Annotated in this window: 107 protein-coding genes and 5 tRNA genes (2 of these 112 cut by a window edge); 56 read left to right on the top strand and 56 right to left on the bottom strand. The window is 37.5% G+C overall.

The genetic code is table 11. The annotated features are described in order from the left end of the window. Positions 1-415, bottom strand: partial view of a LysM peptidoglycan-binding domain-containing protein gene (locus JMN12_RS08995; protein WP_009414026.1) — the start only. Its footprint begins 1091 nt before the window's first position; the window shows 415 of its 1506 coding nt (coding positions 1-415); the start codon lies at positions 413-415; its stop codon lies beyond the left edge, outside the window. Positions 416-458: 43 nt separating this feature from the next. Next, positions 459-2045, bottom strand: coding sequence for a GDSL-type esterase/lipase family protein (locus tag JMN12_RS08990; protein ID WP_203138710.1), 1587 nt, complete (start codon positions 2043-2045; stop codon positions 459-461). A 109-nt stretch (positions 2046-2154) separates the two neighbouring features. On the opposite strand from JMN12_RS08990, the gene JMN12_RS08985 reads away from it, so the two are divergent. Both JMN12_RS08985 and JMN12_RS08980 read left to right on the top strand, forming a co-directional pair. Next, positions 2155-3075, top strand: coding sequence for a DnaJ C-terminal domain-containing protein (locus JMN12_RS08985; protein WP_088595317.1), 921 nt, complete (start codon positions 2155-2157; stop codon positions 3073-3075). A gap of 2 nt (positions 3076-3077) precedes the next feature. Further along, positions 3078-3344, top strand: coding sequence for a chaperone modulator CbpM (locus tag JMN12_RS08980; RefSeq protein ID WP_009414023.1), 267 nt, complete (start codon positions 3078-3080; stop codon positions 3342-3344). A 7-nt stretch (positions 3345-3351) separates the two neighbouring features. On the opposite strand, the gene JMN12_RS08975 is transcribed toward JMN12_RS08980, so the two are convergent. The 4 genes from JMN12_RS08975 to JMN12_RS08960 all read right to left on the bottom strand — a co-directional run bounded on the left by JMN12_RS08975 (position 3352) and on the right by JMN12_RS08960 (position 11219). Then, positions 3352-5319 (bottom strand): carboxypeptidase-like regulatory domain-containing protein, encoded by a 1968-nt coding sequence (locus JMN12_RS08975; protein ID WP_238423860.1) that lies wholly within the window; start codon positions 5317-5319, stop codon positions 3352-3354. After that, positions 5291-6433 (bottom strand): DUF1735 and LamG domain-containing protein, encoded by a 1143-nt coding sequence (locus JMN12_RS08970; RefSeq protein WP_203138709.1) that lies wholly within the window; start codon positions 6431-6433, stop codon positions 5291-5293. The genes JMN12_RS08975 and JMN12_RS08970 overlap by 29 nt, the downstream gene beginning before the upstream one ends. 12 nt (positions 6434-6445) lie before the next feature. Beyond that, positions 6446-9319, bottom strand: a complete 2874-nt coding sequence (locus JMN12_RS08965; RefSeq protein WP_203138708.1) for a SusC/RagA family TonB-linked outer membrane protein — start codon at positions 9317-9319, stop codon at positions 6446-6448. Between the two features lie 79 nt (positions 9320-9398). Next, complete coding sequence (locus JMN12_RS08960) at positions 9399-11219, bottom strand: carboxypeptidase-like regulatory domain-containing protein (RefSeq protein WP_203138701.1); 1821 nt, start codon at positions 11217-11219, stop codon at positions 9399-9401. 142 nt (positions 11220-11361) lie between these two features. Between JMN12_RS08960 and JMN12_RS08955 the strand changes: the two genes are divergently transcribed. The 6 genes from JMN12_RS08955 to JMN12_RS08930 are packed head-to-tail and all read left to right on the top strand — an operon-like array spanning position 11362 to position 14821. Continuing rightward, positions 11362-12240, top strand: a complete 879-nt coding sequence (locus tag JMN12_RS08955) for a cell division protein FtsX (protein WP_088594529.1) — start codon at positions 11362-11364, stop codon at positions 12238-12240. A gap of 13 nt (positions 12241-12253) precedes the next feature. Beyond that, positions 12254-12508: a DUF3098 domain-containing protein gene (locus tag JMN12_RS08950; RefSeq protein ID WP_009414016.1), complete on the top strand. Its 255-nt coding sequence runs from the start codon at positions 12254-12256 to the stop codon at positions 12506-12508. 4 nt (positions 12509-12512) lie between these two features. Further along, the gene (locus JMN12_RS08945) at positions 12513-12743 is read left to right on the top strand and encodes a ferredoxin (RefSeq protein WP_002680813.1); all 231 of its coding nucleotides are present in this window, start codon (positions 12513-12515) and stop codon (positions 12741-12743) included. A 5-nt stretch (positions 12744-12748) separates the two neighbouring features. Next, the gene (locus JMN12_RS08940) at positions 12749-13366 is read left to right on the top strand and encodes a porin family protein (RefSeq protein ID WP_009414014.1); all 618 of its coding nucleotides are present in this window, start codon (positions 12749-12751) and stop codon (positions 13364-13366) included. A gap of 33 nt (positions 13367-13399) precedes the next feature. Beyond that, entirely contained in the window at positions 13400-13888 is a 489-nt protein-coding gene (locus JMN12_RS08935; protein ID WP_225883633.1) for a hypothetical protein, read from the top strand. Beyond that, positions 13889-14821 (top strand): hypothetical protein, encoded by a 933-nt coding sequence (locus tag JMN12_RS08930; RefSeq protein WP_088594530.1) that lies wholly within the window; start codon positions 13889-13891, stop codon positions 14819-14821. Here the strand turns inward: JMN12_RS08930 and upp are convergent. Further along, on the bottom strand, positions 14795-15448 hold the full coding sequence (gene upp, locus JMN12_RS08925; RefSeq protein ID WP_203138699.1) for a uracil phosphoribosyltransferase: 654 nt from the start codon (positions 15446-15448) through the stop codon (positions 14795-14797). The two genes, JMN12_RS08930 and upp, sit on opposite strands and share 27 nt — an antisense overlap. A gap of 140 nt (positions 15449-15588) precedes the next feature. Here upp and JMN12_RS08920 point away from each other — a divergent pair, with 140 nt between their 5' ends. Then, positions 15589-16173, top strand: a complete 585-nt coding sequence (locus JMN12_RS08920) for a porin family protein (RefSeq protein ID WP_088594532.1) — start codon at positions 15589-15591, stop codon at positions 16171-16173. A gap of 79 nt (positions 16174-16252) precedes the next feature. On the opposite strand, the gene JMN12_RS08915 is transcribed toward JMN12_RS08920, so the two are convergent. After that, positions 16253-17599 (bottom strand): exo-beta-N-acetylmuramidase NamZ domain-containing protein, encoded by a 1347-nt coding sequence (locus tag JMN12_RS08915; protein WP_238423859.1) that lies wholly within the window; start codon positions 17597-17599, stop codon positions 16253-16255. On the opposite strand from JMN12_RS08915, the gene JMN12_RS08910 reads away from it, so the two are divergent. The 9 genes from JMN12_RS08910 to JMN12_RS08870 all read left to right on the top strand — a co-directional run bounded on the left by JMN12_RS08910 (position 17556) and on the right by JMN12_RS08870 (position 25937). Continuing rightward, positions 17556-18713: an ABC transporter permease gene (locus JMN12_RS08910; RefSeq protein WP_203138698.1), complete on the top strand. Its 1158-nt coding sequence runs from the start codon at positions 17556-17558 to the stop codon at positions 18711-18713. The two genes, JMN12_RS08915 and JMN12_RS08910, sit on opposite strands and share 44 nt — an antisense overlap. Positions 18714-18741: 28 nt before the next feature. Further along, positions 18742-19278: a hypothetical protein gene (locus JMN12_RS08905; protein WP_009414005.1), complete on the top strand. Its 537-nt coding sequence runs from the start codon at positions 18742-18744 to the stop codon at positions 19276-19278. Between the two features lie 52 nt (positions 19279-19330). Continuing rightward, a complete protein-coding gene (locus JMN12_RS08900) occupies positions 19331-20575 on the top strand; it encodes a peptidase U32 family protein (RefSeq protein WP_009414004.1) in 1245 nt (414 codons plus the stop codon). Positions 20576-20577: 2 nt separating this feature from the next. Beyond that, on the top strand, positions 20578-21384 hold the full coding sequence (locus JMN12_RS08895; RefSeq protein ID WP_203138697.1) for an undecaprenyl-diphosphate phosphatase: 807 nt from the start codon (positions 20578-20580) through the stop codon (positions 21382-21384). Positions 21385-21401: 17 nt separating this feature from the next. After that, positions 21402-22175 carry a phosphatase PAP2 family protein gene (locus JMN12_RS08890; RefSeq protein WP_203083336.1) on the top strand — a complete coding sequence of 258 codons (774 nt, stop codon included), beginning with the start codon at positions 21402-21404 and terminating at the stop codon, positions 22173-22175. Between the two features lie 13 nt (positions 22176-22188). After that, positions 22189-22953 carry a class I SAM-dependent methyltransferase gene (locus JMN12_RS08885; RefSeq protein ID WP_009414001.1) on the top strand — a complete coding sequence of 255 codons (765 nt, stop codon included), beginning with the start codon at positions 22189-22191 and terminating at the stop codon, positions 22951-22953. A 140-nt stretch (positions 22954-23093) separates the two neighbouring features. Beyond that, positions 23094-24098: an FAD:protein FMN transferase gene (locus JMN12_RS08880; RefSeq protein WP_203083335.1), complete on the top strand. Its 1005-nt coding sequence runs from the start codon at positions 23094-23096 to the stop codon at positions 24096-24098. Positions 24099-24140: 42 nt separating this feature from the next. Then, positions 24141-25175, top strand: a complete 1035-nt coding sequence (locus tag JMN12_RS08875; RefSeq protein WP_203083334.1) for an FAD:protein FMN transferase — start codon at positions 24141-24143, stop codon at positions 25173-25175. Positions 25176-25253: 78 nt separating this feature from the next. Next, complete coding sequence (locus tag JMN12_RS08870) at positions 25254-25937, top strand: 5'-methylthioadenosine/adenosylhomocysteine nucleosidase (RefSeq protein WP_203083333.1); 684 nt, start codon at positions 25254-25256, stop codon at positions 25935-25937. Between the two features lie 4 nt (positions 25938-25941). Here the strand turns inward: JMN12_RS08870 and JMN12_RS08865 are convergent, their stop codons facing one another. Then, positions 25942-27201, bottom strand: a complete 1260-nt coding sequence (locus JMN12_RS08865) for a M64 family metallopeptidase (RefSeq protein WP_203083332.1) — start codon at positions 27199-27201, stop codon at positions 25942-25944. Between the two features lie 108 nt (positions 27202-27309). On the opposite strand from JMN12_RS08865, the gene JMN12_RS08860 reads away from it, so the two are divergent. The 7 genes from JMN12_RS08860 to brnQ all read left to right on the top strand — a co-directional run bounded on the left by JMN12_RS08860 (position 27310) and on the right by brnQ (position 35161). After that, positions 27310-28338, top strand: a complete 1029-nt coding sequence (locus JMN12_RS08860) for a glycosyltransferase family 9 protein (RefSeq protein ID WP_009413996.1) — start codon at positions 27310-27312, stop codon at positions 28336-28338. Continuing rightward, positions 28335-29045: a head GIN domain-containing protein gene (locus JMN12_RS08855; RefSeq protein ID WP_203083331.1), complete on the top strand. Its 711-nt coding sequence runs from the start codon at positions 28335-28337 to the stop codon at positions 29043-29045. The genes JMN12_RS08860 and JMN12_RS08855 overlap by 4 nt, the downstream gene beginning before the upstream one ends. A gap of 9 nt (positions 29046-29054) precedes the next feature. Continuing rightward, positions 29055-29474, top strand: a complete 420-nt coding sequence (aroQ, locus tag JMN12_RS08850) for a type II 3-dehydroquinate dehydratase (protein ID WP_009413994.1) — start codon at positions 29055-29057, stop codon at positions 29472-29474. Beyond that, on the top strand, positions 29475-32306 hold the full coding sequence (locus JMN12_RS08845) for an AsmA family protein (protein WP_203083330.1): 2832 nt from the start codon (positions 29475-29477) through the stop codon (positions 32304-32306). It begins immediately after the preceding gene. After that, a complete protein-coding gene (locus JMN12_RS08840) occupies positions 32230-32751 on the top strand; it encodes a methylated-DNA--[protein]-cysteine S-methyltransferase (RefSeq protein ID WP_203083329.1) in 522 nt (173 codons plus the stop codon). Before JMN12_RS08845 ends, JMN12_RS08840 begins: the two co-directional genes overlap by 77 nt. 10 nt (positions 32752-32761) lie before the next feature. Continuing rightward, entirely contained in the window at positions 32762-33706 is a 945-nt protein-coding gene (locus JMN12_RS08835; protein ID WP_203138696.1) for a GSCFA domain-containing protein, read from the top strand. A gap of 150 nt (positions 33707-33856) precedes the next feature. Then, a complete protein-coding gene (brnQ, locus tag JMN12_RS08830) occupies positions 33857-35161 on the top strand; it encodes a branched-chain amino acid transport system II carrier protein (protein ID WP_088594545.1) in 1305 nt (434 codons plus the stop codon). Positions 35162-35245: 84 nt separating this feature from the next. On the opposite strand, the gene JMN12_RS08825 is transcribed toward brnQ, so the two are convergent. Then, a complete protein-coding gene (locus JMN12_RS08825) occupies positions 35246-37489 on the bottom strand; it encodes a nitric-oxide reductase large subunit (RefSeq protein WP_088594546.1) in 2244 nt (747 codons plus the stop codon). A 195-nt stretch (positions 37490-37684) separates the two neighbouring features. Further along, the gene (locus JMN12_RS08820) at positions 37685-38827 is read right to left on the bottom strand and encodes a TlpA family protein disulfide reductase (protein WP_088594547.1); all 1143 of its coding nucleotides are present in this window, start codon (positions 38825-38827) and stop codon (positions 37685-37687) included. A 121-nt stretch (positions 38828-38948) separates the two neighbouring features. Here JMN12_RS08820 and JMN12_RS08815 point away from each other — a divergent pair, with 121 nt between their 5' ends. Beyond that, complete coding sequence (locus JMN12_RS08815; RefSeq protein ID WP_203138694.1) at positions 38949-39404, top strand: hypothetical protein; 456 nt, start codon at positions 38949-38951, stop codon at positions 39402-39404. 49 nt (positions 39405-39453) lie between these two features. Here JMN12_RS08815 and nqrF read toward each other — a convergent pair whose 3' ends face one another. The 18 genes from nqrF to JMN12_RS08725 all read right to left on the bottom strand — a co-directional run bounded on the left by nqrF (position 39454) and on the right by JMN12_RS08725 (position 58416). Continuing rightward, positions 39454-40767, bottom strand: coding sequence for an NADH:ubiquinone reductase (Na(+)-transporting) subunit F (nqrF, locus tag JMN12_RS08810; RefSeq protein ID WP_198466514.1), 1314 nt, complete (start codon positions 40765-40767; stop codon positions 39454-39456). Further along, a complete protein-coding gene (gene nqrE / locus JMN12_RS08805) occupies positions 40751-41497 on the bottom strand; it encodes an NADH:ubiquinone reductase (Na(+)-transporting) subunit E (RefSeq protein ID WP_198472442.1) in 747 nt (248 codons plus the stop codon). Before nqrE ends, nqrF begins: the two co-directional genes overlap by 17 nt. Before the next feature lie 20 nt (positions 41498-41517). Then, positions 41518-42165, bottom strand: coding sequence for an NADH:ubiquinone reductase (Na(+)-transporting) subunit D (locus JMN12_RS08800; protein WP_048745855.1), 648 nt, complete (start codon positions 42163-42165; stop codon positions 41518-41520). A gap of 6 nt (positions 42166-42171) precedes the next feature. Further along, a complete protein-coding gene (locus tag JMN12_RS08795) occupies positions 42172-42909 on the bottom strand; it encodes a Na(+)-translocating NADH-quinone reductase subunit C (RefSeq protein WP_009413846.1) in 738 nt (245 codons plus the stop codon). Between the two features lie 3 nt (positions 42910-42912). After that, a complete protein-coding gene (locus tag JMN12_RS08790) occupies positions 42913-44142 on the bottom strand; it encodes an NADH:ubiquinone reductase (Na(+)-transporting) subunit B (RefSeq protein WP_203138693.1) in 1230 nt (409 codons plus the stop codon). 16 nt (positions 44143-44158) lie between these two features. Continuing rightward, the gene (locus JMN12_RS08785) at positions 44159-44665 is read right to left on the bottom strand and encodes a ClbS/DfsB family four-helix bundle protein (protein ID WP_203138692.1); all 507 of its coding nucleotides are present in this window, start codon (positions 44663-44665) and stop codon (positions 44159-44161) included. Between the two features lie 6 nt (positions 44666-44671). After that, entirely contained in the window at positions 44672-45505 is an 834-nt protein-coding gene (locus JMN12_RS08780; RefSeq protein ID WP_203138691.1) for a hypothetical protein, read from the bottom strand. A gap of 46 nt (positions 45506-45551) precedes the next feature. After that, the gene (locus JMN12_RS08775) at positions 45552-46238 is read right to left on the bottom strand and encodes a suppressor of fused domain protein (protein WP_203083321.1); all 687 of its coding nucleotides are present in this window, start codon (positions 46236-46238) and stop codon (positions 45552-45554) included. 33 nt (positions 46239-46271) lie between these two features. Then, complete coding sequence (locus JMN12_RS08770) at positions 46272-47627, bottom strand: Na(+)-translocating NADH-quinone reductase subunit A (RefSeq protein WP_088594554.1); 1356 nt, start codon at positions 47625-47627, stop codon at positions 46272-46274. A 188-nt stretch (positions 47628-47815) separates the two neighbouring features. Next, positions 47816-48778, bottom strand: coding sequence for a signal recognition particle-docking protein FtsY (gene ftsY, locus JMN12_RS08765; protein WP_088594555.1), 963 nt, complete (start codon positions 48776-48778; stop codon positions 47816-47818). A gap of 113 nt (positions 48779-48891) precedes the next feature. Further along, positions 48892-49044 (bottom strand): DUF4295 domain-containing protein, encoded by a 153-nt coding sequence (locus JMN12_RS08760; RefSeq protein WP_002680984.1) that lies wholly within the window; start codon positions 49042-49044, stop codon positions 48892-48894. Between the two features lie 10 nt (positions 49045-49054). After that, positions 49055-49237, bottom strand: a complete 183-nt coding sequence (rpmG, locus tag JMN12_RS08755; RefSeq protein WP_002672545.1) for a 50S ribosomal protein L33 — start codon at positions 49235-49237, stop codon at positions 49055-49057. 19 nt (positions 49238-49256) lie between these two features. Further along, complete coding sequence (gene rpmB / locus JMN12_RS08750) at positions 49257-49493, bottom strand: 50S ribosomal protein L28 (protein WP_002680811.1); 237 nt, start codon at positions 49491-49493, stop codon at positions 49257-49259. Between the two features lie 167 nt (positions 49494-49660). After that, the gene (locus JMN12_RS08745; RefSeq protein ID WP_203138690.1) at positions 49661-51385 is read right to left on the bottom strand and encodes an ATP-binding protein; all 1725 of its coding nucleotides are present in this window, start codon (positions 51383-51385) and stop codon (positions 49661-49663) included. Further along, on the bottom strand, positions 51372-52598 hold the full coding sequence (locus tag JMN12_RS08740) for an SIR2 family protein (RefSeq protein WP_203138689.1): 1227 nt from the start codon (positions 52596-52598) through the stop codon (positions 51372-51374). The genes JMN12_RS08745 and JMN12_RS08740 overlap by 14 nt, the downstream gene beginning before the upstream one ends. Before the next feature lie 79 nt (positions 52599-52677). After that, entirely contained in the window at positions 52678-54609 is a 1932-nt protein-coding gene (gene dnaK / locus JMN12_RS08735) for a molecular chaperone DnaK (protein ID WP_203138688.1), read from the bottom strand. A 149-nt stretch (positions 54610-54758) separates the two neighbouring features. Further along, positions 54759-57365, bottom strand: coding sequence for an ATP-dependent chaperone ClpB (gene clpB, locus JMN12_RS08730; protein ID WP_203138685.1), 2607 nt, complete (start codon positions 57363-57365; stop codon positions 54759-54761). A 226-nt stretch (positions 57366-57591) separates the two neighbouring features. Beyond that, positions 57592-58416 (bottom strand): hypothetical protein, encoded by an 825-nt coding sequence (locus JMN12_RS08725; RefSeq protein ID WP_198466524.1) that lies wholly within the window; start codon positions 58414-58416, stop codon positions 57592-57594. A 115-nt stretch (positions 58417-58531) separates the two neighbouring features. Between JMN12_RS08725 and JMN12_RS08720 the strand changes: the two genes are divergently transcribed. After that, entirely contained in the window at positions 58532-58966 is a 435-nt protein-coding gene (locus JMN12_RS08720) for a lipocalin family protein (protein ID WP_203138681.1), read from the top strand. After that, complete coding sequence (locus JMN12_RS08715; protein WP_203138679.1) at positions 58963-60261, top strand: TolC family protein; 1299 nt, start codon at positions 58963-58965, stop codon at positions 60259-60261. Before JMN12_RS08720 ends, JMN12_RS08715 begins: the two co-directional genes overlap by 4 nt. Here JMN12_RS08715 and JMN12_RS08710 read toward each other — a convergent pair. Together JMN12_RS08710 and JMN12_RS08705 are read right to left on the bottom strand one after the other, a co-directional pair. Beyond that, positions 60258-60743 (bottom strand): DUF2271 domain-containing protein, encoded by a 486-nt coding sequence (locus JMN12_RS08710; protein ID WP_088594563.1) that lies wholly within the window; start codon positions 60741-60743, stop codon positions 60258-60260. The genes JMN12_RS08715 and JMN12_RS08710 overlap by 4 nt on opposite strands. A gap of 10 nt (positions 60744-60753) precedes the next feature. After that, positions 60754-62112: an ankyrin repeat domain-containing protein gene (locus JMN12_RS08705; RefSeq protein WP_203138677.1), complete on the bottom strand. Its 1359-nt coding sequence runs from the start codon at positions 62110-62112 to the stop codon at positions 60754-60756. Positions 62113-62331: 219 nt separating this feature from the next. Here JMN12_RS08705 and JMN12_RS08700 point away from each other — a divergent pair, with 219 nt between their 5' ends. Beyond that, positions 62332-63048 (top strand): PAS domain-containing protein, encoded by a 717-nt coding sequence (locus JMN12_RS08700; protein ID WP_034555837.1) that lies wholly within the window; start codon positions 62332-62334, stop codon positions 63046-63048. 75 nt (positions 63049-63123) lie between these two features. Here JMN12_RS08700 and yajC read toward each other — a convergent pair whose 3' ends face one another. Then, positions 63124-63429 carry a preprotein translocase subunit YajC gene (gene yajC, locus JMN12_RS08695; RefSeq protein ID WP_009412350.1) on the bottom strand — a complete coding sequence of 102 codons (306 nt, stop codon included), beginning with the start codon at positions 63427-63429 and terminating at the stop codon, positions 63124-63126. A 32-nt stretch (positions 63430-63461) separates the two neighbouring features. Then, a complete protein-coding gene (gene nusB, locus JMN12_RS08690; protein ID WP_203138675.1) occupies positions 63462-64403 on the bottom strand; it encodes a transcription antitermination factor NusB in 942 nt (313 codons plus the stop codon). A gap of 200 nt (positions 64404-64603) precedes the next feature. On the opposite strand from nusB, the gene JMN12_RS08685 reads away from it, so the two are divergent. From JMN12_RS08685 to JMN12_RS08645, 9 genes are all read left to right on the top strand, one after another. Beyond that, the gene (locus JMN12_RS08685) at positions 64604-64882 is read left to right on the top strand and encodes an HU family DNA-binding protein (RefSeq protein WP_009412348.1); all 279 of its coding nucleotides are present in this window, start codon (positions 64604-64606) and stop codon (positions 64880-64882) included. A 75-nt stretch (positions 64883-64957) separates the two neighbouring features. Next, positions 64958-65749 (top strand): DUF1444 family protein, encoded by a 792-nt coding sequence (locus JMN12_RS08680; protein WP_203138673.1) that lies wholly within the window; start codon positions 64958-64960, stop codon positions 65747-65749. Positions 65750-65768: 19 nt separating this feature from the next. Further along, a complete protein-coding gene (locus JMN12_RS08675) occupies positions 65769-66458 on the top strand; it encodes an SIR2 family NAD-dependent protein deacylase (RefSeq protein ID WP_203138671.1) in 690 nt (229 codons plus the stop codon). Continuing rightward, on the top strand, positions 66455-66694 hold the full coding sequence (locus JMN12_RS08670; RefSeq protein WP_009412344.1) for a hypothetical protein: 240 nt from the start codon (positions 66455-66457) through the stop codon (positions 66692-66694). The genes JMN12_RS08675 and JMN12_RS08670 overlap by 4 nt, the downstream gene beginning before the upstream one ends. Then, positions 66684-67505 (top strand): orotidine-5'-phosphate decarboxylase, encoded by an 822-nt coding sequence (gene pyrF / locus JMN12_RS08665; protein WP_203138664.1) that lies wholly within the window; start codon positions 66684-66686, stop codon positions 67503-67505. Before JMN12_RS08670 ends, pyrF begins: the two co-directional genes overlap by 11 nt. Positions 67506-67641: 136 nt before the next feature. Next, entirely contained in the window at positions 67642-68088 is a 447-nt protein-coding gene (locus tag JMN12_RS08660; RefSeq protein ID WP_203138662.1) for a GNAT family N-acetyltransferase, read from the top strand. 52 nt (positions 68089-68140) lie between these two features. After that, the gene (locus JMN12_RS08655) at positions 68141-68785 is read left to right on the top strand and encodes an epoxyqueuosine reductase QueH (RefSeq protein WP_203138660.1); all 645 of its coding nucleotides are present in this window, start codon (positions 68141-68143) and stop codon (positions 68783-68785) included. Between the two features lie 33 nt (positions 68786-68818). Then, positions 68819-70447, top strand: a complete 1629-nt coding sequence (gene truB, locus JMN12_RS08650) for a tRNA pseudouridine(55) synthase TruB (protein ID WP_203138658.1) — start codon at positions 68819-68821, stop codon at positions 70445-70447. A 6-nt stretch (positions 70448-70453) separates the two neighbouring features. Further along, positions 70454-71512, top strand: coding sequence for a glutaminyl-peptide cyclotransferase (locus JMN12_RS08645; RefSeq protein WP_203138656.1), 1059 nt, complete (start codon positions 70454-70456; stop codon positions 71510-71512). Here the strand turns inward: JMN12_RS08645 and JMN12_RS08640 are convergent. Beyond that, complete coding sequence (locus JMN12_RS08640) at positions 71509-75060, bottom strand: AAA family ATPase (protein ID WP_203138646.1); 3552 nt, start codon at positions 75058-75060, stop codon at positions 71509-71511. The two genes, JMN12_RS08645 and JMN12_RS08640, sit on opposite strands and share 4 nt — an antisense overlap. 44 nt (positions 75061-75104) lie before the next feature. After that, positions 75105-75356, bottom strand: a complete 252-nt coding sequence (locus tag JMN12_RS08635; RefSeq protein WP_002680810.1) for a type B 50S ribosomal protein L31 — start codon at positions 75354-75356, stop codon at positions 75105-75107. A 292-nt stretch (positions 75357-75648) separates the two neighbouring features. Here JMN12_RS08635 and JMN12_RS08630 point away from each other — a divergent pair, with 292 nt between their 5' ends. The 6 genes from JMN12_RS08630 to JMN12_RS08605 are packed head-to-tail and all read left to right on the top strand — an operon-like array spanning position 75649 to position 79805. After that, positions 75649-75939 (top strand): DUF493 family protein, encoded by a 291-nt coding sequence (locus JMN12_RS08630; protein WP_009412336.1) that lies wholly within the window; start codon positions 75649-75651, stop codon positions 75937-75939. Continuing rightward, positions 75936-76628 carry a DUF4290 domain-containing protein gene (locus JMN12_RS08625; RefSeq protein WP_203138644.1) on the top strand — a complete coding sequence of 231 codons (693 nt, stop codon included), beginning with the start codon at positions 75936-75938 and terminating at the stop codon, positions 76626-76628. Before JMN12_RS08630 ends, JMN12_RS08625 begins: the two co-directional genes overlap by 4 nt. Beyond that, positions 76615-77925 carry a UDP-N-acetylglucosamine 1-carboxyvinyltransferase gene (gene murA, locus JMN12_RS08620; protein WP_203138642.1) on the top strand — a complete coding sequence of 437 codons (1311 nt, stop codon included), beginning with the start codon at positions 76615-76617 and terminating at the stop codon, positions 77923-77925. The genes JMN12_RS08625 and murA overlap by 14 nt, the downstream gene beginning before the upstream one ends. A 12-nt stretch (positions 77926-77937) precedes the next feature. Then, entirely contained in the window at positions 77938-78207 is a 270-nt protein-coding gene (locus JMN12_RS08615; protein WP_203138640.1) for a DUF6364 family protein, read from the top strand. 51 nt (positions 78208-78258) lie between these two features. Then, on the top strand, positions 78259-78615 hold the full coding sequence (locus JMN12_RS15265) for a PIN domain-containing protein (RefSeq protein ID WP_315000971.1): 357 nt from the start codon (positions 78259-78261) through the stop codon (positions 78613-78615). Positions 78616-78632: 17 nt separating this feature from the next. Next, entirely contained in the window at positions 78633-79805 is a 1173-nt protein-coding gene (locus JMN12_RS08605; RefSeq protein ID WP_203138639.1) for a MalY/PatB family protein, read from the top strand. A 41-nt stretch (positions 79806-79846) separates the two neighbouring features. Here the strand turns inward: JMN12_RS08605 and JMN12_RS08600 are convergent, their stop codons facing one another. From JMN12_RS08600 to JMN12_RS08505, 20 genes are all read right to left on the bottom strand, one after another. After that, positions 79847-80728 carry a DMT family transporter gene (locus JMN12_RS08600; protein ID WP_198466539.1) on the bottom strand — a complete coding sequence of 294 codons (882 nt, stop codon included), beginning with the start codon at positions 80726-80728 and terminating at the stop codon, positions 79847-79849. A gap of 8 nt (positions 80729-80736) precedes the next feature. Beyond that, positions 80737-81102: a diacylglycerol kinase family protein gene (locus JMN12_RS08595; protein ID WP_203138636.1), complete on the bottom strand. Its 366-nt coding sequence runs from the start codon at positions 81100-81102 to the stop codon at positions 80737-80739. Between the two features lie 16 nt (positions 81103-81118). Further along, positions 81119-81817 (bottom strand): polyprenol monophosphomannose synthase, encoded by a 699-nt coding sequence (locus JMN12_RS08590; RefSeq protein ID WP_198466540.1) that lies wholly within the window; start codon positions 81815-81817, stop codon positions 81119-81121. 114 nt (positions 81818-81931) lie between these two features. Next, a complete protein-coding gene (locus tag JMN12_RS08585; protein ID WP_203081954.1) occupies positions 81932-83194 on the bottom strand; it encodes an aminotransferase class I/II-fold pyridoxal phosphate-dependent enzyme in 1263 nt (420 codons plus the stop codon). A 34-nt stretch (positions 83195-83228) separates the two neighbouring features. Beyond that, positions 83229-84230: a PLP-dependent cysteine synthase family protein gene (locus JMN12_RS08580; RefSeq protein WP_203138635.1), complete on the bottom strand. Its 1002-nt coding sequence runs from the start codon at positions 84228-84230 to the stop codon at positions 83229-83231. Positions 84231-84298: 68 nt separating this feature from the next. Beyond that, a complete protein-coding gene (locus JMN12_RS08575) occupies positions 84299-84661 on the bottom strand; it encodes a hypothetical protein (protein WP_002682026.1) in 363 nt (120 codons plus the stop codon). 2 nt (positions 84662-84663) lie between these two features. Next, positions 84664-85533 (bottom strand): hypothetical protein, encoded by an 870-nt coding sequence (locus JMN12_RS08570; protein ID WP_203138634.1) that lies wholly within the window; start codon positions 85531-85533, stop codon positions 84664-84666. Between the two features lie 63 nt (positions 85534-85596). Beyond that, complete coding sequence (locus JMN12_RS08565) at positions 85597-86466, bottom strand: nucleoside phosphorylase (protein WP_203138633.1); 870 nt, start codon at positions 86464-86466, stop codon at positions 85597-85599. Between the two features lie 3 nt (positions 86467-86469). Next, positions 86470-88920, bottom strand: a complete 2451-nt coding sequence (locus JMN12_RS08560) for a hybrid sensor histidine kinase/response regulator (protein ID WP_203138632.1) — start codon at positions 88918-88920, stop codon at positions 86470-86472. A gap of 163 nt (positions 88921-89083) precedes the next feature. Next, a complete protein-coding gene (locus JMN12_RS08555) occupies positions 89084-90283 on the bottom strand; it encodes an OmpA family protein (RefSeq protein ID WP_203138631.1) in 1200 nt (399 codons plus the stop codon). 110 nt (positions 90284-90393) lie between these two features. Further along, positions 90394-90684: a ribosome hibernation-promoting factor, HPF/YfiA family gene (gene hpf, locus JMN12_RS08550; RefSeq protein WP_002682031.1), complete on the bottom strand. Its 291-nt coding sequence runs from the start codon at positions 90682-90684 to the stop codon at positions 90394-90396. Positions 90685-90714: 30 nt separating this feature from the next. Beyond that, positions 90715-91641, bottom strand: coding sequence for a tyrosine-type recombinase/integrase (locus JMN12_RS08545; protein ID WP_088594589.1), 927 nt, complete (start codon positions 91639-91641; stop codon positions 90715-90717). 334 nt (positions 91642-91975) lie between these two features. Further along, on the bottom strand, positions 91976-94474 hold the full coding sequence (locus JMN12_RS08540) for a tetratricopeptide repeat protein (protein ID WP_203138630.1): 2499 nt from the start codon (positions 94472-94474) through the stop codon (positions 91976-91978). A 70-nt stretch (positions 94475-94544) separates the two neighbouring features. Further along, on the bottom strand, positions 94545-95249 hold the full coding sequence (locus JMN12_RS08535; RefSeq protein ID WP_203138629.1) for a slipin family protein: 705 nt from the start codon (positions 95247-95249) through the stop codon (positions 94545-94547). Between the two features lie 255 nt (positions 95250-95504). Continuing rightward, a complete protein-coding gene (locus JMN12_RS15260; protein ID WP_238423858.1) occupies positions 95505-95774 on the bottom strand; it encodes a hypothetical protein in 270 nt (89 codons plus the stop codon). Between the two features lie 308 nt (positions 95775-96082). After that, the gene (locus tag JMN12_RS08525) at positions 96083-97018 is read right to left on the bottom strand and encodes a helix-turn-helix domain-containing protein (protein WP_203138627.1); all 936 of its coding nucleotides are present in this window, start codon (positions 97016-97018) and stop codon (positions 96083-96085) included. 15 nt (positions 97019-97033) lie between these two features. Then, the gene (locus tag JMN12_RS08520) at positions 97034-97912 is read right to left on the bottom strand and encodes a hypothetical protein (protein WP_203138626.1); all 879 of its coding nucleotides are present in this window, start codon (positions 97910-97912) and stop codon (positions 97034-97036) included. A 72-nt stretch (positions 97913-97984) separates the two neighbouring features. Continuing rightward, positions 97985-100837, bottom strand: coding sequence for a carbamoyl-phosphate synthase large subunit (gene carB / locus JMN12_RS08515; protein WP_203138624.1), 2853 nt, complete (start codon positions 100835-100837; stop codon positions 97985-97987). 74 nt (positions 100838-100911) lie between these two features. Then, complete coding sequence (locus JMN12_RS08510; RefSeq protein ID WP_203138618.1) at positions 100912-101850, bottom strand: hypothetical protein; 939 nt, start codon at positions 101848-101850, stop codon at positions 100912-100914. A 155-nt stretch (positions 101851-102005) separates the two neighbouring features. Further along, positions 102006-102078, bottom strand: a tRNA-Gly gene (locus tag JMN12_RS08505). Between the two features lie 501 nt (positions 102079-102579). Between JMN12_RS08505 and JMN12_RS08500 the strand changes: the two genes are divergently transcribed. The 4 genes from JMN12_RS08500 to JMN12_RS08485 are packed head-to-tail and all read left to right on the top strand — an operon-like array spanning position 102580 to position 107096. Further along, a complete protein-coding gene (locus JMN12_RS08500) occupies positions 102580-103617 on the top strand; it encodes a vWA domain-containing protein (protein ID WP_198472407.1) in 1038 nt (345 codons plus the stop codon). A 1-nt stretch (position 103618) separates the two neighbouring features. Then, a complete protein-coding gene (locus tag JMN12_RS08495; RefSeq protein ID WP_203093939.1) occupies positions 103619-104521 on the top strand; it encodes a tetratricopeptide repeat protein in 903 nt (300 codons plus the stop codon). 46 nt (positions 104522-104567) lie between these two features. After that, positions 104568-106325: a BatD family protein gene (locus tag JMN12_RS08490; protein WP_203093940.1), complete on the top strand. Its 1758-nt coding sequence runs from the start codon at positions 104568-104570 to the stop codon at positions 106323-106325. Positions 106326-106337: 12 nt separating this feature from the next. Next, positions 106338-107096, top strand: coding sequence for an SH3 domain-containing protein (locus tag JMN12_RS08485; RefSeq protein ID WP_009412311.1), 759 nt, complete (start codon positions 106338-106340; stop codon positions 107094-107096). On the opposite strand, the gene JMN12_RS08480 is transcribed toward JMN12_RS08485, so the two are convergent. Beyond that, on the bottom strand, positions 107068-107592 hold the full coding sequence (locus JMN12_RS08480; RefSeq protein ID WP_203093941.1) for a shikimate kinase: 525 nt from the start codon (positions 107590-107592) through the stop codon (positions 107068-107070). The two genes, JMN12_RS08485 and JMN12_RS08480, sit on opposite strands and share 29 nt — an antisense overlap. Before the next feature lie 135 nt (positions 107593-107727). Between JMN12_RS08480 and JMN12_RS08475 the strand changes: the two genes are divergently transcribed. The 8 genes from JMN12_RS08475 to JMN12_RS08440 all read left to right on the top strand — a co-directional run. Next, positions 107728-107800, top strand: a tRNA-Lys gene (locus JMN12_RS08475). 32 nt (positions 107801-107832) lie between these two features. After that, positions 107833-107905 (top strand) — tRNA-Lys (locus JMN12_RS08470). Positions 107906-107942: 37 nt separating this feature from the next. Next, a tRNA-Lys gene (locus JMN12_RS08465) sits at positions 107943-108015 on the top strand. Positions 108016-108026: 11 nt separating this feature from the next. Further along, positions 108027-108110, top strand: a tRNA-Leu gene (locus tag JMN12_RS08460). Between the two features lie 461 nt (positions 108111-108571). Continuing rightward, complete coding sequence (locus JMN12_RS08455; protein ID WP_203138616.1) at positions 108572-111616, top strand: SusC/RagA family TonB-linked outer membrane protein; 3045 nt, start codon at positions 108572-108574, stop codon at positions 111614-111616. Between the two features lie 30 nt (positions 111617-111646). Next, positions 111647-113293, top strand: a complete 1647-nt coding sequence (locus tag JMN12_RS08450) for a SusD/RagB family nutrient-binding outer membrane lipoprotein (RefSeq protein WP_198472402.1) — start codon at positions 111647-111649, stop codon at positions 113291-113293. A gap of 12 nt (positions 113294-113305) precedes the next feature. After that, on the top strand, positions 113306-114619 hold the full coding sequence (locus JMN12_RS08445; RefSeq protein WP_203123023.1) for an endoglycosidase: 1314 nt from the start codon (positions 113306-113308) through the stop codon (positions 114617-114619). Between the two features lie 7 nt (positions 114620-114626). Beyond that, positions 114627-115343, top strand: partial view of a DUF1735 and LamG domain-containing protein gene (locus tag JMN12_RS08440; protein WP_009412306.1) — the 5' portion only. It continues 567 nt past the right edge of the window; the window shows 717 of its 1284 coding nt (coding positions 1-717); its start codon is at positions 114627-114629; its stop codon lies beyond the right edge, outside the window.

Below are 115343 nucleotides of genomic sequence, written 5' to 3'. Positions count from 1 at the left end.
AGATATTAGAAGTAAAACTCACATTGTGCCCACCGTTAGTACGAATAAGAGAGTATGGAAAGACCAAGCCTAATCCTGCATTGCCAAAACTTTCTTGCAAACGCTGTCTCATCACATTGGGCATCACATCGGCTTGGATGTGTGAGTCACCTATGTGGACGATATTCAGTTTGCGGTTTTTAGATTTTTCTAAAGTAGCCAATTTTTCAAAAAAAGGAGTTAGCACCGAAGTGTTGTACATATTGTTGTACTCTTTCGGAGCGTTGTTTTTGGCATAAACTGAGAGAGTATCTTTAGCAGCCAAAGGGGGGAAAACATTTTCTGCTGAGGTATAGTTAGCTCTTAAATAGAGTGTTACTCCCAATAGCATACAGCTCCCCATTATGATTTTCTTTACCAATTGTTTCTTTTTCATTATAATTGTGTCTTTTTAGTGTGTTATTAGTGTTTTTTTAGTATTACAGCTCGTACAAATCGGAGCTTTTAGGTTTTACTGAATCTTTATGTTGTGCTGCTGGTGCTTGTTGTACAGGATGTGCTGGTTGTTGTCGTGCTGGTTGTTGTCGTGCTGGTTGTTGTCGTGCTGGTGCCGCGGGCTGTACAGTACGTGTAGCTGTCGCAGTGATGCCAGTAGCAGTGGTTGTTGTGGTTGGTCGCACTTCTTGTATTTCTTTTATTTTTTCACCAAAAACATCGGCTTTCTGACTGTTATGTGGGTCTTTGTAATGTTCATATTCCTCCATCAATTTATTATACAACAAATGAGCAACCTTTTTAGCTCCTCTTGCATTGAAGTGAGTATAATCCTTGCTTGCAAGTGAAGGATTGGCTTCTACCCATTGTTTCATAGAACCTTTTCCTCCCATCAATTCGTATAAATTGATAAAACCAGAATGAGTATTACGCGCGTATTTGTGTTGCGCATTTGCCAAAGGTACTACCGCTTTATCAGTTTGCATTTCCATATTCACCTTAGTTGATTTATCAGCGGTTGAGATGATAAGAATAGAGGTATTAGGAAAACAAGCGCGTATTTGATTTACTACTTTGGTCATTCCCCTTTCGTACCACGAATAATCTAAAGTTCCATAGTTGAGCACATTAGCACCAAAGTGCAACACGATGAGGTCATATCCACCAAGTGCGTCATCAAATCGGTTCATCAAATCTACATTGAAAAGGGAAATAGGTAAACCTGAATTACCACGACTTGAAAAGTTATCAACATACACTCCTTGTCGTTCTCCTGAGCTTACTCCATAAATAGGAATACTATCTGATTTGTAAAAAGTAATGCGTACTGCTTTGGTGTTATGACCTTCAGTGAGAGGTAGGGCATTCAGTAGTTTATCGGTAGTTAGCGATTTTACCACCTTCACAGTATCATTATAGGTAATTTCAACTTTAGCTTCCTTGTTGCCCGATGAACCATAATAGAGTACAGGGGCATATAGTTGACTGATATGTTTTTGATTAGATGATTTATACTGCACCCAAGTGCCATTGCCTTGAGTAAAAAACACTTGTCCGCATACTCCAAAAGGACGTTTGGGGCGTTTTACATTCACATACGACTGTGTTTTCCAAGTATTAGAATAAGAATGCCATACACTTCCGCGAGATTTAGCCGACTCGGAAGCGATGGGCAAAAATCCAATTCCTTGTCCGCCAAAAGCATCTTGAAAGAGGGCTCTTAAATCCTGTACGATTAAGTCACCATCGGTCATTGAATCGCCGTAGTAGCCTATTCTTATCTTTCCCTTTTTAGTAGTTTCGAGTTCGTATAATTTTTTAAAAAAAGCAAAGAGATACTCATCGGATTTTTTCAATCTCTTAGCAGTAGCCATTGAATCGTTTGCCTGACTGAGCACTTTATCGATTTCCTTACCCGATATAGCTTCTAACATTAAGCTATCTACCACTACATTATCCATTGCTTTGACTTCAGGAAATATGCGTGCTGGCAAAAACTCCTTAAAGCCTATAAAGATGAGCGTAGCCAGCAAAACAATAAAAAACGATTGTTTAAAATATGATGTGTTCACAAAATGGTACTTAGTTTTCTTTCAGGGGGCAAAATTACAAAATAATTGTGAACTATGTATCACTATTGAAAAAAAAGTATTACTTTTGCGTACATTAATTTTAGTAAATATGATTGATTACTATAAAACATTAGGAGTAGAAAAAACTGCTACTCAAGAAGAAATAAAGAAAGCTTACCGCAAATTAGCGCGCAAATATCACCCTGATATGAACCCTAACGACAAGACGGCAGAGCAAAAATTCAAAGAAATTAACGAGGCTAATGAGGTGCTCAGTAATCCTGAAAACCGTGCTAAATACGACAAGTACGGAGAACATTGGCAATATGGCGAGGAGTACGAAAAAGCTCAACAACAGCAACGCGCTCGCGGTGGAGGCTTTGGCGGGTTCGGAGGTTTTGAAGGTTTTGAGGGCTTTAGCGGAGGCAATTACTCTAATGAAGATTATTCCGATTTCTTTAAAGATATGTTTGGCGGACGTGCGGGTGGCTTTGGCAGAGGTTATAGTAGCGCTTCAGGTAAATTCAAGGGGCAAGACCTCTATGCCGATATGTCCCTCCCTTTGCGCGAAGTGGCTACCACTCAGCAACGCACCTTTACAGTAAATGGCAAAAACATACGTATTACTGTGCCAGCAGGAGTATATGAAGGTTTACAAATCAAACTCAAAGGTCACGGACAAGAGGGCTATAACGGAGGTCCTAATGGCGATTTGTACATTACTTTCCACATAGAACCCGACGCTCAATTTGAACGCAATGGTAACGACCTGAAAACAACCGTAAATATTGACCTCTACACTGCTATGTTAGGCGGAGAGGTGCAAATAGATACTTTAAGTGGCAAGGTAAAAATGAAAGTAGCCCCTGAAACCCAAAACGGTACTACGGTGCGACTTAAAGGTAAAGGATTCCCCGTATATAAACAAAAAGACAGCTTTGGCGACCTCTTTGTTACTTACCAAGTGCAGTTGCCTAAGCACCTCACTGAGAAACAAAAAGAATTATTTGAACAACTTAAAAATTCATAGTTATGGAAGAGAGAATATCAAGAGAAGACATCGTTCGTTTATACAATATAGAAGTCACTTTTTTCGACGATTTAGCCTCCAGCGGGCTCATACAAACGGAGGTTATCAACAACACTACTTACCTTCATTATGACCAACTTTCTGATTTTGAACGCTTTACAAATTGGCATTACGACCTTGAAGTGAATATGGCAGGGTTGGAAATCATTCATCACTTGTTACAACAGATTGAAGAACTCAGAGGAGTAAAATTTGAATTAGCAAATTAACAAATTTTCAGAATTGCATTCTTACGCTCAAACCATAGCTTCTTACAAGTGGTAGTGAGGTATATTTTGGGTTATCAATATCATAAGTAGCTATTAACGACATACTAAGGTAATTCAAGCCTTTCATCTCAAATTTTCCCTTAAAATGATAAGTAAGGGCGGCTTCTTGCAAGCACACTTTCTTACCTGAGCGGGCTTTAAACAAGAAATTTAAATCAAAATCATTATAGTTCATTTTTCCGCGCCAACCTAATTGTGTATGAGGATAGGTAGCTGCAACAAGTTGGGTCTCCCAATAGAATCCTGGAGTTTTAGGGTAAGGATTGGGTTTTTCGCTAATGTAGCCTAAAACAAGTTCTACACCTTGTTTATTGATTTGATTGCGATAAAAAGTAACCCCAGCAGAGAGACAATCAAACAACCATTTAGTATCTAAACCTATCTCATAACACATAGAGCGTTCTGACTGCCAATCGTAAGGGTCTGTTATTGGGGTATAACCAGCACGCAATTTAGCATAACCTAATGTTCTTTCATTCATATCTAAAAATTGATGTAAGAGCATTGCTATACTTACTGAGGGAGTGAATAGGAGTTTATTATTGTCATAAATATGATTTAAATATTTTTCAGTACGTCCTGAAAGAGTAAGAAGCACTTTAGATTGCCAATCTACTTCGGTAATTGCAAAAGCAGCTTGGGTGTTACTCTCATCGTACAAAGCCCCTAAATGACTCTCTAAGTTAAAATTGGTTGAGAGTTTTTTACTATACCTAAAGATGATATCAGCGTATTGTTGTTTATAAGTGGAGTGTGCTGTAATAAGATTGTTATCCATACGAAAATGCCCAGTGAAGGATAAACCTCTACCTACTACATAATTTGCCTTAGTTAAAAACATATAGCGGTCTTTCATTTCAGTGTATTGATTGTGATAACCGCTTGGAGTGCGCTCATACTGATGGATATAATTAGCTGAAAGATCTATGTTCAATTTATCATTCAACAAAGAAGTTGCATTGTGTAAATAGCTATTATAGCGATTATAGGAGTCGTTAGGCACAATACTTGTTGATTCTAAAGAAGCTAAAGAAGCATATATTCTATTTTTTGCTCCTTTCTTAAAGTTTTGTCCTCCTGAAAAACTCACTGCATTTTGGTATACATATCCCGTTCTATAAATATCTTCTGAAGAAAGTGGTTTTAACAACTCGGCTGATGAAGAGAAATTGACATTCAGTTTCTTACTTATAGATTTTTTAGTGCGAATAAGTACTACTCCATTAGCTGCTGATGCTCCATAAATAGCCGCAGCTTGAGTACCTGACAAAACAGTAAGACTCCTTATATCCTCAGGGTTGAGATCAGAGGGATTGTCTATAGGTACCCCATCTACTATATAACGCACTTTGTTACCTCCTCTTATCTCTAAGGCTTCGTGTTGTAGCTGTACCCCTGCAATCCTACCTTCAAGACTATTGAGAAAATTCATCTGTTTTACTTCAGTAAGTTCTTGTTCTCCTATAGATTGTTGCGGGTAAGTAAACGTTTCTTCCTCTTTCCTTCGTTCGAGTGAAGTGTAGAAAAGTATGCTCATAGGTCCATAACAAACTGTTCCCACACTTTCTTCTAAAACAATTTTAAAGTGTTTTTTCTTAGCTTTACCTTCTATTTTTTTGTATTGTTTTTCATATCCCATAAAGGCAATTTCAAGTACATCACCTTCTTTTGCTTGGAGCTGAAATTTACCGTCTAAATCTGTCATCACCACTTGTGGAGGTTCTGTAGGTGGAGAAGTTTTTACAACTATTGGAACAAAAGAAATTGGATTTCTTTCTTTTGCATCTATCACACGCCCAGTGATATTTTTCACTTGGGCGTGTAAAGTTGCTCCTAATAGAAAAAGCAAAAGTAAGAATCGATACATATAGCTTTCAGTTTCATTGTCAATTTTCTGGTGGAAATCTATAACCATTGCCAGTAGCACTATCAAAAGAAGCTCCTGAGGGCAGGCTGATTATAGGCATTCCATAAGACGACCAATCCCAGAGCCCTGTTTCGTCGTCGGTTACCTCTTTGGTATTAAAATCTATTTTTTTGCCGTTGAGAGGCAAGTAAAGTTGTAAATCTTTGTTAGTAGGTAAAGTATGCCATAGGTTAGCTTTAAGTTCTTGTTGAGTAAGAGCTCTTCGCCAAAAGCGTAACTCTCTCAAGCACTGGTTACTACCTGCTATATAGAGGTTTCTAAGTTGTACAGCTCCTCCTTGTAACAATTGGGTAGCGACAGTTTTGCCATTTACAAAAGCACGTAAAGTGTTGCCATCATAAGTAAACGATAGAGCATACCATTTGTTTACTTGAGGAGCGAAAGCTGTTGTAGGAATTTCGAGAGCGGTAACGGTATTGAGTCGCACTTGTAATTGTCCGTTTTTAAACACTATTTCTAATGGTTTTGCTGTATTTTTATTGAGCCCTATGATAGGTACTTCACCAGTAAGACTTTCCACATACACTGTAGTTTCAAAACTCCACTGCTCAAAAACATTACTTGAAGAAAGAATTTCGGTAGAAGTTACCGAAGTTGTGCCCATTTTTAACACTTTACTATATCTGTTAGGACGAATCACCAACAGCAAATGTTCTTGCCCATCAATTGCTTGTATGCTTTTTCTATTCACAATTTGCAATGGGAGAGCATACACTTCATCATCATCGAAAATGAGATTTTTTATAGTAATTTTTATAGGAGTTTCTCTTTCACCTTTGCCAAAGACAATAATTTCATCAACTTTGTATTTATCAGCAGGCAACAATTTATAATTTACGCCATAGCGTTCATTATAATCAGCGAGATATTGCGCATCCCCTGTAAGGAGATCTGCAAATAGGTTTTTCTCAGCCGGATAGATGAGTTGAGCTTTTACGTTTTCTAAGTTGTTTTCTTGGTATTCTTGCACAAATACCTCTTGCGATTTATTGCCTACAAAATAAACCTTTTGGTCAATATTAGGATGAGCAATTTTTTCGGTAGTTTCATCTTTACAAGCTACTATTGAGAGCAAGCTGAGTATTAAAAATATTTTTTTCATCATTATAGAATTTTAGAATTGCATTTTTACATTTAATCCGTAACTTCTTACGGAAGGCAACATAAATTTATCATAACCGCTGCCATAAGTACCTACTGAAGGCACTATTTCGGGGTCGAATGGTGCTTTGTTATAGAGCATTAGCAGGTTGCTACCTACTAACGACACACTGAGATCTTTCAACCCTTTCACAATAAAACCTTCTCTAAAATGATAGGTAAGAGCAGCTTCTTGCAAGCGAATATTAGTAGCCGAATACTGATAATCGGTAGCAGTTCTATTAGCTACAAAAAGAACATAGTTAGCACCACGATTAGCTGCAGAGGCTTTAGAAACCCCATAACGATCAAAATAACGTTCCGTTTCTGAAAGAACTATTCCACCTAAACGCGCTTTGAACAAGAAATCTAAATCAAAATTCTTATAGCTCAATTTTCCTTTCCAGCCTAAGAGCCAATCAGGGTTTGTAGAGCCTAATTTATTGCCATTAGCATCGTATATATCGCCTATTTCACCTCCTTCACGCAAGGTGTACATACCATTGGTAATCTCACGAGGTAGGCTCAGTATCTTATTTTTATTAGTAGAAGCAATGATTTGAGTTTCACCTTTCAATGCTCTGTTATAAGTGTATCCAAGTGCTACTTCTACTCCTTGATTTTGTACCTCTCCCGCTTGTTGCCACAAAATGGGAACTAACTGATTGTTAGTACGGGTGTGATAGAATGTAGCATTCAATGAAAGATTGTTAAACCATCGGGTATCTAAACCTACTTCGTAAGAGGTGGTACGTTCTAATTGTAAATCAGCAGGGTAGTTAGGTAAAGTATACGAATCACCTATCCAAGCGCGAGAAGTTTCGGCAACGCCTAACCCCGCATAGCTCATAGGGGCGGCTACTTGGCTGTAACCTCCGCGCAATTTGGCATCTTTCAATATATCTTTATTTATATTTACATATAAGGGTATTGCTAATCCTATTGACGGACTGAAGACTGTACTTTCGCTTGTGTAAGGAAAATTGGATGGTTTATCAGCGCGACCTGAGAGAGTGAGGTATAATTTATTTTTCCAATCTATTTCAGCCATTGCAAAGAAAGCTGTATTGCTTCTTTTTCCCCATAACGGGTGAAAAATCGCCGTAGGAGCTGCAATATTGCTTTGAGTGAAATTGTTTACATTTGTCAGATTTCCTCTATAACCATCTACTTGAGTGTCATAGCCTTCATAAGAAGCTCCGAGGTGAGCATCTAAATCCAAACCTAAAACCGTTTTATTATAATGAACGATAACATCGGCATATTGTTGTTTAAAGGTTTCTTTCCAATGAGCATAATAACCGTTAGCAGCCGCATAAGCAGGAAGTGTGGAAGCATAACGCTTGTCGTCCATAGTAGAAGAAGTATTATCCATACGAAAACGAGCTGCCACTTCTAGATTATCCATAATTTTGTAGTTCGCTTTAGCTGAAAACATATAGCGATTTTTAGTAGCAGGACGCAAATTGCGATAGGCAATCCAATAAGGATTTTGGATATTTTCTCCTAAATTAGCAGGAGTATCAGGAGTTCCAGACCCCGCTATCCAATACTGTTTATCATAACCTGCTACAGCATCATAACGCTCAAAATAACGCTCTTGAGCAAATTGTTCACCTCTTGGATATAGATATAAACCTACTATAGGGTTGAAAGCGATGCCCGAAGCAACCTGATTGCGCTCATACTGACGGATATAGTTACCTGAAAGATCTATATTCAACTTATTTTTTAACAGAGAAGTGCTATTTTGCAAATAAGCGTTGTAACGGTTATATACGCTATTAGGCACTATCCCTCCTGATTGCAAAGAAGCTACTGAAGCATACGTTTTATTATTGCCACCTTCAAAATTAAATCCACCTGAAACATTTAGTGAATTTTGGTATAGGTGACCTGTTCTATAAAAATCATTGATATTAAAATCAGTACCCTTAGGTAAGGCGCGAGTAGAGAGAGAAGTGTATTGTCCTAAGTCATTGCCATAAGTTTCTTGGAACTCAGGTTTTGTTAGTTTATTTACAAATTCTACTGAGGAAGACAAGTTAATATTGAGTTGATTGTCATTAGCCTTCTTAGTGCGAATGAGCAGTACCCCATTAGCAGCCGATGCTCCATAGAGGGCAGTGGCTTGTGCCCCTTGTAGTACTACGACCTCTGCAATGTCTTCAGGATTGAGGTCGGATATACCTTCGCTGGTATCTCTGCCACTGCCTCCAAGCCCTCTTTCAGCTTGGTTAGCTATAGGCATTCCATCCACCACATAAAGCACGTTGTTATCACCAAAAAGCGAGCGAGCCCCGCGCATCGTAGCTTTAGTAGCCCCACCTATACCCGTAGCACTACGCTGGATATGCAAGCCTGCAACCCTGCCATCAAGGCTATTCACAAAATTTGCTTGCTTGACTTGAGTGAGGTCTTTGCTTGATACAGCTTGTTGTAGATAGGTTAAACGATATGGGACTTTTTGGATCCCCAAAGCCATAGTTTTTGGAGGAATAGTAATAAAAGGGAGGATACAAAGGCCTATTTTTTCCTCTTTTAAAACCACCCTAAAATTGATAGTTTTATTTTTACCCTCTACTTTTCTTCTTTGGGTTTCATAGCCTAAAAAACTAAACTCAAGTATATCACCTACTCTAGCTTTGAGTTCAAATTTACCATCAATATCTGTAGAAACACTTTTAGGATTTTTTGATGAATTTGTGTTTTTAATAATTACTTCAACTGATGGTAGAGGCTCATTGTTCTCATCGAAAACTTCCCCTGTAATAGTTTTCATTTGAGCTTGGAGGGCTCCTGAAGTTAGGAGCAACAAGGTTAAAAGAAGTTGTATTTTCTGTTTCATAGCGATATATTTATAAATATACCCCGCAAAAATAATACTTCTTAGTTAAAAATACAAAATTTTTATATTTTTTTAACGTTTAAAAATGAATTTTGAACATCAAACCTGTGTTTTTGGGTGTAGAAGGAGGAGCAGAATGGTAGAGCGACACATTGAGAAAATAGGCAACATCAAGCAAACCTCTTAAATTGTAACTAAGCGAAAGTTCTTGTAAGTGTAATTGTGTAGTGTCGGAAGTGAGCAGAGCTGTAAGTTGCCAATTATTATCACTCATATAGGTTTGCCACCCCAAACGCCAAGATGTTCCTATTTCTTTTTCGTTAAATGAAGTGATGAACTTGTTGCGCCAAGTATATTGTTTGTAGTAGTATACCCCTCCTATTCTCATTTCTGCTCCTTCAGTTTGTAAGCGATTGTTGAGTAAGGAAGTATCTTCTAATGAAGTGCGATATAGGGTAGCATCACAAAAGAAACTACCCCACCATTCAGTTTCAAATCCTATTTCATAAGAAGAATCTTCTCCCCAAGTATATGCCCCACGTAATTTACTATTAGTGAGTTTTTTATTTCTCTTTTTTTGTAATTTTTTAAAGATGTGATGTGGTAACACTGAAGCTCCTATCGTAGGTCGCCAATACAAGGCGTTCGCTGAGCTTACTGTAGGAAAATCACGCCTTGCCGAAAAATACAGATAGGCTTTCTCATCATATTCTAAAGAAGTAAGCCCAAAAACAGCTGTTTTATCTCTTTCATAAGAAGTTCCTAAATGAGAATGGAGTAAAAAACCATAATCTAAATAGCATAGATAATTGAGCAACACATCGGTATAATAAGAAAGTTTTTCAGAAGGCAAAGAACGATTGTCTAACCTAAAATGAGTCCCTACATTAAAATCACTCCAATTTCTATAAGTTAGTGCTCCTGAAAAAGCATAGAAATTTTCAGGAGCTACTAATGTTTGTTGATTTTGGTGAGAATACCCCCCTGAAAGATCTAAATTCAACCCCGTTCTACCGATATAACTATTATGGCGAGCAAAGAGTTGATAGCGTTCATAAGGTGAAAATTGATTTTCTCGCCCTGATTGCAAGGAAGTAGCTGATAGATAGGTTTGATGCTCATCATTATTACCCATATATAAACTAATTGCATTTTGTGCAATTGTTTTTCCGTTGCTATAAACGCCCGTAGCCGATGAAAAATTACGTTTTGCTTCCCAGTTTTTTCTTATTTTAGTAGTAATTACCACAGCTCCATTAGATGCCTCACCTCCGTACAAGGTAGCTGCCGAGGCACCAGGCAACACTTCTATTTGTTGTATATTTTGTGGGGTTAGATACGCAATATCATCAGCATTTTGGCTTATAGGAATACCATCAACTACATAAAGCACCTTCCCACCTCGGATTGTATTTGTACTTGCGTTGAAACTCAAGGCGCGTCCTTCCAAAATATCAGTCAATTGAACCGTAGGTAGCTCTCGATAATCTCTTGAATATATATTTTGTCCTTGATAAGGCAAGTTTTCCCAATATTCGCGAACACCAGGTGCTGCTGGAAACATCAATCGTGGAGCCCCTGGAATATCACAAAGCGTTTCAGTCTCTTCCTCTTCGAGAGTAATATTAATTTTTTTAGTATCTTCTTTGATAGTGCGTTCTATCTTTTCATAACCTAAAAAAGAAAATTCTAACACTTCACCTACAGACACTTCTATACTAAAATTCCCATCAAAATCGGCTACAACTCCACGTTTAGTGCCTTTTACCCACACCGAAGCTCCAAACATAGGGATGTGCTCTTCATCTACTACTCTCCCTGTTACAGTAAGGGTTTGAGCCAATGAAGGTAAAGCAAAAAGTCCTAAAAAAGCAATTATAAGTATATTTTTTAGATTCATAGAGCAGAAATTTAAGGCAAAGATACAAAATAATTAGTAAATTTTAAAAATTAGAAAACTAGCTAATTAGTTTTTTTTTTGCTATTTCAAAAAAATATTATACTTTTGCCTGATTTTTAGTTTATAAATAGAAAAAACAAAAATGGCTCGGTCTATTGATTCTTTTAACAAACGACGATTACTCACTTCCTATTTTTCGGTAATAGTGAGCATTACCTTAGTACTCTTCCTATTGGGATTCTTTGGTTTTTTAGTGTTCAGTACTAAAAAGTTAGCCAATCACTTCAAAGAACAAGTAACTGTTACTATTCTCATTAAAGACGAAGCTAAAAGTGCCGATATCGCTCAATTACAAAAAACACTCTCAGTAGCTTCATTTGTAAAATCATTGCGATTTATCTCCAAAGATGAAGCTGCTGAAACCTTTAGCAAGGACATAGGCGAAGATTTTGTGAGCTTCATTGGTACAAACCCCTTACAAAATGTTATCGACTTGAGCTTAAAAGCCGATTATGCTGAACCCGATAAAATGGCTGAAATAAAACGTGAATTAGAACAAAACTCTTTTGTATCGGAAGTAGTATACGATCAATCCCTCGTCGCTCTCATTCACGAGAACGTAAATAGAATAGGACTTATTACTTTAGTATTTAGCGCACTCTTCACCTTTGTATCGGTACTGCTCATCAATGCTTCTATTCGCCTATCTATCTACTCTAAACGTTTTATTATCAAAACAATGCAATTGGTAGGTGCCACCCGTAGTTTTATACGTCGCCCGTTTATCCGCACTAATGTACGCTTGGGTATTTTGAGCGCTTTTCTCGCTATACTGCTATTCTACGGGGCACTCTTAGCAATTGTAAAATCATACCCTGAGTTTTCTATATTATTAGACAAAACGATATTATGTGTCGTTTTTATAGGAATTTTCGCTATGGGAATTCTCATCAGTTGGTTGAGCACTTATTTCGCTACACAACGATTCTTAAACTTAAACACAAACGATCTCTACTATTAAATAAACAACAGATATGAAACATCATTCAACTTCTATATTCGGAAAGAAAAACTATCTCATAATGGGAATAGGATTAGCGGTAATCGCTATTGGTTTTATACTGATGAGCGGTGGCGGAAGCGACAACCCCGCAGTATTTGATACGTCGATTTTCAATTTCAGACGCATTCACTTAGCCCCTGCTTTGGTGCTATTAGGCTTTGCTATTGAAATATATGCCATTTTAGTAAAACCTAACGAAGAAGAAAATACAAAAAAAAATGCATAAGGCTATGGTGATTGTGACTCTACAGCGCGAAAAGTGCATAGGATGTAACTATTGTGTAGAGATGGCACCAGAGCAGTTCCAAATGTCTAAAAAGGACGGCAAAAGTGTACTATTACGCTCTACCGAGAAAAAAGGTTTTTTTACACTCAAAAGTTATGACGATAGCATTTTTGAAGATTGTGAAAAAGCTCAAAAGGCTTGTCCTGTAAAGATTATAACTACTAAAAAAATATAATAACAATGAAGAAAATAGTATTATTATCAATATGTTTATTAGCTTCTTATAGTATAGAAGCCCAATATATAGGACTCAAAGCTGGGTACAACTACGCTACCCTAAAAGGCAATGTAAGTGACAGTGCTAGCTTTAAACCTTATCACGGTTATTTTGCAGGAATTACATTAGAGTTCCCGCTCTCTAATTTGTTCTCTCTACAAGTAGAAGGTATTTACAACCGACGTGGAGCAAATATCACCTCCAATACTTATGGCAAAGCTAAACTGAGTTTAGATTATATCTCTTTACCTGTGATGGCGCGCTTCAATGTAGGAAAAGGTATCAACTTGCACATAGGACCTCAGTTAGAATATCGTATCGACAAACCTAACTTTTACTTTGATGCAGGTACCGACCCTGTAACACGTGTAAAAGACGATGCATTAGACATTATCGATGGAGCAATGACTGTAGGCATTGGTTATATGACCGACTCTGGGTGGTTTTTTGAAGCACGCTGGGTACAAGGGCTCACCAGTATTTTTGAATCAGACGAAACTAGTCTCACTCGCACAGGTATCAGTCCTGATTACAATTTCAAAAATAGGACACTTTCTGTAGGGGTGGGATATAGGTTTTAAATAACAAATAAATTAAGTAATAGGTTACAGATGATGAGAAAATTTATAATTATTATAATACTTTTTATAGGATTGTGGGGTTGTGAAAAAGAACGACGTGCACGCAATCCTTACTTGGGTGAGGTGCCTATTAATCTTGATGTTACAGAACTTGATATGCTAAGATATCGACTCCAGAGTATTGGTAATAGTGCTTTTATTTCTCAACAAGGGCTCAGAGGCATTTTTGTTACTTGTTATGGTGAAGGACGTTATTTAGCTTGGGAAGCTGCTTGTCCTAATCACTCTTTAGACGGCTGCTACAGCAGGTTATACAGCGTTAAAACCCCTACTGAAGAAGCTAATTATGAACTCCACGATTATACTTATGTAAGATGCTCTTGTTGCCATACAGTTTACAGTCTAACTACAGGTAATCCTTTTGTTTTAGGAAATATTGCTAAACCTTATCCTCTACTCAACTACAATGTTACTGTATCGGGAACCTCTGGTAAATATTCGTTAAAAATCCGCAATAACTAAATGCTCTCGAAATACTTTGAAAATACAAAGCCCATCACCTTTATCATAGTACTATTAGCACTTTTGATAGGCGATGGGCTATATCAATTTCAGATATTACAACAGCCTTTAGAGGTTGGGGCACATCTTTTATTTTTGTCTATCAACCTTACACTACTTCTATTTTCCTTAATATTACTACACCAAATAGATAGATGGAATGAACTCACCGAAACTAAAAACAGTTATTCTATCGCCTTCTTCAGTATTTTAATAGTGCTCTTTCCTACTCTTTTTGACAATATAAAATTAGTAGGAGCTAACTTACTGATCATCATAGCTCTGTGGAGAGTACTTACCTTAAAAACTGGAGAGGGGATTCCTCAAAAGTTATTGGATACCTCCCTACTCATTATCTGTGCGAGTTTGCTACATCCTTGGGCATTGGTATTCATACTAAATGTATGGACTTCGCTATTGTTCTATGGGGCTGAGAAGCGCCGTTATTGGTTTATCCCCCTCTTAGCTCTTTTAGTAATTGCTTTATTAGGAGGAGCTATACTTATAATATTACAAATACCTTTTTCTTTTGATAGTTATTACAACTTAGTAACTACCGATATAATGCGATTATTACAACTTCCCTCCTACCCTATTGCCACAACAATTGCTTTAATGAGTTTAGGATTGTTATTTTTAGTATCAATAGTGGTGTATTATTTCAGAAGTACTTATCACAGCATTAGCTCAATAGTGGTAGTACAATTTTTATGGGTAGGTTTGCTTGTAGCATTTTTATCAAAAGAAGTGATTTATATTTTTGCCCCCATAGCCATACTTTTTGCATTGTATATCGAAAAAATACGACTATGGTGGCTAAAGGAAACTGTACTATGGATACTATTATCTCTGCCTGCTACAATACTCTTACTCCATTTTATTACCAAAAGCTAAATCGCCTGCATCACCTAAGCCAGGCACTATATAACCGTGATCGTTGAGGAGTGGGTCGATAGTAGCAATCCACAAGTGAGTGGTTTCAGGAAATTTATCTTCTAAATATTCTATCCCTTGTTGTGCCCCAATTACAGCAAATAAGTGTATTTCTTTAGGAGTTCCTAAAGGCTTCAAAGCGTTGAACACATTGGCAAACGAACGACCTGTAGCCAGCATCGGGTCGGCTAAGAAAAGTATTTTACCATCTAAAGAAGGAGAGGCAAGATATTCTACCATTATATCAAAATCGGTTTCGGAAGTGTGTTTGCGATAAGCCGATATAAAAGCATTATCTGCATTGTCAAAATAGTTCATCAAGCCTTGATGCAATGCCAAACCAGCACGCAAAATAGAGCAAATTACAATCTCATCTTTGGGTAATTGTACTTTTTTTTCACCTAATGGGGTAGTAATTACCTCAGTTCTGTAGTGTAGAAATTTACTCATTTCATAACACAATACTTCGCCTATACGTTCTAAATTTTTACGAAAACGCATACGGTCTTTTTGGATATTTACGTCGCGCAACTGGGCGATAAATCGGTTTAATACAGAGGGCTCTTCGCCTAAATGGTGTATAATCATTGGTGTGGTAACTTTAATATTTTCAAGCCACAAAAGTAGTATATAATTTATTAATTTCCAAATTTGCTAATTTGCTATTTTATTTTTTTGGCACGCTATTTGGGATAATCACTACGAAACATTAAACAATAATTAAGCGTATGAAAAAAACAATCACTAAATTAACAGCTTTTATTGCTATAATGCTACTCACCACTACTGCCTATGCTCAAGAGTTTCACTTAGGAGCTAAAGCAGGAGCTAACTTAGGAAAATTGGATGGCGTTGCCTACAGTAAAGGCTTCAAATTGGGATACCAATTGGGCGGCTTTGTAGAATATGACTTCAATGACAAATGGGGGCTACAAGGCGAGATTCTATTTAGCCAAACTAACACAAAGTTCCGTGATAGTTATCAATCAGTGTGGGATGAAAAGTTTGATAAAGAAAAGACTTTGAACTATGTAGGCGTACCTTTACTCTTTAAATACAATCCTAGTGGGTTGATTTCATTGCACGCAGGTCCGCAATTTAGTTTTCTTGCTAATAAAGATGATAGCACTTGGGAAAATGGTAAAAAACTTTTCAAAGATACCGACTTCTCGTTAGTTGCTGGTGCCGAAGTAAATTTAGGTCCGCTCTTTGCTTACGGTCGTTATGTATGGGGCTTTTCTGATATTAGCAATACCCTTAAAGAGAAAGCCACTACCCAACAAATTCAACTGGGTGTAGGCGTACGTTTTTAGACTTACGAATATATTAGTTAATTAGAAGATAGGTTTTAAGGATTAACAAGTATCACCTTAAACCCTATCTTGTTTTTTTTTAATATAGTAGATATTTTTTTCTCACTTCTTTAAATTTTCCTAACTCTTTTTGCCAGGTTTGGCGTATTTCAGATTCAGTTTTACCTTCTATAATTTGTTTTTTTAGAGCATCGATACCTGCTATTCTATTGAAAGAGGATGTGAAGAAAGGCGTTTTTACCCCTTTACTTTGTTCAAAAGCTTTTTTAAGCCAAGAAAGATTGAGTTGGTTTAAGCGAGGTGTTTTGCTCAAATCTTCACCATAACACAATTTCCCATTAAACTTTGGATTTTTATCTCCTGCATTAGGGTGGGGTGTAAAACTAAATGTACTTTTCGCAAAATAAGGTGAACCATAAATTTGAAACTGCTGAGAAGTACCACGCCCCATACTCACATTAGTTCCTTCAAAAAAACACAAACTGGGGTATAAGTTTATCGACATATCATTAGGCAGATTGGGCGATGGTTTTACAGGCAGGCTATAAGGTGTTTGGTGAGTATAGTTCGCTAACGGAATCACCTTTAAATCAGCAGTAACACCTTCGTGCAACCACTTTTCACCATTAATCATCTGGGCGTATTCACCAATAGTCATTCCGTAGACCACAGGCACAGGGTGCATCCCAATAAAACTCTTAAATTGTGGTTTCAGTACTGGCCCATCAATATAATGTGCATTAGGATTAGGGCGATCTAACACTATTATAGGAATATGCTGCTCGGCACAAGCCTCCATTACATAGTGTAAAGTAGAAATATAAGTATAGAAACGCACACCAACATCTTGTAAATCGAAGAGTACGAGGTCTACCTCTTTCAGTTGTTCAGGGGTAGGCTTTTTATTTTTACCATAGAGTGAAATGATAGGTAAGCCCGTTTTAGAATCTTTGCCATCTTTTACCATTTCACCCGCATCAGCTTCTCCTCTAAATCCGTGTTCGGGAGCAAAAACCTTACTGATGTCTATTTTTTTCTTTAATAGGGTATCTATTAAATGTACATAATTACCTTTTTCAGTCTTCACAATTCCTGTTTGGTTAGTGACTACAGCTATATTTTTTGCACGCAAATCCTTAATATAAAGATACATTCGGTTTGCGCCTACAACTACTTCTTTTGTCTGTTTTTCAGCTTTTTGCACAGATGAGTAGTCTTGCGATTGTCCATTATTTTTGCACGAAATGAACGTACATAAGAAAAAAAGTGTAATTTTGGCACTTCTAAAAGGCATTATTGTTTTGAATGTTGAATATTTCATAGCAAAAAGAGTTATTTTCTCAAAAGGGGACAAAGGTACAATTTCTTCTCCAATTATCAAAATGGCAATAGCTGCTATTGCTGTAGGAATGGTGATGATGCTCATCGCTATTGCTACGGGTATTGGTTTGCAACAAAAGATTAGAGAAAAATTAGTAGTTTTCCACGGTCACATACAAATTTTCGATTACGGCAGCAATGCTTCACAAGTTACTACCAAACCTATTAGCATACAACAGGATTTTTACCCTAATTTTTCGGCAGTGCCCGAAGTTACTCATATTCAAGCAGTAGCAACCAAAGGCGGAATTATCCGTACCGAGAATACTTACGAATCCATTCTCGCTAAAGGTGTAGGGCAAGATTACAATTGGTCACTTATTCGCGATTTTATTACCGAAGGGCGCACTCCTAATGTATCAAGTGAAGAACTGACCGATGAGATACTGATGTCCACCTATTTAGCTAACAAACTGCATCTTAAACTCGGCGACCACTGCCAAGCTATCTTCTTAAAAGACGAAGCTGCTCAAGCTCCTAACCAACGCAATTTTAAAATTGTAGGTTTATACAACAGTGGTTTTCAAGAGTTTGACGCATCGTATATCTTCACTGATATTCGTCATATTCAAAAAATCAACAAATGGAAAGCTGATGAGATAGGCAATTTTGAACTTTTTATCAAAGATTTTGATCGTATTGAGGCAGTAGGCAAACAGGTATACGGCAAAATTGGTACTTTCCTCGATTCACAAACAATTATTCAAAGATTTCCTTTTATTTTTGAGTGGCTCAGTATGTTCGATTTTAATATTTACCTCATCATCGGGATAATGATAGTTGTAGGTGGATTTAATATGATTACAGCTATTCTCGTGCTCATTTTAGAAAAAACCCCAATGATAGGAACTCTGAAAAGTTTAGGAGCTTCTGACCGCAGTATTCGCAAGATTTTTTTATATAATGCTACCTATATCATAGGTTTAGGTTTATTATGGGGTAATATTTTAGGTTTCTTACTATTGTGGTTACAGCAGCGTTACAGTATTATCAAGTTAGACCCAGCAACCTATTATGTAAGCGAAGTACCTATTGCTTTCATTCCCTTATGGGTAATATTGCTCAACATAGGGGTCTTGTTGTTGTGCTTACTAATGTTGCTCATCCCTACCTATGTGATTACCAAAATATCACCTACTAAATCGATGAAATTCTCCTAATTTCTAAACTTAATTAATTATAATCTATATGAAACACTTTTTGTTAACTTTAGTACTTTTTTCAGTAGCAACTTTGGCAATGGCTCAAAGCCCAAACATTTTAGATCCTGCTTATCAAAACAGCCGCCCTAATCCTTGGACTTTTGGAGGAAATATAGGCTTTAGCTATTCTTATGGCTTAGGGGTAGATATATCACCACGTGTGGGGTATAAAATCACCGACGATTTAGAATTAGCCGCTATTGTAAATGGTTCACTACAACACAGTGAGTATTTTCGTAGCCTTTCAGTGTCAGTAGGTCCTGCTTTATCATACTATATAGGAAGGGTAGCCTATATAAGCACTAGCTATCAGCATTATTTCATCTCTCAAAAACACAAAACTACAAATATGAAATATAATACCGAAGAGGACGCTCTTTATATCGGGGGAGGATATATGCAGAACTTAGGAGGCAATGTGTATGTGCAAATAGGCGCAAGCTACAATGTGCTTTATAAAAAAGACAAAAGCATTTTTAGCACTGGTTTTATACCCAATATAGGTGTTGTTATAGGGTTGTAATTGGCTAATTGACAAATTATTCATACCTTTGCACCCTCAATCACTATAAATAATGACAAATACAGGAAAAATTGAACTAATGGCTCCCGCTGGAAACTTCGAGTCACTACAAGCAGCAATAGATAACGGTGCCGACTCAGTATACTTCGGGGTAGACCAACTCAATATGCGTGCAAGAGCAAGCATTAACTTCACCATTGCCGACCTTGACGAAATTGCTCGCCGTTGTGCTCCTAAAGGCATCCGCACCTACCTCACCCTCAACACTATCATCTACGACCACGATCTTTCTATTATCAAAACACTACTTGATGCAGCAAAAAAAGCAGGGCTTACTGCCGTTATCGCTATGGATCAGGCTGTCATCGCCTACGCCCGCCAAATAGGAATGGAAGTGCATATCTCTACTCAAATCAACATCACCAATATCGAAACTGTGCGCTTCTACGCTATGTTTGCCGATACGATGGTGATGAGTCGTGAACTCAGTTTGCGACAAATAAAAAAAATATGTGAACAAATAGAAAAAGAGCAAATCAAAGGTCCTTCAGGCAATCTAGTAGAAATAGAAATATTTGGGCACGGGGCACTTTGTATGGCAGTATCAGGCAAGTGTTATTTGAGTTTACACTCTCACAATTCTTCAGCTAATAGAGGTGCTTGCAAACAAAATTGCCGTAAGAAATACACCGTAATCGACCAAGAAAGCGGTTTTGAAATAGAACTTGACAACGAATATATGATGTCACCTAAAGACCTCTGCACTATCGACTTCCTCGACCAAGTAATTGATACTGGCGCAAAAGTATTGAAAATTGAGGGTCGTGGACGCGCCCCAGAATATGTAGCTACTGTAATTCGCACCTATCGTGAAGCTATTGATGCCTATTACGCAGGTACTTATTCTAAAGATAAGTTTGAAGGATGGATAGAGACTCTAAAAACTGTATATAATCGTGGCTTCTGGGGAGGTTATTACTTAGGACAAAAATTGGGTGAATGGAGCGAAAACCCTGGTTCTAACGCTACCCAAAAAAAAGTGTATATCGGGCAAGGCAAGCATTACTTCCCTAAAACGGGTATCGCTGAATTTGCTATTGAAGCCTTTGATATAAAAATAGGCGACAAAATCCTCATCACAGGCCCCTCTACTGGTGTGCAAGAGCTTGAGCTTACCAGTATGATGGTCAATGATGTCCCTGCCGAACGTGCTAAAAAAGGCGATTCTTGCACTATAAAAACTAATTTCAGAGTGCGACTATCTGATAAACTCTATAAAATAGTAAAAAATAACTAATAATGAACACACTACAAGCAATTATAATTGCCATTATCGAAGGTCTCACCGAGTATCTTCCTATCTCATCTACAGCACATATGGGCTTTACAGCATCCCTTATGGGTATCCCCGATGACGAATATTTGAAAATGTTTCAGGTATCTATACAATTTGGTGCTATTCTCTCAATTGTAGTGCTATATTGGCGTAAGTTCTTCAACTTTACTCAATGGCAATTCTATTTCAAATTAGCTTGTGCCGTAGTGCCTGCTCTTATACTTGGCAAACTCTTCGACGACAAAATAGAAGCCGTTTTAGGTAACCAAAAAGCCATTGCTATTACACTTATCATAGGAGGAATAATCTTATTGTTTGTAGACAACTGGTTTAAAAAACCTACCATTCACGATGAGAAGCAAATCAGTGTAAAGAAAGCTATAACCATTGGCTTTTGGCAATGTTTAGCAATGATGCCAGGCACCTCGCGTTCGGCAGCCTCTATCATAGGTGGGATGACCCAAGGACTCACACGTAAAGCTGCTGCCGAGTTCTCCTTCTTTTTAGCCGTCCCTACAATGCTTGCCGTAACTGTATATTCTATTTTCTTGAAGAAATGGGGGGATGCCGAAGAAAAAGGTTACGAGTTGATAATGAAAACCGATGAGAGTTTTTGGCTGTTTATTATAGGTAATGTAATAGCTTTTGTAGTGGCTATGATAGCTGTAAAATTCTTTATCCATATCCTCACAAAATTCGGCTTCAAAGTATGGGGAATCTACCGCATCATAATCGGAACTGCATTGCTAATCTATTTCTCTATAAACTAACTACTGATACACCTAAAATGAAAATATTATTTCTGACAATAGCTTTTGTTTGTCTGCTCATTCACTCTATAAAAGCTCAGACAGATAGTTTATCAGTAATGGATGAGCAAGGAATCGTAGCCGACACTTTGCGCAGTGATGCAGAGAAACCACAACTCAAACAAGTAATTTTACCTGCTTCTCTCATTACCTTAGGAGTAATTTCTAATGCTACCTACATAAATCGCTATGTACAGCGCCACGTTTATAATTATTCTGGCGGCCATAAGTTACGTATTGACGACTATATACAATACGCTCCCATTGTAAGTGTTTTTGCTTTTAGCAACTTAGGCGTAAAAGCTAAACACACCGTCAAAGAACGATTGATTATAGGAGCTACCGCCTATGCTATAATGGGGGCTTTGGTAAACGGAGTGAAATACACTGCCAAAATACAACGCCCTGATAGTAGTGCTTTCAACTCCTTCCCTTCAGGGCATACAGCAACTGCTTTCACAGGAATGGAAATCCTATGGCAAGAATATAAAGATGAAAATGTGTGGGTAGGTATCAGTGGCTATGCCTTTGCTACTACAGCGGCAACCCTCCGCTTATACAACAACCGCCACTGGATAGGCGATGTTTTAGGTGGAGCTGGGATAGGCATTCTCAGCGCAAAAGCAGCCTATTGGCTCTTCCCTTATACTTCAAAACTACTTACACGCAAAGAAAAATCATCTGTACAAATGGCTATCTACCCTGTTTATTCTGATGAAATGAAAGGAATAGGGCTCACCCTTTTTCACTAAAAAATAGCTTCTAATGGCAATTATTACCACTATATTAAACAAAGTACCCCGACCTTGGCTCATCAAATTGAGCTATTGGGTGCGCCCCTTTTTATCTTTCTATCTACGAGGTAAAAAATATCAAGACCCCATTGACGGATATACTTTTAGAAAATTCTTACCCTATGGCTATGGCAAAGCACGCCCCAATGTGCTCTCCCCCTCTACCCTATCATTAGAACGCCATAGGTTGTTATGGCTCTATCTCACTCGCGAAACAGACTTCTTTTCCAAACCCTTAAAAGTACTACACGTAGCTCCCGAGCAAGCCTTCTATAAACGATTTAAAAAGCAAGCTAACCTCGATTACCTCACAACCGACCTCTATTCGCCTTTAGCTGATGTAAAAGCCGACTTATGTGCCCTCCCTTTCGAAGATGAAAACTTTGACGTGATATTTTGCAATCACGTGTTAGAACACATCCCCGATGATACCCAAGCAATGCGAGAACTATATCGTGTAATGAAAAAAGGCGGTTGGGGCATTTTTCAAGTACCACAAGACTATAACCGAGCAGTTACTTTTGAAGACAACAGTATCACCGACCCCGAAGAGCGTACACGTATCTTTGGTCAGTACGACCACGTGAGAATATACGGAATGGATTATTTTAACAAACTCCGTGGCATAGGTTTTGAGGTAGAAGAAATACACTATGCTTCTAAATTATCCACTGAAGAAATTGAACGCTACCGCATTGTAGCAAATGAAATCATTCCTCTGTGTAAAAAGAGGTGATAGAGAGAAAAATAACAACACTTAACTCCCTTGTTGCTAAAGAGTTGTTAAAAATGTTAAGAAAAATATAAAAAAAATAATTGCAAAAATACTTGCAGATTTAAAAAATAGCTGTATCTTTGCCCTGCATTTATAAAAAAATGAAATATTTATTATTGAGTATCCCCCTACTTTTTGTAGGTTGCCAAACTGAAAAATTACACTTTATAGAAGGTGAAGCACAAGGTTCTACTTATCATATTAAATATATAAGTAGTAGTAATGAAAACTTACAGCCCGCTATCGATTCTATTTTACAGGTGATAGACCAATCTATGTCTACCTACAAGCCAGATTCTGATATTTCTAAAGTCAACAACGGAGATACCACTGTGGTAGTAGACGAGCACTTTAGAAAAGTTTTTGAAGCTTCTAAACAAATATGGCAAGAAAGTGAAGGTTTGTTCGACCCTACTGTAGGAGTATTAGTAAATGCTTGGGGATTTGGCAAACAAAAAATAGCCGATAAAGATCTCCCTACCTATGAAAAGATAACAGAACTTAAAAAGTATGTAGGCTTTAATAAAGTACAACTTACTGATAATAATCATATCAAAAAGGAGTACCCTGAAATATTGTTCGATTTCAATGCCATCGCCCAAGGCTATACCTCCGATGTCGTAGCTGCCTTTCTTAATTCAAAAGGTATTGAAAACTATATTGTAGAAATAGCAGGTGAGATGTTCTTAAAAGGAAAAAATACTTTAGAAAATAAAGAATGGACAATAGGTGTTGAAAACCCTATCAAACCCTTAGATGAAAGAGAGCTAATCACTACTATACAATTTAAAAATCAAGGGCTTGCAACTTCTGGTAATTATCGCAAAGTATGGATGGATAGCAACGGACGCAAATATGTACACTCCATCAACCCCATTACAGGGCGTGCTTCCCAAAGTGATGTACTCAGTGCTACTGTAGTAGCTCCTTCCACTATGTACGCCGATGGTTATGCCACAATGTTTATGGTAATGGGAATGGAAAAAAGCAAAGCTTTCTTAGCAAAACACCCTGATTTAGCTGTACTTTTAGTATATAGTAACGAAAAGAATCAAGAACTTACTTTTAAAACCCAACCTTTTGAAAAATTAGAAAAGAAACAATAAAATTTAATAGACTAAAATATCAATTTTTAAATATATGCAAATATGAACAGAAAAATTTTAACATTATGCTTGGGGGCTTTGCTCTTATTTTCTTGTGATAACACAAAGAAAACCCCAAAACTTTATGAAGTAGAAGGGAAAGGTGGTAGTGTAGCTTATCGCGTGAAATACATCTCTACCGATAGTACTGACTTGAAGCACAGTATCGATTCTCTTGTAAAAGTAGTAGATCTCTCTATTTCTTCTTACAATCCTGAATCTATTGTATCAAAAATCAATCAAGGGATTGAAACTACTAAAATAAACGATCACTTTAAGAATGCTTTTGCCACTGCACAGAAAGTATGGAAAGAAAGTGGAGGATTTTATGATCCAACTATAGGAGTTCTTGTGAAGGCTTGGGGGTTTGGTAAAGAACCCATCCAACCTATTTCTAAATTACCTACTGAACAACAAATCGACAGTTTGAAAAAATATGTAGGTTTTGAAAAAGTTCACATTAGCAATGACGATTATGTAAAAAAACAAAGTCCAGCTATCCAGTTAGACTTAACTTCTGTACTAAGAGGTTATACCGTTGATGTAATTTCGGATTTCTTGAAATCTAAAGGCATTGAGAATTTCTATGTAAAAGTAGATAGTGAAGGCATTGTGCTTGGTAGGGATATTGTGAACAATACTCCTTGGAAAGTAGAAGCTGAAGATCCTTACGAACTAAATAATAATTACCAAGAAGTAATTCTAAACCTTAATAATGAATCAATTTCTACTGATGAGAACTATCGTAGAGTATGGATTGATGGAAATGGCAAACGCTTTGTGCACATTATCAATCCTTTCACTGGTCACCCAATGACAGGAGAAATGCTCAGTGCCACTGTAATTGCTAAAACAGCTGTAGAATCAGATGCTTACTCTACTATGTTTATGATCATAGGACTTGAAAAAAGCAAAGAGTTCTTAGCTAAACACCCTGAACTTAAAGCTTTATTAGTATATAGTGATCAAAACAATGAGGTTAAAACTTACAAAACTCAGAACATAGAACCTCTTATTGTAGCTGTAGCACAAAATTAATTGAAAGTAAAATAGAAATGAAGGGGACTGCTTGACAACTCAAACAGTCCCCTTCTAAATTGCTAATTATTAATTGATATGATTGGAATTATTGGCGCAATGGAGCTTGAAATCAACACCTTAAAAGCTTCCATTGAAAATTGTAAAGAAACAAAAATAGGGCGCTTTGTATTTTATGAGGGAAAACTCTGCGGTAAAGAGGTAGTGATTTTACTATCAGGGATAGGAAAAGTAAGTGCCGCAGTAGGTACTACCTTGCTTATAGAGCATTACCACCCTTCACTTATCATCAATACGGGAACCGCTGGAGGATTGGACAACACTTCTGTACACGATTTAATCTTAGCTACCGAAGTGCGTCACCACGATGTAGATGTAACAGCTTTCGGTTACGAAATAGGACAACAAGCGCAAATGCCTCCTGCTTTCAAAGCTGATGCCCAGTGGAATGAAAAACTAAGAACTGTAGCCTCTGCCCATCAGTACATTTTACATTACGGACAAGTAGTAAGTGGTGATTCATTTATCTCAGACCCTAAACGTTTTGATGAAATTTCACTTAACTTCCCTAAAGCTAAAGCTGTAGAGATGGAAGCTGCTGCTATTGCACAAACTTGCTATATGCTAAATATCCCTTTTGTGATGTTACGCTCTATATCTGATAAGGCAGGCGAGGGCAACGCTATTTCCTATAACGAGTTTGTAGAGGAAGCAGGACGTATTTCGGCTTCTATAGTTGAAGCATTCTTATCAAGCTACTAACATCCTATTTAGTGTAAAAATCAACTATTTTGCGAATCGCACGTTCACATACAAGGCAAAAACCCTTCGGATCGTTAGATTTCATTCGGCAATCTTGCATAGGACTATAAACCCCTTTACTAGTATACCCTCCGCCTTCAAAAGCACCGAGGGTATTTTTGTATTTCGAGATACGAGGAGTAGGAATAGGAGTTCCTTTTTTTACCATATCTTTCCACTTGCTCTCAAAATTCACTAAGGTAGTGATGTTTTCTTCCCAAGGCTCTATCTTAGGGTCATAAGTTTCTTGAAAAGTAGGATCCCAATCGTAGTAATATTCATCAGCTAAGCCCACAAAACCGTGTCCAAACTCGTGTATGTACACTTTTTCGGAGAGTTCATTATCAGCTGAGGCTAAATTGAGGTGATTATAAAAAGCTCCACCTCCATAAGTAGATGTATTTACCAATACATAAATTTGGTCATAAGGCACAGCTGAGGCAGCATCAGCAATGGCTTGCATACTATTAGTAGTAAGATAACGCTCTTGATTAAACGTATAGAAAGACGCGTTAAATGCTGTATTTTTATAAATATGTTTCCCTGGTACATCGGTACCACTTTCTTTAGAGGGCACTGCAATGGCATAGACATTAAAATCTTTTTTGAGTTTATCAAAAGGGGGAATTGTGAACATATAGTCCGTCATACGTTGTGCATCGGCGTAGAATTTTTCAGTTTCAGTAACTGTATAACCTTCTGCTAAAATCACAATATCCACTTTTTTAGCTGCATTGCCATTGTTGAGCAATTGCTTTATAGGGTAGCTGGGTTGTGTTTCTTCAATAATAAAATAATCATCTGGAGATAATTCTTTAGTAGCAATAGTGTGAAATACTCCTTGTTTATCGCGTTTATCGAGATGCAAAAGGAGTTTTTTAGTAGGAAAAGGCAATTGCATTGCGTGAGCAAAAAGGCGTTTTTCAGCTTTTGCTTCTTCAAGAGTAGCCCATTCATTAGCTAAAGAATTAAACCCCTTTGAAAATACTAATTGAGTACCATCAAACACTTGCAGACGAAAATTCCCCAAATTAGGAGCAATGAGGTGTGAATGTGAACCTCCCCAATATGGTTCTTTCCTTAGTTGACCAAAAATTACTTCTGTTTTTTGGGCATCAGAGAGTAAGTTAAAGTCTATACGAAGACTTTTATCGAAGGTAAAAACCGTGCTATTTTGAGCGAAAATAAACTGCGTGAGAAAAAAAAGTAAAAATAAATGCCTCATATTTAGTTGATATTAAAAATTATTTACTACATTTGCACTGATTTTAGTTAGAGATGGTAGCTTTTCAGCTGCCAAAGATAATAATAAAAACATTCATACCAAAACAAAATGGAACATATCGCTGTATTTAGAATGTCGGCAATGGGTGATGTAGCCATCAGTGTACCTGTTGTAACGGCCTTTTCTGAGCAATATCCTGACGTAAAAATTACCTACCTCACACGTCCGTTATTTGCTCCAATGTTTTCTCATCTACCTAATGTAGAGGTTTTTAGCCCTGAACTCAACGGTAAACACAGTGGCTTAATGGGTTTGTATAGGCTCTATAAAGAGCTAAAAGCAAAAGGAATTCAGGGAGTGGCTGATATTCATAATGTATTACGCACTAATATCCTTAAACTTTTTTTTAAAGGCTCTAAAATACCTTTTAAACAGATTAACAAAGGCAGAAGAGAAAAGTACGCTCTTACACGCTATAAATTTAAAGTTTTTGAACCGTTAAAACCTTCGTACCAGCGATACGCTGATGTATTCGATGCCTTAGGTTTCCCTATTGATTTGAGCGACGACTATTTGCTCCCTCCTACCCCACTGAGTGAACCTGTAGAAAATTTGCTAAATGGAAGTGAGTTGCACATAGGGGTCGCACCTTTTGCCTCCTTTATAAGCAAACAGTACCCTTTTGACAAAATGTGTGAGGTGATTGAAAAACTCTCTCAGCGCTACCCTAATAGTATGATTTACATCTTTGGAGGTGGCAAAGAAGAAGAGCAAAAAGTAGCTCAAATTCAGTTGCCTAATACCGAAAATATGGTAGGCAGGCTCTCGTTCAAACAAGAATTAGAACTCATTTCTCATTTGGATATAATGATAGGAATGGACAGTGGTAATGCGCACCTATCAGCAATGTATGGAATTCCAACTATTACTCTTTGGGGAGTTACACACCCTTACGCAGGCTTTTATCCGTATGATCAACCTAAAGAGAATGCCCTTTTAGCCGATAGAACACTATATCCGCTCATTCCTACTTCAGTTTATGGAAAAAAATACCCAAAAGGCTATGAAAAAGCCATAGAAACCATTTCAGTAGAAATGATATTAAACAAAGTAGAACAAATATTAAATGTATTATGAAAAAAATTATGACTTTTATGATGACTGCTCTATTAGTAGGAGTAGTGTATTGCCAAAAAAATACTAATGGCGAAAAAGAAATCAAAACTGAAGACCGAAAAGTAGCTGCTTATGAGTCAGTCGAAGTATCGGGAGCTTATCATCTTGTGCTCACAGAAGGCGAAGGAGGTGCTTTAAAAGTTAAAGGACAAAAAGAGGTACTTCCGTATTTGAAAACAAGTGTATCAAATAAGGTACTCTACGTGAGTATAGACAATAAATACAAACTAAAAACTTCATTAACAGTATATGTACCCATTAATACTTCTTTGAAAAAGATAGTAACAAAAGGTGCTGTTGATGTTTCTACACAAGGAAAACTAAAAGTAGGTGAGTTACAGCTCAAAATAGAAGGCAGTGGCGACCTCGATGCTACTGTAGAGGCTACCGCTCTTGATGTACAGGTAGCTGGAGCAGGCGATGTAGATATAACAGGTACAGCCGAACGACTCAATGCCGTAGTAAAAGGAGCGGGCGATATAGACCTTAAAAATCTCATCGCTAAAAAAGCTACTTTGCGTATAGCGGGCGCTGGAAACATTTCAGCTCACGTAACTGAAGAAGTAGACGCTTCTATAGCAGGAGCAGGTGGCATCACTGTAAAAGGTAATCCGCCTGTGTTTAAGAAAAGTGTAAAAGGTATAGGGCGCATCAAAATAGAAGAGTAGGATGTGTTTATGAAAAAAATAATGATTATCAATGGGCCTAACCTCAACTTGTTAGGAACTCGTGAACCTGAAATTTACGGCTCTCAAACTTTTGAAGCAATATTAGCCGAGTTACAAACTAAGTTCCCTCAATGTGAATTGCTCTACTTCCAAAGCAATCACGAGGGAGCTCTTATTGATAAAATTCACGAAATAGGCTTTACTTTTGAAGGAATAGTGCTCAATGCTGGCGCTTATACCCACACTTCTATCGCTTTAGCTGATGCTATCAAAGCTGTTAAAACTCCTGTAATAGAGGTACATATCTCCAATACTTTTGCCCGAGAAACTTTCCGTCATCATTCTTATTTATCAGCAGTAGCCAAAGGTGTGATTGTAGGGTTGGGAATAAAAAGTTATGAATTAGCAATACGAAGCTTTATCGACTAAATGAAGAAATATCTACTTAAAACACTGAAATACTTAGGAATAGTAGTGGGATTACTATTAGCCTTTGTAATTGTTTTCCCAATGCTCTACCCCGAGTATGTTACTGAAAAAATAAAGAAATTAGCCAACGACAACCTCAACGGTGAACTGAACTTCTCTAAGGCAAATCTCACTTTCTTTACACATTTTCCCTCACTTACTCTTAACTTAGACGATGTACTCCTCAAAGGGTCAGCTCCCTTTGAGAACGACACTTTAGTATCGGTAAAACGACTCTCTTTAGGGATAGATGTGAAGGAATTGCTCTTCTCTAAAAAAATTGATATAGAGGAGATTTATCTTAAAAATGCTTTTGTTCATATCCAAGTAGACAAACAAGGAGGAGCGAGTTATAATGTGTACAAATCATCAGAAGAAACTACTGACGAAGGAGATGATGACGCTCGCGTAGATTTACAACGCATTGAATTAAAAGATACTCGATTGATTTATGACGATAAATCTACCGGTATTTACATTCAAGCCAACGGCTTTAACTACTTAGGAAAAGGAGGTTTAGAAGAATCTATTTTTGATTTGCGCACCAAAGCCCAAATACAATCATTAGATTTTATCTTTGGTGGTGAAACTTACCTAAAGGACAAACACGTAAATGCAGAGCTTATCACTCAAATCAACACGCATTCATTATCGTTTATTTTTCAACAAAACGATTTAAAAATAAACCAATTACCCGTAGACTTCAAAGGAAAGTTAGACTTCTTGAGCAATGGTTATAACCTCAATTTTGAAATCAATTCTAAAGATAGCAATCTCAACGATTTCTTTACAGCTTTGCCCCCTCAGTTTACCCAATGGCATAAAAAAGCAACCCTTAAGGGAAAAACTGACATTTTCTTTTCAATGAAAGGAAAATATATTGCTTCACAAAACCTGAGTCCCGATATTTTCTTTAAAATGAAAGTGAGAGACGGCTATGTAGGCTATGAAGGTGTGCCAGCACCAGCCGAACATCTCTTCCTAAACATAGAGACGAGTCTGCCCTCTTTAGATGTGAATAAAGTAGGGGTTAAACTCGATTCTATCTATTTTACAATTGGTAAAGAATATTTTTCAGGTATCTTGAATTTAAACGGTATAAATCCTCCAGTGATTGATGCAAAAGTGTGTGCAAACATCAATGTAGCAAATGTAATGCACTTATTGGATATGAAGGATTTAGAGGTAAAAGGGATGCTCTTAGCCAATATAAAATCTAAAGGAACGTATGCTCCAAAACAAAAGCTATTCCCTATTACCAAAGGTGATTTGGAATTTTCCGAAGGTTATGTAAAAACACCTTATTACCCCAATCCTATCACCAATATACATTTTAAAGGAAAGGTAGAGAATACTGATGGCAGTATGAAAACGCTGGCATTGCAACTCAATCCTCTCAATTTTCTTTTTGAAAATAAACCTTTTACAGTGAATTTAGCAATGGAAAATTTTGACGACATTCACTATGATATTCAAGCAAAAGGCGAACTCAACATTGCTAAAATTTACAAAGTATTCTCACAAAAAGGCTTGGAATTAGAAGGTTATGCCAATGCCGATGTATCGCTAAAAGGTACACAGAGTGATGCCACCAATGGGCGTTATCATTTATTGCAAAACAAGGGTAGCATTGAACTTCGCAATATCAAAACAACATCAGAATATTTACCAAAACCATTTATTATTCAGCAAGGACTTTTTAGATTTCAGCAAGATGATATGCGCTTTACTAATTTCCGAGCTACTTATGGTAAATCCGATTTTTTGATGAACGGACGAATGAGCAATGTCATCAACTTTTTATTCTCTAAAAATCAGATACTCAGAGGTAATTTTTCTGTATCCTCTAACTATATTGATGTTGATGAGTTTATGTATGCTTCCCCTGCTCCCTCACCAGAAGAAACAAAAGATGAAACTACTACAAGCCCAACACCTGCTGTCGCTTCTGAAAAAGGTGTAGTGATTGTACCTAAACCTTTTGATTTTAACCTAAATGCTAACCTGAAAAAGGTAGTTTTTCAAGGGCTTGACATTCTCAACCTCAAAGGAAGTACGCAACTAAAAAGAGGTACTTTAGCCCTGAAAAATGTAAACTTCAACGTTATAGGAGTTACCGCTCAAATCAATGCTAAATACGGCGATGAAACCCCTAAACGCGCTCATTTCGATTTTGATATCAAAGCTGAAAACTTTGATGTGCAACGCGCTTATAAAGAGGTAAAACTCTTTAGAGAAATGGCTTCAATGGCTAAAGATGCACACGGTATTATTTCTTTAGATTATAAAGTAGCTGGAAAACTCAACGATGAGATGTCGCCCATCTACCCTTCACTTAAAGGAGGTGGTGTGCTTTCAGTGAAAGATGTACAAATGAAAGGCTTTAAACTTTTCAATGTGATTAGTGATAAAACAGGTACCGATGCGCTAAGAGATTCTAAACTTTCTACTATCGACATCAAAAGTGAGATTAAAAACAACCTCATCACCGTAGAGCGATTTAAGTTTAAGGTATCAGGATTCCGCCCACGCATTGAAGGACAAACCAGTTTTGATGGGAAACTCAACTTTAAAATGCGTTTAGGTTTACCTCCTTTGGGAATCATAGGTATTCCTATAAAAATAACAGGAACTCAAGAACATCCTAAAATAGGCTTAGGAAAAAAATCTAAAGATTTAGAAGAAACTGAATACGATGCTAATAACGAAGCTACCAATGAAGAAAAAGATACTGAAATTATACAAGAAGAAAATCATCACCCCAATAGGAGTGATGATAGCAATGGCAACTGATGAAGCTATTTGTGTATTAGATTTTCTTGACCAAACAACTTGGCATCGAGATCAAGCTGAAGTACTTTTGCGCTTGGAAGCTAAAGATATGGAGCAAGAAAACGCCTTGCTTTTAGAACTCGAAAAGCAACTCAAAGAATATTTTGCTAAAGAGCGCAAAGAGTTTACGTTACCCATTACCTTAGTAGGCACACCCTTTCAGGAAGAAGTGTGGAAGGTATTGCAAACCATTCCGTATGGTGAGACACGCACTTATAAAGAACAAGCAATTGCTGTAGGAAATCCCAAAGGCGTTCGTGCAGTAGCCAATGCCAATAGTAAAAATCGCCTCTCTATTATCGTACCTTGCCACCGTGTGATTGGCAGTAATGGTACGCTCATAGGTTATGCAGGTGGTCTTAGCCGAAAGGAGTTTTTGTTGAATTTAGAAAAAAATAATTCCTAATACTATAACTATGGATTTTAGAACAATTGTACCTATCTCTAAAGCAACAAAAAGCATTACTTACTATACCTCTATAGTGAGTTTAGGTTCGTGCTTTGCTGTGAATATGGCACAAAAGTTCGCTTATTACAAATTTCCTATTACTGTAAATCCGTTTGGAGTGCTCTTTCATCCACAGGCTATTGAGTATATTCTGCAACATACCATTGCACACACTCCTTATACCGCTGAAGATTTCTTCCTTCACGATGAATTGTGGCATAGTTTCTACTTTCATTCGGATATGAGCCGCCCCTCACTCAAAGAGGCAATACACTTGGCTAACAGCCAGCAAATACAATTGCAACAAGCCTTGCAAGAGGCGAGCTTTTGTTTTATCACCTTGGGGACAGCTTGGGTATATATCTACAACAGCACCGATACTATCGTAGCAAATTGTCACAAACTACCTGCTCAACACTTCTCTAAACGCTTGCTCTCAATAGAAGAAATCACCGAGAGTCTCAATCATATTATTACACTACTCACACAGCTCAACCCCTCAATAAATGTGATTTTTACTATTTCTCCTGTACGCCATATCAAAGACGGCTTCCTTGAAAATCAGGTGAGTAAATCACAACTCTTCTCAGCTCTATACCCTCTTATCACCAACAACAAGAGCCTTTATTTTCCTGCTTACGAATTGTTATCAGACGAATTGCGCGACTATCGTTTCTACGCCAATGATATGGTGCATCCATCGGAAATGGCTATCAATTATATTTGGGAACGTTTGGTTACTACCTATATAGAAACTGCCACTCAAGCAGATATGAAACAAGTAGACAGTATCCAAAAAGGCTTATCTCATCGTCCGTTTAATCCTGAAACTGAAAGTCATCAGCAGTTTTTAGCACAATTACAACAAAAAATGGAGGCATTTACTATGAAATACCCCCATATTAGGTTTTAGGAAGCTCTTTCTCCTTCAAGAGATACGAATATCCAAATAGGTAGTATTAACTGCTAAAAAAAAGAAAACAAAGAAAAATAAAGAAAAATTTTCTTTTAATAAAAGAAAGTTGTATCTTTGTGGCGATATAAGCTATTAAACCTAATGATTATGGATAAAAAGAAATTTATCACTGTTGTAACAGCTGGTTTTGCTCTATTTGCGATGTTTTTTGGGGCGGGCAATTTAGTTATCCCTCCCTATATAGGATTAAAAATAGGAGCTTTAAGTGGTGTGGCTTTTGCAGGTTTCTTTGTATCGGACATACTGCTATCGTTTTTGGCGGTGGTAATGGTAGCCTCCATAGGGCTCACCTTCACCGATTTAGGCAAGCGTTTTCCCCCATTATTCGTCAATGCGCTTGTTTTCATTATCATCGTTACGCTAGGGCCTCTCATTTGTGTACCACGAACGGGTTCTACTACTTATGAAGTAGCTGTACAACCTTTCTTCCCTCAAATAGACAAGATTACCTTTGGTGTGTTCTACTTTGGTATTACCTTATTGCTTTCTATTTCAAAAGCTAAAATAGTGGATATCATAGGTAAAATCCTCACACCTTTTTTGATTCTTTCGCTTACAATTTTGATAGTTGTGGGTACTCTCAATGCCCCTAAAGAGTTGGCTGATAATGGTTATACCTTTAGAGAGGCCTTTGCTTTTGGTTTTTCGAAAGGGTATTTAACTTTAGATGTGCTGGCGGGGGTTATTTTCTCAGGCTTAATTATTTCATCTATAGTTCGTGAAGGGTACCAAAGAGAGGCTGATAAAAAACAAGTTACTATACTCTCAGGGATAATATCTGCAGGCTGTTTGGTGTTTATCTACGGAGGACTATTATATTTAGGTGCAACCTCTAATCTTTCCCCTTCAGAAGAGGGCGTTAGTTATATAGATATCCTAAAACACATAGCTTACAATGTATTGGGTAGCAATGGAGGAATTGTTATCTCAGTAGCAGTAGCTTTTGCTTGTCTAACCTCAGCGATTGCTATTGTATCGGCTATGGGTGAGATTTTCGAGAATATCAGCAAAGGGCGTATTCCTTATAAATGGGGGGTATGGATTTGTAGTATAGTATCCTTTGTCCTTTCTATTCAAAGTGTTGAAGAAATCATACATTACGCCGGTTATCTGTTAGATTTTTCATACCCTATCACCATCGCGCTTACGCTGTTTGTACTTTTCTTTGGTAAACAAGTAAAAAGCAATACTCCTTATATAGTAGGAGTGACACTCACCGCTGTATTATCAGGACTTTTTATCATCGGCGATTTGCAGAATATAGAATGGATTATTAAATTCAGAACATTGTTGCCCTTAAGTAGTTATAAAATAGAGTGGTTTTTACCTGCTTTCTTATCGTTTGTCATAACAACAGTGATAATACGAATCCAAAGTTTCGCAAAGAACTAAGCTAATTCTATTTAACTAATATATAAAAAGGCTACCTACAACACTGTAGATAGCCTCTTTTCATTTAGGGATTTTTGTAAGACATTATCTTTTTTCTTTGAGTGACCAACCGGTTTTGAGTCCGATGATGAAGTATACCAATAGCAATTCACCTATAGCTAAGAGAGTATCACCAGGTATACGCAACCAACGTATGGTTTGCATCAAATCGGTGTGCATAAATTCCTCAGAACGCGCTGACCAATAGCCGTTTTGAATAGCTTCTACTGCTTGCATAATACCTATAGGAAGCAAGCTCACTACTAACATCACAAGTAATCCGATGTTTATCAACCAGAATGCCCAACCAAGAATTTTGTTATTCCAGTGGCGATCGGGGTATAGACCGCGAAGTACAAACAAGATGAGACCTATACCAAGGATACCATATACCCCAAAGAGGGCAGCATGACCGTGTACGGCTGTAGTGTTCAAGCCTTGTATGTAGTACAAAGCGATAGGTGGGTTGATAGCAAAACCAAAGATACCTGCTCCTAAGAAGTTCCAGAAACACATTGCGATAAAGCAATAGATAGGCCATTTATAGGCTTTAATCCACTCAGTAGATTTAGAAATTTTATAGTTGTGATAAGCTTCAAAACCTATAAGTACTAAAGGTACAATTTCCAAAGCACTGAATGTAGCACCTAAAGCTAATACACCTGTAGGGGTCGCACTAAAATACAAGTGGTGGAAAGTACCTAATATACCTCCTGCTAAAAATACGATAGTAGAGAACAATACTGAAGCACTCGCTACTTTCAAGCGCAACAAGCCCATACGTGAGAATAAGAAAGCAGCTACAACGGTAGCAAACACTTCAAAGAAGCCTTCTACCCAAAGGTGAACTACCCACCAACGCCAATATTCGGCGATAGCCATATGAGTTTGGCGACCATACATTAAGCCTGCACCATAGAAAGCGGCAATAGCTATAGAAGCCAATACAAAGAGTAATAACAAATGGCGGTTTTCGTCTTTTTTACGCAAAGCAGGCAATAAAGCTCTCACCATTAAGAACAACCATAAGAATAAGCCTACAAGCAATAAGATTTGCCAGAAACGACCTAATTCTATATATTCATAACCTTGATGACCAAACCAGAAGTTTTCAACCAAGCCTAATTTTTGCATTACACCGAACCATTGTCCTGCTAATGACCCTAATACAACAATCAATAAGGCAATAAAGAGAATGTTCACACCTAATTTTTGGTATTTAGGCTCGTGACCTGATACAGCAGGAGCAATGTAAAGCCCTGTGGCTAACCAAGAGGTTGCAATCCAGAAAATAGCCAACTGTACGTGCCAACTACGTGAAATAGCTTGCGGCAATACCAAATCAAGAGGAATACCAAAGAATCCTTCACCTTCTACGCCATAGTGCGCTGTGATTACCCCAGCCACCATTTGTACTAAAATAAGCAATGATACAATCCAGATGTATTTAAGGGTTGCTTTCATTGAAGGTGTAGGTTTCATACCACGCATAGGATCTTCAGCGGGGAGGTGTTCGTTTTCTTCTTCTTCTTTGTTACTTGCATGGTAGTACACCAAAAGTCCTACCCCAAATAGCAACATTAGCACACTAAATCCTGACCACATTTGTAGTGAGGTAGACGGATGATTACCTATCACGGGGTCGTAAGGCCAGTTATTGGTGTAGGTTACATCACTATTAGGGCGATTAGTGCTACATACCCAAGAAGTCCAAGTAAAGAACGCATTCATTTGTTGCATACGTGCAGGGTCTTTGATTGCATTCTTAGGAATCGCATAATGGCTACGCGTTTTGTCTAACGATGGGTCGTTCATAAAGAGTTTGGTGTAATAAGCTGCCAACTCTTTAGCTACTTGCGCACGTTCAGGAGAGAAAGTAATCACTCCTGTACTTTGGTCAAAAGTGTTTGAGCGAAGTTCTTTGCGCAACTGCACTTGGTATTTAGCCTGCTCTTCTTCAGAAAGGTCTTTGTAGACCTTACCATCTTTAGCTGCAAAAATATCCAAGAGCATTTCAGATTCGCGGTGTAGGTAATCAGCATTCCAGTCGGGTGCGATATAAGCACCGTGTCCCCAGATACTACCTACCGTTTGTCCTCCCATTGACTGCCAAACATTCTGACCGTCTTTAATGTCTTGCCCATTATAGAGCAATTCCCCATCAGTAGTTACAATTTTTTCGGGGAAAGGAGGCGTAGTACGGTATATTTCTACACCGAAAAAAATCAGTACGAGGAATGAGGCAGCTACTGTTGCCCCAAGCCAAATCCATAATTTCTTAGCTGTCATAAATAAAATATATTAGTGTTTTTTTATTATTTGCGGGTACAAAGATATGAAAGATAATTGTATTTAATATAACACTTATAAGTTTTTTTTTAAACATCTAAGCTAATTTAGAAACATTAAAAAAGGTTATCTATTGATTTACAACAGATAACCTTATCTTTTTCTTCTTAATAGTTTTTAGTTATTGCACTAAAATTATTGTGCTTTAGGATTGGTAAGAACTATTAACTTCTCTGTTATCAATTCTTTTAAGTTTTTATCAGAAGGCATTGGTAGATTCGCATTGATGATATTTCCTTTTTCATTTATCAACATATAACGCGGGATGCTTCTCAAATCGTACAATTCTTTGAATAATTCCTTTGTTTCAGGAGAGGCATATAGATGAATACCACGAAGTTTCTTTTCCTTTACCATTGCTTTCCACGCTTCTTTATCGCGGTCTACCGAAATACTTACAAAGGTAATAGGTAGCGTTTTGTAATCTTCTTGTAAGGCTTCTAAAGCAGGCAACTCCTTACGGCAATCAGGACAATAAGTAGCCCAAATATCTATGAACAGCAATTTACCTTTCAGTGGTAAATGCTCGTATTTCACCTCTTTATCGTTCAAATCGGTGAGAACAGGAAGAGCAGGGAAAGGCTGTCCTGCTTTGAGTTTGTTTAGCAAGTCAATGTGATGGTCAAGCTCGTGTTGAAACTCTATTCCAGACATTCCTTTTCTATTTTTCAGTAACTCTGGCAATAAATCAATAATTTCTTCATTAGTGTCAGTTGCCGAAGTAGGCGATACGCCCTCTATGAGTAAAGGGGCTAATTCCTGCTTGATATTTTCCGATTTAAGCGCTTTGAAATCGGCTAATACTTTGCCCCAAGGGTCATCAAACTCATATTGTACTTTATGAGAGTAAATGCGCCACTGAAAGAGATTGCGTACTAAAATTTGATAATCAGGATAATCGTTAAAATCAGCGGCATTATCTAAATCTACAGTAGCACACAAGGCTTCCAACTCCTTGATAGCAGGAGCTTCTTCTTCGGTATATTTGCGGTGATTCAACAAATATTCCGATACTATAGCCAACTGTTGATAGCGGTTAGCTTTCTCTTCTTTAGCTGCGAAATCTGCTGGTAAGTTTTTCTGTATTTCAGCGTATTGTTGGGCTATTGCCTGCATACTTTGTTTAAAAGCCATAGGAGATTGCCCTAAGAGTTCATTTTGTTTCTCAGCTGATTGTAAACCTATGGTGTCTTTTTGTTGCTGATAAGCCTTTATTGCTTCTTCTGGATTGGAGCACGACACTAAGGCGCATACAAGGATTGCAAATATCTTTTTCATAACACTATGATTTAAAAAATAATGACAAAGGTACAATATTTTTTGGAAATCCCTCTAATTTTAGCAATTATTCCTATTTTTGCACTCAAAAGCCCTCTTATAGGAAACAACAATTCATTTTATGAATATAAATATTGAAGATTTCAGTCTTACTAATTTTATCTCTTCTGTTGAAACTATCCCTTTTGATTATGCTGGTGTAGAAGGTATAGCCGATTGTTTGGGGTATTATATTATCTGCTTTAAGGAAAGAAACAGTGATATTCTCTCTGCTATCAGTTTTGAGGATATTTTACTATACGAAGGACTTACAGAAATAGCTAATCATATTTTACAAACACTGTGTATTCCTATCCGTTTTGGAGATAATAGTCATCTTGTTGCATCTACCTTAGGTACCCCTTTCTTTATTGATGAAAACCTTTTTACTGACCGAAAAATATGGTATTATTATATCAATGAAGGAAAAGGACTTTTAAGTATTGGTATTAATTCAGTAGATAAAGTTATGAGTTTAGAGATTATCAATCACTCCACAATTATAAAAGAACGAAAAGAAGCCTTATCTATATCATAAAAAATCCGACCTATTACTAAGTCGGATTTTTGTATAATGTAGGTAGTTATTAACCACCAAAGTCGTCAAAACGGATGTTTTCATCGGGCATACCAAAGTCTTGTCCCATTTTCTGAACAGCTTTGTTCATCATTGGAGGACCGCAGAAGTACAATTCTATATCTTCTGGAGCTTCGTGTTTGCTCAAATACTGTTCAATTACAGCGTTGTGAACAAATCCTAAGAAGCCATCACCTTCGGTATCATTTATATCTTTTTTCACTTTCCAATTGTCTTCTGGCAGTGGTTCAGAAAGTACGATGAAGAACTTAAAGTTAGGGAATTCGCGTTCTAATTCTCGGAAGTGTTCTACATAGAACAACTCACGTTTTGAACGACCTCCGTACCAATAGGTAACTTTTCTATTAGTTTTTAAGGTTTTAAAGAGGTGATACAAATGCGAACGCATAGGTGCCATACCAGCCCCTCCACCTACGTACAACATCTCGGCATTAGACTCGTTGATGAAGAATTCACCATAAGGTCCTGAAATGGTTACCTTATCACCTGGTTTGCGAGAGAAGATGTACGATGAAGCAACCCCTGGGTTTACATCCATCCAGCCACCTTTAGCTCTGTCGAATGGAGGTGTAGCTATACGTACATTAAGCATAATCTCACGACCTTCAGCAGGGTAAGAAGCCATAGAATAGGCACGTTCAGCAGGTTCAGGGTTTTTCATCACTAATGGCCATAGTTTGAATTTATCCCACTCCATTTTGAATTTATCGGGTTCACCTGGGTGTTCTACAGGGTGTGCGGTAATATCGATATCGGAGTATTTTACTTCACAAGGTGGGATTTCAATTTGGATGTATCCCCCTGGTTTATAATCCATATCTTCTGGAATTTCTACCACAAACTCTTTGATGAAAGAGGCAACGTTGTAGTTACGTACTACAGTAGCTTGCCATTTTTTGATACCAAACACTTGTTCTGGCACCCCAATTTTCATATCTTGTTTTACTTTCACTTGGCAAGCCAAACGCACTCCTTCTTTCAATTCTTTTTTAGTGAAGTGAGGAGTTTCGGTAGGGAGTGCTTCTCCTCCACCTTCGTATACGTGGCATTCACATTGTAAACAAGACCCTTTACCACCACAAGCTGATGGCAAGAAAATCTTTTCATTACCTAAAGTAGAGAGCAGTGAACCTCCAAGAGGCACTTCAACTACTTTATCATTATTGATAGTAATTTTTACAGGTCCTGATGGTGTTAGTTTCTGTTTTACGTAAAGCAAAATAGCAACTAACAAGAGGATTACAACTAATAATCCTATCACCGTTACTGCAATAGTTGTTAATATTTCACTTGCTAATATCATTGCTTAAATCTTTTGTGTTATGAGCTAATTTATCAGTTTTAACTTCTTGTTGGATAGTAGTCTCTTGTTTAGGAGCATCTTTAGCTTCTTCTTTTTTGCTGCTACCACCTGTAAGCATACCACCAAAGCTCATAAAGCCGATAGCCATAAGCCCTGTTGTGATGAAGGTGATACCTAAGCCGCGCAAAGGTGCAGGCACGTGTGAATAACGTATTTTCTCACGAATAGCAGCCAATGCTAAGATAGCGATAGCCCAGCCCAATCCTGAACTCACTCCATAGGCTACTGAAAGACCGAATGAGTGAATTACTTCAGCACGTGATTGCATAAAGAGAGACCCCCCTAAGATAGCACAGTTTACCGCTATCAAAGGTAAGAAGATACCCAATGAGTTATATAAAGATGGTGAGAATTTCTCTACTATAATCTCTACCAACTGTACCATCGTAGCAACCGTAGCAATGAACAAGATATAAGTAAGGAAGCTCAAATCGTAATTAGCGTACTCTTCGCCTAACCAACGCAAAGCCCCCTCTTTGAGTATGTACTCATTGAGCAACCAGTTCATAGGTACAGTAAGGGTTTGTACGAAGATAACGGCAGCTCCTAAGCCTATGGCAGTAGATACTTTTTTAGATACAGCCAAGTACGAACACATACCTAAGAAGGTAGCGAAAATCATATTCTCAACGAATATTGATTTAAAAATCAGTGTTAAATATTCTAACATTTTCTTTTCTTTTTAAATGATTAATGACTGTCTTCTATCAAGGTCTTGTTGCGTGAACGTTGCACCCATACTACTATACCGTAAGTTACTAATGCCATAGGTGCTAACAACATAAAACCGTTGTTTTCATAGCCCCAAGCATATACACCTGTTTTCTTAATAGGGTCTCCTAATACTTGGAAACCAAGCAAAGTGCCTGAACCTAACAGTTCACGGAAGAAGGCGACGATAAGCAAAGCAATAGAATAACCTCCTGCATTACCAATAGCATCTAAGAACGATTTTCCTGGAGGATTCCCTAAAGCAAATGCCTCAAAGCGTCCCATCAAAATACAGTTGGTGATGATAAGCCCTACATATACCGATAGCTGTTTGCTAAGGTCGTACACATAAGCTTTCAGTACAAAGTCCACCACGATTACCAAAGCAGCTGCTACAATTAGCTGGGCGATGATACGGATTTTAGGTGGTATTACATTTCTAAGTAAAGAAATGGTTACGTTACCCATTACAAGTACAAAGGTAAAGGAAAGACTCATTACAATAGCGGCTCTCAATTGGGCTGTAATCGCTAAAGCTGAACAAATTCCTAATACTTGTACCGTTACGGGGTTGTTATCCCATAGAGGGTCGGTTACTAATTTTGTATCTTTTTTTGATAGTCCCATAGTTTCTTATTTGTTTAAACTTTTAATATAGGATATATAAGGCTCTATGCCATCGCGTATCATTGCTTGCACTCCATTACCAGTAAGGGTAGCTCCTGCAATAGCATCTATTTTCCCATCTTCTTTACGTTTATTTTCAGGGTCACCATTGCTTTTTGAAATTTGAATGCTTTGGAAGTTACCAGTAGCATCCAATAAATGTTCCCCAATAAAGTCGTCCATAAAGAAACGTTCTTTGATATTAGCTCCCAAACCAGCAGTTTCTCCCTTGTGGTCGAAGAAAACGCCACGTACGATAAGGTCTTTATCTACGGCTATATATCCCCAAATAGCATCCCACAAACCACGTCCGCTTACGGGAATGATGTAGAGGGTAGTTCCATCTTTTTCACCTACATAAAGAGGCAAACCTTCACGATGACCGTTGAAGTTGATAAGGTCATTAGCACCTTCTACTTTTTCAGCGGTATTCCCTTTGATAAGGTATTGTTCTTTCACATAGTTAGGGAACTCTTTTTCAGCATCAGTTGTAGAAAGAAACTCTACTTTACCTCCTCCGAGCTCACCTTGGTTGTGATTTACCCCCATAGCGTAGAGGATGTTTTGTTTCTTTTCTAACTTTTTATTGTTACTGATATCGCTGCTCAATGCTGACGAAATACCAGCGAGCAAAGCTCCTACGATTACCACCATTATAATGGCGAAAATCACTGTATACGAATTACTTTCTGTTTTTACTGCCATAATTTATGCGGTTTTAGTAACTGTTTTTAAACGTTTTTTACGACGAGATACATTAGCTTGTACTACGAAGTGGTCGATAGTAGGAGCCAATACGTTCATTAATAGGATAGCGAGCATTACCCCTTCAGGGTAAGCAGGGTTGAAGCAACGGATAGCAATAGCAATAAAACCAGCTAAGAACCCATAGATATACTTACCAGTATTCGTTTGTGCTGCTGTAACTGGGTCGGTAGCCATAAATACAGCTCCGAAAGCCAAACCTCCAATGAGCAAGTGTTGATAAGCTGGTACGCTCCAAATAGCGTAGAAAGAAGTGCCTACCATACTTGGTGCTAAAACGTTGAAGATAGCACCCATTACCCAAGCGCCTACAAACATACTCACCATTACACGCCAAGAAGCGATTTTGGTATAGATAAGGAATAAACCTGCTAAGAGGATAAGGATAGTAGAAGTTTCACCTACTGAACCTGGAATAAACCCGAAAAGGAGGTCAGAATCGGTGTAGTGAATAGGGTGTCCTTGTGCCAAGTTACCTAAGATAGTTTCTCCTGAAACAGCATCTAAGTTTGCTCCAGCTGCAATTTCTTTAGAACGATCTAATACACCTGTTACCCATACTTTATCGCCTGTCATTGAAGTAGGATAAGCAAAGAATAAGAAGGCGCGAATGGTAAGCGCAGGGTTTAAGATATTCATACCTGTACCCCCGAATACCTCTTTACCGATGATTACTCCAAAAGCTACTGCTACAGCAAGCATCCAAAGAGGAATATCCACTGGAACGATAAGTGGCACCAACATACCAGTTACCAAGTATCCTTCTTCTACTTCGTGACCGCGGATGGTAGCAAAGATAAACTCAATGCCCAAACCTACTACATACGACACTACTACCAAAGGAAGTACTTTAATAAAACCAATACAGAAGTTTGTCCAGCTCCAAAAATCACCACTACAGAAAGCTAAGCCTTCAGCAGGATGCGTTAAGTGACCAAAAGCCACTTCGTGCTGGTAACCTGCATTGAAAATACCAAAAATCAAACAAGGAATGAGTGCTAAAACCACCATATTCATTGTTCGTTTTAGGTCGTCGGCAGCCTTAATATGGGTACCTCCGTGAGTTACCTCATTAGGCGTATAGAGGAAAGTGTGGAGCGCATTGAAAGTTGTCTCCATCTTGGTTCCTTTATACTTTTCTTTTAATGTATTTAATTTACTTTTTAAACTCATTTTCTTAATGAATAAGTTAATTATTTCTTTTTATTGATTTGCGAATTAGTTTTAAAGCCCAATCATAATGACTTGATGTTGCCGAAACTAAGTAAGAGCCGAGTGAGGTTGTACCCGTCCAATGATACTTCTTTTTGGTAAAAAGCTCTTCATCTGAGTGTTTCTGTATAAGTTGGAACACTTTATTATGAGAAGCTTCAAAAAGTGAGAGTATCTCAGCAAGTGATACTTTTTGACATTGCTCCCATATTTCTCGGTTGAGTTTAGGAGTGTCAGAAAAAGTATAACCCTCTTTGGGTATTTTAGGTTTTTCACCTCGCATTCCTACCTCATACCAATTTAGGAATAATAAATGCCAATGATACAAGTGTCCTATAACATCGCGAATATTTCTATTCATTGTACCTTCTGGGAAGGAGTCTTCTCGCTGCCCCTCAGGTAGTGTTTCTATCAAAGAAAGTAACTTTTGGTAATTTTCTTTAGCTAAAAACTCTAAATCTTGTTTCGTTGCGGGTCTTGCCATTTTAATTTAAGCTTTTGACTTTAGCATATCGTAAACAGTTTTGTCAATACGCAGATGTACTATAAAATTATCAGAGTCAAACTCTACTTTATCCTTGTTGTTTACTTTAGCTTTTTCATTAGTTACTGAAAGGTAATATTCATTACCTGAAGTAAACAAAGTGAAAACGCTATGACTTTGCTCTTTGCTACTTCTTTGAATCATAGGTTCTAATTGCTCCCAATTACCTTGCTCTGCTTGTTGTTTGAAGCTACTTGCATTCTCTATATAAGAAAAAGCAGGTAATTCTACTTCTTCAAACCACTCGTCAAGAGTTTCGTTGAAAGGATGCTTAGAATGAGGTATTGCTATAAATATGGCTACCCCAATGATAATTAAAAGCTCTATTATCCAAATAATAGTAAGAAAAGTTCCACTCACTACCGCACCTTTAAAACTCCAAGTACCATTTTCGTTGATAAATCCTATCAGTTGGGAAAGGTAAGAAGGATCGGATAACAAGCGCAGAAGCTGTGATTCTTCATCACTTGAAATAAGTACTAAATTAGTCCATACCACCCATTGGAAGTAATAAGCAGCAAGTGCAGCAATAAGAGCTAACAAAATTGCAAGCCCATAGTTGCGGACTTTACCCAGTTTAATTACTATCTGCCAAACAGCAATACCTATAGCAAAGCCTAAACCAGCAGTAATTAAAAAGTTGATATACACAAATGGAATATACCATATTAAGTATGCATAGATAGTTGCTAATATAGGCATTGCTATCACACATACCAATAATAAGTATACGAATGATATTGGAGAGAATTTGCCTGAAGGTTTGTAATAATTAGACATTTTTCAATTATTTAAAAACTGTTACTTTTTCTATAATTTTAGGTGTTTATACATAAGACTTTTCTCTTTTTAAATCGGTGATGAGCAGAGGATTGTCCTCTCGCATTTTATTGATAAGCTCCTCCACCTTATAGGTTTTGGGTTCTTGCCAAAGCCAGTCCAATTCTTCTTGAGTGATACCTACCATTTGCAAAAAAGCTACTTCGCCATTAGGGGTTTCAATTGTACCTAACTGAGGGTCGGGCGCAAAAGCAATTCCTACGAGCTTAGTATCGCATTCCAAACGTATAGGCCCATTAGCTGGAATAAAGTGATAGGCTTCAAACCATTTTTTGCTATCGAATACATAGCGAGCTAAATTCTGCATCATATTCATAACCCAAAAAGGTTCGTTTTTAGTACCCTCCGCATCTTTATCTCCTTCAAAAGGTACCACGCGAAAAGTAAACTCAAACCCCCATCCACTAAATTCATTTTCAGCACTTTCAGGAGAATAATACAACTCACTCATTCCGTAAGAAACTATATGACGGTGGAAAATTTGCTTGTGGTTGTCGTAGATACTAATACCATCAAGTGGGTCTTCTCCTCCCAACATATATTTTAGAATAGTGCCATAGTGGCGAGGTTCTTGCTCAGGATAAACCTTCAATAAAGCCTCATCTATAGCGTCCCACCCTACAGCATCTTCTTCTTCAAATTGTGTTTTGTATTGTTCTTCTGTGTATCTCATCGTTAAAAAGATAAAATTCTTTTTTATAAGCTATTAGCCTAATTCTGCCATCATTAAATCAAGTCCATCTCTGATGATTTGCTGATGTGGTTGTTTAGACACACACACAAATTCAGTAAGGGCAAAATCTTCAGGTGCTACTTCGTAAGCTCCTAAGTTTTCCAACTCGTCTAAATCCTTATACAAGCAGGCTTTAAGCAGTTGCATCGGATAAATATCCAATGGGAAAACCTCTTCGTACATACCTGTTACCACAAAAGCACGTTGTTCACCATTGGTATTGGTATTGAGGTCGTACTTTTTCTTAGGATTTAACCAAGAGAAAGTAAGCGAACGTGTAAGCGAAATCTTGTTGGCTACTGGTTTTGCCCAACCGAACAAATCATAATCATTTCCTTCAGGAATTGCTGTAATTTGATCGTCGTAAAAACCTAAGAAGCCTGTTTCGCTCACCTTAGTACCAGTAAGCACATCGCCGCTAATAATACGGGTTGCAACCACATCTTTTACTTGGCTACCTACGACGCCACTGATTTGAGCACCAGCAAGGGCTGTAACATAGTGAGGTTTCTCAATGCGCGAACCTGTAAGAGCTACTGTACGGGTGAGGTTCACTTTACCTGTTAAGAAGAGTTCTCCTATCACCACCAAATCTTGAGGAGTTACTACCCATACCACCTCACCTTTGTTAATAGGACTAATCTGTGCAATTTGAGTACTGACGTTCCCAGCAGGGTGAGGTCCAGATACATTGTGCACTACGATGTCCTTAAGGTTGCGGAAAGGCGACAACGAGCTGTCTTTGAAAACAGACACGTGTACTTTACCTGTAGTAAGTTTAGACAAGGCAGTAAGAGCTGTTTGCAGTGCTTGCTCTTTACCTTTAAGCACATAGTCGTAATCGGGAGCGAGCGGATTGGTTTTGCAAGCCGAAACGAAAATAGCTTTAGGCTTTCCGTCGGGATTGGCAATCACGTCGTAAGGGCGTTGTTTGATAAAAGGCCAGCAACCTGAAGAAAGGAGGTGAGCCTTGATGTCTTCGCCCTGCATCTCGTTTACATTTTTCTTTCCATAGTCTTTGAAGGTTTGTTCTTGGGCTGGTGCAATGTGTATTTCCAACACTTTACGACGTTCACCCCGTACAATCTCCTTGATAGTACCACTTACTGGAGAAGGGAACAAAACACGCTCATCACTCTTTGAAAAGAACAGTGCTTCACCTGCTTTCACTTCATTACCCTCACGCAATAAAAGCTTAGGAATAACACTGTGAAAATCACTGGGTTTGATGCCATACAAAGCAGCAAGAGGAAGCTGTTGTGTAGTTTTATCAGCTTCTCCTTCTAAATGTATGTCCAACCCTTTTCGAATGCGGATGTCGTTTGACATATCTAAATAATATTAGTTAGTTTTATTAAATTGGCGACAAATATACGAATAATTCTTTACAAAAAAATAAAGTCTATTTTTTTAAAGCTAAAAAAGAATCATTCTACATTAGATATATCTTTTGAAAATCTTGAGACTTTCGCAAGAAAATGTGTAAAATGATTCTTTTTATTTATCAAAAAAAGTTATTATTCTTTAAAGAAGGAATCTACAAACTCGTATTTATTAAAGATTTGCAAATCGTCTATTCCCTCCCCTACTCCTATATATTTCACAGGAATTTGAAATTGGTCGGAAATACCTATTACAACACCACCTTTAGCTGTGCCATCGAGTTTGGTAACAGCCAGAGCAGTAACTTCAGTAGCTTTGGTAAATTCTTTGGCTTGTTCAAAAGCATTTTGTCCTGTAGAACCATCGAGCACTAAGAGTACTTCGTGAGGGGCATCAGGCAATACTTTTTGCATCACGCGCTTGATTTTAGAGAGTTCGTTCATCAAGTTGATTTTGTTATGCAAGCGTCCTGCTGTATCGATAATTACCACATCGGCATTTTGTTTTACGGCAGAGCTCAGCGTATCGTAAGCTACTGAAGCAGGGTCGCTCCCCAATTGCTGTTTGACCATTGGTACCCCTGTGCGGTCAGCCCATACTTGTAATTGGTCGATTGCAGCTGCACGGAAAGTATCGGCGGCACCTAATACTACTTTCAAGCCTTTTTTAGCAAACTGACTTGCGAGCTTACCTATAGTAGTGGTTTTACCAGCACCATTCACACCTACTACCATCATCACATAAGGTTTTTTGTCGGCTGGGAGGACAAAATCAGTTGCCTCACCGGTATGTGTTTCGGAAAGGAGACCTGCTATTTCTTCACGAAGAATGGTATTAAGTTCGGAAGTGCCTAGATACTTATCTTTAGCCACACGTGCCTCGATACGGTCGATAATCTTAAGTGTAGTATTCACACCTACATCACTGGCAATGAGGACTTCTTCGAGGTCATCAAGCACCTCATCATCTACTTTAGATTTTCCCATAACCGCTTTTCCTAAACGGTCGAAGAAGCTATTTTTAGATTTTTCTAAGCCTTTATCTAAGGTTTCTTTCTTTTCTTTAGAAAAGATATTTTTTAGAAATTGGAATGCCATAACTTATTGTATATATTTAGATATGAGTGCAAAGGTAATAAAAAAGTTTATATATGCAAAAAAGCCGTCTCACGACAGCTTTTTTAGATATGATAAAAATAGAGAAAATTTAATTATTTCTTCTTCAAAAATTCATCAACAAGTTCAGGAGCCATTACGCTTTCTACGAAAGTGTAAGCACCTGTTTTAGGTGATTTCACCATTTTGATAGCTTTAGTAAGCTTTTTAGATTTACCTTGTAGGGTTGCTACTGTTTTCTTTGCCATAACGTTTTAATTATTTAATTTCTTTATGAACAGTTACTTTTTTAAGGATAGGGTTGAACTTTTTAAGTTCTAATCTATCGGGAGTATTTTTTTTGTTTTTGGTAGTGATGTAACGTGAAGTTCCTGGAAGACCAGATTCTTTATGCTCAGTGCACTCCAAAATAACCTGAATTCTATTTCCTTTTTTAGCCATTTTAGTATTGTTTTAAAATTTAGTTAATATATCCGTTACGTTCTACTTCTTGTAGCACTGCATAGATACCTTTTTTATCGATAGTTTTAATTGCAGCTGCTGAAACCTTGAGGGTAATCCAACGATTCTCTTCAGGGATGAAGAAACGTTTTGTACGGAGGTTTACATTAAATTTACGTTTAGTTTTGTTCATTGCGTGCGACACGTTGTTGCCCACCAATGCTTTTTTGCCTGTTAAGTCACAAACTCTTGCCATTTTTTTCTCTATTTATTAATGTGTTATTTATATTCAGGGCGCAAAGGTATAACTATTTTTTTAAATAGCAAAACTTTTTTTGAATAAAAAGGAGATAGGAGTTAAGAAACAAGAGATAGTATTCTGTAAATTAAATAGTTAACAATTTTACATTCCTTTCTCTATTTCTACAAATTCACCTGTTTTTTTCCAAATGTAGGTGTCTTAGAATTAGGTTTTACTGATGGCTCATCAATCTTTAATAATAAGGGCATAGGAAAATCGACCCCTACAAGCAATGCTTCCCCCTCACCAAGTATTGGTAAAAAAGACAAACTATTTCTACTTGCTGATGAAACAGCATTTTCAATAGCCTTTTTATCTTGTTCATTAATCAAACGATGAACAATAAATGTCCCCATTTGGCTTAATGTGCCAATAGGTATATCACGTGGCATTTGTGTAGCTAAGCATAGAAAAAGACCGTGTTTTCGACACTCTTTTGCAATTAAATCAAAAGCATCAAGTGAATGCATTTCGAAAAATTCATCTTTAATGCTTTTATTTAAAAACTGATGTGCCTCATCTAAAATTAAAATAATAGGATTTTCTTTAAAGGACTTGTCTCTTGCCTTGTTTAATAGATGTGTTGCTAATGCATTTGAAATAATTTCTTTCACAGAGAAAGAAGAAGGAATTTCTTCAAAATTAATTCTTAAAACACCGCCATGCCCCTGTTTCAAAAAATCATCTATTTTTTCAATAATAGATATTTTCTCATAGATCTTTTTTTCTGTATTTTCAGTATTTGTACTTTTTTTTTCTTCTTTAAAGCCTAATACTTGATTAAAGATATTAGTATTTAATAAATCTGTAATTCTATTAATAAGAGAAGTTTGATAATCATAAGTTTTTGATTCATAATCTCCCCAATGAGAGTAATCTGGAGATTTAAATTCACCTCCTACAGGATAAACACATTCTTCTTTAATTTGCTTAGCTAATAAATTAATATTAAAATCACATTGATTATTCTCAATTTTTTCTATATTTTGCCTATAAAGATCAAAATAAATCTCTTTCTTTGTTTTTGCTTTTACATAAACCTCATCTTTTTCTATTAGTTTTTGAATTTTTAGAGAACGAATAGCTTCTAAAAGTATTGGTCGTTGTGATTGTCCTGTTGGCCTTAATAAGTAAAATAAATCAGAAATAGAAAGTTTTTGATAAGGAAAACTAGAATCTTTCCCCAAAATAAAGGATTGAGAATTTGGCAATTCTTCGTACTCTCCAGTAGCATCTATTAAAATGACTTTATTATCAGTTTCTTTTGTTATTTCTTCAATAAGTTTTGAGATTGTCCAACTTTTTCCTCCTCCTGTAGTTCCTACCACAGCACAATGTCTACCAAATAAAGAATTTAAAGCAACTTTACACTCTACATTATTAGAAGTTAATCTACCCAAAGAAGCATATATATTGTCATCATTACCTTTATAACCAAACTGTTTTACATATTTTGCAATTTGGTCATCAGAACAAGAATATACTTTAGCTCCAATAGAAGGATATTTTGAAACGGTTTTTTCTATTTTTTGAGGCTCATAAACACTAAAAGAAAGCAATAATTCTGCTTTGCCTATGGGGTGAAAATCAGAGTCTTTGTGTTCAATAGCCTTTTCTGTAAGTTCTTTTTTCTCGCTATCAGATAATTTTACTTCTGTAAGCTGTGCCAAAAAACCATATTCATCACCTTCAATTACTACAAAATTACCAACGCCACCTCCAGTATAACTTGTTCCTTCAAAATGAAACTTGTTAAGAAGTATTGATGATGGAAAATGTATCTTGATATATTGAGGGGTTACCTCATTTATATATCCTAAAAAATAATTATGACTAAATGGTTTCATTGCTATTATAATATGTTTTATTTTCGGGATAGTTATCTGTAAAATTTTTGAAAGTATCAAAAACTATATTCACATTTCGTCTCACTTTCAGTTCATCTTCCTTTTCAGTTATTTCAAAAAAATCTTTAAGAGAGTCTGTTTTAAAAATTTTTCCTTCCTCATTATAGTTAACAATTAATAATTGAAAACTTGGATTTTGATTTACAGCTTCCAACACAACATTTCTAATATGTTTATCTCCAAAACCAAAACCAATTACAATTAAAAGCGTTTCTTCTTTTCGCAAAGCTTGTTGAAATCTTGACATCATTTCAAAGTAAGGCTGCTCATAAGAACTCTCATACTTTTCAGATGAAGGATAAATCATTAGAGGATTGTCAGGTTCTTTTTCCTGAATAATTTTCCCATTATTTTCTCTCTTCCAAGTTAAAGAACCGTGCAATTTATAAAGATGGAATACTTTTGAAATAAAACTCTCTTCTTGTTTCAATCGTGTTTTTTCTCGATTTATAATATCTAATTCAAACCATCTTCCTGAGAACTCTCGTGGTTGGGTAAATGAAAAACCATCTATAATTACAAAACCCGCTTCATTAGCTGCTTGTTCAAAAAGCGTATCATAATTTGTTGTAAATATTTGAACCCTTGAATCATTATTTTTACGAGCAGTTATTTTATTAAGAAAATCAATATGAGGAGCTTTATCTTTTTGAAGAGTAAGAGTACATAATTCTCTTATCTTTTTCTCTAATTCTTGACGCTTTTCTTTTAAATTACTTGTGTTACCTTGCTCATTTTCTGTTTTCTCTTTCAAAGTTATATATGAGATAAAAGCTTCAATATCTTTATTTCTTGCTATTTCTTTAAGTTTAATATTACAAAGTGTACTTTTGTATATACTTTTAATTTTTTCACGGCATTCTTTCCATAAACCAAACATAGATTTTCCTCCACTATCCATAGAAGAGCCAGCTCCTGTTAAAACAACTATATTTTTAAAATGTTTTTTTAAGAAAGTGTTGTATAATTGTTGTATTTTTAAGTCATTTGCTTGTTTTTCAATATCTTCTTTAGTTGGAGTTTTATCTCCATCTTTTTTTAAATCTTGAACCTTATTATTTACATAATAATTCTCATCATCATACGCTACGGTATAATTGTTTTGTAAAAGAATATACTTCTTAATCTTATCTTTTTCTGTATTTTCTGCCATATTTGTAGTTTTATAGTATTAAGTCATTAAAACCCCCATCTAATAATTTCTATCAGATGGGGGTTGTTTATTATTGTTATTATTTTACTTCTTCGAAGTCTACGTCTTGGACATCGGGACCGTTGTTGCCGCCTTGTTGTCCGCCGAATGGATTTGCATCACCAAAAGGATTGGTTGCATTAGGATTTGGTCCTTGTGCTGCGCCTCCTTGTTGTGCTTTGTAGATATCTTCAGAGGCTTGTTGCCAAGCAGTGTTGATTTTGCTGAGAGCTGCTTCTACTGCTGGGAGTTCTTTGCTTTCGAAAGCTGTTTTGAGTTCACCAAGCGCTGTTTCAATAGCTCCTCTCTTATCAGCTGGGATTTTATCACCAAACTCTTTCAATTGTTTTTCAGTTTGGAAAATCATCGCATCAGCTTCGTTGAGTTTTTCAGCTTTTTCTCTGGCTTGCTTATCGGCTTCAGCATTGGCTTCAGCTTCACGTTTCATCTTTTCAATTTCTTCTTTAGAAAGACCTGAAGAGGCTTCTATACGGATATTGTGAGATTTACCTGTACCTTTATCAGTTGCTGATACGTTGATGATACCATTGGCATCGATATCAAAAGTTACCTCAATTTGTGGTACTCCACGTGGTGCAGGTGGAATATTATCTAAGTGGAAACGACCGATAGTATTATTATCGTGTGCCATTGGGCGTTCTCCTTGCAATACGTGAATTTCTACGCTTGGCTGATTGTCGGTAGCGGTAGAGAACACTTGTGATTTCTTGGTAGGAATAGTGGTGTTTGCATCGATGAGTTTGGTCATCACACCTCCCATAGTTTCGATACCCAAAGAAAGAGGAGTAACGTCCAAAAGCAATACATCTTTCACATCACCAGTAAGTACGCCTCCTTGAATAGCGGCTCCAATGGCTACTACCTCATCGGGGTTTACGCTCTTATTAGGTTTTTTGCCAAAGAATTTTTCAACGGCTTCTTGTACGGCAGGAATACGAGTAGAACCACCTACTAAGATTACTTCGTTGATATCACTTACGCTGAGACCTGCATTTTCTAACGCTTTTTTGCAAGGTTCAATTGTGCGTTTTACTAGGTCGTCGATGAGTTGTTCGAATTTAGCACGGCTGAGCTTGCGCACCAAGTGTTTAGGACCTGAAGCTGTAGCAGTGATATAAGGCAAGTTAATTTCGGTTTCAGTAGTTGAAGAAAGTTCAATCTTAGCCTTTTCAGCAGCTTCTTTAAGACGTTGCAACGCCATAGGGTCTTTACGAAGGTCGATTTGTTCTTCTTTTTCAAACTCTTCAGCCAACCAGTTGATGATTTTTTCATCTACATCATCACCTCCTAAGTGGGTATCACCATCAGTAGCGAGTACTTCAAACACGCCGTCGCCAAGTTCCAAGATAGACACATCGTGAGTACCACCACCAAAGTCGAATACAACAATCTTATGGTCGCTATGGTCTTTATCCAAGCCATAAGCCAATGCAGCGGCAGTAGGTTCGTTGATGATACGTTCTACTTTTAAGCCTGCGATTTCACCTGCTTCTTTAGTAGCTTGACGTTGAGCGTCGTTAAAGTAAGCTGGTACAGTAATTACCGCGCTTGTTACGGGTTGTCCTAAGAAGTCTTCGGCAGTTTTCTTCATCTTTTGAAGAATCATAGCTGAGATTTCTTGTGGAGTATACAAACGTCCGTCTATATCCACACGAGGAGTATCGTTGTCGCCACGTACTACTTTATAAGGTACACGAGCGATTTCTTTTTCCAATTCAGAAAACTTGTTCCCCATAAAACGCTTGATAGAATATACCGTGTTTTTAGGGTTGGTAACTGCCTGACGTTTGGCAGCGTCACCTACTTTTATTTCGCCACCTTCGGTAAAAGCTACCACTGAAGGGGTTGTGCGTTTACCTTCGGCATTGGTAATCACCACGGGGTCATTACCTTCCATTACAGAAACACAAGAGTTTGTGGTTCCTAAGTCAATACCTATAATCTTACTCATATTAATATTATCGTTTTTTTTAGTTCAACATTTTTGTAAGCCTTACGCTTACGTAGTTAGTAGCAGTCAATGATTGTGCCAAAGGGATAAAAACTGACAAATTGTCATTTTTAGTCATTAGTTGTTAGTAAGCGACTAACAACTAATTCCTATTTTTTATCTTCTGATGTTTGATTTCTAAATACCAATTGGTTATCAAAAGCATCTAATAAGATGACAGCATCACGTTGTACTGTGCCACTCAATATTTCTTTAGAGAGTTTATTGAGCACTTCTTTCTGAATGATACGTTTCACTGGACGAGCACCAAACTGAGGGTCAAAACCTTTTTGTGCTAAGTAATCAATAGCCTCATCGGTAGCATCGAGCAAGATGCCTTCTTTGGCAACCATACGGAACACTGATTGCAATTGCAAACGCACAATACTACGGATATCCTTGGCGTTGAGCGGTGTGAACATTATAATGTCGTCTATACGGTTCAAAAACTCAGGACGTACAGTTTGTTTGAGGAGTTGTAACACTTCGTCACGTGACTCGTCGATAGCGCGCTCGGTATCCTTAGGATACTTTTCAAAAGTTTCCTGAATGATATGGCTACCCATATTGGAGGTCATAATGATAATCGTATTCTTAAAGTCGGCGGTACGACCTTTGTTGTCAGTAAGCCTACCTTCGTCGAGTACTTGCAACAAGATGTTGAATGTATCGGGGTGAGCTTTTTCGATTTCGTCTAAAAGTATTACGGAATATGGACGGCGACGCACAGCTTCAGTAAGCTGACCACCTTCGTCATAACCCACATATCCTGGAGGCGCACCTACTAATCGGCTAACAGCGTGTTTCTCTTGGTATTCGCTCATATCTATACGCGTCATTGCATTTTCATCGTCGAATAGATACTCAGCTAAGGCTTTGGCAAGTTCGGTTTTACCTACCCCCGTAGTTCCTAAGAAAAGGAAAGAACCTATAGGACGACGTGGGTCTTGCAAACCAGCACGACTACGGCGTATGGCATCGGAAACTGCCTCGATGGCTTCTTCTTGACCTACTACACGGCGGTGCAATTCTTTTTCTAAGTTCAACAGCTTTTCGCGTTCGCCTTGTAACATTTTAGCTACAGGTATACCTGTCCATTTTGCGACTACTTCAGCGATGTCTTCGGCGGTTACTTCTTCTTTTACAAGAGCATTTTCGTGTGACTTGCTGTCTAAATTCTTTTGCAATTCCACTAACTTGTCTTCCGCTTCTTTGATTTTTCCATAGCGCAATTCGGCTACTTTACCATAGTCGCCTTCACGTTCAGCTCTATCGGCTTCCAAACGGTATTTCTCAATAGCTTCCTTAGTGGTTTGTACTTCATCAATTACGCTTTTTTCACTCTGCCATTTAGCATTGATAGCGTTACGTTCTTCTTTAAGATTTGCCAAATCTACATATAGCATTTTGAGCTTATCTTCGTCTTTTTCACGTTTGATAGCCTCAATTTCTATTTCGAGTTGCATTATCTTACGGTCGAGTACGTCTAATTCTTCGGGTTTAGAATTGATTTCCATACGGAGCTTGGCAGCTGCCTCGTCCATTAGGTCTATTGCCTTATCGGGTAAGAAACGATTAGTGATATAGCGTTCAGAAAGCTCTACTGCTGCGATAATCGCCTCATCTTTGATACGCACTTTGTGGTGAGTTTCGTACTTTTCTTTGATACCACGCAATATTGAGATAGCACTTTCGGTATCAGGTTCGTCTACCATTACCTTTTGAAAACGACGTTCGAGAGCTTTGTCTTTCTCAAAGTACTTTTGGTACTCATCGAGAGTAGTGGCACCAATGGCACGGAGTTCACCACGAGCTAAGGCAGGTTTTAGGATATTGGCAGCGTCCATCGCACCTTCTCCCCCACCCGCTCCTACAAGGGTGTGGATTTCGTCTATAAACAGAATAATATTACCATCGGAAGAGGTTACCTCTTTCACTACCGATTTGAGTCGTTCTTCAAACTCACCTTTGTACTTTGCACCTGCGATAAGAGCCCCCATATCGAGTGAGTAAATTACCTTGTCTTTTAGGTTTTCGGGCACGTCACCTTTTACAATACGGTGTGCTAAGCCTTCGGCTATAGCCGTTTTACCTACCCCAGGTTCACCCACCAACATAGGGTTATTCTTGGTACGACGTGAAAGAATTTGCAACACGCGACGTATTTCCTCATCACGACCAATCACAGGGTCGAGTTTCCCACTATCAGCTAACTGATTGAGGTTTTTGGCGTATTTGTTGAGCGAATTGTAAGTATCTTCAGCCGAAGCCGAAGTTACGCGTTCGCCTTTGCGCAATTCTTGAATGGCTTTCTCCAACTCTTTTTCACTTACGCCTTGGTCTTTGAGGGCTTGGGCGATTTTACTGTTTGATTTGAAGATAGCCAATATAAGATGCTCTAAGGATACATACTCGTCATTCCATTTTTTAGCGATATTGACAGCTTCGTTCAGCATAGAGTTTGCTTCGCGTGAGAGCCCCATATCGCCACCGCTTACTTTGGCAAAGCCTTGTAGAGCAGTTTCTAATTGTTTATTTAATTGCTCGCGGTTGATATTCAATTTTTTGAATAGGAAAGGCAATACGTTCTCATCTACCTGCTCAATAGCTTTGAAGAAATGTTCGTTTTGCAATTCCTGGTGCCCGTACTGCTGGGCAATTTGCTGAGCGGTTTGTACCGCTTCTTGCGCTTTGATAGTAAAGTTATTAAAGTTCATATATCTTTCAATTAACAATTTGGGTTAAACATTTTCAGCAAGAGAAAGACAAGAGTTATGCCAAATAGATTTAACTGACAAAATGACAGTTTTTAAAACTTTTTGACAGGGTTATTTCTTGATTTTTTAAAGGTATTTCAAATTAAAGAAATCATTATCAGTTTTTTAAATCTAATTTTAATCACTGACAATATGTCAGTGATTAAAATTATAGAAAAGTATTACTTCAGTCCGCTATTGCTTTCCATCGTTGTATTACCCTTGTGTAGCAGCCTATAAACACCAAAGTTAAACAGAAGGATACACAAAAATTTTTGTTAGAAAGCTCATCACGAGACCTATCTAATAACATATTTTCCATAATACTGTCTACTATATAGTACATTACCATAAGCGAAAAAAGAAGCACTGTATTTACCACAATGCCTATAAACTTCTTTGGTATGTGAATTTCCTTACTCACAGAAACATATACAAGTGCAGCATAAACCAATAAAAACAACAATTTATTGCCTATAAAAGATAATATAATTAAAAGAATCCCTATAAAAACAATAGTAAGTAGCAGAATTTGCACATTGGTAATACGCACACAGTACACGAGTGTCGCTATAACAAAAGCAATACTCAAAAGGAAATTTAATAGGTATATCACATCAGAAGTATTGCTAAAAGGATACTTCCCTAAGCCTTTAACAATTGCATAAGGCAGTACAAAGGACACTGAGGCAAAGACGATAAGAAAATAAAGTATCCATTGCAAGAAGAGTTTTTCTTCAGGGAAAGGATAGAAATGCTTGAAAGCGTTGTTTCTACTGAGATACAGCAACCAAACTACTAACAACAATATAGAGATAACAAGATGTAACAATAATGGAAACCCTATAAAATCTGCCATTATAGCATTAAAAGCATAGTAATTGAAGTCTTCATTTTTTGCTGCCCAACCTAATAAGATAAAGAAGATATGTCCACAGCTCGCAAGAGCTAACATTGGGAGCAAGCGAGTATTCCACACAAGCGGGTAACGTTCTAAAAGATATTTATCCATAAGTAGATTTGTCAATTTGGCAATTTGTCAATTTGCTGATTTTACGCGACAAAGATATAAAATAATTTGTCAATCCAGAATTATTTTGTAGTTTTGTACTCACAATATCATTTCTATGAGTACCATATACAAACTATTTATTACTATCTCGCTATATTTTAGCTTTTTACCTGCTTTTTCTCAAGAGAAAAGCATTCGTCACGACGATCTTATAGGCTCGTGGACGATTGAATCTCAAAGCTTAGACAACTTAGAGATTACCCTCAACGATTGTGAAAAGCAGAGTACTTTTATATTTACTAAAAACGAAATTATTGAGAATTACTACAAAAAATATAATGGTAATTGTGTAATTCTCAACAGTAATAAAGATTTCTATACCGTAGAGGGCAATCACATTATTCGCAAGGAAGAAAGTGATTTAAACAACACTTTCGTAATAAAAGGTGAAATTCTCACTCTTTCGTTTGCGGGAAAAGATGAAGACAACGAGGAACACATTGCTGTGATTGTGTGTAAAAGGGCTAAACCTATCGAATATATTAAATGATGAAAAAAAAACTCTTCTTACTTTGCTTGCTACCTTTTTCAGCAGTAGCTCAGAAACTTTGGACGCTCAACGATTGCATAGCGTATGCCAAAGAACACAACCTTTCTATTAAACAATCGGAAATAGACTTGAAATCCACTGATATAGAAGTATGGCAAACAAAAGCTAACTTTTTGCCTTCTATCAACAGTGAAGCTGCTTATAATTGGAATACAGGAAAGAATATCAATCCTGTGAGCAACCAGTTTGAAAACACTACTTTTGAATCGGCTTCAGGAGGTATCAGTATGTCGATGCCTTTGTTCTCCGGCTTGCAGAATTGGCGTAAATTGCAACAAGCAAAATGTAAACAATTGGCGACTCAATACCAATTGGATATGAAGAAAGATGAGATTATCTTAATGATTATCAACGCTTACACTGAAGTATTGAGCAACAAAGAAAAGATCAAGATTCAAAAAGCACAATTAGAAATATCAAAAGAAAGCGTTGCACGTACGCGTGAGCTCATCAATGCGGGGTCGTTGCCCAAAGGTGATATTTATGAAAGTGAAGCTCAACTATTTTCGCTTGAGCAGAAAATTATAGAAACAGAAAGCGCTCTTTTCATCGGAAAAATGGGATTAGCTCAATTGCTTTTACTGAAGAATTACAAAGATTTTGAGGTAGCCGATAACACATTTGAAGTTCCCGTAGCCGATATACTAAGCAAAACTCCTGAAGAGATTTACCGAAATGCTAAAGAGATAATGGGTGAAGTGAAATTAGCAAGTGCCAATGTGCAATTAGCTGAAAGTAGTTTGCGCTTGAGTCAGTCAGCTTTTTGGCCTCGTCTTTCTGCGCAATGGGGGTATAGTTCGCGATGGAGTAAGAACCAAGTAATGGATTTCTGGAAACAGTTAGATACTAATAAAGGTATGTACGCTGGTTTATCGCTCAGTATTCCTATTTTTAATCATTTTTCCGTACTCAGTAATGTTAAAACTCAAAAGTTAGCCTTACAGAAAATGCAATTAGCAAAGGAACAAACTGAATTGAGTACTGAAAAAAATATTTATCAAGCCTACAACGATGCTGCTAATGCCAAAAAACTATACGAAGCAAGTGAAAAAACAGCTCAAGCTAAAGAACAATCTTTTAGTTATGCACAAGAACGACACAATGTAGGCTTAATGAATACTTTTGACTTCAATCAATCTAAATACGAATATGAAAATGCTCAAAATGATGTGATAAAAGCTAAATATCAGTACATTTTTAAACTAAAAGTACTCGAATATTACTTTAGTCACTAATTAGGCATCAGTCTAACGTAACGTATATAGCCTTTGCCCTCAACTTTAGTGTTAAGGTTTTCTTTTTTGAGTTCTATTTCAGCGTCTTTAGCATAGTAATAGTCATCTTCTACTGCTGTTTCAAAGCGTATTTTATACCCTTTATCAAACTTGCTCTCATCAAGGGTGAGCACTTTTACGGCGCGCTCTCCCCCACTGATGGTCGCTCCTGTAATCCCATCAATTGTTTGGCGTTTGCCATAGAACTTCCACCATTCAGTAAGATCGTCATACCATTCGGGGTCGTCGCCCAATACTTGCAATGTTTGTTCATATTTTCCTTGCGGATTGATGAGTGAAGCTACTATATAAGCCCCCTCCCCTTTGTAGTTAGTAAGCTGGATAAGGCATTTGTATTTCTTAGCAGTAGCTTGTTGAGCGACAAATGAAACTGTAAGCAAGGCAACTACCACAGCTACAGTAAGTAAGAGTTTCTTTTTCATCTTCTTCCTTTTATTTTAAAAATTCTATATTCATTCCTTTTAAGGCTTCATTTTCTTGAGCCAATTCGTAAACTGTTTCACCCAAATCGGTAATGAGATTTTTATCAGCTCCTTTGCTGAGCAAGAAGTGTACCACATCTAAGTTTTTAGCGGTCATCACAGCCATTTGTAGAGGGGTAAGACCATTGTTATTTTTTTGATTGATATTGATAGGATAGAGTGAAAGTTTTTCTAAAATTTTTATATCACCGCGTTTTACAGCGTAGTGATAAAGTGTATTTTCTTCCTTGTCTACTACTTGAACATCTGCATTTTTTAAGAGTAAAAAATCTATTACTTCAAGAGTATTGTTCTCTACTGCCAAGGTCAAAGCCGATAATCCTTGTTTATTTTGTGTGTTGATATCTTTGGTCTTGGTGAGTAAAGCTGTTATTACAGATATATTATTGCTGATTGCTGATTTCATCAATGGGTTATTTCCTTCTTTATCAATCTGATTGGTATCATTTCCTTTTTCTAAGAAATAGTTAATCACTTTTTCATCTTTGTTCTTTTCAGCTAACACAAAAAGAGGAGAAAGTCCATCTTTATTCTTTTGATTAAGTGAAAGCCCCAATTGTTCTAAATATAGGAAAGTGTCAAGTTTGTTATAATTTTTTCTAAAACCACGAGCGGCACCAAAAATAGCACTCTCACCTTTGTTATTGAGGTTTTTAACATTAATTTTCTTTTTCATCAGAGCCTCAATTATAGCGCGATTACCCGTTGTCGCTGCGTAGTAAATAGCGTTATTACCTTTGTTATCGGTAGCAGTAAGTTTGAGTCCTTTTTTTACAAAATAATCAGCTTCTTTAAGGTCTTTGAGGTGAGGAAGTAACAGCAAAAGGGCGTTCGCACCATCGGCATTAGTATCTTTTAAGTTAGCGCCGTGTTTCAGTAACAATTCATAAATTGCGTTATTGCTTCTTCCTCCTACAGCAGCGAATAACAAGGGGGTAAGTTGATGTGATTCAGTAATATTCACCTTAGCTCCTTTCTTGAGAAGGTATTCCATCACGGGCACATTGTCCTGATAGGCAGCCCAAAAGAGGTAAGTGCGTTTGTCGTGAGTCAGTTTATCTACTCCATTTCCTTCTAAATCAATAAGATAAGTAATAGTTTCATAGGGAGCTCCGTTTAAGATAGCTAAAGTTGTTGCATCGAAAGCACGGCTATTCAAAGCTGTAGCACTATTACCTTGATTGATAGCCTGTTCTACTTGAGCCACAGAGGGCTTTTGTTTCCAATACTCATTAGTGAGGAAAACATTTTCTTGTGCGTGAACTTTCCCTATTAGAAGTGTTGTAATAACAAACAAAAGTTTTTTCATAAAAGGTGCTTATTTAGAATGATTCGGGGCAAAGATACTAAATAATTATAAACCACAAATTATTTGTGGTAAAGTTGTTATAAAATAATTTTCTATAACAATTGATTATCAATTATTTATAAAAAAAGTGTTATGTGTCAAACAAAAAAGTTTGATAAGTATTTGTTTTTATAATAGTTTTTCCTTAATTTTGTGGCGTTGAATATAATTTATAATGTTATGTCAGAAGAAATCATAAACAGACCTACTCCTATCAACAGAGAAGTTGTGTGGGATAAAACAAAAACCATTATCAGTACTACTGATAAGTATGGTACTATTACTGACGTAAACCAAACGTTTATAGACGTTTGTGGCTATTCAGCAAGTGAGTTGCTCGGCAAACCTCACAATATTATCCGCCACCCCGATATGCCTAAAATCATATTCAAAATTACGTGGGATAATATTTTAGTGGGTAGAAACTTTCACGCTATTATCAAAAACTTAGCTAAATCGGGGGAATATTATTGGGTTATCACCGATTTTGAGGTAGGAAGAAATATTATGGGTGAAGTGGTAACCATTATGGCACGCCGTCGTGCTTTACCTCAATATGTAATTACCGACCATATTGAACCTTTGTACCAAACACTCCTAAAACTCGAAAAGATTGGTGGAATGGAGCTCAGCAACCGCTATTTTAAAAGTTTCTTAGAAAAACAAGGTAAATCGTATGTTGAGTATATAATGGACATCTTAGATGAAAATAAACGTACAGCTGCGGCTACTCATCAGGATATCGTATTTGAGCCTGTATCGAATACTCATCACACTGAAGGTACTAACTTTGGCGACTATGAAATTTCAGATGAAATCTTCAGTGAAGAGCACCCTGAAGAAGAAAGTATGATGCAACGCAAAAGTTTCTTTGCGAGATTATTCTCTACAAATTAATTGTAATACTTATAGTATAAAAAAAGAGTGTATCTCAAAATAGATACACTCTTTTTTTGTGAGTATTTTTTAGCATTATGCTTCTTTTTTCTCTACTTCTTTCTTGTCGTCTCTCAATCTAATGGATAGTTCCATAGAGATAGCCGAACGTTCAAATTTTATTTTACCTGCAAGGGTTTCAATCACACAAGTATCATCGGTAAGTTCTACAATGCGACCGTGCATACCACCTTTGGTAATTACTTTATCACCTTTCTTCATTGATTGTATGAAGTTTTTTTCTTGTTTTTGTCGCTTCGCTTGTGGACGAATCATTAAAAAATACATTACCACAATCATCAATGCGATAATCAAAAAATTGTTACTCATCAAATTTTGCATATATACTTAATTTTAGTTTTTAATTTTGTTACTTACAAAAGTCCTCTTCCAATCTTTTTAATAAGTTCTTTTTCACTGAGTTCCTTGTGTACTACATTCAGTACCCCATTGATGAACAAACTACTTTTAGCAGAAGAATACTCTTTAGCAAGCTCTAAGTACTCGTTGATAGTTACTTTCACAGGAATACTTGGGAAGTGCAAAAACTCACAAATAGCCATTTTCAAAAGAATAAGATCTAACACTGCCACGCGTTCCTTGTCCCAATTGGTGAGTTTATCTTCTACAAAACTCTTAAGTTTAGCATCGTTAAGGGCAGTTTTCTTTAGCAAATCTACTAAAAACTCTTTTTCTTCACTGTTGTTATAGAGAGGAGGAGTAAAATACTTTTCAGGAGGATTCGGACGTAAATTTTTAAACTCTCTTACTATAAAGGTGTTTATAATAGGAAAATCATCCATCCACGTAAGGTTATAGTCCTCTATATATTCATAAAGCCCTTCATCAGGAGCAATGAATTCTTCAAAAATTTCAATTAAGAATTTTTTATCGGCTTCAAAACTTGCTTTTTGTTTACTATAAGCTTGGTAAGTATCGCTTTCCACAATACGTTTATAGAGCGTTCTCACATATTCTTCTTGGATATTCCAAAAATTGATATGAGCATCAGCAATAGCCTTTTGTAACATTTCATTAGTAGCAATAAGTGAAAGTAGCTCGTTGTCTTTCATTTTTTGGTGTAGGAGCTTATCAGTAGGAGTTGCTAAGTATTTTTTTTGTGCTACTTCGTACTGATTTACTGCCAAAGAATGAAGCTCTGTAAGGAGTGCCATTAGCAAGAGATATAGATTTTCCATCTCATTGGCACTATTTTGCAAGAATTTCAATTCTTTGTCTAAATCCTGACTTTGGCTTTGCTGCATTGCATAGACTGATTGCATCACTTTAGCCCTAATATGTCGTCGTGTAAGCATAATTTATAAGAACCTTATTTACTTTATTTTTGAGGGTGCAAAAGTAGGAAAAAAGCTTTAACGAGCAAAGAAAAAGGGGTAAAAAAGTGTTTAAAATGTTAATTTTTTACTAAAATCGCATTTTTTTTTGTTTTATCTTTGCTATAAACAAATATATTACTACCTTTGTACCAAGTTAACTATATTATACAATTTATAATATGAACAAAACAGAATTAATCGATGCAATTGCTGCAGAAGCTGGCTTAACAAAAGCTGATGCTAAAAAAGCAGTAGAAGCGTTCTTTTCAAGTGTTGAAAAGAGCCTTAAACAAGGTAAAAAGGTAGCTATCGTAGGCTTCGGATCTTGGTCAGTAGCTAAGAAAGAGGCAAGAGATGCAAGAAATCCTCGTACTGGTGCTGTTATCAAAGTTCCTGCTAAGAAAGTAGTAAAATTCAAAGCTGGGACTGAACTTTCTGAATCAGTAAACAAAAAGTAATTGCACTAAAAAGTCCCTTTCTCATTAAGAAAGGGACTTTTTTTTATTTACTAATTTTCTAATCTGTTAATTATTATGACAAACTTAATGAACGAACAAGAGTTTACTCAGCTATATATTGATGCTTTGAGAGAGGCTTTCCCCGATATTACTATAAATAGCACAACGGTATTGGAGGTAAGCACAATAACCCCTGATGACCAGCGAGAAGTAAAGCATTTTTTGGATAATTGTTTTAATGAATATCTAACCAATCCGAATGATTTAAATGATATTTTAGACAAATATCTCGCTCCATTGGTTAGAATATACAAGCCTGAGGAAGCAACAACAATCACTGATTGTATCTTTCCTACAATCAAAGATACAACCTACATAAAGAAATTGAAGAGTATAGTGCCGGATGCTGAAGAGTTGCCAATGGTATATGAGAAGTATAACGATGAGTTGTATGTGTTTTACGGGGTAGATGACGGCGATAGTATAGGCTCTTTGTCTACTTCGGACTTTGAGGAGTTAGGAATGAGTATTGAAGCACTACGAGAGTTGGCTCTCAACAATTTAGCTAACACCTTGGAAATAGAAGCACAAGCTGATGAACATCTCATTTTTCTAACAACAGATGGCAATTATGAAGCAAGCCTTATTCTTCTGACGGATATATGGACAAAAGAGAATTTTCCAGTAGAAGGAGAGATTGTAATAGGAGTTCCTGCACGCGATGTATTAGTAGTTTGTGGCAGTGAAGATGCAGAAGGTTTGGCACAACTTGAATCGGTTATCAGTGATATATATAGTGGAGGGGATCATATTATCAGCGATAAGAAATTCGTTTTTAGAAACGGGAAGTTTGAAGTATTTTCATAATTTATAACTAACATTACCAATGAAAAAGAAGAAAATAGTAGTCCTTACAGGGGCTGGTATCAGTGCTGAAAGTGGTGTAAAAACCTTTCGCGATGCCGATGGTTTGTGGGAAGGACACGACATAGAACAAGTGGCAACCCCTTACGGATTTAACAAAAATCCTGAACTAGTGTTGAACTTCTACAACGGCTTGCGCAAACAGCTAAAAGATGTGCAACCTAATCCTGCTCACCTATTGCTTGCCGAGCTTGAAAAAGACTATAATGTGGTAGTTATCACGCAAAATGTAGACGATTTGCACGAACGTGCAGGTAGCACCAATATTATCCACCTGCACGGTGAACTCTTAAAAATGCGTGGAGTTGACGACCCTTACACTTTTTACGACTGCACTGAAGATATCAAAGTAGGTGACCTAAGCCCCAGTGGCGCACAATTGCGCCCCCATATCGTGTGGTTTGGCGAGGATGTACCAATGATTGTAAAGGCTGCCGAAGAAGTTGAAACTGCTGATATAGTACTCATTGTAGGGACTTCTCTACAAGTGTATCCTGCTGCTGGACTGATGAATTGTGCTGAAGAAGGCACTCCTATATATTATGTAGACCCACGCCCAAGTATCAGCAGTAAAAATAATATTACTGTAATTAAAGACGTTGCCTCTACGGGGGTAGCTAAAGCTATTGAACTAATAAAAGAATTAAAATGAGTAACTTCCCAAAATTTATTTTAGGTGACAACACCGATATGCCTGACGCTATGTTCGTAGTGCATTTAGAGTATCCACGCTTCGTATTGAATTTAGATAACGACGAAGTTGAATGGCTTGAAGAGTTTGACGAAGAGGACACTAAAGAATTAGAAGCTGAAAGTGAGAACCTTATAGCAGAAGCTATCGCTTTCTACGAACGTGAAATTACCCGTATAGAAGAAAATGACTATTAAGCAACTCATCCAGCAAATCAAATCAAAGCAATCGCTATTATGCGTGGGGTTAGACACTGATATAACTAAAATTCCTCCTCACTTACTTGAGGAGGAAGACCCTATTTTTGCTTTCAACAAGGCAATTATAGAAGCTACCCACCGCTTTACAGTAGCCTATAAACCCAACACCGCTTTCTACGAAGCTCACGGTGAAATAGGGTGGCGTGCCTTAAAAAAAACGATTGACTACCTCAACCGCCACCACCCCGATATTTTTACCATTGCTGATGCTAAACGCGGAGATATAGGCAACACCTCAAGTATGTATGCCAGAGCTTTTTTTGAGGATATGCAATTTGATAGTGTGACTGTTGCCCCCTATATGGGTAGGGATTCAGTAGAACCTTTTTTAGCTTTTGAAAACAAACACACCATCCTATTAGCGCTAACATCTAATGAAGGAGCTTTTGATTTTCAAACACAGAAACTCAGTGATGAGGAATTGTACAAAAAAGTATTACGCACCTCACTCACTTGGCAAAACAGCCAAAACCTAATGTATGTAGTAGGAGCAACCAAAGCTGAATTCTTAAAAGAAATACGCCAAATTATTCCTGAACACTTTCTATTAGTCCCTGGAGTTGGTGCACAAGGAGGTAGCTTAGAAGATGTTTGTCACTATGGACTTAACGAACATTACGGACTGCTCATCAACTCATCACGTGGTATTATCTATGCCTCTAAAGGTGAAAATTTCGCTAAAATAGCAGGTGAAAAAGCTGAGGAATTACAACAGAAGATGAAATTAATGCTTAATGATAAGTGGTAGATGAATAGTAATGAAAAGGAGCAAGAGAAATAACAAGTGTGAGAAGTAATAGGTATATCAACTTTGTACAAGTTTAAAACTTTGGCAGAATATGGTGATTAAAAACTAGTAAACTAATGACTAACAACTAAATAATATGATTACATTTTTAAACAAAAGCAACATTACCCCAACCATTGAAAAAGATGCCGCTCGCTTGTTCTCATTGTTGAGCAGGCGTTACCAGCAACCTTTATCAAACCTTTTTAATGATGAAGCTCAAGCTCCTTATGTAGTAGGTTATATAGAAGACGGTCGCCTACACGGAATGGCTTCTATGGCTATCTACAGAGTGATTTCAGGCTACAAAGGTTGGATAGAAGATGTAGTGGTAGATGAATTTGCACGTGGCAAAAAAATAGGCACACAACTCATTCAGCAGCTGATAACTAAAGGGAAAGAATTAGGCTTAGGCGAAATATTGCTCTTTACCTCGCCTACTAACGAAGCAGCTATTAAGCTCTATGAAAATGAAGGCTTTAAACGTAAAGGTGCAGAGGTATATGTGAACGCTCTCAAACAAATGTATCCCCCTAAATCTTGATATATTACTATTTCTTTGTATTTTTGCCCTTTAAAAGAAAACTCAAAATACTATGGAATTAGTTCACAAGAATCTTGTATTGCCTAACAATGGCAAAAAATTATTGTTACACACTTGTTGTGCACCTTGTTCAGGTTCAATTATACTATCTATTCAGGGGTCGGGGATCGACTTTACTATATTTTTTTACAACCCTAATATCCACCCTAAAAAAGAATACGAAATCCGTAAAGACGAAAATATTCGTTTTGCCGAAAAATATGGTGTACCTATTGTAGATGCTGAATACGACACCGATAACTGGTACGCACGTGCCAAAGGTATGGAATTTGAACCCGAACGCGGTAGCCGTTGTGCTATGTGTTTTGATATGCGTATGGAACGCACCGCCTTGTATGCTCACGAAAATGGCTTTGATACCATTGCTACTTCTTTAGGTATTTCACGCTGGAAAGACCTCAACCAAGTGAATGAAGCAGGCAAAAACGCTGCTAACAAGTATGAAGGTCTTACTTATTGGGACTACAATTGGCGCAAAAACGGAGGCTCTGCCTGCAATATGGAAATCTGTAAAAGTGAAAAGTTCTATCAGCAAGAGTATTGTGGCTGTGCTTTCTCATTACGCGATGCTAACAAATGGCGTGTTGCCAATGGTAGAGAGAAAATACGCATAGGAGAAAAATACTACGGAAATTAACTAATTTGCTAATTTCTAAATTTGCTAATGAATATGATAACTCCAGAAGAATTTTCAGAAGGTCGTATCTTGCTTATTGATAAACCCTTACAATGGTCGTCGTTTCAAGCGGTGAACAAAATCAAATGGGCAATTCTCAAGCATTACAAACTCAAGAAAATAAAAATAGGGCACGCGGGCACATTAGACCCGCTTGCCTCTGGTTTATTGGTAATTTGTACCGGTAAATTTACCAAAAAAATCACAGAAATACAAGATGCTGTAAAAACCTACACGGGCATTATCACCTTGGGAGCTACTACCCCTTCCTACGATATGGAAACTGAAATAGATGCTCACTACCCTACTGACCATATCACTCCTGAACTGATAGAACAAGTGCGAAAACAGTTTATGGGGGAGCTTGTGCAAACCCCACCTGTATTTTCGGCTATCAAAAAAAATGGCAAACGCCTCTACGAATTTGCTCGCGATGGCAAAGAAATAGAAGTACCTCAGCGCTCCATTTACATTCACAATTTCACTATTGATGCAAGTCAGTTTCCTGAGTTGCACTTTGAGGTGGTATGTAGTAAAGGCACTTATATACGTTCTTTAGCAAACGATTTTGGTAAAGCCTTAGGCTCAGGAGGCTATCTATCTGCTTTGCGACGCACCAAAATTGGTGATTTTTCAGTAAGTGATGCCATAAGTCCTGAGAAGTTTGTCAGTGCTCATATTCCTGACCTCAGGAAACACCCCCTTCCTCCTATTATTCTTACTACTGTGGTAGGTGAACCACAAGAAAAGAAAGTTCTCAACGACCGTTTTGCCAATCGCAATAAAACCATCAACAGTCAGTTTGAACGTGAAGAAACACCTCCCTCCCACCCTACTGGCGAGTTGAATATGGAGGCTATATTTCCAAGACGAAAAGCTCAAAAAACTTCTGGTTTACAGTATGAATTACGCGCTTTTATGCGAATGTTCACTAATACTGATAAGGCAATTACTATCACTTTGCTCATACTCTTCTGTACTGTACTCACCCTTATGGTAATACAATTGAGCGACAAGAAGAAAGAAATAATGATAGAAATGGCACTTACCCCTGATGATTTACCTCAAGAGCCCCCACAACCTGAAGAAACCTCTCCTAATGCCGATGTTCCTACTAACAATACCAAACTCACTACCAATGCTTACAACCAAGCAGATGTTTCCTTACAACACACTGATGATTTCAAAACTTTAGACGAAATTATGGCTGAACGTGCTGCTCAGGAAATGGCAGCTGCCAAAGAAGAATTAGTAGCCAACCAAAAAATGGCAGGCGACCTCATTATCACCGATCACAGTTTGCAAAACACAACTAATACTCCTAAAATAAGTGACAAAGTCAATAAAAATACTTTAGTAAAATACGCCTTAGCTGGTAGAGTAGGAAATATTCCAAATCCTGTGTTTACTTGTGAACGTGATGGAAAAGTGGTGGTAAGTATCACTGTGGACGAAGCAGGGCGTGTGACTAAAACAGCTATTGATAGGGCTAATTCCACAACTACTGATGATTGTCTATTAGAAAACTCATTACTCTACGCTCAAAAAGCTAAATTCAATGCGGTGAGTGGCAAAAAAGAACAAACAGGCACTATTACTTATATTTTCCAGAGCAAAAGATAACAAATTATGACTACATTTCCACGATTTTTATACCTCATCCTGCTTGCAATAGCAGTGGTTGCTTGCAAAAATACGCCTAATGACGGCAAAGATTTTAACATAGAAATCTTTCCTAAAAAGAAAGAATACCACTTAGGTGATACCCTTGTGGTGAAAATCACACACCCAAAATTCAGTGAGGCAATTACCAAAACTTCTTTTCAATTTCATCAACAGCATTTAGAAGCTCAAGGCGATACTATTGTACTGCACGCTCTTCTGCCGTTAGGCAAACAGCAACTAAAAGTTACTGCTCATACTACTAACGGACAACAGTACACCGTACAAAAACAACTATTGCTATTAGCCAAAGATGCTCCTAAAATCTATACATACAAAATCATCAATGAGTATGCACACGACAAGAAGGCTTATACACAAGGATTAGAATTCATAGGTGATACGCTTGTAGAAAGTACAGGGCAATACGGCGAATCATCTATACGCAAATGGAATCCATTCACAGGGGAAGTTTATAAAAATGTACCTTTACAACCTTCATACTTTGGCGAAGGTGCTACTGTTTTTAAAGGTAAAATACTGCAACTCACTTGGAGAGAACAAATAGGAATGGTATATGACAAGGATTTAAACTTTCAGAAGACTTTCGCTTATGGCAAAAGTAAAGAAGGTTGGGGGCTCTGCCATAACGGAGAAGATAAACTCTACAAAAGTGATGGTAGTGAAAAAATTTGGTTACTCCATCCCGAAACTTATGCCGAGATTGATAGTTTACAACTCTGCACTAATAAATCGCTCTACACTTATGCTAATGAATTAGAATTTGCTAACGGAAAGATTTATGCCAATACTTTCCTAAAGGACGGCATAATGATTATCAATCCCGAAAATGGTGCTATTGAAGGTGTGATAGATGTACGCGGACTCAAAAGCAAAGTAGAGCAAACTCCTGATGTGGATGTACTCAATGGCATTGCCTATCACCCTAAGCGTCAAACTTTTTTCATTACGGGTAAGAATTGGAGTAAAATTTTTGAAGTAGTTTTCTTACCTTCTAACAACTAAACACTAACAACTATACTGCTCTTTCCATTGCCTTTCTTTTGTACCACTACTTTCACAGCAATGCGCTCTACCATTTCTTGTACGTGAGAGATAACCCCTACTTTCTTCCCTTGATTTTGTAGGCTTTCCAATGCATCTATGGCTACAGAAAGCGTTTCGGAGTCTAAGGAGCCAAAACCTTCGTCTATAAAGAGGGTTTCTACATTCATTTTAGTAGATGAGAGTGAAGAAAGTGCCAAAGCTAAAGCTAAAGATACTAAAAACGATTCTCCTCCTGAAAGTGAATAAACCGAACGCACCTCAGCACCCATATCGTTGTCTATCACCTGCAAACTTAAAGAATTAGGAATGCGTTGCAAAGTGTAACGCCTATTGAGGTAGCGCATTTGCATATTGGCGTATTGCAAGAGCATATCAAGAGTATATTCCTGAGCGTACTTGCGGAATGTGTTACCTGTACTACTTCCTATAAGGTCGTTGAGCAAACTCCAGCGATGGGTGAGTTTTTCCTTTTCTTCTTTAGCTATATGCAATGTTGCAGCGGTAGCACGCTGCTGACTATCAGTTAAAAGCCTACTTTTTTGAGTAACTACAGCCTCACGTAACGTATCTTCTTCAGCTGTTTGAGCTGCCAGTTGCTGTATGGTAGCTTCTTCTGTAAGGTCAAGCGGTCGTTTTTCTTTTAATTGTTTAAGAGCTTGTTGTTTTTCTGTAGCAATAGTATTATATTGGGCTATGCGCTCGTTTAACGATTGAAGGACTTGTCTTTCTGATTGTAGCCATTCGTGAGAGCGATTTGCCCACTCCAGCATCTTTCTTCTTATAAACTCTATTTGCTCAGGGGGGTAGGTAGTAAGCCATTCTTCTATTGTAAGAGTCGCCTCAGTTATATGAGTTTGCGATTGCTGTTGTTGCGTTGTTAAGGTTTCTAAAGTCTTTTCATTAGCTGTCAGTTTTAGCAAAATAGCATTGTATTGCTGTTGGTTTTGCTCCAACCGAGATGTTAATTCATTTATTTGTTTCTCAAAAGTAGCCTCTATCTCTTGAGCCGATTTTCCTTCTAACAAATTGTTACGTTCTTCTTTCATTTTTTGCAACTGAATTTGCTCTTTAGTAATACGCTCCGTCAATTCAGTGAGTTCTTGCTGGAGCGCTTGAGCCGAAGAAGAAAGCTCTGTACGCTCTTGTGTGAGTTCTGCAAGGCGTTTTTTGTATTTTTCAAGACAAGCCGAATGTGTTTCCCAATCGGTTTTAGCTGTAACAACCTGTTTTTGAAATTGTGCAATATCTGTTTGCCAAAGATTGAGCCAAGTAGCCGAAAGTTGCAAATTTTGCAACTGCTGAAAGTATTTCTGGCTTTGTTGTTCGCAATTTTGGGTGTCTTTTGCAAGAGTATTCAGCTCATCGGTGAGTGATTTGAGTTGGTTAAGCACTTCAAAAAGCGTTTCAGTTTCTGCTAAAAGGTGCTCTATTTCAGAAATTTTACTTGTGATATAAGGCTCTATTTCAGCAGTGGGATAAGCCATATAGTAATACACCGATTGTGTTAAGCGTTCGTACTCTTGGTTGTATAATGTCGCATATTCAGCATTTTGTGTGGTTTGCTGTGCTATGCGTTTTTGCAGTTCTTTAAGCTCTGTTTCTTTGGTAATTAAGTCTTTTGTAAGCGATTCTAAATGCTTTTTGGCAGTGAGAAATTCTTGATGTACCGTATTGATAAGATGTTCGGCGACAGCCTTGTGAGCATTAGGGTGGTGTAGTGCCCCACATACAGGGCAAGCCTCTCCCTCCACCAAATGCTCACGCAAAAACGCTACATCTTTGGTATTTTCTATTTGTGCTTTTTGGTAAATACGCTCAGCAGTGTCACAAGTAATTTTGGCTTCTGCCTGAGCTGTTTGCAATTGTGTTATAGCCTCTTCCGTTTGATTTTGTGTATGTTGCAACTCCTGTAAGAGCGATGCTCCTTGTATTTTCTGTGCTTCATATTGCATCATTCGTTTTGCCACTTCTCTATCCGATTGATACATTTGCAAAGCGGTGAGATAATCCTTTTGTTGTTTAGCAAGTGCCTCTATATCAGTTGAGGGAAGATTTTCAATAGCGTGTTGAGCTTTCAGATTTGAGAGTTGTTGTGTAAGGCGTTCTTCCGTTTGCTTGTAGGCAGTTAGTTTTTCGTTGAGCAGTTGCTGGTCGGTTGCGAGTTGCTCTAACCACAGCGCATTGCGGTACAATTGAGCCTCATCGGGGTGAGTATTGAGCCATTGTTCTTCAGTTTGAATGTAACTCTCCCCTTTTTGGATATGTTCCACTACTTTTTCAAGTTCCGTTTCTTTAGTTTGTAAAACAGTTTTTTTAGTATTGTACTGTTGCTGATATTGCAATAGCGCATTTTGCTGTTCTGTGAGACGAATATCTAGTTCCTTTGCCTTAGCGATAGTAGGTTTGGCTATTTCATAAGTTTTTTTGGCTGTTGCCAAATCCTTTTCGATAGTCTCTTTATCACTGGAAATAAGAGCCTTATCGGTAGTAAGTTCTTCTTTTTCTAAAGTAGTTTGCTCTAATTGTTGTGTGGTGAGTGCTAATTTTTCGCTTTCCTTTTGCTGGGTGAGGATATCCCCTTTTACAGCTTGCAACTGCTCCACCATAGCAAGCTGAGCAAAACGTTCTGTTTGTGAGATTTTTTCCTGCTCGGCTATTTGTTTATTTTCAAGAGCCTCTTGCCATTGTTGTGTGTACAATTTCTGATTGTCAAACCACTGTTGTTGAGCTCTTAAGGCAGTGAGCGATGACTGCAAATTGTTTAATTGAGCTTCATCAGCAGCGAGTTGAGTAGATAGCGTTGTACGTTCATCTTCCGTTAGGAAAGTAATATTCTCAAGCTGTTTTTCTAAGAGTTGAAGTTCGTTTTTGTGTTGTTTATGAAGTTCGTGTATCTGTTTAGAGACGCGTGTATACACCTCAGTACCAGTGAGTTTCTCTAAAATATCCGAACGTTTATCGTCGTTTGCTTTTAAGAAAGAAGTAAAATCACCTTGTGCTAAAATCACCGATTTAGTAAACTCATCAAAAGTTAAACCTACACATTCGCGAATCTTTTCGAGTACGAGTGTTTTGCGATTTTCGGCAATTAAGTGATTATCCGTTAAGCAAGTGAGTTGCATTTTCTCGTTTTGAATAGCCCCCGAGGGTTTGTTGTAAGCGCGGCTCACCTGCCATTCGGCTTCGTAAATCTTACCATCAACCGCCTGAAATACCACTTTGGCATAGCCCGAAACAGCCCCTTTGCGCAAGAGGTGTTTCACGTTGTTAGCCTTTACCTCTACCCCACTATCGGTAATAGCAACGGAACTCTGGGTAGCCGCCAATCGGGGAGTATCGTTGTAAAGGGCGAGGCAAATAGCATCTAAAATAGTAGATTTTCCTGCACCTGTAGCCCCCGTAATAGCGAATAACCCCACCGATTTGAGAGGTTCAGCTTCTAAATTGAGGGTAAAAGGGCCTTCGATAGAGGCAATATTATGGAGAGAGACGGAGAGTATTTTCATAAGAAAAAAACCTCCTTAAGGGGAGGTTTTTAGAAGTTGCTATGTTATTTTTGGAACTTAGCGTATTTGTTTTTAAACTTATCAATACGTCCGGCTGTGTCAATAAGTTTAGATTTACCTGTGTAGTAAGGGTGAGAAGTGCGAGAAATTTCCAATTTCACTAATGGATACTCAACCCCATCTACTTCAATAGTCTCTTTAGTTTCTACGGTAGACTTTGTGATGAAGATATCGTCGTTAGACATATCTTTGAAAGCCACCAAACGATAAGATTCTGGGTGAATTTCTTTTTTCATTGCAATGTTAAATTTTTATTACGTAATTTTTTCAGGGCGCAAAGGTACGACTATTTTTTGAAATGACAAATTTTAAGGAATAGTTTTTAGAAGTTGGGAGTTGAGGGTTAAGAGACAGAAGAAGATAGATTTTTAAAAATCAATTAGTTACAACATATTGATTTACAAAGAACATTAAAGTGTATTGATAAGTATTAAACGAGAAAGAGCTGATAACTAAGCTTTAAAAACTTGTTAATTGACAAATTATTTGTATATTTGCACTCTATAATAATTAGAAAACTACATCTCAATGAAAACAGAACAAGAATTAGCAGAATTTTACGAGCGATTGAAAAACGAACTTTTAGAAACAAGTTTGTGGCCTACTCGCTACCTCTATAAATTTATCATCCCTAAAGACGAGGCTAAATTAGCGCAATTAGAGGATGTTTTTAAAGATACTGATGCCGAAATTACCACACGCCCCTCAGCAGGCAATAAATACACAGGAGTTTCGGTAAGCCTCACCGTAAAAAATCCCGATGAGGTAATTGCTTTTTACAAAGAAGCTGGCAAAGTAGAAGGAATTTTATCACTATGACAACCTTAGAATACAATACCGAACGCCCGCATTTGCACATCCCTGAATACGGGCGACACATTCAAAAAATGATTGAAAAAGCGGTACTTTTAGAAGACCGCAATGAACGCAACCGCACAGCTCGCAGCATCGTTGCTGTAATGGGTAACCTATTCCCCCACTTACGCGATGTACCCGACTTTCAACACAAATTGTGGGATCAATTGTTTATAATGTCGGGATTTCAGTTAGATGTAGATTCTCCTTACGAGAAACCTACTCCCTCTACCCTACACAAGCACCCCGACCGCTTAGAATATCCACAACACCGACTCAAATATCGATTTTATGGCAATATCATCCTTAGGCTCATCAATACTTGTGTGAAATGGGAAAAAGGCGATTTACGAGAGGCTTTGGAGTATTCCATCGCTAACCATATGAAAAAATGTTTCCTCACTTGGAACAAAGAAGCGGTAGACGATAGTGTAGTGTTTGAACACCTTTACGAATTGAGCAAAGGACGGATAGATTTGCGCAAAAGGAAAGAAGACCTTTGGGACAGTCAAGCATTGATACGTACCAAAATGAACCTCACTCGCCGTTCTATACCGCAGCAGAACCAAAATCAACCCCATCAGCAACATCAACAAAACAAAAAAGTTTTTACTAATAAATTTAATAAAAAGAATAACAATGGGCGTATTTAAGATAGAAGGAGGACATATTCTTAAAGGAGAAATTACTCCTCAAGGTGCTAAAAACGAGGCATTACAAGTGCTTTGTGCTGTTCTACTCACCGACCAAAAAGTTACTATTCACAACATCCCCGACATTCAGGATGTGAATAAACTCATTTCTTTACTCGAAAATTTAGGTGTAAAAATTCAAAAAGTAGGAAAAGGCTCTTATAGCTTTCAGGCAGATGAGGTGAATATCGATTACTTAAAATCGGAGTCATTTCATACCGAAGGGCAAGCCTTGCGCGGTTCTATTATGGTAGTAGGACCACTACTCACACGTTTTGGCGTAGGCTATATTCCTAAACCTGGGGGAGATAAAATAGGTCGCCGCCGCCTCGACACCCACTTCGATGGCTTTATCAAATTAGGCTCCCATTTTGAATATGACGAGAACAACTATACTTATAGTGTAGTAGCCGAAAAACTACACGGTACTTATATGCTTTTGGAAGAAGCCTCTATTACAGGTACTGCCAACATTATTATGGCAGCAGTATTAGCTGAAGGTACTACCACTATCTACAACGCTGCTTGTGAGCCTTATGTACAACAGCTTTGCCGTATGCTCAATGCTATGGGGGCTGATATACAAGGTATTGGCTCTAATCTCATTACTATCAACGGGGTAGAACGCTTGGAGGGTTGTACTCATACCATTCTGCCCGATATGATTGAAATTGGTAGCTGGATAGGTTTGGCCGCTATGACCCGCAGCGAGATTACTATCAAAAATGTGGGGTGGGAACATTTGGGTATTATGCCTACTATCTTCCAAAAGTTAGGTATTTCCTTCGAAAAGAAAAACGACGATATTCATATCCCCGCTCACACTAATGGCTATGAGATTCAGAACTATATCGATGGCTCTATCCTTACTGTAGCCGATGCCCCTTGGCCTGGTTTTACTCCTGACTTATTGAGTATTGTGCTGGTAGTCGCTACTCAAGCACGTGGTGAGGTGCTCATTCACCAAAAGATGTTTGAAAGCCGACTCTTCTTTATCGATAAGCTGATAGATATGGGAGCTAAAATTATATTGTGCGACCCACACCGCGCAACAGTTATTGGCAACGACTTCAAATCGCCTTTGCGCGCTACCCTAATGACTTCCCCCGATATACGTGCTGGTATCGCCCTACTCATCGCAGCCTTATCAGCCAAAGGTACTTCTACCATCTATAATATAGAACAGATAGATAGAGGTTATGAAAATATTGATGGGCGACTCAAAGCATTGGGTGCTAATATTGTGAGAGTAAATTAAAAAAACAATAATATGGAAACATTAGCAAAAACCATAAACCCTATTATTTGGGAAAAAGCGCAATCTTATGCTCAAGAGAATGGCATAGATCTTTTAAACTATATAGAAAAGCAACTGAAGAGTTTGTACATTCAAGAAGAGATTTTTCCTAAAAAAAGAAAAGATAGAGATATCAATGTTCTTTTGGATAGTATTACAGGTGTTATACCCGAAATGACTGATGAAGAAGTAAAAGAAGAATGCGCTAACTATATTGAAGAAAAATACTTTGCTTTAGGATGAAAAGAATTTTTATAGACACCAATATTTTATTAGATTTGGTGATGAAAAGACATAGTTTTTTATCAAGAAGCTAAAAAATTATTTGATTATTGTGATCAAAGAAACATAAAAACTTATATCTCAGCAATTTCTATTGCAACAATAAATTACTTATTATCAAAATCCTATAGAAAAGATGAAGTAAAAAGAATATTGGAAATTATTTATGATATTACTGAAATACTTCCTTTTTATAAAGAAATTATTTTTACAGCTCATCATTCTAATTTTAAAGATTTAGAAGATGGTTTTCAATATTTTACAGCTAAAGAAAACAATATAAATATCATCATAACACGTAATCAAAAAGATTTTAGGGTAGATGATATTTCAATACTAACACCTAAACAATTTTTGAGAACTTTTTAACTAACAACTAAAGACTAATGAATTACAATTTTGACGAAGTAGTTTGTAGAAAACATACAGATGCATTAAAATTAGAGGCATTAGCTCCTCGCTGGGGGCGCACCGATTTGCTACCAATGTGGGTAGCCGATATGGATTTTAAAACACCTCCTTTTATTGTGGAGGTGATGAAAAAACGTATGGAATGCGAAATCTTTGGCTATACTGCTAAGCCTGAGAGTTGGTATGAGGCAATCATCAGTTGGCAAGCTCGTCGCCACCAATGGACAATTGCTAAAGAAATGATTTCATTCGTTCCTGGGGTAGTTCCTGCTTTGGCTATGGCTGTGCAATCCTTTACTGAGCGCGGTGAAAAAGTAATGATTCAACAACCGGTATACAATCCTTTTGCTCAGGTGATTCGCAACAACCATCGCGAATTAGTGAACTGTCCGCTTGAATTGAAAGACGGACAATATCACATCAATTTTGAAGTATTTGAAAAAAAGATAAAAGGTTGCAAGCTCTTCCTTTTCTGTCATCCTCACAACCCCGGTGGACGCGTATGGACACGTGAAGAATTGCAGAAAGTAGCTACTATTTGTGCTCAAAACAATGTAATAGTAGTTGCCGATGAAATCCACGCCGACCTTACCTTACCACCATATCAGCACATCCCATTTGCTACTGTAAGTGAAGAAGCTGCACAAAACTCGGTAGTATTTGCCTCTCCGAGCAAAGCTTTTAATATGGCAGGTTTAGCTACCTCGTATGCCGTGATTGCCAACCCTTCCCTACGCCGACGTTTTGAAAGTTATGTAGAGGGGAATGAATTAGCTGCAGGAAATGTTTTTGCATTCAACACTGTGGTAGCAGCCTATAACAAAGGTGAAGAATGGCTACAACAAATGCTCAACTATGTACAAGGGAATGTTGATGAAGTAATACATTACATCGAAAAATACATACCACAATTAAAAGTGATTGTACCCCAAGCTTCTTACTTAGTATTTATAGATTTCAGCGCATTACAACTCAGTCAGAAAGAAATTGTAGCCCTATGCACTGATAAAGCACATTTAGCCCTAAATGATGGAGCTATCTATGGGGAAGAAGGCAAAGGTTATATGCGTATAAATTTAGCTTGTCCGCGAAGTGTGGTAAAACAAGCCTTGATACAACTGAAAGAAGCGGTTCGGTCTATAAACTGATAATAAAAAACGAGGTTTTTACACCTCGTTTTTTATTATAACTATTGATTTTTCTTAGGTTTCAAAATATCTATCATTACTGCAATGATAATGAGTAGCACTCCTATAATAAGATTTGTTGTAAGACTTTCTTGCTGGAATATCCAAATACTGATAGCTACTGCTACAATGGGTTCCATTACCCCGATGATAGCTGTAGGAGTAGAACCTATCATTCTGATAGCATAAATAAGGGTGATGATAGAAAACAAGGTAGTTACTATACCGAAACTTGTAAGTAGTAAACTCATTTTTACTTCTGGAATGGGGAGAGGGGTACCTATAACCCATAGTTTTACAAGAAAATAAACTGAAGAAAATAAGGTAGAATAAAACGACACTTTTATTCCTGAAGCCGATATTTTTGACTTATTGACAATGAGCATATAGAGTGCATACGAAATTGCTCCAAGTAGTGATACGCCTGCCCCTATATAGTTGATTGAAAAGTTTGTTACATCTTTTACACTGAGTAAGAAAACACCTATTAATACAACAATGAGGGCTATCATTGTGCGAAAGGTAATATGTTCTTTGAAAAAAACACCCAAAGCAAGTGCTACTATTAGCGGATACATAAAAAATATAGTAGAAGCTATACCTGGGGAGAGCAAATCGTAGGCAAGAAAGAGAAATTCAGCTGAAAGGGCGTACAACAATCCTAAAATAAGGAAGATAAACACTTCACGCGGGGTAATATGCAGTGTTTCCTTTCGGTAGAAAAGATACCCCATAATAAAGAGACTTGTTGTAATGAAACGATAGAAAAGTGCCGCATCTACCGAAAAACCTTGCTGCTTGATAGGAATCATAAACAGCGGAATCATACCATAAGTAACCGCTGAAATAAAAGCTGCTAAATACCCTTTTACTATATCTTTCATAGTAAAAATTAAAAGAGTCCCATTACATAGGGATAATAGATGATACAGAGCACAATGCTTACAGGTATCACAGCAAAGCCTACACTTCCGGCAGCAACATCTTTGATAATCCCAATAGTTTTATGATGATTGGGGTGGATGAAGTCGCAGAGTTTCTCAACAGCTGTATTGAGACCTTCAACTGATAATACTATAGCGATACACAACAGTTGTACAATCCACTCATTGGTAGTAATGCCGAAACAAAAGCCTAAAATCACCCATACTAAAGAGATAACGATATGTACCATCACTGGGGGTTCATTCTTTATTAAATAAAACAAACCTTGAAATACATATTGTAAGCTTTTGAGTCTTTTTCTTATAAATTCCATAATTCTTTATGCTGATTTATTTTTTAAATCGCATTCCGATAACGCCAAAGATAGCTTCACGGATAATGCTTTTATTCATTTTTGATTTTCCTTTAGTTCTATCGGTAAAGATGATAGGTACTTCTGTGATTTTAAACTTCTTGAGGTAAGCACGATACTTCATCTCTATTTGAAAGGCATAGCCTACAAATCGGATAGTATTCAGGTCGATGCTCTCTAATACCCTTCGGTGGTAACACACAAAGCCAGCAGTAGGGTCTTTAATTTTCATTCCTGTAATCACCCTCACATAGATAGAAGCCCCATAGGACAACAAGATGCGTTGCAAAGGCCAATTCACTACATTCACACCTTTTACATAACGCGACCCAATCGCAACATCAGCACCTTGCTGACAAGCCTCATAAAGTCGTAAGAGGTCAGCAGGGTTATGAGAGAAATCGGCGTCCATCTCAAAAATATATTCATAGTCGCATGCTAATGCCCACTGAAATCCGTGAATATAAGCTGTTCCTAAACCTTTTTTCTCGGTGCGTACCTCTAAAAAGAGTCGGTTAGGGTAATTTTTTTGTAATTCGCGTACCTTATCGGCAGTACCATCAGGAGAATTGTCGTCTACAATAAGAATGTGAAGCTCATCACTTTGAGCAAATACTGCCTTTATGATAGCTTCTATATTTTCAATTTCGTTATATGTAGGAATGACAATTAACAATGAACAATTAATAATTTAACAAGGTGGGCATACACAAAAACTTTGCCAAAGTTGGTTGTAGCACAGTAAGCTATCTCACTTTGGCAAAGTATTTTTTTTTCAATTAATAATTAATTACATATCTCCCATTTCTTTAGTAAGTTCAGCATTCATAGCGCGGTATACGCCTGTTTCGAGTTTCTCACGAATCGCTGAGAATGCTTCCAAAGTGCGGTCGATATCTTCTTTACTATGTGATGCTGTAGGAATAATGCGCAAAAGTATCATTCCTTTTGGAATCACAGGATAAACTACTATCGACAAGAAGATACCATAGTGTTCACGTAGGTCGTTTACCATAGCCATTGCCTCTGGAATACTACCATGCAAGAATACAGGAGTTACGCAAGTATTGGTATTACCAATATTGAAACCACGTTCTTTTAGTCCGTTTTGCAAACGATTTACATTGTCCCATAACTTTTGTTGTAGTTCAGGCATTGTTTCCATCATTTCCAAACGTTTCAAAGCTCCTTTTACATAAATCATTGGAAGTGATTTAGCAAACATTTGAGAGCGGAGATTGTATTTAAGATAATCTACTACTTTGGCATTTCCAGCTACGAAAGCCCCAATACCTGCCATTGATTTAGCAAAAGTAGAAAAATAAACATCAATTTCATCTTGTACGCCTTGATGAACACCAGTTCCTTCTCCACGAGGTCCTAAGGTACCAAAACCGTGCGCATCGTCTACCAAAAGGCGGAAAGGATATTTCTTTTTAAGGGCTACGATCTCTTTAAGTTTACCTTGTTCGCCACGCATCCCGAAAACACCTTCTGAAATCACCAAGATACCGCCTCCTGTAGTTTCAGCTAATTTGGCAGCACGCTCTAAGTTTTTCTCAAAGCTCTCCATATCGTTGTGTTGATAGGTATAGCGTTTACCAAAGTGCAAGCGTACCCCATCGATGATACAAGCGTGTGCATCAACATCGTATACAATCACATCGTTTTTGGTAACCAAAGCATCAATGATAGATACCATTCCTTGGTAACCGAAGTTGAGCAAATAAGCAGCTTCTTTGTGAACAAACTTAGCCAAACGTTTTTCGAGTTCTTCGTGCATTGTAGTATGCCCACTCATCATACGAGCCCCCATAGGGTAAGCTGCACCATACTCGGCAGCTGCTTCGGCATCTACTTTGCGAACTTCAGGATGATTGGCAAGCCCTAAATAGTCGTTGATACTCCAGTTGAGGATTTCTTTTCCTTGAAATTTCATATGAGGGCCTAATTCGCCTTCCAATTTAGGGAATACATAATATCCCTCGGCGTGGTCAGACCAGCGCCCTATACTTCCTTTATTTGCATAAATATGCTCAAATAAATCTTTCATTCGTTCTTTATCTTATTTTGTTAATTGATAATTGTTAGTCAATAAATCCTTGTTTTTTCATCCAGTCGTCGCTGTAGATTTTGTTCATATAGCGCGAACCGTGATCGGCGAGGAGGGCAACTACAATACTATTTTCGTCGAATTTACCTGCCTCGGCATATTGTTTTACGGCTTGCATTGCTGCTCCACTGGTGTAGCCCATAAAAAGTCCTTCAGTACGTGCCAATTCACGAGCGGTGAGTGCCGCATCTTTATCGGTTACTTTGATGAACTCATCAATAACATCGAAATCAGTAGCAGTAGGAATCAAGTTTTTACCCATTCCTTCTATTTTGTACGGATATACTTCGGCAGGGTCAAACTCTCGGGTTTCGTGATATTTTTTAATAGCTGAACCATAGGCATCTACCCCTAATACTTGCACTCTTGGGTTTTGCTCTTTTAGGTAGTGAGCAATACCTGAAATGGTACCGCCTGTTCCACTACATACCACCACGTGAGTAATCTCGCCTTGTGTTTGTTCCCATATCTCACGACCTGTCTGGTAATGAGCTTCAGGGTTGAGCGGATTGAAATACTGATTGACATAGATAGAATTAGGAGTTTCGTTATGGATACGTTTTGCTACTTCGTAGTAAGAGCGAGGGTCATCGGGAGCAACATTTGCAGGACACAAATGCACTTCAGCTCCTAAAGCTTGCAGCATTTCCACTTTGTCGTGAGAAGATTTATCGCTAATTGCAATGATACAGCGGTAGCCTCTTAGGGCACTTATCATCGCCAAACTGTAGCCCGTATTACCCGAACTGGTTTCTACAATAGTATATCCTGGTTTAAGAAGTCCTTTGCGTTCGGCATCTTCAACGATATATTTGGCTACTCTGTCCTTGGCAGAATGACCTGCGTTAAAGGCTTCGAGTTTAGCAAAATAGCGACCTTTAAGATTTTTAGTAATTTTGTGCAATTCCAATAGAGGTGTATTGCCAATGAGTTGTAGTAAGCTGCTATGTACGTTCAATGATTCGTTTATTTTCATTGGTTACTTGCTTTATTTTTGAGTGGCAAAAGTACGAATAATTTGTCAATTAGCAAATTTGTCAATTATCAAATTTCAATGAGCCCTTGAAAGTTGAGTTTATAAGGTTCATCTTTATATAGAGGGAGGGTTTCATCTGTTACATTGCTAAGCCCTACACCAGCGTAGAAAGTGCGAGCGTTATGTTTTTCGGCGTGTTTGCGCACGACTTCCATAAATACGATATCATACTCGGTAGGGTCGTCGCCATAAGGGACTGCACGGACAATGATGAAGTATTTTTGGTTGTTTTTATCTACACATACAAATTGAGGGTCGCGCTTGAGTTCACTATTCACTAATAGAAATTCCCATTGTAGTTCCTTTTGTAAGGCTTCACCTACAATGTTCATCGCTAAATTGTGGAGTTCTTGACCTGTAAGGGGCGTCATATTCACTTTTTCTTTATATAAGGTTGATCAATTTTTATTTTAGGATAATTTAAACGGGTAACCTTATACCCTTCTGTTGTTTTCTCTAATAGTACCTCATAGTTAGTATACCCTTCTTGAAATTCTCTATAAATTTTAAGAACTATGCCTTTTGAAGTCCTCACTGCATTCATCACCTCATCTAAAAAACCATCATTGTCACATAGTTCAAAAAATTGAAACATTTTTCTATTAATACCAAGTGAATTATTTTCCCCTATTGGTACTAATCCCTTAAAACCTGTATTTGTAATTAATATGGCAGGTTGATAAGGTTCTCCGCAAAAAGTTAATCCATCATCATCTGATACAGGTGTACCATAATAGGCAGTTCTAAAAAATTGTATGCGTTCACCGTTGTCAAAGGTTTTATCAATCAGTTTATCAGTTGTTCTAAATACATTTCTTCCATCTACAATGAGAGAATCAGTATTATTCAACACTATTTTTATATAATGAAAGGCTGTACAATGATCTTTTGTGAAATTGTATAGGGTATCCGAAACTCCCACTATTGCTACCCACTTTGTATCAAGATCAGTACGTTTTTCTTTTAGAAAACCTTTATGGTTATAAATAGGAATTGAATCTCCTAACAAAAAAGCTTCTTTTTTATCTGGCAAAAAGATTAAATTCTTATTTTCATCAGGGAGATGCCAATCATAACGACTTACAAATTCGCTATCTTCAGAAGCATCATTTCTCACTGATAAATCTTCCTCAGTACATACAACTACTGTATCTTTTTCTACTGAAGTATCATCTCTATCAATGGAAGTAGTATTATGACAATTGAATAGCCATAACATAGCTAAAAAATAAATTGCTTTCATAAGTTTACAACTAATAAATTATTGATTATCAAATTAATTAATTTTGTTAAAGTGTAGTAATAACTATTTTGCCAATCGTTCTAAACCATATACGATGAGGTCTTCTACTACTTTTTTAGTATCCTTAGTGAAAGTACCTGTAGGGCGATTGGCAATGATAGCATTAAGCGAAACAGCTTGGTGTCCTAAGAGTTTAGAAAGCCCATAGATGGCAGAGGTTTCCATTTCGAGGTTCGTCATACGATGCCCATTATGATTGAAACTATGTAGTTTATCATTGAGTTCAGGGTCTTGTACTGGCAAGCGCAACACACGTCCTTGAGGACCATAGAAACCAGGAGCAGTACCTGTAATACCTTCAAATATCTTATCGGTGAGAAGGCGTTTTTTGAGTTCTTGTCCGCAAGCAATGATATAAGGGCGTCCTTTGAGAGGATTCCAATTTGTATGAGCAATAAAAGCCTCTTCCATAGCAATTTCACGTACCTTAGGACTATCCTTATAGGAGTGGAACATATTGTCCATACCCAATCCGTGAGAAGAAAGTACAAAGCTATCTACGGGTATATCGGCTTGTAGAGAGCCCGAGGTACCGAAACGCACTATATTGAGCGAGGTGAGCTGTTCTTTGGGCTGGCGCGTATGCAAATCGATGTTGGCAAGGGCATCGAGCTCGTTGATCACAATGTCGATATTATCAGGACCTATACCAGTGGAAATTACAGTAAGGCGTTTACCTTTATAAGTACCTGTATGGGTACAGAATTCGCGTTTTTGGGTGCTAAATTCTATATTGTCAAAATAAGCGCTCACACGAGGTACACGATTAGGGTCGCCTACCAAAATAACAGTATCGGCGACTTGTTCAGGTCGCAAATTGATATGGTAAATACTACCATCGGGGTTTAAAATAAGTTCAGATTCTTGAATCATAATTTATAGTTCTATTAATTTTTTAAGATATTGTTCTATCGCTGGGCGACATTCGTTTTCAAATAGTTGTTCTAAAGTATGGATTTGTCCGTGCAATTCAGTAGGCACTTCTTCCAGCACTTTGTTGAGAATGATTAGTATTTCGGACTCGCGTTTGGCGTTGATTTGTGCAAACATTGTAGTCATTTTATGAGCGATTGCCTTAATACCTTTATAGTCTTCGCGATCGGCAAGGAGTTTAAGTGTTTGTATATTTTCGCTGCTTTCTTTTAAGAAATGTTCGTAAATACCTATGATGCCTTCGCGGTCGTCCCCCATAAAGCTTTCTAATATTTCAGGGGTATAGCCTCCTACTATGTTGTTACTCACCATAATAGGTTTATGTTCTACTTCGGTATCGAGTTTAGGGAAGAAGATTTTCAGTTTTTGGTAGAACTGTTCGGGGGTGAATGGTTTGGGCAAAATGCCAGAGAAGCCACTCTTCATATAGAAACTTTCAGGCACATCACGTCGTCCTGTAATTGCTAATACAGGCAACGGATTGTTTTTGTATTGTTCGTTGAAGAGGGTTACAAAATGGAAACCATTCATTTCAGGAAGCTGAATATCAGTTATTACCAAATCGAAATTAAAATCTTCCATTTGTTCAAACGCTTCTTTACCATTGTTGAAAGTAATGGTATTGATGTGTTTTTGTTTTAGCAATTCTTCTATGAGTGAAAGGATAGAGAGGTCGTCATCTATTACTATAATGGTAATTAAATCAGGGGTTTTATCATTGGTAATGATTTGAGGTGCTTTGGTACGTTCTACTACTTTCTCAGCCAAGAAGCGCAAAGTGAAGGTACTACCTTTATTCTCATAGCTTTCCAAATAAATTTTACCGCGCAATAGATGTGCTAATTTTTGAGAGATGTGCAAACCGAGACCTGAACCGCCATAACGTTTAGAAATTTCGTCGTTTGCTTGGGTAAACTCATCAAAAATGTGTTGTTGTTGTTCTTTTTTTATACCGATACCTGTATCGGTAACGGCAATACCTATTTCATATTCATCACCATTGAGCTGACGTGCATCGGCCTGTATGTGTACCGTTCCGCGTTCTGTAAATTTAAAGGCGTTAGAAATAAGGTTGTACAATATCTGTTTGATACGATAAGCATCACTTGAAAAATTGAGATTGTTCACCGTTTCGGAGAAACTGAGAGAGAGGTTGATTTCTTTTGTTTTGTAAGCCGATTTGACATTATTGGCAACCTCATCAATAATTTCGGTAGTATTAAAAGGTACTTTTTCGATTGTAATTTTACCAGCCTCAATACGGGTGTAATCTAAAAGTTCGTCTACTAATTTAGAGATATACTCAGAAGAATACTTGATATGAGAAAGGTAATTTTTACCTTTTTCTGATATATCTTGTTTGCTAAGCAGTTCGGAATAGCCTACAATGGAGCTCAATGGCGTACGCAAGTCGTGGCTCACCATAGAGATAAGCTGTTCACGGTTCTTGAGTAGATTGTTAGATTTCCTATTGGCAGCTTCCAAACGACGACGATAGCGCTGCGAGGTGACAAAATCGTTGATAATCACAATAGATGAAATCACAATAATACCTAAAGCTACTAAGAAGGCAATCATCAGCAGATTTTTGCTATTTTCAAAAATTTGTTTGCGTTCCAAGCTTAATCTTTGAGAATTAGCTAATACTTCTTCTTCAAAATTATGTAATAAGTCATCTAATTTTCGCGAAATCTGGACATCATTTTGCCAGAGTTTTTGCATTTTTTCATTTATCTGACTTTTAGATTCTTCAGTATCCTCATTTATCTTGTTTAGGAGAGAAAGTGTTTCTAATACGACCTTATCAAACTTAGTATTTTTAAAGGTAGTAGGAATTTTTATATTTTTATACTTTTTTAGGATAGAAGCGATATCGGGAGGAGCTTTTTCAGGAGTTGTTCTTCTTCTATAAGTTTCATTACTATAAAGTTCATAGCCTAAGTATGGTTCTAAGCTTGAGAGTTTTCGTATAGCGCTACGTATGATAATAGAAGTACTATCGGTTTCTTGAAAGGCTTTTAACTCTTGTATATTTTCACTTTTTAGGTTGAGCAAAGAGCGAATTGTATCAAGTGTGAAGACTTGTTTTTCGGAGCTAATATCACGGCGAAACTTAAGTATTTCGGTTTGCAAATAGACGTTTTTTTCTAAAAAGAGTTGCAAGGCTTCTCTATCGTCAGTACGCATAGCGATACGTCCTGCACTTTCGGTATCGTTTACTAAAGAGAGGATTTTGCTGATTTGTATAATTTTATTTCTATCTTCTTGATTTATCTTTTCTTGATGGGATAGCTTTTGTATTTCTTTGAAGATTACATAGCCCGCTACTACCGATACTAAGAAAAGTAGTACATAACTCGCTATAACTTTGATAGTTATTTTATTTGTTTTCATCTTGAGTATTTAGTGTTGTGAACAGATATAAACTAACGCACAAAAGTACGTTTTTATTTTGGAATAAACAAATTTTAATGTTATTCCTTATAAAAAACTGTTCTAAAAGGTCATCTTTAACCTTTTAGAACAGTTTTTATCATAAGATCTTAGAAGAAGTTTTTTACTTCAATTGAAAAGTAGCTTTTCGTGCTAATTGACGAGCTCTAGGAGAGTTTTTATCAACGCTGTTATCCACTCCTTTACCTTGGGCTGTGATGCGATTAGCATCGATACCTGCTTTTACAAGCAAGTTTTTCACAGCATCGGCGCGTTTTTGAGAAAGGGTAGCGTTGTAGTTAGTACCACCTAATTCATCGGCGTAACCATTTATGGTGATGTGAGCATTAGGATTTTCTTTCATATACTTACCTACGAAATCAATAGACCAAGAAGAAGATACTTGAGGTTCTGATGAATTGAAATCGAAGTAAGCGCTGATATATCCTTTTCTGATAAGATCGGCGGCTACATCGCCAGAGGCAACATCGTTATCGCCAGTTGCTGCATTAGCAGCTTTAGCTTGATAGTTGTCGTTTAGGTAACTTTCAATCTCATCGGGAATGCGGTTGCCATTAGCATCATTCATTTTGTTTTGCTTGTTAGCTACTTCGCCTTTCAAATCGGCGACGTTGCTTTCTAAAGCAGCGATACGTTGGGTAACATCCTCTTCTTGTTCACGTACATCAGCCCCTGCCCAATCGGCGTGTTTACCTTGTTTACCTATAGCGATATTCAAACCAGCAGTGAGGGTAAAGTGATTTCCTTGGAATCCTTTTTGACCATTAGCTGATTTGGTATCATAAGTAAGTTGCTGTTTAGTATTAATGTACATAGAACCATCTAACAAGAAAGCGATGCGGTTAGAGATTCTCAATTGAGGAGTAAGCCCTACTGTAAGGAAGGCGATTTTATCGGGTTTAGAGATTGCATCACTTTTTAGTTGAGAATATCCTAAACCAGCGTGCAATAGCAATCCTAAATCGCTTGTCCATTCTTCAAAACTCAACACGCGAGCTAAGTTAGCTACTCCTTGTAAGTTTACATTCCAAATATTAGATTCGAAAGCTGGGCTATCATCATCGTTTTTGAATACGTCGTAACCACCAGCCAAGCGAATACCAAATTTGTTGTTTGCCATATAGCGAACCCCTACATTAGCGCTCCAAAAGTTTGGAGTACTTGTGCCATAACCAGCAGTAAAAGGTGTAGTAGCTTTGTTCACACCTCCGTTTACATCTACAGACCATCGGTTATAGTCTACTTGTTGAGCTTGAACACCTAAAAAGGCTAATGAAGCTAAAGCGAGAATATTTTTTTTCATTCTTTTAATAAGTAAATAAAATTATACAATAAAAACTGGGGCAAAGGTATGATTTAAATTTTACTTACTCTTTAAAAAAGAAGGATATTAACAAAACATTAACATTTTAATTAATGTTTATCTTTGTGTTTTAAAAGCATTCTTTCCAATGGAGTGATAGCGCTATCGATTCCTTCTTCGAAAGTTTTAAATTGTTTTTTTACGACGAGGCTTTCACCAGGTATATGCACTTTTACTTCCACTATTTTATTTTCTTTAGTGGTGGTATTATCTAACTTCAAATGTACGTCCGCTTCAATGATACGGTCGTAGAAATTGTCTAACTTATCCAATTTTTTTTGGATGAACTCTACTAATTTGTGATCGACAGTAAAGTCTACTGGGTGTACGTGTACTTTCATAATGTTTAGAAATTTTAAGGTTTAACAATTCTATTTATTATCATCCTCTTCTCTGCGTTCGGCTCTTGGATGGGCTTTTTTGTACTGTTTTTTAAGTTCTGCTAAACTTGTATTGGTGTATACTTGTGTAGAAGCCAAACTGGAATGCCCCAGTAATTCCTTAACAGTGTTCAAATCGGCACCATTATCCAACAAATGACTTGCGAAAGAGTGGCGCAATACGTGAGGACTTACGTCTTTCTTAGGTGTAACAGCGCTAAAGTATGAATTTATAATTCGATACACAAGGGTAGAATACAGTTTTTTACCATTTTTAACTAAGAATAAATAGTTTTGACTTTTTTCATTTGCTATTTCCTCTCTTAATTTTAAGTATTCTTTAAGCGTTTCTTCTAATTCTGGTATAATGGGGATATATCGTTCTTTATCGCCCTTACCTGATACTTTGAGTTGTTTTTGAGCTAAATCGACATCGGATAAGCGGAGATTTGCCAACTCGGAGCGTCGTACACCTGTGGCGTACAACATTTCGATTACGGCTCTATCTCTGACTTCATCGAAAGAGCTTTTGCTTGAGAAATAAGATAGTACTTTTTCTATTTCGGCTTCAGAAAAGGGTAATTTTTGTCTCTTTTCTGTTTTCAACAAGAAAATTCCCTTTTCAAACGGGCTCACTTCTATTTGTTTTGTTTTTTTTAGAAAGGTGTAATAGGTTTTCAAGGCGGACAATTTCCGGTTGATACTTCTAAAGGACATTTCCTGTTGGGATAATTGGATAATCCATTTTTTGATATCCTCTTGATCTGCTCTTTCTAAAGGGCATTCCTCTTCCTTATCTTCATATTCACTTTTGATGAATTTCTCAAAAGCCCTTAAATCGTGCTTATAAGCTTCCACCGTATGAATAGAATATTTCATTTCTATTGAAAGATAAATGATAAAGGCATTGATTGACATAGCTTCATTTTTTGTTGATTAAATAAAAAGATATAATCTAAAAACAGAGTGATACTCTTTTTATCATATAGCAAAATAACTAATTATTCTTGAAACTAAATGTTAAATAAGTGTTAAATTTTCAGATTTAAAGTTAAACATTTTATTTAACCTTATAAATGAGATAGTTATATTGCTTTTTTCCATCCTCAATCTCGCAGAATCCTCCTCCTTTCTCTATTTACTTAATTTCAGTGAAGATGTTCGTTTTCGTGAGCAAATGTACAAATAATATTTTGAATCACAAAATAAATTTAACTAAAATATCAATTAATTTTTTCTAACGAGTATTTTCTTATTTATTTAAAAGTTTTTCTTTTTCCTTACGGATTTGTATTAAGCGATAGTTTTCAGTAGCTACTGGATAGGCTGATAACTTGTGCTTTTCTAAGAAACTTTTGAGCTCATTTACTATGCTCTGTGCTGAATAAGCATCGCGTATTTTATGTATCACCCACCAAGTTTCATCAGCTTTGTAGACATCGGTGGAGAGAGTGAGCACTTCGGATATAGATTTGAGTTTTTCGATAAGAGTTTCTCTTAATTTTTCGCGCATTTCGGGGGTTGTACCTATAATCACTACCTTCCATAACGTAGTTTTATCATCGGGGACATATTCCTCATTAGTGACATCCTTCAGTTCTTCTAACAAGTTTTTTGCTTCTTCACTTTCGGCAGTAGCTGGATAGTTAGTTGCTATTTGTTGTAACTGAGCCTGATAAGGTGCTAATCCTTCTAAGCGAGCTGTAGTTTTAGCCTGCAAAAGAGCTATTGCAGGAGCTGCTGCCGTTTCACGATACTGCAATGCTTCTTCTTGCAATCGGCGAGCGGTTTCTACAAATTCACCTCTATTATACTGAGCTGTGAGACTATCAACAAATACTTGAGCAATTTTATTGCGTTCGTGCTGGGTAGTTTCTCCTCCTTGCAAAAGTTTTGCATAATCGGTATTAGGATAATTCGCTAACAGACGACTTTTTGTAGTTTCAGCTTTAGAATTTTGAGTATCAGTATAGTTCTTTTGCAATTCATAAAGGGCTGCAGCTTCAATTTCGGGGGTAGGATTGCTAGCAAGCACACGCTCCAAACGCTGAATAGCTAATTCATTCTCTTTGAACTTAGCTCGATAGAGGACACCTAATTGGTAGAGCGCCTCATTGCGATTGGCTGCCAATTGGTTAATTTCAGTTTCTGTTTTAGGGAGTTTAGCCAGATAGCTATCAGGGGTTTCGACTTGCTTTTCTACAGTTTTTGTTGCAGTTGTTGTGGCTGTAACATTGGCTACTACCCCACTCCCCACTGATGACCAGCGCCAATTATCTTCCAACTTTCTATCGCCCCAATACTGTTCAAACTGCTGTTTGCCATACGCCACACTCATAGGGTTGTAGAAATAGAATTTACCTCCTTTTTCTGGAGCAACATCAGGAGTAGAAAATCCCATACCCGTATTTTTCACTTTGCTTGTTTGCTCTTTTTGAGCACGCAACGCTGCTATTTGCTGCATAGAGTCGATATGCTTTTGGTAATAGGTACGACGTTCGGTTTCGGGCATACGGACTACTTTTAGCACACTGTCGTTCTTTCTTACAACGTACTCTAATTCGGCTATTTTAGCTAAATTATCTCTTTTTCGGCGTACATATAAGTGTTCAAAAGTGTTTTCGGGGGTATAAGTAAGGGTGCTATCCAAATGTTGATAAGCACCTATATAGTCTTTTTGGTCAAAAAACAGTTCGGAAAGACGTGTATGAGCTTTTGCTTTTAGCGGATTATTGTCTTTATTATTATGCAAAGACTGACGGTAGTAATCGGTAGCAACTTTTTTCTGGTCGTTTTTCAACAATTCGGCGTGGGTATAGTAAAGTACATCGAGGTAGTTTTTGTGTTCATAACGATTTTCGAGTTTACGCAAATAGGCTAAAAACTCTGTTTTTTCTTCGGGAGTGAAAGTTTTGTTACGCGCTTTACCCGCTTGAGCTTCTACCCATAATTTACGCGGAATTTTCCAATTCTGTTTTACAACTTTCTCAAAAGCTACCTCAGCTGAATCTTTTTGATGTTGCTTTTCATAGAGTTGTGCAGCGATGAAATAGTAGCGACCGCGCAATGCTTTGTTACGTGTGTATTTACCTGCATTATAGAGGGCATCGGCTGCTTGGGGGTATTGTTCTTGATTGATATAAGCTTGTCCTAAAGTAGCATAAGCCTCAGCCCTATCGTTGCGACGCAATTTAGGATTTTCTTTTAGAAACTCGGTGAGTTTTTCAATTGCTATTTTGTCTTTACCAAGACGAAGATTTGTTTTTTGTGCCCATACAGCAGCTTCGGGGATACGTTCACTCATACCATAATTGGTAAGCAAGTGATTGAAAGCCTCTAAAGCAGGAAAGAAACGCTCATCGTAATAACGCGCTTTTCCCAAAAGCATATAAGCATCGTCTATCTTGTAGTTGCGTTGCACCCCTTTGAAGACCATAGAGTGACGCTGGATAGTTTTAATTGCTTTATCTTCAGCACGCTCGAAATTAGGATTTCCCATACCATCTAACTGTACCTTACCACTGAGCCCAATAGGTTCTACTGGCAAGACTTCACTAAAGTTATCTTGGTACTTTTCGCGCAGTTCGTTAAGCCCTTTAGCATACGCCTCCTCACCATTAAAAAGCACATTATACTTAGTAACAATAGGTTGCATTTGACGGTTGTAGTAGGTATTAGCATTAGGGGTACAAGCTATTACAAGTCCTATAAAAACCCCTACAAAGGTGCTATATAATAAGATTTTTTTCATTATATTTAGTGCTGTAAGAATGGGCGAAGATACTACTTTTTTTGTAAAGTGTGAAATCTTTAACACTAATTTATATTTTTGTAGTAGGCACTTCACCTATTACAAAAGTATGCCTACCCTTGTCGGCTATCTTGGTAATAGTCTCTAAATATTGGAAAAACTTAATATTCTCATCGCCTTTCATTAGTTCAGAAGCGTTCTTAAGGGCTCGAGCAGTAGCTACAGCAGTACGCGCATTTTCGAGTTCGGAAGTAGCACGTATTTTGCTTTCTAATACTCGCGAGAAGAGGTCTTGTACACTTTTAGGAAAAGTAATATCTATCAGCTGTGCTTTTATTATTTTAAGCCCAAAAGTAGCTACTTCGTTACAGAATTCTTCCTCTTTAAAGTCAGTAATATCTTCTCGGCATTCATTTAGTTTTTCGCTACTGAAAGTCGCGATTTTTTGACGTAGTAATACCTGTGCAGCCGCTACTATTTGCTGTTCGGCTATGGCAAAATTATCGGCTTCTACACCAAAATTATCTACAAACAGCTTGGCATTATCCAATTTATAAGCTATATAAAAGGAAAAACGCAAAGCAATATTATCGGCAGTTAATACCTCCTGATTTACCACCCTTACATTTCTTAATTTTTGCGATAGTGATATGATATGCACTTTCTCCCACGGACTAAATTTATAAATACCCGCAGATAGTTCTTGCTGAAAAACATTCTTTTTGAATAGGAGTCCCACAGAGTTAGGAGCTACCTCTAATTCTTTGTAAAACATATAAATACGATTAACAAGTTAATAAAATAAGAAAGAGAAGACCTCTAAACAGAGGGAAAAACAATTAAGTCTCTTAGAAAGCAACAGACGGTATCCTCGGTTTTGCAAACTTTGTTTAGAGTGAGCCGCAGCTCTGTCTTGTCTTTCTTCCCAATAATAATGAATAAAATGGAGTCATTCCCCTTTCGTTATTCCGCAATACCTTATTTTATGAGGGGAAGACGATTTATATAAATAAGTGGCGGTTTGTTGTTTCTAAATCTCCTCCCATAGGATAAAGAAATTCATATACAGTTCCTTAGCAGAAAGTTTAGGATACAGATAACGAATGAGCTTTTTAGTAAGTTTCCCTTTACTCGTTCCTGCAAAGATAAGCTCATCACCTCTATAAATTGTTAGTTGCTTGGTTGCCGTTGAAAAATGCAAGGTAAGCACTTCATTGCCATTTGCATAGAAAAGGAAACTACTTACTACATCAATCACCCAAGGATATTCTTCTTTATAAACTATTTTATCCTGTAACATTTTAAGCAATCGCTTTCCTTTGGATAGAGGTAGCCTCTTTCTTTTCTCAGTAATACGTTCTTCTTCAGGAGCACCAGGCCACGAAGTTTCTTTTCTCTAGCCCGTACGATGTATAGCCACGATACTGTCTAATTTCCCCTGATAGAGCTTGTTAAAATCCATTGCTTTAGGATATTGCGCTAATAGGAATAAGAATAAACGGAGCATAATAGTTATATTTTTATCCTATCTACTTTTAAACTTTAAAAGGTTTTATAACCTATAAGGTGTATATAATCCATAGAAAATCATGATTATTGATTTCACAATTATTTTTCTTTTGGTATTTCATCTGTATATATATGAAATACATTACAAGTAGATTCTGTAGAGACTTGACATGTGAGTAAAGAGTGTGTATTTAAAACACTTTTCTTTACTTTTATAGTACCTATATTTCTTATTACAGAAGGTAAGATCGGATCATAAACTGTGGGGAAAAACACCCATTCATTGCCTATTTTTATTCTATTTTCCTGTTTATTATCAAACATTATTTGAATATGGTCAGAGGAGGTTTCCATAAAGTTATAAGTACCTAATATATCATTTTTTAAATCCTTTTCTATTTCTATGAAACAGTTAAGATAATTAGCACTAACTTTACCTTTATTATAAACCTTTATATTTATGTAATAACATCCATATGTTATATTGTTAATAGAGAGATAATTATTATCTTTAACAGCGCTGAATATAAGCTCTACTTCTGGTTTTAATCCTCTATTAATTATATCTTTAACTTCCCAATCTTCCATAGGTTCAACTGAAAAACCAAATCTTTTGTAATATCTTTTATCTTTTGCCTGATGAGCTGTGTAACTTTTAGGGATAGAGATTATTACAACCATTTCAGTTTCAGAAAAATCAATAGGAATTATTTCAATATTATCTATTTTAGGAATTATTAAGGAATTCAATTTTTGTTCTATACTATCTATTAAAAAGTTTCTTTCAACAAAACTAAAAGAACCTGCTACACTCTTATCATTCTTCTTTTCTTCACTAATACCATATATAATATCTCCACCATTAGAATTAGCCATAGCTGAAATATCCTTGCTAAATTCTGTATTTTTCTTATTGTTATTAGATTTCATAACCTCGTTTAAATCCTCTCCTGATTTAAACTCCAACGTATTACTTTCCATTTCCTTTGTTAGAAGTATATTTTCTAATATTTCTTTACTCCATTTAAAACTCATAATTATTTTCTTTGTTTAAAATATTGAACTCAAATATTCTGAAAGTTTTGGAATACTATCATATAAAGCTCTGGCACTTAAAGAAGATGTTACAGATGATAGCCATCCCATAACTCTTTTAGATAATGAAGATTTGTCATTTTTTGTTTCTGAAATAATCTTTTTTAATTCATCAATATCATTTTCATCCACTCCCAACTTTTTTATTTTTGAATAATCAATATTCTTATTGACCACTATTGTCTGATTAGAATTATCTCCTGTAGATAGATTTATAGGAGCATTATTTCCATAGATATTGTTTGTTATTATATTGTTTGTTTTATCATTATTTTCCTTATTTATTGTATACTCATTTTTAATATTTGGAAATTCACAATCTAATTCAAGTAAAATATCAAGTAATTTATTCTTTGTTTGGTCAATAACATTCTTATAAGAAAGAATATTAATTCCTCTTTCTAATTTTAGTATAGCACCTCTCATTTGATAAAGATTTATCATAGCTTGAGTTTTTTTAGGTAAGGAATTGAAGACATGGGCTACCATCTCTATTGAATATACAATTTTTCCACTTCCTTTTTTTACTACTTCTTCTACAATAGAAATGCTTTCTATAATTCGATGAAAATTTACTGACTCTTCAAACTCAGGGGAAAGATTAAATGGAATAGGTTGTTTTTCACCTCCTAATTCTAATGATAGTTCCATTCTATTAGCTATTTTTCTATATGAAGGGAGCATATCGTCGTTTGGATTGTATCCTTCAGTCTCTTTTTTTAACCATTCTTTAAAAATAGTATTGTTTATTTTATGAGCTATTATTTTTGATTGTAATAACGCATCTGATAAAGTTATTTGATTATTAGCTATTTTTGTAATCAGTGTTTTCATTTATAAATAATTTTGGAGCAAATATACAACTAAAAACCAAAAAGGCAAGCCCGCGCTTGCCCTTTTAGTTTTTTATTTTGAAAGATACATTTTCCTTCTCGTATAAATATCGTAGAAAGCATCATCTTTAAGGCTATCTATAAACAAGATACTTTCGCCAGTAGATTTCATTTCAGGCCCTAGTTTCTTATCTACATTCGGGAATTTATTGAATGAGAACACAGGTTGCTTGATAGCAAAGCCCTCTAAGTGCGGATTGAAATGGAAATCAGTGAGTTTCTTCTCGCCAAGCATTATCTTGGTAGCGTAATTCACATACGGTTCTTGGTAGGCTTTAGAGATAAACGGCACCGTACGAGAGGCACGTGGATTTGCCTCAATGATATACACTACATCGTCTTTTACGGCAAACTGCACATTGATAAGCCCTACTGTATTGAGTGATAAGGCTATTTTATGAGTGTGGTCTTTTATTTGTTGCAACACGAACTCACCCAAATTGAACGGTGGCAAAGTAGCGTTACTGTCGCCTGAGTGGATACCACAAGGCTCTATATGCTCCATAATACCAATGATATACACATTCTCGCCATCGCATATCGCATCGGCTTCTGCTTCTATGGCGCCATCGAGATAGTGGTCGAGTAGCAGTTTGTTATTAGGTATCTTGCGCAAGAGGTCTACCACGTGGGCTTCCAACTCTTCTTTGTTGATAACAATCTTCATTCCTTGTCCTCCCAATACATACGAAGGACGTACCAATAATGGGAAGTCAAGTTCATCAGCAAGTTTGAGTGCCTCATCAGCCGTTTCAGCCACACCAAAACGAGGATAAGGAATATTATTCTCTTTTAGCAGAGTTGAAAAGCTACCTCTATCTTCTGCCAAGTCAAGCGACTTGAAGCTAGTACCTATAATTTTAATCCCATATTTATCTAATTTCTCCGCCAATTTAAGAGCTGTTTGTCCGCCGAGCTGTACAATTACCCCTTCTGGTTTTTCGTGCTGAATAATATCATAGATGTACTCCCAGAACACAGGCTCAAAATAGAGTTTATTAGCGGTATCAAAGTCAGTAGAAACGGTCTCAGGGTTGCAGTTAATCATTATGGTTTCATAACCACACTCTTCGGCAGCTAATACCCCGTGCACACAGCAGTAGTCGAACTCAATCCCCTGTCCTATACGATTAGGACCTGAACCGAGTACTACCACCTTTTTGCGGTCGGTTATTACGCTGTCGTTGGCTACGTATTCCTTACCGTCAGCGGTGCGAATAGGTGCTTCGAAAGTAGAATAATAATAAGGGGTTTGCGCCTTAAACTCAGCTGCACAAGTGTCTACCAATTTAAACACGCGACGTATGTTCAGTTCTTCGCGCTTCTTGTGTACCTCGCTCTCCCAACAGCCCACCATATAAGCAATTTGTCGGTCGGCAAAACCTTTTTGTTTGGCTTCAAAAAGGAGTTCTTTAGGTAGCGTGTCTATTTTGTGACGCGATATTTCTTTTTCGAGCGCACATAGTTCTTCGTATTGTTTGAGGAACCACATATCTATCTTGGTGATTTCGTGTATGCGGCTTAGCGGAATACCCATCTGTACCGCATCGTATATCACGAATACTCTATCCCAGCTCGGGTAGGTTAGTTTCTCAATAATCTGTTCGTAGTTCTTATAGCCTTTGCCATCGGCTCCCAAACCATTGCGTTTGATTTCGAGCGATTGTGTAGCTTTCTGCAATGCCTCTTGAAAAGAACGCCCTATACCCATTACCTCACCTACTGACTTCATTTGTAAGCCAATAGTGCGGTCAGAGCCTTCAAACTTGTCAAAGTTCCAACGCGGTATTTTCACAATCACATAATCTAACGTAGGCTCAAAGAAAGCGGAGGTAGATTTGGTGATTTGGTTTTGCAATTCGTCTAAATGGTAGCCGATAGCCAGTTTGGTCGCAATCTTAGCAATAGGATAACCTGTAGCCTTAGAAGCCAAAGCCGAAGAACGCGATACACGTGGGTTAATTTCAATAGCGATAATATCTTCTTTTTCATCAGGCGATACCGCAAACTGCACGTTGCAACCACCGGCAAAGTCACCTATGCTGCGCATCATCTTAATAGCCATATCGCGCATACGTTGGAAAGTGCGGTCTGATAGAGTCATCGCAGGGGCTACCGTAATAGAATCCCCTGTGTGGATACCCATAGGATCCATATTTTCGATGGTACAGATAATGGCCACATTGTCGTTTTTGTCGCGCAAAAGCTCAAGTTCGTATTCCTTCCAGCCTAAAAGCGCCTTATCAATAAGCACCTCGTGGATAGGCGAGGCTTCCAAACCGCGATTAAGGAGCATATCGAAATCCTCTTTTTTATAGACGATAGATGCCCCTGTACCGCCCAAAGTAAAGGACGGACGTATTACGAGTGGAAAACCAAAGCGTTGCGCGATTTCTTTCCCTTTGAGGAAAGAAGTAGCCGTTTCAGACGGCGCCATAGGGATACCAATTTCATCGAGCAACACGCGGAACTTTTCGCGGTCTTCAGTGATTTGTATGGCATCAATATCTACCCCTATGATTTCTACCCCAAAGTCTTTCCAGATGCCTTTTTCGTCAGCCTCAATACAGAGGTTAAGCGCTGTTTGTCCGCCCATAGTAGGGAGTACAGCATCTATTTCGGGGTGTGCTTTTAGAATTTCCACTAATGATTTAGTGGTGAGAGGTTTCAGATAGACCACATCCGCCATAGAGGGGTCTGTCATAATAGTAGCAGGGTTAGAGTTAATAAGTATGGTTTTGATACCATCTTCGCGCAAAGAGCGCAATGATTGCGAGCCTGAGTAGTCGAACTCGCAGGCTTGTCCGATGATAATAGGTCCTGATCCTATGAGCAGAACACAATGTAGGTCGTTTCTTCTTGGCATTTTATATAGATATTGCTGTGTTTTTAGTATTTACAAGTGCTAAATTTTGTTGTATGGTTAGCATTATTACGGTCTTACGGATAATATTCTATTTCTCGTTTTTCTTCTATTTGGATATCATTCCCTTTAAAATTCTTGACTTTCCCAGATGTTTCTTCTGCTATCAAGACTTTTAGGATTAGATTTCCCATCTTATCATAAGTAAGCTGATAAACTTTTGTAGAAGAAGGTTTTACACCAGTTTTATCCTCGTAATACTCTTCTCTTATTTGATGTGTAGTATTGTTATAAATGTATTTCGTCCTCCCCATAAAATTTCCTAATATATACTCTTGTTTAGATACAAGTACGCCACCCTTATAGTCTTCTATCAGTTCTATTTTCCCATCAGTATCATATTGAGTATGTTTTTTCAGTTGTCCATTAGTATCGTATTGATACACTTCCATATTGTCTTTCTCGCTATAACTCCCTCCAAAAGAGTCTTTCCTTTTTTTCATATAAGCAAGGTCATATTTCTTTACCAAAAGCCTGCCCGCACTATCATATTCGTAGAGTTCTTTATAGTTGATGCCATCATAACCTCCCTTTGCTTTCCTCTCCTTAGAAAGCAGATTTCCTTTGCTATCATACGTATAAAGGTATGTCTCACCTGCCTTGATACCACTTATATTTACAGTTACTGTCTCTTGCAGCACATTGTTAGGCAACTGAGTAAATACCGACAGAGACTCATCGCTTTTCATCGTTTTTAGTTTGCCATCATCGGTATACTCAAACATAATTTCCTTTACCTTATTCCCGTCACTGCTATACGTTTGATAACTCACAAGCTGCCCTTTTTTATTGAAATAATACCTTGTTGAAGAGCCATATTCGTTATATTCTATAAGCGTTTTAACCTTCCCTTTAAGTCCATATTGGTTGAGGAAAGGCTTATATCCGCCCGATGTATGTTGCCCGCGTACAATGGTAAGAGATAAAAACATAAATAATAAGAGTGTTTGCTTCATAGTGATAAAAAAATAGCTACATTTTTCAAAAGAAAAATATAGCTATTGTACTATTAGAAAAGAATATACCACTGTATCTCTTGAGAGTACTGCTTAAAGGGGTACAGGGGAGGGCTTGTGGCGTGATATTCATTTAACAATTAATAATTAAAAAGAGCGAAAAACGGGTCTCGAACCCGCGACCTCAACCTTGGGAAGGTTGCGCTCTACCAACTGAGCTATTTTCGCGTATTATTTATGGCGCAAAGATACAACAAAATTTAATTCCTACAAACTTTTATTCGCTTTATTTTGCGAAAGAGAATCAAACCTTACAGCATCAATATCTATATTCATTTACTTGGAAACAATTTCATCAAGTTGTTTGAAAATAGCATTCATATCAATGTGTTTTGTCTTCTCATTCCACTCTTTTTTATAAAACTCTCCTAACTCACGTTCATTCAAAATATTATTTTCTGAGTAACGCTTGGCTTTTTCTAAAACTATTGGATTTATTTTTTAAACGCTCATAACAATTGATTTTATGAGACAAAGACACTAATTATTTTAAAAATAACAGAAATATAGTAGTTAGTTTTTAGTGGTTAGTCGTTAGCAACTAATAACTAATGTCTAAATTAAGAAATAATTATTATCTTTGCAACGTTTGGCGCAATATTTGATTATCACAATCTGCTTATTACAAATCAACTAATTGCTAAATTTACTTATTTTACTAATTAACTTATGGTTCATATCGACGAAAAAATATATCTTTGGCTCATAGCGATACTCATTCCGCTATTTATCATTTTTGCCTTTTCAATGCTTCGCAAACGCCGATTGCAAAAACAATTTGCCTCCTCATCAACTCTTAGACGTTTAGCCCCCGACCGATCCCGCTTCAAACTGTGGGTGAAGTGGAGTGTTTTGGCTGTAGTGTTCTTACTGCTGAGCATTGCTTTGGCTAATCCTAAAATAGGCACTAAAATTGAGACTGTAAAACGCGAAGGGGTGGATATCGTTTTTGCTATCGATGTCTCTAAAAGTATGCTTGCTGAAGATGTAGCTCCTAACCGTTTAGAAAAAGCGAAACGCATTGCTTTTGAGACTATTAGTCAGCTAAAAGGCGACCGCGTGGGCATCGTGGCTTATGCAGCGAGTGCTTACCCTCAATTAGCGCTCACAACCGACCATTCGGCGGCAAAAATGTTCCTCCAAGGTATGAATACCGATATGCTTTCCTCACAAGGTACTGCTATTCAAGAGGCAATACGTATGGCAAGCAATTATTTTGACGACAAGAGCCCTACAGCCCGCTTGCTCTTTATCCTCAGCGATGGCGAAGACCACGAAATGGGTGCTACTGAAATTGCTTCGGAAGCACAAGAAAAAGGGGTACACATTTATACCATAGGTATTGGTACTGAAAAAGGAGCTCCTATCCCTATAAAAGAAGGAGGCGGACAAACTTATAAACGCGACAGCAATGGCGAAGTAGTAATTACCAAGCTCAACCCCGAACTCTTGCAACAGATAGCGAGCAATGCAGGAGGTGAATACCTCAACGGTGATAACACTCAAAAAGCAGTAAACCAAATTAATAAAATATTAGACGGTACTGAAAAGAGTCAGTTTGACACTCAAAAGTTTGTAGATTTTAAAGATCAATTTCAGTGGTTTTTAGGAGGTGCTTTATTATTACTTCTATTAGATCTTACTATTTTTGAACGCAAAACACAATGGGTGAAGAAATTGAATCTTTTTAATGAAAGAAAAAAGTAAAATGAAAAACATTCTATACATATCATTATCCTTACTCTCTCTCTCTGCTTTTGCCCAAAACAAAGCAGAAAAAGAAGCTCAAAAAGCAATGGCTAACTCTAAAAAATACACTTATGAAGGCAATACTGCTCTCAAAAGTGATAAACCTATACAAGCCGAAGTGGAATATCGCAAGGCAATAGCCGAAGATAAAAACAATGCTACTGCGCAATATAACCTCGGCACTATGTATTACCAACAAAAAAGTTATGACGAGGCTTTCTCCCGACTCAAAAACGCTTCTGCTTCCGATAAGATTAGTGAAGATGAAAAACACAGGGCGTTCCACAACTTGGGCAATGCCTTTATGAAGAAAAAAGAATACGACAAGGCTGTACTCACCTACAAAGAAGCTCTTCGCCATAACCCTAAAGACGAAGAAACTCGTTATAATTTAGCTGTAGCCAAAGAAATGCTCAAACAAAATCCTCCACCTCCACAAGACAACAAGAACAATAAAGATAAAAATAACCAACAAAATCAGAACAATCAGCAAAATCAACAAAACCAAAACAACCAGCAAAATCAACAAAACCAGAATAACCAAAACCAGAATAACCAAAACCAAAACAATAAAAATAACCAGAACAACCAAGATAATAAGGACAACAAAGATCAAGGCGATAACAAGCAAGATAAAAATAAGGATAAGGGTAACGATCAAAAAGACCCTAATCAAAACAATCAACAAGATAAAGACCAAAACGGACAAGGGCAAGGTAGACAACAGCGTCCTTCATCTCTTTCTCCACAACAAATGGAGCGCATTTTAGAAGCTATGAACAACGAAGAGCGCAAAACTCAAGAGAAAATCAATGCTCAAAAAGTAAAAGGACAACGCGCTAAATCTGAAAAAGATTGGTAATAGAAGTGAATAGCAATTCACCTTATTTAACAAATAATAATAAAAAATGAAATACAAGATTATATTCTTTATAACTTTCTTAATCCAAAGTCTCTATGCACAACAAGTAGAGTTTAAAGCCGAAGTGAGTAAAAATCAATTAGGGGCTAACGAACGCTTGCGTATAGAGTTCTCTATGAATAAAGACGGAGATAACTTCACCCCACCTAATTTTCACGGATTTACAGTGGTAATGGGTCCCTCTCAATCAATTTCTAAATCGTGGATTAATGGAGTAAGCAGTTTCTCCAAAACCTATGTCTATATCTTAGAACCTAAAACCAAAGGTAACTTTACTATCGGGCAAGCAAGTATAGAGATTGACGGTAGGACTTACCGCACTAATCCTATTACTATTACTGTTACCGATGCTGTAAAAACTCCTACAATGGAGAAGAATAGCAATGATTATGCTCGTGAAGGCTTATTCCTCTTAACCGAAATATCCAACCCTAATCCTTACCTAAATGAGGCAGTAATTGTTACTTATCGCTTGTACGTAGGTAGAGGTATTGCGGTGAATAACTTCCAAGAATTGAACACTCCTAAATACCCTGAATTCTGGAGTCAAGAGATTAGAGCGAACGACTACCAAGTAGAAGAACGCACCTATAAAGGTCAGGTGTATCGTACTGTTGTGATGAGACGCAGAATGATACTCTACCCTCAAAAAACAGGTAGCATCACCTTAGAACCCTTGAATTTGAACGTATTACTCACTGCACCTACAGGGCAACGCGATTTCTTTGGCGGTCTTGTATACGAAAGTATGGAGCGAAAAGTTTCTTCAGGTAGTGCAGTAATCAATGTAAAACCATTGCCTGAGCAAGGTAAACCAGATAACTTCTCTGGGGCTGTAGGTGATTTTTCATTTGCAGTAAACCTTACCCAACCTACCCTCAAAGCTAATGAAAGTACCCAGTTGAAAATAGAAATATCAGGTAACGGAAACTTCAAATTATTTGATTTGCCTAAGCCTAATTTTCCATCATCATTAGAAGTGTACGCACCTGAACAAAAAGACGATGTACTCCCTTCACTTAATAGTGGGATGAAAGGTCGATTAGAACAAACCTACACTATTGTACCTGAGTACAAAGGTAAATATCCTATCTCTGGACTCTCTTTTTCGTACTTTAACCCTAAAACACAAAAGTATGAAACTGTAAAAACAAACGATTTATGGATAGACGTAACTGAAGGTCCTACCCCAGATAGTGACACTACAGCCAACGAACTAACTACCGCTCCTAAAACTTTAGGCGGCTTGCAAATGAATGCCGACCTCCAAGATATACATACATCTGTATTCTTCGGTTCTACCAGCTACTATTCGTGGTTACTCTTGCCATTATTGCTCATCCCGATAGCTCTTATTTGGTGGCATATCAAAATGCAAAGAGCAAGTGATATAGAAGGAAATAAAGTGAGGGCAGCTAACAGATTAGCAAAGAAATATTTAGGAGAAGCCAAACGCAAATTAGGTGATAAAGGTACGTTCTACGAAGCCTTAGAGCGCGCTTTACACAACTATTTAAAAGCTAAATTGAAGATTGAAACTGCCGAGATGAGCAAGGATAAAATTACTGAATTATTGCTCAACCAAAAGGCTAATGAGGCTACTGTAACACAATTTATGGCATTACTCGCTAATTGTGAAATGGCACGATATTCACAACACCACACCGATGCCTCTATGGAAAAAGATTTTGGAGATGCTGTAGAAGTAATTTCAGCACTCGACAAACAAGTGAAAAATAAGTAATCGCTAAACAAAATGAAAAACAATATTTTTATCTATATCCTTCTATTAGTTTCTGCGCAACTTTTTTCTCAAGATAACAATATCAATCTGTTTGAAAAAGCTGCTCAGCTCTATCAACAAGGTCAATACACTGAAGCTATTGAGCAATATAAAACTATATTGGCTCACGGGAAAGAATCGTCTGCCTTGTACTACAATTTGGCAAGTGCTCACTACAAACTAAATCACGTACCTGAGAGCATTTATTATTACGAGAAAGCCCTCCAGCTCAACCCCGATAATCAGCAGGCTAAGGACGGACTTCTATTGGCAAACCAAATGAAAGTAGACGCTATTGTTCCGCTTCCCAAAACGTGGTTGCGCCAATTCTCTGATGCCGTTACAGGTTTGTTTAGCTTGCAAACGTGGGCTGTACTCTCTATTATAGGTGTCATCGCATTTGTGTTGAGTTTTTTCTGTTACTATTTTTTAGAACAGACTTCTCTCAAACGACTCTTTTTCACCCTGATGTTCATATCAGTAGCGATAGCTGTGGGCACTTATTTTATTGCTAACTTTCACAAAAAACAAGTAGATGGTGAAAAGTATGCTATATTGTTTAATAAAACCGTAAGGGTATTTTCAGAAGCTAATGCCTATAGCAGTGAAGTATTACAACTACACGAAGGCACCAAAGTTGAAATTACTGAAAAAACAAACGATTGGGTAAAAATACGTTTAGCCAATGGAAAAACTGGCTGGACTAAAGTGAGTAGTTTGAAAGTATTGTAAGTATTTGCTGCAAACTTTCCTCTTTAGTTAGTCCGTCCATCGCGAGGCTATGTGTAGCTTGTGTATAGAAAGTATTGCGCTCAAAGAGATGTTTGCGGATAAAATCTTCTAAATCCTCCTTTTTTAGTTCCTTTAGTAAAGGACGGGAAGTGGATTTAGCTAAGCGTTTAGCCAAGCTTTTAGGAAGATATTTCAGGTAAATAGAAACATTTCCTTCAGCTTTTATCAATTCCATATTATTGCCAAAACAGGGGGTACCTCCCCCTAATGAAAGTATACAATCACCTTCTCTTTGCAGGATTTCTTGCAAATAGAAGGTTTCTTTTTTGCGGAAATATATCTCTCCTTTGGTAGCAAAAATATCTTGTACACTCATTTTTTCGGCGGTAGCTACATAAACATCAAGGTCTACAAAAGGTACATTTTTAGCAGCAGCTAAGGCGTCCCCAAGGGTAGATTTACCACTTCCCATATAACCGAGTAAAATTATTTTCATTTGTAATCTATTGGATAGTAAGGGGTTGAAAAATACTTTTAAAATAAAATGCAAAAATAATACTTTTTTTCTTGCTACGTAATAAAAATGTTATATCTTTGCACCCGCAAACAAGAAAATACTGATTGTCATAATGACTCGGTAGCTCAGCTGGTAGAGCACGACACTCTTAATGTTGGGGTCCAGGGTTCGATCCCCTGCCGGGTCACAGGGTTATACAATTATTGTTATTTTTTATAGGACTTGGTAGCTCAGTTGGTAGAGCACAACACTTTTAATGTTGGGGTCCTGGGTTCGAGCCCCAGCCAGGTCACAAGGGTTATACAATTTGTTTTTTTATTTTTTTAAGGGACTTGGTAGCTCAGTTGGTAGAGCACAACACTTTTAATGTTGGGGTCCTGGGTTCGAGCCCCAGCCAGGTCACAAACACGTTAGCCTACGTGGAGAAATTGGTAGACTCGCCATCTTGAGGGGGTGGTGCTCGTTAGGGCGTGCTGGTTCGAATCCAGTCGTAGGCACTTTGGGGATAAGGATTTATATATAAAAAGAGACTATTCAACATTTTGAATAGTCTCTTTTTTATTGCTTCTCTTTTCTTTATTAAAGTTTAAATATATGTATTTATTTCCTATTTTATGAAACTGCTACACAAACTTTCTCTTCAAAAAATCTCACCTCTCCCCTCCCCTTCTCAAAAAACTTTTTATACGCCTTCTCAAATTTAACTACAAAACCTCATTCATAAAAATATTTTATTAATATAACCAATGATTGCATAAATATTTTATTTTATATCGCCAAAGATTACAAAAAAATTATCTTTCTAAATAATTATGTTTTTATGCTGATTTTCAGCTACATATTGTTAAACAAAAGATAAAATATCTAATTCGTAATAAAAAAAATAAGTTAAAACCCTTGTTAATTGTTAAAATATTCTTAACTTTGCCTCGTAATAATAATTTTAATTATATTATATATGAAGGTAAGAATATTAATGTTATTTATCTTTGTGTGTTGTGGCAGCTTGCTATGGGCACAGGAGAAAACCGTAACGGGTGTCGTTACTGATGAAAGCAAAACTCCTTTACCAGGAGTGAACGTAGTTATTAAAGGTACTACGCGTGGTGTTTCAACAGATTTTGACGGGAAGTATACGCTTCGCGCTAAAGCTAACGAAACAATTGAATTTAGTTCTATAGGTTATGTTACCCAAACTAAAAAAGTAGTAGGCAACGGTAATAACCTTGTTATCAATGTACTGTTAAAAGATGAAACGCAACAGCTCACCGAAGTTGTAGTAACGGCTTTGGGTATCAAGCGCGAACAAAAAGCCTTGAGCTACAACGTGCAACAAGTGAAAGCTGAAGAGCTTACCAAAGTGAAGGACGCGAACTTCGTGAATAACCTCAATGGTAAAGTTGCTGGGGTGAACATTCAACGCAGTGCCTCTGGGGTCGGAGGGGCTACCAAGGTGATTATGCGTGGTGCTAAATCTATCACGGGTAATAACAATGCCCTTTATGTGGTAGATGGTATTCCGCTCAACAATGCTTCTTCTGCTTCCGATGGCGGCGATTTCGGTACTCCTGGGGGTGGTGAAAGTATCTCAGACTTCAACCCCGAAGATATCGAGAGTATCAATATCTTAACAGGCCCTTCAGCAGCTGCCTTATATGGTGCAGCAGCTGCCAATGGAGTGGTGATTATCAACACTAAAAAAGGTAAAGAAGGTAAAGTTTCCGTAAACTTCAACTCTAAAGTGGAAGTGCTTACTCCTTTTATTACCCCCGAATTTCAAAACACTTATGGCAGTAGTGGTGAGACCAGCTGGGGTGTTAAATTGGCAACTCCTTCTACTTACGACCCTCTCAAATTCTTCCATACAGGGGTAGTACACAACAACGCGGTAGATTTTTCTATAGGTTCTGCCCAAAACCAAACCTATGTGTCTTTTGCTTCTACCGATTCTAAAGGGATTATCCCTACCAATGGTTACTACCGCCACAACTTTATGGGGCGTAATACTACTCATTTCCTAAACAACAAACTACATTTAGATTTTTCAGCGAGTTATATTTTGCAAGGTAACCAAAATATGTACTCTCAAGGAGGGGTATTCAACCCGCTCACTTCTTTGTACCTCTTCCCTCGCGGTGATAATTTTGAAGAGCTCAAAGCGTGGGAACGCTGGAATCCTTCACGCAAAATCAACGAACAATACTATCCTTATGTAGGTAATGTTGCCAATGGGGTCATAAAGGAAAATCCTTATTGGAATATCTACCGCCAGCAGTTCTTAGAAAAGAGAAAACGCAATATGTACTCTGCTTCTCTTACTTATGATGCTCTTAGCTGGCTCAATATCAGTGGTCGTGTGCGTATTGATAACACTCAAGGAGAGGGCGAAATGCGTGCTTATGCTACATCCGACCAAAGTACAGGGGTAGGTTACTATGGCGAATGGCGTTATACGCTCAAAACAATCAATCAAACCTATGCCGATGTGATGGCTAATATCAACAAAGATTTTGGTAAATATCAAGATGCCGATGGTAATGAACGCAAAATGTTTAATATCTCTGCCAACCTCGGAGCTTCTTACGACGACAACTTGCATAAAGAAGCTGGTTTTAGAGGTAATTTGCACAATATCTCCAATTTCTTCGCTGTGAGCAACCTCGACCCTCGTGGAGGTAAAGTGCAAACACATAGCCATACCCGCAATATAGCTGTATTTGGTAGTGCCGAATTGGGCTGGAAAAGCCGATTGTTCCTTACCCTTACAGGGCGTACCGACTGGGCGTCTCAACTTGTAAATACGAACGATGAAGCGATTTTCTATCCATCGGTAGGGCTTTCAGGGGTTGTTTCCGAATTTGTGAAAATGCCCGAATGGTTACCTTACCTCAAAGTGCGTGCTTCATATACCGAGGTGGGATCACCTATCTCTCGTGAAGGCTTTACTCCTGGTACACGTACCTTTGGTTTTAGTGGTACAGGTATCAGTTCTGACCCCGATTATCCTTTCCCCGATTTTACCGCTGAACGCACTAAATCTTACGAAGCGGGCTTGAATGCCAAATTGTTTAAAAACGCTTTAAACCTTGATGTTACAGTTTATAAATCGAATACTTACAACCAATTGCTTTCTTATGATTTACCTGAATCCAGTGGTTACAAACGTTTGTGGTTACAAGCAGGTAATATAGAAAACAAAGGTATTGAAGCAGGATTAGGTTTCAACAAAACTTTTGGCAACTTTGCTTGGAGCAGCAATGTAACCTATACACGCAACATCAACCTCGTAAAGGAATTAGCTCATCATTACCGCAACCCTATCAATGGTACTTATTTTGATATTACCAAAGTGGGCAGCATTCGCGAAGGTGGTTCTATGACCGATGTGATTACCGATAAACTCCTTAAACGCGGTGCCGATGGCAAATTAGTAGATTCTGGCAAAGGTACTTACGAAATTGATAACACTCGCGAATACCTTATCGGTAATACCGCCCCCGATTTCACTATGGGATGGCGCAACAGCTTCACTTTCTATAAAAATCTATCGCTCGATGTAATGATATATGGTCGTTTTGGTGGTATCGTGCAATCACGCACCCAAGCGTGGCTTGACCAGTACGGTGTTTCTAAAGCTACCGCCGATGCGCGTGACCGTGGAGGCGTAATGATTGACGGTGTGTTGTACGACGCTCGCAAATACTATGAAACCATTGCCAATGGTGGGGTAAGTTTGCCTGCTTACTATAGCTATGATGCTACTAATGTGCGCATACAAGAGTTATCACTTACCTATCGTTTGCCTTTAGCCGAAATGAATAGTATGAAATGGCTCAAATCACTCAGTATGTCGGTTACTGGTTATAACTTAGCTATGTTGTACCTCAAAGCGCCTTTCGACCCCGAATCAACTGCCAATACTAAAAGCTATGGCACTGGTGCCGACTTTTTTAGAATGCCTTCTCTCCGCAGTTTAGGTATCGCTATCAAAGCCTCTTTATAATAAAAACGTTTATTTAAAAAATGTAAACCAATGAAAAAATTACTATATATCAGTATGTTGTCCTTCCTTACCTTCGCTTGTACTAAGGATTTTCAGGACATCAATACCAATCCTACCAATCCTACTAAAAAAATAGCAGAACGCGATGGGATTAACATAGCAGGGTATTTGGGAACGATTCAAAACCAAATCATCCCTACCCGTGCGGTGAATGGTACCAACCTCTACCAAACCTCTATCAATATGATGGGCGATAGTTATGTAGGCTATATGAACCCTCCTATTAATAAGTGGAATAACCAAAAAACAATGATTACAGGCTATATGGCTGAATGGTGGATGAACAACAACTATTCAGGTATGTTCAGCACTATCATCTCCTCTTGGCGTGACGTGAGAACCAATACCATTCTCGCCGACCCTAACGATATTACTTACAAAGCAATCTACCAAATGGTAATGATTTGCAAAGCTTTAGGGGTATTGCGTGCTACCGATATGTTTGGACCTCTACCATATTCTAACCAAGGTAAAGGGCTTACCAAAGTACCTTACGATTCTGTAGAAGAGATTTATACCCAGCTCTTCAAAGAATTGGATGAAGCAGTAACTTATCTCAACGAGTACAAAAGCAATTACAGCCTTCCTGAAAGTATCCGTAAAAACGACTTTTTCTATGCGGGTGATTTGAACAAATGGATTAAATTTGCAAACTCTATTCGCTTGCGTATGGCAGTGCGCATCCGCTATGTAGCATTTGCCAAAGCTAAAGAAGAAGCTCAAAAAGCTCTCAATGGCGGTGTGATGGAAGATATGAGCGATATGGCTAAACTCCAAACAAATGAGCGCCTTATCATTCTCAACAGCTTAGAAATGATTGCTAATAACTACCAAGATACCCGTATGGGGGCAACTATCTGGTCATACCTCAAAGGCTATCAAGACCCTCGTATGAACGCTTACTTCAAGCTCAACCCTACCGAACGCCCCGATGGTTATACCAATCAAACAGAATTACAAGGTATACGCTCAGGTTTTGCAGGTGATAAAAACTATTTAGGCTTTGGCTACCCTAACATCAAAGAGGATTCACCTACTTATGTGATGAAAACTTCTGAAGTCTATTTCTTAAGAGCTGAAGCTAAACTCTTCGGTCTTACCACCGATGCTAAAACCGACCAAACTCTTTATGAGGAAGGTATTGCAATGAGTTTTAGAGAAAATGGTGTAAGTGCTAATTCTTATGCAAGCAACAACACCAATAAACCTGCTCCTTATGTTGATCCTCTCAATGCAGCCAACAATCAAGGTGCACCTTCTGAAATAACAGTGTCTTATGCCGCTGCAGCTACGAACGAGGATAAATTAGAGAAAATCATTACTCAAAAGTATTTAGCTATTTTCCCCGATGGTCACGAGGCTTGGACTGAATGGCGTCGTACAGGTTACCCTCGCCAAATCAACCCTGTAGCCTATAATGCCGATGCTATCCACGGTAACACTATCAAATCTACCGATGGTCGTACCAAAGGTGTCCGCCGTGCTATCTATCCTCAATCGGAATACACAGGTGAAAACCGTGAAAATGTACTCCGTGGTGTACAACTTTTAGGTCCTGGTGCCGTAGACGATTGTAATACTCACCTCTGGTGGGATGTAAACCCTAATACACGATAAAAATTAAAAACTATGAAAAACAGAACAGTTAAATATCTTAGTCTGTGCGCTCTAAGTCTGTTAATGGCAAACTGCGTGAAAACAGAACCTTTAGACGTAGAAAAAGACTATAAACAGCAGCTCACCGAGCGTGCTAAACAAGAACAACAACGCGAGGCTGAAGCTAAAGCCAAAGCCGAAGCTGAAGCCCAAAAAAAATGGGATGCTTATTACCAAATGCTCACCGAGTACAAACAAAAAGCGTGGGCTAACCAAGGTGAAAAACCGTTTATCTATATGTGGTGGACAGGCTGGCGCGCCGTCGATGGGCTCGACCGCTCTTGGTTGCAATCCATCCCCGATACTACCACCGCTATCTCTCTTTGGGGGGGCTATGGCAAACAACCTGCCGATATGACCGAAAATGAAAAATACGACTTAGATATTTTTCACAAAAAAGGAAGTAAAGTGTTCCTCTGCTGGCAAGTGTCAAACGTGGGGCTCGGTTTGCCAAGTGAAGGTAAAGAAAATGGTTTTGCTCGTTTTCGCCAAAAATACGGCGAAGAAAAAACTCCCGATAACGAAACATTCCGCTGCCAAATCTACGCTCGCGACTTAGCGCGCTACATCATCGCTTGCGGTTTTGATGGTTTTGATATCGACTGGGAACCTAACATCGGTAACCACGGTCACGGCTACAACGAGTTTGCTTCTGGTACTTCTGTAAATGGTTATAACAAAAATATGAATACCTTTATCGCCGAAATTGGTAAATACTTTGGTGATAAATATTCAGGCGACCAACGCAAACAGTACCTCCGCGACCTTTTCGATGAAAATCATTCAGGCTACCACGAAAAAGAAAAAGAGTACATCCGCGCCTATAAACCTTTCTTTGAGAAAGGCAATTATGTAGAGAAAAAGTATTACCTCTTGTATGATGGTGAAAGCCAACTCGATTTTGGTTTAAACGATGGGTACATCAGCAAATACATTATGCAAGATTATGGACCTAATCGTGTAGGACCTCTCCTTTTTATCTCTAATAAATATAAAAATGTTTCTACTTCCGAGTTTGAAAAAGGTCAGTTCAAATCTATTATAGGAAAAGCCGAAGCCGCTAAACAAAAAAGAGTAGGCGGAGTAGGCTCTTATCACGGCGAAATAGACTTCTCTACTTCAGCTGAAGATGTTGCCTTTAAAAGCTATTTGCAAGAGAAAAAAATAGAAGGTAGAAAGTACAAACACTACGCTTGGATGCGTGAAGCAACTCGTATTATCGACCCTCGTAGTACCGATGAATACAAGAATTTTAAAGAAGAATTGACAATTCGTAAACCTAAATAATTGACCTATGAAAAAGATTTGTATACTCTCACTCGCTGCCCTTGTTTGGAGTGCTTGTGAAAAACTGCCTAATACCGATGGTATCACCCCTCAAAAGGTAGTACTTTTTGATAACGCTGCGGTGACTACTATCAAAGTGAAAGACGATAGTGGATCCAGTGCCCCTACCGAAGTGAAAGTGCGATTGGCTAACCCCATCGCTGAAGATACTTACTATCAAGTGAGCTTGGATAAGAGTGCTATAACAGCTTATAATCAAGCGAATAAAGTGGATTACGACTTGGTGCCTGCTAACACCTTAGCAATGAGCTATACCGACCAAGGGGTTACCAAAACCGCCACCACACTCGTAGTACGTGTACCTAAAGGACAACAAGTATCTGCTGGAAAACTCCAGTTCAATATCGGTGCTTTAGTCGATGCCAATGGTCAAAAACTCTCTGGAGCGAATAACTACGCCGTTGCCTTGAAACTCACCCCTATGAATGGTACTGTAATCGTGCAAAACAACCGCAAAAATGCCTTGTTCTTGCTCTCCCGTTCCTTTAAAACTAAAGTAGCTCACCTCAGAAATAAAGCTTTCCACGCTATCTATGGACAAAATACAGGAAAACAAGAGAGTGGTAAAACTTATGCTAACGATGTGAAACTCACCGCTTGGACAATGCAGTACTCTATAGCACCTATCAACGCGTCTCGCAACGCTGGTTTGATGTACCCTAAC

Source organism: Capnocytophaga genosp. AHN8471 (genome assembly GCF_016806945.1).
In the GTDB taxonomy this organism is placed as follows: Bacteria; Bacteroidota; Bacteroidia; order Flavobacteriales; family Flavobacteriaceae; genus Capnocytophaga; species Capnocytophaga periodontitidis.
The sequence above is the reverse complement of the archived record's forward strand: the minus strand, read 5'-3'. Positions and strand labels throughout refer to the sequence as shown.

Coding starts and splice junctions, on each gene's coding strand:
- JMN12_RS08985 (WP_088595317.1), top strand. CDS start 2,155: ATGATTGATTACTATAAAACATTAGGAGTAGAAAAAACTGCTACTCAA.
- JMN12_RS08980 (WP_009414023.1), top strand. CDS start 3,078: ATGGAAGAGAGAATATCAAGAGAAGACATCGTTCGTTTATACAATATA.
- JMN12_RS08975 (WP_238423860.1), bottom strand. CDS start 5,319: ATGGTTATAGATTTCCACCAGAAAATTGACAATGAAACTGAAAGCTAT.
- JMN12_RS08970 (WP_203138709.1), bottom strand. CDS start 6,433: ATGAAAAAAATATTTTTAATACTCAGCTTGCTCTCAATAGTAGCTTGT.
- JMN12_RS08965 (WP_203138708.1), bottom strand. CDS start 9,319: ATGAAACAGAAAATACAACTTCTTTTAACCTTGTTGCTCCTAACTTCA.
- JMN12_RS08960 (WP_203138701.1), bottom strand. CDS start 11,219: ATGAATCTAAAAAATATACTTATAATTGCTTTTTTAGGACTTTTTGCT.
- JMN12_RS08955 (WP_088594529.1), top strand. CDS start 11,362: ATGGCTCGGTCTATTGATTCTTTTAACAAACGACGATTACTCACTTCC.
- JMN12_RS08950 (WP_009414016.1), top strand. CDS start 12,254: ATGAAACATCATTCAACTTCTATATTCGGAAAGAAAAACTATCTCATA.
- JMN12_RS08945 (WP_002680813.1), top strand. CDS start 12,513: ATGGTGATTGTGACTCTACAGCGCGAAAAGTGCATAGGATGTAACTAT.
- JMN12_RS08940 (WP_009414014.1), top strand. CDS start 12,749: ATGAAGAAAATAGTATTATTATCAATATGTTTATTAGCTTCTTATAGT.
- JMN12_RS08935 (WP_225883633.1), top strand. CDS start 13,400: ATGAGAAAATTTATAATTATTATAATACTTTTTATAGGATTGTGGGGT.
- JMN12_RS08930 (WP_088594530.1), top strand. CDS start 13,889: ATGCTCTCGAAATACTTTGAAAATACAAAGCCCATCACCTTTATCATA.
- upp (WP_203138699.1), bottom strand. CDS start 15,448: ATGATTATACACCATTTAGGCGAAGAGCCCTCTGTATTAAACCGATTT.
- JMN12_RS08920 (WP_088594532.1), top strand. CDS start 15,589: ATGAAAAAAACAATCACTAAATTAACAGCTTTTATTGCTATAATGCTA.
- JMN12_RS08910 (WP_203138698.1), top strand. CDS start 17,556: ATGGCAATAGCTGCTATTGCTGTAGGAATGGTGATGATGCTCATCGCT.
- JMN12_RS08915 (WP_238423859.1), bottom strand. CDS start 17,599: ATGAGCATCATCACCATTCCTACAGCAATAGCAGCTATTGCCATTTTG.
- JMN12_RS08905 (WP_009414005.1), top strand. CDS start 18,742: ATGAAACACTTTTTGTTAACTTTAGTACTTTTTTCAGTAGCAACTTTG.
- JMN12_RS08900 (WP_009414004.1), top strand. CDS start 19,331: ATGACAAATACAGGAAAAATTGAACTAATGGCTCCCGCTGGAAACTTC.
- JMN12_RS08895 (WP_203138697.1), top strand. CDS start 20,578: ATGAACACACTACAAGCAATTATAATTGCCATTATCGAAGGTCTCACC.
- JMN12_RS08890 (WP_203083336.1), top strand. CDS start 21,402: ATGAAAATATTATTTCTGACAATAGCTTTTGTTTGTCTGCTCATTCAC.
- JMN12_RS08885 (WP_009414001.1), top strand. CDS start 22,189: ATGGCAATTATTACCACTATATTAAACAAAGTACCCCGACCTTGGCTC.
- JMN12_RS08880 (WP_203083335.1), top strand. CDS start 23,094: ATGAAATATTTATTATTGAGTATCCCCCTACTTTTTGTAGGTTGCCAA.
- JMN12_RS08875 (WP_203083334.1), top strand. CDS start 24,141: ATGAACAGAAAAATTTTAACATTATGCTTGGGGGCTTTGCTCTTATTT.
- JMN12_RS08870 (WP_203083333.1), top strand. CDS start 25,254: ATGATTGGAATTATTGGCGCAATGGAGCTTGAAATCAACACCTTAAAA.
- JMN12_RS08865 (WP_203083332.1), bottom strand. CDS start 27,201: ATGAGGCATTTATTTTTACTTTTTTTTCTCACGCAGTTTATTTTCGCT.
- JMN12_RS08860 (WP_009413996.1), top strand. CDS start 27,310: ATGGAACATATCGCTGTATTTAGAATGTCGGCAATGGGTGATGTAGCC.
- JMN12_RS08855 (WP_203083331.1), top strand. CDS start 28,335: ATGAAAAAAATTATGACTTTTATGATGACTGCTCTATTAGTAGGAGTA.
- aroQ (WP_009413994.1), top strand. CDS start 29,055: ATGAAAAAAATAATGATTATCAATGGGCCTAACCTCAACTTGTTAGGA.
- JMN12_RS08845 (WP_203083330.1), top strand. CDS start 29,475: ATGAAGAAATATCTACTTAAAACACTGAAATACTTAGGAATAGTAGTG.
- JMN12_RS08840 (WP_203083329.1), top strand. CDS start 32,230: ATGAAGAAAAAGATACTGAAATTATACAAGAAGAAAATCATCACCCCA.
- JMN12_RS08835 (WP_203138696.1), top strand. CDS start 32,762: ATGGATTTTAGAACAATTGTACCTATCTCTAAAGCAACAAAAAGCATT.
- brnQ (WP_088594545.1), top strand. CDS start 33,857: ATGGATAAAAAGAAATTTATCACTGTTGTAACAGCTGGTTTTGCTCTA.
- JMN12_RS08825 (WP_088594546.1), bottom strand. CDS start 37,489: ATGACAGCTAAGAAATTATGGATTTGGCTTGGGGCAACAGTAGCTGCC.
- JMN12_RS08820 (WP_088594547.1), bottom strand. CDS start 38,827: ATGAAAAAGATATTTGCAATCCTTGTATGCGCCTTAGTGTCGTGCTCC.
- JMN12_RS08815 (WP_203138694.1), top strand. CDS start 38,949: ATGAATATAAATATTGAAGATTTCAGTCTTACTAATTTTATCTCTTCT.
- nqrF (WP_198466514.1), bottom strand. CDS start 40,767: ATGATATTAGCAAGTGAAATATTAACAACTATTGCAGTAACGGTGATA.
- nqrE (WP_198472442.1), bottom strand. CDS start 41,497: ATGTTAGAATATTTAACACTGATTTTTAAATCAATATTCGTTGAGAAT.
- JMN12_RS08800 (WP_048745855.1), bottom strand. CDS start 42,165: ATGGGACTATCAAAAAAAGATACAAAATTAGTAACCGACCCTCTATGG.
- JMN12_RS08795 (WP_009413846.1), bottom strand. CDS start 42,909: ATGGCAGTAAAAACAGAAAGTAATTCGTATACAGTGATTTTCGCCATT.
- JMN12_RS08790 (WP_203138693.1), bottom strand. CDS start 44,142: ATGAGTTTAAAAAGTAAATTAAATACATTAAAAGAAAAGTATAAAGGA.
- JMN12_RS08785 (WP_203138692.1), bottom strand. CDS start 44,665: ATGGCAAGACCCGCAACGAAACAAGATTTAGAGTTTTTAGCTAAAGAA.
- JMN12_RS08780 (WP_203138691.1), bottom strand. CDS start 45,505: ATGTCTAATTATTACAAACCTTCAGGCAAATTCTCTCCAATATCATTC.
- JMN12_RS08775 (WP_203083321.1), bottom strand. CDS start 46,238: ATGAGATACACAGAAGAACAATACAAAACACAATTTGAAGAAGAAGAT.
- JMN12_RS08770 (WP_088594554.1), bottom strand. CDS start 47,627: ATGTCAAACGACATCCGCATTCGAAAAGGGTTGGACATACATTTAGAA.
- ftsY (WP_088594555.1), bottom strand. CDS start 48,778: ATGGCATTCCAATTTCTAAAAAATATCTTTTCTAAAGAAAAGAAAGAA.
- JMN12_RS08760 (WP_002680984.1), bottom strand. CDS start 49,044: ATGGCAAAGAAAACAGTAGCAACCCTACAAGGTAAATCTAAAAAGCTT.
- rpmG (WP_002672545.1), bottom strand. CDS start 49,237: ATGGCTAAAAAAGGAAATAGAATTCAGGTTATTTTGGAGTGCACTGAG.
- rpmB (WP_002680811.1), bottom strand. CDS start 49,493: ATGGCAAGAGTTTGTGACTTAACAGGCAAAAAAGCATTGGTGGGCAAC.
- JMN12_RS08745 (WP_203138690.1), bottom strand. CDS start 51,385: ATGAAACCATTTAGTCATAATTATTTTTTAGGATATATAAATGAGGTA.
- JMN12_RS08740 (WP_203138689.1), bottom strand. CDS start 52,598: ATGGCAGAAAATACAGAAAAAGATAAGATTAAGAAGTATATTCTTTTA.
- dnaK (WP_203138688.1), bottom strand. CDS start 54,609: ATGAGTAAGATTATAGGTATTGACTTAGGAACCACAAACTCTTGTGTT.
- clpB (WP_203138685.1), bottom strand. CDS start 57,365: ATGAACTTTAATAACTTTACTATCAAAGCGCAAGAAGCGGTACAAACC.
- JMN12_RS08725 (WP_198466524.1), bottom strand. CDS start 58,416: ATGGATAAATATCTTTTAGAACGTTACCCGCTTGTGTGGAATACTCGC.
- JMN12_RS08720 (WP_203138681.1), top strand. CDS start 58,532: ATGAGTACCATATACAAACTATTTATTACTATCTCGCTATATTTTAGC.
- JMN12_RS08715 (WP_203138679.1), top strand. CDS start 58,963: ATGATGAAAAAAAAACTCTTCTTACTTTGCTTGCTACCTTTTTCAGCA.
- JMN12_RS08710 (WP_088594563.1), bottom strand. CDS start 60,743: ATGAAAAAGAAACTCTTACTTACTGTAGCTGTGGTAGTTGCCTTGCTT.
- JMN12_RS08705 (WP_203138677.1), bottom strand. CDS start 62,112: ATGAAAAAACTTTTGTTTGTTATTACAACACTTCTAATAGGGAAAGTT.
- JMN12_RS08700 (WP_034555837.1), top strand. CDS start 62,332: ATGTCAGAAGAAATCATAAACAGACCTACTCCTATCAACAGAGAAGTT.
- yajC (WP_009412350.1), bottom strand. CDS start 63,429: ATGCAAAATTTGATGAGTAACAATTTTTTGATTATCGCATTGATGATT.
- nusB (WP_203138675.1), bottom strand. CDS start 64,403: ATGCTTACACGACGACATATTAGGGCTAAAGTGATGCAATCAGTCTAT.
- JMN12_RS08685 (WP_009412348.1), top strand. CDS start 64,604: ATGAACAAAACAGAATTAATCGATGCAATTGCTGCAGAAGCTGGCTTA.
- JMN12_RS08680 (WP_203138673.1), top strand. CDS start 64,958: ATGACAAACTTAATGAACGAACAAGAGTTTACTCAGCTATATATTGAT.
- JMN12_RS08675 (WP_203138671.1), top strand. CDS start 65,769: ATGAAAAAGAAGAAAATAGTAGTCCTTACAGGGGCTGGTATCAGTGCT.
- JMN12_RS08670 (WP_009412344.1), top strand. CDS start 66,455: ATGAGTAACTTCCCAAAATTTATTTTAGGTGACAACACCGATATGCCT.
- pyrF (WP_203138664.1), top strand. CDS start 66,684: ATGACTATTAAGCAACTCATCCAGCAAATCAAATCAAAGCAATCGCTA.
- JMN12_RS08660 (WP_203138662.1), top strand. CDS start 67,642: ATGATTACATTTTTAAACAAAAGCAACATTACCCCAACCATTGAAAAA.
- JMN12_RS08655 (WP_203138660.1), top strand. CDS start 68,141: ATGGAATTAGTTCACAAGAATCTTGTATTGCCTAACAATGGCAAAAAA.
- truB (WP_203138658.1), top strand. CDS start 68,819: ATGATAACTCCAGAAGAATTTTCAGAAGGTCGTATCTTGCTTATTGAT.
- JMN12_RS08645 (WP_203138656.1), top strand. CDS start 70,454: ATGACTACATTTCCACGATTTTTATACCTCATCCTGCTTGCAATAGCA.
- JMN12_RS08640 (WP_203138646.1), bottom strand. CDS start 75,060: ATGAAAATACTCTCCGTCTCTCTCCATAATATTGCCTCTATCGAAGGC.
- JMN12_RS08635 (WP_002680810.1), bottom strand. CDS start 75,356: ATGAAAAAAGAAATTCACCCAGAATCTTATCGTTTGGTGGCTTTCAAA.
- JMN12_RS08630 (WP_009412336.1), top strand. CDS start 75,649: ATGAAAACAGAACAAGAATTAGCAGAATTTTACGAGCGATTGAAAAAC.
- JMN12_RS08625 (WP_203138644.1), top strand. CDS start 75,936: ATGACAACCTTAGAATACAATACCGAACGCCCGCATTTGCACATCCCT.
- murA (WP_203138642.1), top strand. CDS start 76,615: ATGGGCGTATTTAAGATAGAAGGAGGACATATTCTTAAAGGAGAAATT.
- JMN12_RS08615 (WP_203138640.1), top strand. CDS start 77,938: ATGGAAACATTAGCAAAAACCATAAACCCTATTATTTGGGAAAAAGCG.
- JMN12_RS08605 (WP_203138639.1), top strand. CDS start 78,633: ATGAATTACAATTTTGACGAAGTAGTTTGTAGAAAACATACAGATGCA.
- JMN12_RS08600 (WP_198466539.1), bottom strand. CDS start 80,728: ATGAAAGATATAGTAAAAGGGTATTTAGCAGCTTTTATTTCAGCGGTT.
- JMN12_RS08595 (WP_203138636.1), bottom strand. CDS start 81,102: ATGGAATTTATAAGAAAAAGACTCAAAAGCTTACAATATGTATTTCAA.
- JMN12_RS08585 (WP_203081954.1), bottom strand. CDS start 83,194: ATGAAAGATTTATTTGAGCATATTTATGCAAATAAAGGAAGTATAGGG.
- JMN12_RS08580 (WP_203138635.1), bottom strand. CDS start 84,230: ATGAAAATAAACGAATCATTGAACGTACATAGCAGCTTACTACAACTC.
- JMN12_RS08575 (WP_002682026.1), bottom strand. CDS start 84,661: ATGACGCCCCTTACAGGTCAAGAACTCCACAATTTAGCGATGAACATT.
- JMN12_RS08570 (WP_203138634.1), bottom strand. CDS start 85,533: ATGAAAGCAATTTATTTTTTAGCTATGTTATGGCTATTCAATTGTCAT.
- JMN12_RS08565 (WP_203138633.1), bottom strand. CDS start 86,466: ATGATTCAAGAATCTGAACTTATTTTAAACCCCGATGGTAGTATTTAC.
- JMN12_RS08560 (WP_203138632.1), bottom strand. CDS start 88,920: ATGAAAACAAATAAAATAACTATCAAAGTTATAGCGAGTTATGTACTA.
- JMN12_RS08555 (WP_203138631.1), bottom strand. CDS start 90,283: ATGAAAAAAAATATTCTCGCTTTAGCTTCATTAGCCTTTTTAGGTGTT.
- hpf (WP_002682031.1), bottom strand. CDS start 90,684: ATGAAAGTACACGTACACCCAGTAGACTTTACTGTCGATCACAAATTA.
- JMN12_RS08545 (WP_088594589.1), bottom strand. CDS start 91,641: ATGTCAATCAATGCCTTTATCATTTATCTTTCAATAGAAATGAAATAT.
- JMN12_RS08540 (WP_203138630.1), bottom strand. CDS start 94,474: ATGAAAAAAATCTTATTATATAGCACCTTTGTAGGGGTTTTTATAGGA.
- JMN12_RS08535 (WP_203138629.1), bottom strand. CDS start 95,249: ATGTTTTACAAAGAATTAGAGGTAGCTCCTAACTCTGTGGGACTCCTA.
- JMN12_RS15260 (WP_238423858.1), bottom strand. CDS start 95,774: ATGTTACAGGATAAAATAGTTTATAAAGAAGAATATCCTTGGGTGATT.
- JMN12_RS08525 (WP_203138627.1), bottom strand. CDS start 97,018: ATGAGTTTTAAATGGAGTAAAGAAATATTAGAAAATATACTTCTAACA.
- JMN12_RS08520 (WP_203138626.1), bottom strand. CDS start 97,912: ATGAAAACACTGATTACAAAAATAGCTAATAATCAAATAACTTTATCA.
- carB (WP_203138624.1), bottom strand. CDS start 100,837: ATGCCAAGAAGAAACGACCTACATTGTGTTCTGCTCATAGGATCAGGA.
- JMN12_RS08510 (WP_203138618.1), bottom strand. CDS start 101,850: ATGAAGCAAACACTCTTATTATTTATGTTTTTATCTCTTACCATTGTA.
- JMN12_RS08500 (WP_198472407.1), top strand. CDS start 102,580: ATGGTTCATATCGACGAAAAAATATATCTTTGGCTCATAGCGATACTC.
- JMN12_RS08495 (WP_203093939.1), top strand. CDS start 103,619: ATGAAAAACATTCTATACATATCATTATCCTTACTCTCTCTCTCTGCT.
- JMN12_RS08490 (WP_203093940.1), top strand. CDS start 104,568: ATGAAATACAAGATTATATTCTTTATAACTTTCTTAATCCAAAGTCTC.
- JMN12_RS08485 (WP_009412311.1), top strand. CDS start 106,338: ATGAAAAACAATATTTTTATCTATATCCTTCTATTAGTTTCTGCGCAA.
- JMN12_RS08480 (WP_203093941.1), bottom strand. CDS start 107,592: ATGAAAATAATTTTACTCGGTTATATGGGAAGTGGTAAATCTACCCTT.
- JMN12_RS08455 (WP_203138616.1), top strand. CDS start 108,572: ATGAAGGTAAGAATATTAATGTTATTTATCTTTGTGTGTTGTGGCAGC.
- JMN12_RS08450 (WP_198472402.1), top strand. CDS start 111,647: ATGAAAAAATTACTATATATCAGTATGTTGTCCTTCCTTACCTTCGCT.
- JMN12_RS08445 (WP_203123023.1), top strand. CDS start 113,306: ATGAAAAACAGAACAGTTAAATATCTTAGTCTGTGCGCTCTAAGTCTG.